The sequence below is a fragment of the Gulosibacter sediminis genome (genome assembly GCF_030011715.1).
GTDB lineage: Bacteria > Actinomycetota > Actinomycetes > Actinomycetales > Microbacteriaceae > Gulosibacter > Gulosibacter sediminis.
Genome location: NZ_JASCYH010000001.1, coordinates 55,231 through 169,572 on the forward strand (window position 1 = coordinate 55,231; position 114,342 = coordinate 169,572).

109 protein-coding genes, 2 tRNA genes and 2 pseudogenes (2 of these 113 cut by a window edge) are annotated in these 114,342 nt (G+C 66.3%); 93 read left to right on the top strand and 20 right to left on the bottom strand.

Going from position 1 to position 114,342, the window contains the following annotated elements:
- Both metX and QM019_RS00310 read right to left on the bottom strand, forming a co-directional pair.
- A protein-coding gene (gene metX, locus QM019_RS00305; protein WP_282851429.1) for a homoserine O-acetyltransferase MetX crosses the window boundary here: on the bottom strand, positions 1–674 show its 5' portion. 568 nt of this gene lie to the left of the window's left edge; 674 of the gene's 1,242 nt are visible here — the first part of the coding sequence; the start codon lies at positions 672–674; its stop codon lies off the left edge, out of view.
- A gap of 26 nt (positions 675–700) precedes the next feature.
- Positions 701–1,993 carry a bifunctional o-acetylhomoserine/o-acetylserine sulfhydrylase gene (locus tag QM019_RS00310; protein ID WP_282851430.1) on the bottom strand — a complete coding sequence of 431 codons (1,293 nt, stop codon included), beginning with the start codon at positions 1,991–1,993 and terminating at the stop codon, positions 701–703.
- A gap of 132 nt (positions 1,994–2,125) precedes the next feature.
- Here QM019_RS00310 and QM019_RS00315 point away from each other — a divergent pair, with 132 nt between their 5' ends.
- From QM019_RS00315 to QM019_RS00325, 3 genes are read left to right on the top strand one after another with little or no spacing between them, the layout of a single operon-like run.
- Entirely contained in the window at positions 2,126–2,806 is a 681-nt protein-coding gene (locus QM019_RS00315; protein ID WP_125106091.1) for a type 1 glutamine amidotransferase family protein, read from the top strand.
- Entirely contained in the window at positions 2,803–3,507 is a 705-nt protein-coding gene (locus QM019_RS00320) for a uracil-DNA glycosylase (protein WP_282851431.1), read from the top strand. The genes QM019_RS00315 and QM019_RS00320 overlap by 4 nt, the downstream gene beginning before the upstream one ends.
- Positions 3,508–3,509: 2 nt before the next feature.
- Complete coding sequence (locus tag QM019_RS00325) at positions 3,510–4,952, top strand: amidase (RefSeq protein ID WP_282851432.1); 1,443 nt, start codon at positions 3,510–3,512, stop codon at positions 4,950–4,952.
- 29 nt (positions 4,953–4,981) lie between these two features.
- Here QM019_RS00325 and QM019_RS00330 read toward each other — a convergent pair whose 3' ends face one another.
- The 3 genes from QM019_RS00330 to QM019_RS00340 all read right to left on the bottom strand — a co-directional run bounded on the left by QM019_RS00330 (position 4,982) and on the right by QM019_RS00340 (position 8,228).
- A complete protein-coding gene (locus QM019_RS00330; protein ID WP_125106088.1) occupies positions 4,982–5,386 on the bottom strand; it encodes a Fe-S oxidoreductase in 405 nt (134 codons plus the stop codon).
- A gap of 3 nt (positions 5,387–5,389) precedes the next feature.
- Positions 5,390–6,127 (bottom strand): PspA/IM30 family protein, encoded by a 738-nt coding sequence (locus QM019_RS00335; RefSeq protein WP_282851433.1) that lies wholly within the window; start codon positions 6,125–6,127, stop codon positions 5,390–5,392.
- A gap of 85 nt (positions 6,128–6,212) precedes the next feature.
- A complete protein-coding gene (locus QM019_RS00340; protein WP_282851434.1) occupies positions 6,213–8,228 on the bottom strand; it encodes a TPM domain-containing protein in 2,016 nt (671 codons plus the stop codon).
- Positions 8,229–8,561: 333 nt separating this feature from the next.
- Here QM019_RS00340 and QM019_RS00345 point away from each other — a divergent pair, with 333 nt between their 5' ends.
- Both QM019_RS00345 and QM019_RS00350 read left to right on the top strand, forming a co-directional pair.
- Positions 8,562–8,879 (top strand): DivIVA domain-containing protein, encoded by a 318-nt coding sequence (locus QM019_RS00345; protein ID WP_282825912.1) that lies wholly within the window; start codon positions 8,562–8,564, stop codon positions 8,877–8,879.
- 68 nt (positions 8,880–8,947) lie between these two features.
- On the top strand, positions 8,948–9,682 hold the full coding sequence (locus QM019_RS00350; protein ID WP_282825914.1) for a gamma-glutamyl-gamma-aminobutyrate hydrolase family protein: 735 nt from the start codon (positions 8,948–8,950) through the stop codon (positions 9,680–9,682).
- Positions 9,683–9,704: 22 nt separating this feature from the next.
- Here QM019_RS00350 and QM019_RS00355 read toward each other — a convergent pair.
- Positions 9,705–9,777, bottom strand: a tRNA-Arg gene (locus QM019_RS00355).
- Positions 9,778–9,834: 57 nt separating this feature from the next.
- Here QM019_RS00355 and argS point away from each other — a divergent pair.
- The 7 genes from argS to prfA all read left to right on the top strand — a co-directional run bounded on the left by argS (position 9,835) and on the right by prfA (position 19,124).
- Complete coding sequence (gene argS, locus QM019_RS00360) at positions 9,835–11,499, top strand: arginine--tRNA ligase (RefSeq protein ID WP_125106084.1); 1,665 nt, start codon at positions 9,835–9,837, stop codon at positions 11,497–11,499.
- 3 nt (positions 11,500–11,502) lie between these two features.
- Entirely contained in the window at positions 11,503–12,258 is a 756-nt protein-coding gene (locus QM019_RS00365; protein ID WP_125106083.1) for an LmeA family phospholipid-binding protein, read from the top strand.
- 29 nt (positions 12,259–12,287) lie between these two features.
- On the top strand, positions 12,288–13,703 hold the full coding sequence (gene lysA / locus QM019_RS00370) for a diaminopimelate decarboxylase (RefSeq protein ID WP_282851435.1): 1,416 nt from the start codon (positions 12,288–12,290) through the stop codon (positions 13,701–13,703).
- Positions 13,700–15,010 (top strand): homoserine dehydrogenase, encoded by a 1,311-nt coding sequence (locus QM019_RS00375; protein ID WP_125106081.1) that lies wholly within the window; start codon positions 13,700–13,702, stop codon positions 15,008–15,010. The genes lysA and QM019_RS00375 overlap by 4 nt, the downstream gene beginning before the upstream one ends.
- The gene (gene thrB, locus QM019_RS00380) at positions 15,007–15,963 is read left to right on the top strand and encodes a homoserine kinase (RefSeq protein ID WP_282851436.1); all 957 of its coding nucleotides are present in this window, start codon (positions 15,007–15,009) and stop codon (positions 15,961–15,963) included. Before QM019_RS00375 ends, thrB begins: the two co-directional genes overlap by 4 nt.
- A gap of 129 nt (positions 15,964–16,092) precedes the next feature.
- Positions 16,093–18,033 carry a transcription termination factor Rho gene (gene rho / locus QM019_RS00385; protein ID WP_282851437.1) on the top strand — a complete coding sequence of 647 codons (1,941 nt, stop codon included), beginning with the start codon at positions 16,093–16,095 and terminating at the stop codon, positions 18,031–18,033.
- On the top strand, positions 18,030–19,124 hold the full coding sequence (prfA, locus tag QM019_RS00390; protein ID WP_125106078.1) for a peptide chain release factor 1: 1,095 nt from the start codon (positions 18,030–18,032) through the stop codon (positions 19,122–19,124). The genes rho and prfA overlap by 4 nt, the downstream gene beginning before the upstream one ends.
- 3 nt (positions 19,125–19,127) lie before the next feature.
- On the opposite strand, the gene cysE is transcribed toward prfA, so the two are convergent.
- Positions 19,128–19,712 carry a serine O-acetyltransferase gene (gene cysE, locus QM019_RS00395; RefSeq protein WP_282851438.1) on the bottom strand — a complete coding sequence of 195 codons (585 nt, stop codon included), beginning with the start codon at positions 19,710–19,712 and terminating at the stop codon, positions 19,128–19,130.
- Positions 19,713–19,801: 89 nt separating this feature from the next.
- Entirely contained in the window at positions 19,802–20,740 is a 939-nt protein-coding gene (gene cysK, locus QM019_RS00400) for a cysteine synthase A (RefSeq protein WP_282851439.1), read from the bottom strand.
- Positions 20,741–20,885: 145 nt separating this feature from the next.
- Here cysK and prmC point away from each other — a divergent pair, with 145 nt between their 5' ends.
- The 16 genes from prmC (at position 20,886) to QM019_RS00480 (ending at position 36,988) form a co-directional block, all read left to right on the top strand.
- Complete coding sequence (gene prmC, locus QM019_RS00405) at positions 20,886–21,725, top strand: peptide chain release factor N(5)-glutamine methyltransferase (RefSeq protein WP_282851440.1); 840 nt, start codon at positions 20,886–20,888, stop codon at positions 21,723–21,725.
- A gap of 13 nt (positions 21,726–21,738) precedes the next feature.
- Positions 21,739–22,416: an L-threonylcarbamoyladenylate synthase gene (locus QM019_RS00410; protein WP_282851441.1), complete on the top strand. Its 678-nt coding sequence runs from the start codon at positions 21,739–21,741 to the stop codon at positions 22,414–22,416.
- A complete protein-coding gene (locus QM019_RS00415) occupies positions 22,417–23,691 on the top strand; it encodes an MraY family glycosyltransferase (RefSeq protein ID WP_282851442.1) in 1,275 nt (424 codons plus the stop codon).
- A gap of 35 nt (positions 23,692–23,726) precedes the next feature.
- Positions 23,727–24,140, top strand: a complete 414-nt coding sequence (locus QM019_RS00420; protein ID WP_282851443.1) for a Cg1360 family ATP-synthase-associated protein — start codon at positions 23,727–23,729, stop codon at positions 24,138–24,140.
- 194 nt (positions 24,141–24,334) lie between these two features.
- Positions 24,335–25,132, top strand: a complete 798-nt coding sequence (gene atpB, locus QM019_RS00425) for a F0F1 ATP synthase subunit A (RefSeq protein ID WP_282851541.1) — start codon at positions 24,335–24,337, stop codon at positions 25,130–25,132.
- A 104-nt stretch (positions 25,133–25,236) separates the two neighbouring features.
- A complete protein-coding gene (gene atpE / locus QM019_RS00430) occupies positions 25,237–25,467 on the top strand; it encodes an ATP synthase F0 subunit C (protein ID WP_249387819.1) in 231 nt (76 codons plus the stop codon).
- Between the two features lie 24 nt (positions 25,468–25,491).
- Entirely contained in the window at positions 25,492–26,058 is a 567-nt protein-coding gene (locus tag QM019_RS00435; protein WP_282825941.1) for a F0F1 ATP synthase subunit B, read from the top strand.
- Positions 26,058–26,849: a F0F1 ATP synthase subunit delta gene (locus tag QM019_RS00440; protein WP_282851444.1), complete on the top strand. Its 792-nt coding sequence runs from the start codon at positions 26,058–26,060 to the stop codon at positions 26,847–26,849. Before QM019_RS00435 ends, QM019_RS00440 begins: the two co-directional genes overlap by 1 nt.
- Before the next feature lie 45 nt (positions 26,850–26,894).
- The gene (gene atpA, locus QM019_RS00445; protein WP_125106069.1) at positions 26,895–28,538 is read left to right on the top strand and encodes a F0F1 ATP synthase subunit alpha; all 1,644 of its coding nucleotides are present in this window, start codon (positions 26,895–26,897) and stop codon (positions 28,536–28,538) included.
- Between the two features lie 26 nt (positions 28,539–28,564).
- Positions 28,565–29,461 carry a F0F1 ATP synthase subunit gamma gene (locus tag QM019_RS00450; RefSeq protein ID WP_125106068.1) on the top strand — a complete coding sequence of 299 codons (897 nt, stop codon included), beginning with the start codon at positions 28,565–28,567 and terminating at the stop codon, positions 29,459–29,461.
- Between the two features lie 33 nt (positions 29,462–29,494).
- Entirely contained in the window at positions 29,495–30,961 is a 1,467-nt protein-coding gene (gene atpD / locus QM019_RS00455; protein ID WP_282825947.1) for a F0F1 ATP synthase subunit beta, read from the top strand.
- Between the two features lie 3 nt (positions 30,962–30,964).
- On the top strand, positions 30,965–31,240 hold the full coding sequence (locus QM019_RS00460) for a F0F1 ATP synthase subunit epsilon (RefSeq protein ID WP_125106066.1): 276 nt from the start codon (positions 30,965–30,967) through the stop codon (positions 31,238–31,240).
- Entirely contained in the window at positions 31,237–31,998 is a 762-nt protein-coding gene (locus QM019_RS00465) for a YaaA family protein (protein ID WP_282851445.1), read from the top strand. The genes QM019_RS00460 and QM019_RS00465 overlap by 4 nt, the downstream gene beginning before the upstream one ends.
- A 111-nt stretch (positions 31,999–32,109) precedes the next feature.
- Entirely contained in the window at positions 32,110–32,952 is an 843-nt protein-coding gene (locus tag QM019_RS00470) for a DUF5684 domain-containing protein (protein WP_282851446.1), read from the top strand.
- 116 nt (positions 32,953–33,068) lie between these two features.
- Positions 33,069–34,151 carry a DUF4192 family protein gene (locus QM019_RS00475; protein WP_282851447.1) on the top strand — a complete coding sequence of 361 codons (1,083 nt, stop codon included), beginning with the start codon at positions 33,069–33,071 and terminating at the stop codon, positions 34,149–34,151.
- Positions 34,148–36,988, top strand: coding sequence for an FtsK/SpoIIIE domain-containing protein (locus QM019_RS00480; RefSeq protein WP_282851448.1), 2,841 nt, complete (start codon positions 34,148–34,150; stop codon positions 36,986–36,988). Before QM019_RS00475 ends, QM019_RS00480 begins: the two co-directional genes overlap by 4 nt.
- Here QM019_RS00480 and QM019_RS00485 read toward each other — a convergent pair.
- Positions 36,913–37,923, bottom strand: coding sequence for an asparaginase (locus QM019_RS00485; protein WP_282851449.1), 1,011 nt, complete (start codon positions 37,921–37,923; stop codon positions 36,913–36,915). The genes QM019_RS00480 and QM019_RS00485 overlap by 76 nt on opposite strands.
- 86 nt (positions 37,924–38,009) lie before the next feature.
- Here QM019_RS00485 and QM019_RS00490 point away from each other — a divergent pair, with 86 nt between their 5' ends.
- The 14 genes from QM019_RS00490 (at position 38,010) to rbfA (ending at position 53,538) form a co-directional block, all read left to right on the top strand.
- Positions 38,010–39,122 (top strand): 1-deoxy-D-xylulose-5-phosphate reductoisomerase, encoded by a 1,113-nt coding sequence (locus QM019_RS00490; RefSeq protein WP_282851450.1) that lies wholly within the window; start codon positions 38,010–38,012, stop codon positions 39,120–39,122.
- A 37-nt stretch (positions 39,123–39,159) separates the two neighbouring features.
- Entirely contained in the window at positions 39,160–40,494 is a 1,335-nt protein-coding gene (locus QM019_RS00495; protein ID WP_206427663.1) for a M50 family metallopeptidase, read from the top strand.
- A 71-nt stretch (positions 40,495–40,565) separates the two neighbouring features.
- On the top strand, positions 40,566–41,711 hold the full coding sequence (gene ispG / locus QM019_RS00500) for a flavodoxin-dependent (E)-4-hydroxy-3-methylbut-2-enyl-diphosphate synthase (RefSeq protein ID WP_125106059.1): 1,146 nt from the start codon (positions 40,566–40,568) through the stop codon (positions 41,709–41,711).
- Positions 41,712–41,766: 55 nt separating this feature from the next.
- Positions 41,767–42,765 carry an AAA family ATPase gene (locus tag QM019_RS00505; RefSeq protein ID WP_282851451.1) on the top strand — a complete coding sequence of 333 codons (999 nt, stop codon included), beginning with the start codon at positions 41,767–41,769 and terminating at the stop codon, positions 42,763–42,765.
- Entirely contained in the window at positions 42,762–43,652 is an 891-nt protein-coding gene (locus QM019_RS00510; RefSeq protein WP_282851452.1) for a DUF58 domain-containing protein, read from the top strand. Before QM019_RS00505 ends, QM019_RS00510 begins: the two co-directional genes overlap by 4 nt.
- Positions 43,639–44,142 carry a hypothetical protein gene (locus tag QM019_RS00515; RefSeq protein ID WP_282851454.1) on the top strand — a complete coding sequence of 168 codons (504 nt, stop codon included), beginning with the start codon at positions 43,639–43,641 and terminating at the stop codon, positions 44,140–44,142. Before QM019_RS00510 ends, QM019_RS00515 begins: the two co-directional genes overlap by 14 nt.
- Positions 44,143–44,153: 11 nt before the next feature.
- A complete protein-coding gene (locus tag QM019_RS00520; protein WP_211198323.1) occupies positions 44,154–45,125 on the top strand; it encodes a vWA domain-containing protein in 972 nt (323 codons plus the stop codon).
- Entirely contained in the window at positions 45,122–46,159 is a 1,038-nt protein-coding gene (locus QM019_RS00525; RefSeq protein ID WP_282851455.1) for a vWA domain-containing protein, read from the top strand. The genes QM019_RS00520 and QM019_RS00525 overlap by 4 nt, the downstream gene beginning before the upstream one ends.
- Complete coding sequence (locus tag QM019_RS00530; protein WP_282851456.1) at positions 46,156–46,968, top strand: tetratricopeptide repeat protein; 813 nt, start codon at positions 46,156–46,158, stop codon at positions 46,966–46,968. Before QM019_RS00525 ends, QM019_RS00530 begins: the two co-directional genes overlap by 4 nt.
- An 11-nt stretch (positions 46,969–46,979) precedes the next feature.
- Positions 46,980–48,743 carry a proline--tRNA ligase gene (locus QM019_RS00535; protein ID WP_428831939.1) on the top strand — a complete coding sequence of 588 codons (1,764 nt, stop codon included), beginning with the start codon at positions 46,980–46,982 and terminating at the stop codon, positions 48,741–48,743.
- A 50-nt stretch (positions 48,744–48,793) separates the two neighbouring features.
- On the top strand, positions 48,794–49,822 hold the full coding sequence (gene nusA / locus QM019_RS00540; RefSeq protein WP_125106052.1) for a transcription termination factor NusA: 1,029 nt from the start codon (positions 48,794–48,796) through the stop codon (positions 49,820–49,822).
- A gap of 27 nt (positions 49,823–49,849) precedes the next feature.
- Entirely contained in the window at positions 49,850–50,131 is a 282-nt protein-coding gene (locus QM019_RS00545) for a YlxR family protein (protein WP_282851458.1), read from the top strand.
- Between the two features lie 70 nt (positions 50,132–50,201).
- Positions 50,202–53,114, top strand: a complete 2,913-nt coding sequence (gene infB / locus QM019_RS00550; RefSeq protein ID WP_282851459.1) for a translation initiation factor IF-2 — start codon at positions 50,202–50,204, stop codon at positions 53,112–53,114.
- Complete coding sequence (gene rbfA, locus QM019_RS00555) at positions 53,107–53,538, top strand: 30S ribosome-binding factor RbfA (RefSeq protein WP_125106049.1); 432 nt, start codon at positions 53,107–53,109, stop codon at positions 53,536–53,538. Before infB ends, rbfA begins: the two co-directional genes overlap by 8 nt.
- A gap of 10 nt (positions 53,539–53,548) precedes the next feature.
- Here the strand turns inward: rbfA and QM019_RS00560 are convergent, their stop codons facing one another.
- A complete protein-coding gene (locus QM019_RS00560; RefSeq protein WP_282851460.1) occupies positions 53,549–54,439 on the bottom strand; it encodes an HhH-GPD family protein in 891 nt (296 codons plus the stop codon).
- A complete protein-coding gene (locus tag QM019_RS00565; RefSeq protein WP_282851461.1) occupies positions 54,436–55,428 on the bottom strand; it encodes a ketopantoate reductase family protein in 993 nt (330 codons plus the stop codon). The genes QM019_RS00560 and QM019_RS00565 overlap by 4 nt, the downstream gene beginning before the upstream one ends.
- A gap of 39 nt (positions 55,429–55,467) precedes the next feature.
- Between QM019_RS00565 and truB the strand changes: the two genes are divergently transcribed.
- From truB to QM019_RS00585, 4 genes are read left to right on the top strand one after another with little or no spacing between them, the layout of a single operon-like run.
- Complete coding sequence (gene truB / locus QM019_RS00570) at positions 55,468–56,418, top strand: tRNA pseudouridine(55) synthase TruB (RefSeq protein ID WP_282851462.1); 951 nt, start codon at positions 55,468–55,470, stop codon at positions 56,416–56,418.
- Positions 56,415–56,774, top strand: coding sequence for a hypothetical protein (locus QM019_RS00575; RefSeq protein ID WP_125106045.1), 360 nt, complete (start codon positions 56,415–56,417; stop codon positions 56,772–56,774). The genes truB and QM019_RS00575 overlap by 4 nt, the downstream gene beginning before the upstream one ends.
- The gene (locus tag QM019_RS00580; RefSeq protein WP_125106044.1) at positions 56,774–57,187 is read left to right on the top strand and encodes a hypothetical protein; all 414 of its coding nucleotides are present in this window, start codon (positions 56,774–56,776) and stop codon (positions 57,185–57,187) included. Before QM019_RS00575 ends, QM019_RS00580 begins: the two co-directional genes overlap by 1 nt.
- A complete protein-coding gene (locus QM019_RS00585; protein ID WP_282851463.1) occupies positions 57,184–58,116 on the top strand; it encodes a bifunctional riboflavin kinase/FAD synthetase in 933 nt (310 codons plus the stop codon). The genes QM019_RS00580 and QM019_RS00585 overlap by 4 nt, the downstream gene beginning before the upstream one ends.
- Here the strand turns inward: QM019_RS00585 and QM019_RS00590 are convergent.
- Entirely contained in the window at positions 58,109–58,774 is a 666-nt protein-coding gene (locus QM019_RS00590; RefSeq protein WP_282851464.1) for a maleylpyruvate isomerase family mycothiol-dependent enzyme, read from the bottom strand. The genes QM019_RS00585 and QM019_RS00590 overlap by 8 nt on opposite strands.
- A gap of 180 nt (positions 58,775–58,954) precedes the next feature.
- Here QM019_RS00590 and QM019_RS00595 point away from each other — a divergent pair, with 180 nt between their 5' ends.
- Positions 58,955–61,114 carry a DEAD/DEAH box helicase gene (locus QM019_RS00595; protein ID WP_428831940.1) on the top strand — a complete coding sequence of 720 codons (2,160 nt, stop codon included), beginning with the start codon at positions 58,955–58,957 and terminating at the stop codon, positions 61,112–61,114.
- A gap of 74 nt (positions 61,115–61,188) precedes the next feature.
- On the top strand, positions 61,189–62,712 hold the full coding sequence (locus QM019_RS00600) for an aspartate ammonia-lyase (protein WP_125106040.1): 1,524 nt from the start codon (positions 61,189–61,191) through the stop codon (positions 62,710–62,712).
- 5 nt (positions 62,713–62,717) lie between these two features.
- On the opposite strand, the gene QM019_RS00605 is transcribed toward QM019_RS00600, so the two are convergent.
- Positions 62,718–63,122, bottom strand: a complete 405-nt coding sequence (locus tag QM019_RS00605) for a hypothetical protein (RefSeq protein ID WP_282851465.1) — start codon at positions 63,120–63,122, stop codon at positions 62,718–62,720.
- A gap of 54 nt (positions 63,123–63,176) precedes the next feature.
- Between QM019_RS00605 and QM019_RS00610 the strand changes: the two genes are divergently transcribed.
- From QM019_RS00610 to QM019_RS00780, 35 genes are all read left to right on the top strand, one after another.
- Entirely contained in the window at positions 63,177–64,367 is a 1,191-nt protein-coding gene (locus tag QM019_RS00610) for a PrsW family intramembrane metalloprotease (protein ID WP_125106038.1), read from the top strand.
- Complete coding sequence (locus tag QM019_RS00615; protein ID WP_125106037.1) at positions 64,364–64,732, top strand: FKBP-type peptidyl-prolyl cis-trans isomerase; 369 nt, start codon at positions 64,364–64,366, stop codon at positions 64,730–64,732. The genes QM019_RS00610 and QM019_RS00615 overlap by 4 nt, the downstream gene beginning before the upstream one ends.
- 111 nt (positions 64,733–64,843) lie before the next feature.
- Complete coding sequence (gene rpsO / locus QM019_RS00620; RefSeq protein ID WP_282824043.1) at positions 64,844–65,113, top strand: 30S ribosomal protein S15; 270 nt, start codon at positions 64,844–64,846, stop codon at positions 65,111–65,113.
- 107 nt (positions 65,114–65,220) lie between these two features.
- Positions 65,221–66,162 carry a polyphosphate kinase 2 gene (gene ppk2, locus QM019_RS00625; RefSeq protein ID WP_282824045.1) on the top strand — a complete coding sequence of 314 codons (942 nt, stop codon included), beginning with the start codon at positions 65,221–65,223 and terminating at the stop codon, positions 66,160–66,162.
- Between the two features lie 82 nt (positions 66,163–66,244).
- Positions 66,245–67,405, top strand: coding sequence for a cystathionine gamma-synthase (metB, locus tag QM019_RS00630; protein ID WP_125106034.1), 1,161 nt, complete (start codon positions 66,245–66,247; stop codon positions 67,403–67,405).
- A gap of 253 nt (positions 67,406–67,658) precedes the next feature.
- The gene (locus tag QM019_RS00635) at positions 67,659–69,920 is read left to right on the top strand and encodes a polyribonucleotide nucleotidyltransferase (protein ID WP_282851466.1); all 2,262 of its coding nucleotides are present in this window, start codon (positions 67,659–67,661) and stop codon (positions 69,918–69,920) included.
- 74 nt (positions 69,921–69,994) lie between these two features.
- Positions 69,995–71,341, top strand: a complete 1,347-nt coding sequence (locus QM019_RS00640) for a M16 family metallopeptidase (protein ID WP_282851467.1) — start codon at positions 69,995–69,997, stop codon at positions 71,339–71,341.
- On the top strand, positions 71,338–71,937 hold the full coding sequence (locus tag QM019_RS00645) for a histidine phosphatase family protein (protein ID WP_125106031.1): 600 nt from the start codon (positions 71,338–71,340) through the stop codon (positions 71,935–71,937). Before QM019_RS00640 ends, QM019_RS00645 begins: the two co-directional genes overlap by 4 nt.
- A 22-nt stretch (positions 71,938–71,959) precedes the next feature.
- On the top strand, positions 71,960–72,682 hold the full coding sequence (gene dapB / locus QM019_RS00650; RefSeq protein ID WP_282851468.1) for a 4-hydroxy-tetrahydrodipicolinate reductase: 723 nt from the start codon (positions 71,960–71,962) through the stop codon (positions 72,680–72,682).
- A gap of 3 nt (positions 72,683–72,685) precedes the next feature.
- Positions 72,686–73,138, top strand: a complete 453-nt coding sequence (locus QM019_RS00655; RefSeq protein ID WP_125106029.1) for a tetratricopeptide repeat protein — start codon at positions 72,686–72,688, stop codon at positions 73,136–73,138.
- 70 nt (positions 73,139–73,208) lie between these two features.
- Positions 73,209–73,940 carry an FAD-dependent thymidylate synthase gene (gene thyX / locus QM019_RS00660; RefSeq protein WP_193128264.1) on the top strand — a complete coding sequence of 244 codons (732 nt, stop codon included), beginning with the start codon at positions 73,209–73,211 and terminating at the stop codon, positions 73,938–73,940.
- Complete coding sequence (gene hemW / locus QM019_RS00665; RefSeq protein WP_193128265.1) at positions 73,930–75,144, top strand: radical SAM family heme chaperone HemW; 1,215 nt, start codon at positions 73,930–73,932, stop codon at positions 75,142–75,144. The genes thyX and hemW overlap by 11 nt, the downstream gene beginning before the upstream one ends.
- A gap of 20 nt (positions 75,145–75,164) precedes the next feature.
- Positions 75,165–76,175 carry a heat-inducible transcriptional repressor HrcA gene (gene hrcA / locus QM019_RS00670; RefSeq protein WP_125106027.1) on the top strand — a complete coding sequence of 337 codons (1,011 nt, stop codon included), beginning with the start codon at positions 75,165–75,167 and terminating at the stop codon, positions 76,173–76,175.
- 46 nt (positions 76,176–76,221) lie between these two features.
- Positions 76,222–77,316: a molecular chaperone DnaJ gene (dnaJ, locus tag QM019_RS00675; protein ID WP_282824057.1), complete on the top strand. Its 1,095-nt coding sequence runs from the start codon at positions 76,222–76,224 to the stop codon at positions 77,314–77,316.
- Positions 77,316–78,047, top strand: coding sequence for a 16S rRNA (uracil(1498)-N(3))-methyltransferase (locus QM019_RS00680; protein WP_282851469.1), 732 nt, complete (start codon positions 77,316–77,318; stop codon positions 78,045–78,047). Before dnaJ ends, QM019_RS00680 begins: the two co-directional genes overlap by 1 nt.
- Positions 78,048–78,065: 18 nt before the next feature.
- Positions 78,066–78,413: a histidine triad nucleotide-binding protein gene (locus tag QM019_RS00685; RefSeq protein WP_282824061.1), complete on the top strand. Its 348-nt coding sequence runs from the start codon at positions 78,066–78,068 to the stop codon at positions 78,411–78,413.
- Positions 78,414–78,441: 28 nt separating this feature from the next.
- Positions 78,442–79,368, top strand: a complete 927-nt coding sequence (locus QM019_RS00690) for a PhoH family protein (protein ID WP_125106023.1) — start codon at positions 78,442–78,444, stop codon at positions 79,366–79,368.
- A complete protein-coding gene (ybeY, locus tag QM019_RS00695; protein WP_125106022.1) occupies positions 79,365–79,841 on the top strand; it encodes an rRNA maturation RNase YbeY in 477 nt (158 codons plus the stop codon). Before QM019_RS00690 ends, ybeY begins: the two co-directional genes overlap by 4 nt.
- Before the next feature lie 15 nt (positions 79,842–79,856).
- The gene (locus tag QM019_RS00700; protein WP_282851470.1) at positions 79,857–81,122 is read left to right on the top strand and encodes a hemolysin family protein; all 1,266 of its coding nucleotides are present in this window, start codon (positions 79,857–79,859) and stop codon (positions 81,120–81,122) included.
- Positions 81,119–82,006 (top strand): GTPase Era, encoded by an 888-nt coding sequence (gene era, locus QM019_RS00705; RefSeq protein ID WP_193128267.1) that lies wholly within the window; start codon positions 81,119–81,121, stop codon positions 82,004–82,006. Before QM019_RS00700 ends, era begins: the two co-directional genes overlap by 4 nt.
- Complete coding sequence (locus tag QM019_RS00710; protein ID WP_125106019.1) at positions 81,972–83,330, top strand: sensor histidine kinase; 1,359 nt, start codon at positions 81,972–81,974, stop codon at positions 83,328–83,330. Before era ends, QM019_RS00710 begins: the two co-directional genes overlap by 35 nt.
- A 9-nt stretch (positions 83,331–83,339) precedes the next feature.
- Positions 83,340–84,011: a response regulator gene (locus QM019_RS00715; RefSeq protein WP_125106018.1), complete on the top strand. Its 672-nt coding sequence runs from the start codon at positions 83,340–83,342 to the stop codon at positions 84,009–84,011.
- 94 nt (positions 84,012–84,105) lie between these two features.
- Positions 84,106–84,846: an ATP-binding cassette domain-containing protein gene (locus QM019_RS00720; protein ID WP_282851471.1), complete on the top strand. Its 741-nt coding sequence runs from the start codon at positions 84,106–84,108 to the stop codon at positions 84,844–84,846.
- A gap of 157 nt (positions 84,847–85,003) precedes the next feature.
- Positions 85,004–86,743: a 2-isopropylmalate synthase gene (gene leuA / locus QM019_RS00725; RefSeq protein ID WP_282851472.1), complete on the top strand. Its 1,740-nt coding sequence runs from the start codon at positions 85,004–85,006 to the stop codon at positions 86,741–86,743.
- A gap of 15 nt (positions 86,744–86,758) precedes the next feature.
- Positions 86,759–87,523: a DNA repair protein RecO gene (gene recO, locus QM019_RS00730; RefSeq protein ID WP_282851473.1), complete on the top strand. Its 765-nt coding sequence runs from the start codon at positions 86,759–86,761 to the stop codon at positions 87,521–87,523.
- A gap of 5 nt (positions 87,524–87,528) precedes the next feature.
- Positions 87,529–88,332, top strand: coding sequence for an isoprenyl transferase (locus QM019_RS00735; protein ID WP_282851474.1), 804 nt, complete (start codon positions 87,529–87,531; stop codon positions 88,330–88,332).
- A 27-nt stretch (positions 88,333–88,359) separates the two neighbouring features.
- Entirely contained in the window at positions 88,360–89,010 is a 651-nt protein-coding gene (gene lipB / locus QM019_RS00740) for a lipoyl(octanoyl) transferase LipB (protein WP_282851475.1), read from the top strand.
- Positions 89,007–90,032, top strand: a complete 1,026-nt coding sequence (gene lipA / locus QM019_RS00745) for a lipoyl synthase (RefSeq protein ID WP_282851476.1) — start codon at positions 89,007–89,009, stop codon at positions 90,030–90,032. The genes lipB and lipA overlap by 4 nt, the downstream gene beginning before the upstream one ends.
- A gap of 51 nt (positions 90,033–90,083) precedes the next feature.
- Positions 90,084–91,469: a glycine--tRNA ligase gene (locus QM019_RS00750; RefSeq protein WP_282824081.1), complete on the top strand. Its 1,386-nt coding sequence runs from the start codon at positions 90,084–90,086 to the stop codon at positions 91,467–91,469.
- A gap of 51 nt (positions 91,470–91,520) precedes the next feature.
- Positions 91,521–92,675 carry a tRNA dihydrouridine synthase DusB gene (gene dusB, locus QM019_RS00755; RefSeq protein ID WP_282851477.1) on the top strand — a complete coding sequence of 385 codons (1,155 nt, stop codon included), beginning with the start codon at positions 91,521–91,523 and terminating at the stop codon, positions 92,673–92,675.
- A 2-nt stretch (positions 92,676–92,677) separates the two neighbouring features.
- Entirely contained in the window at positions 92,678–93,961 is a 1,284-nt protein-coding gene (locus QM019_RS00760) for a deoxyguanosinetriphosphate triphosphohydrolase (protein WP_282851478.1), read from the top strand.
- A 10-nt stretch (positions 93,962–93,971) separates the two neighbouring features.
- The gene (gene dnaG / locus QM019_RS00765) at positions 93,972–95,849 is read left to right on the top strand and encodes a DNA primase (RefSeq protein WP_282824087.1); all 1,878 of its coding nucleotides are present in this window, start codon (positions 93,972–93,974) and stop codon (positions 95,847–95,849) included.
- 24 nt (positions 95,850–95,873) lie between these two features.
- Positions 95,874–96,854, top strand: a complete 981-nt coding sequence (locus QM019_RS00770) for an ATP-binding cassette domain-containing protein (protein WP_125106007.1) — start codon at positions 95,874–95,876, stop codon at positions 96,852–96,854.
- Positions 96,851–97,846 (top strand): D-isomer specific 2-hydroxyacid dehydrogenase family protein, encoded by a 996-nt coding sequence (locus QM019_RS00775; RefSeq protein WP_282851479.1) that lies wholly within the window; start codon positions 96,851–96,853, stop codon positions 97,844–97,846. Before QM019_RS00770 ends, QM019_RS00775 begins: the two co-directional genes overlap by 4 nt.
- Positions 97,847–97,953: 107 nt before the next feature.
- Positions 97,954–98,026 (top strand) — tRNA-Asn (locus QM019_RS00780).
- A gap of 59 nt (positions 98,027–98,085) precedes the next feature.
- Here the strand turns inward: QM019_RS00780 and QM019_RS00785 are convergent.
- Together QM019_RS00785 and def are read right to left on the bottom strand one after the other, a co-directional pair.
- Complete coding sequence (locus QM019_RS00785; RefSeq protein WP_282851480.1) at positions 98,086–99,339, bottom strand: APC family permease; 1,254 nt, start codon at positions 99,337–99,339, stop codon at positions 98,086–98,088.
- A 4-nt stretch (positions 99,340–99,343) separates the two neighbouring features.
- Positions 99,344–99,916 (bottom strand): peptide deformylase, encoded by a 573-nt coding sequence (def, locus tag QM019_RS00790; RefSeq protein ID WP_282851481.1) that lies wholly within the window; start codon positions 99,914–99,916, stop codon positions 99,344–99,346.
- 51 nt (positions 99,917–99,967) lie between these two features.
- Here def and QM019_RS00795 point away from each other — a divergent pair, with 51 nt between their 5' ends.
- Positions 99,968–100,876: a DMT family transporter gene (locus tag QM019_RS00795; protein ID WP_282851482.1), complete on the top strand. Its 909-nt coding sequence runs from the start codon at positions 99,968–99,970 to the stop codon at positions 100,874–100,876.
- 72 nt (positions 100,877–100,948) lie between these two features.
- On the top strand, positions 100,949–102,172 hold the full coding sequence (locus tag QM019_RS00800) for a glycosyltransferase (protein ID WP_282851483.1): 1,224 nt from the start codon (positions 100,949–100,951) through the stop codon (positions 102,170–102,172).
- On the opposite strand, the gene QM019_RS00805 is transcribed toward QM019_RS00800, so the two are convergent.
- Positions 102,173–102,505, bottom strand: a complete 333-nt coding sequence (locus tag QM019_RS00805) for a thiamine-binding protein (RefSeq protein ID WP_193128276.1) — start codon at positions 102,503–102,505, stop codon at positions 102,173–102,175. It abuts the gene before it with no gap.
- A gap of 36 nt (positions 102,506–102,541) precedes the next feature.
- Here QM019_RS00805 and proB point away from each other — a divergent pair, with 36 nt between their 5' ends.
- Both proB and QM019_RS00815 read left to right on the top strand, forming a co-directional pair.
- Entirely contained in the window at positions 102,542–103,729 is a 1,188-nt protein-coding gene (proB, locus tag QM019_RS00810) for a glutamate 5-kinase (protein WP_282851484.1), read from the top strand.
- A 30-nt stretch (positions 103,730–103,759) separates the two neighbouring features.
- Complete coding sequence (locus tag QM019_RS00815; protein WP_282851485.1) at positions 103,760–105,052, top strand: glutamate-5-semialdehyde dehydrogenase; 1,293 nt, start codon at positions 103,760–103,762, stop codon at positions 105,050–105,052.
- Positions 105,053–105,089: 37 nt separating this feature from the next.
- Here QM019_RS00815 and QM019_RS00820 read toward each other — a convergent pair whose 3' ends face one another.
- On the bottom strand, positions 105,090–105,317 hold the full coding sequence (locus QM019_RS00820) for a helix-turn-helix domain-containing protein (protein WP_282851486.1): 228 nt from the start codon (positions 105,315–105,317) through the stop codon (positions 105,090–105,092).
- Positions 105,318–105,355: 38 nt separating this feature from the next.
- Between QM019_RS00820 and QM019_RS00825 the strand changes: the two are divergent.
- The 3 genes and pseudogenes from QM019_RS00825 to QM019_RS00835 all read left to right on the top strand — a co-directional run bounded on the left by QM019_RS00825 (position 105,356) and on the right by QM019_RS00835 (position 107,906).
- A pseudogene (locus tag QM019_RS00825) lies at positions 105,356–106,679 on the top strand (ISL3 family transposase).
- A gap of 270 nt (positions 106,680–106,949) precedes the next feature.
- Positions 106,950–107,627 carry a DUF6766 family protein gene (locus QM019_RS00830; protein WP_282851487.1) on the top strand — a complete coding sequence of 226 codons (678 nt, stop codon included), beginning with the start codon at positions 106,950–106,952 and terminating at the stop codon, positions 107,625–107,627.
- A gap of 54 nt (positions 107,628–107,681) precedes the next feature.
- Positions 107,682–107,906, top strand: a complete 225-nt coding sequence (locus QM019_RS00835) for a hypothetical protein (RefSeq protein WP_282851488.1) — start codon at positions 107,682–107,684, stop codon at positions 107,904–107,906.
- Positions 107,907–108,256: 350 nt separating this feature from the next.
- On the opposite strand, the gene QM019_RS00840 is transcribed toward QM019_RS00835, so the two are convergent.
- Positions 108,257–108,553 carry a WYL domain-containing protein gene (locus QM019_RS00840; RefSeq protein WP_282851489.1) on the bottom strand — a complete coding sequence of 99 codons (297 nt, stop codon included), beginning with the start codon at positions 108,551–108,553 and terminating at the stop codon, positions 108,257–108,259.
- Between the two features lie 147 nt (positions 108,554–108,700).
- On the opposite strand from QM019_RS00840, the pseudogene QM019_RS00845 reads away from it, so the two are divergent.
- Positions 108,701–109,027: pseudogene (locus QM019_RS00845) on the top strand (transposase); the annotation flags it as partial.
- A 57-nt stretch (positions 109,028–109,084) separates the two neighbouring features.
- Here QM019_RS00845 and QM019_RS00850 read toward each other — a convergent pair.
- Positions 109,085–109,964, bottom strand: a protein-coding gene (locus tag QM019_RS00850; protein WP_282851490.1) for an IS5 family transposase whose coding sequence is annotated in 2 segments (ribosomal slippage) — positions 109,085–109,615 and positions 109,617–109,964 — 879 coding nt in all. Because the reading frame shifts where the segments join, the coding sequence is not laid out codon by codon here.
- A gap of 91 nt (positions 109,965–110,055) precedes the next feature.
- Positions 110,056–112,611 (bottom strand): ATP-dependent DNA ligase, encoded by a 2,556-nt coding sequence (locus tag QM019_RS00855; protein WP_345961007.1) that lies wholly within the window; start codon positions 112,609–112,611, stop codon positions 110,056–110,058.
- Here QM019_RS00855 and ku point away from each other — a divergent pair.
- Together ku and QM019_RS00865 are read left to right on the top strand one after the other, a co-directional pair.
- Entirely contained in the window at positions 112,516–113,358 is an 843-nt protein-coding gene (ku, locus tag QM019_RS00860; RefSeq protein WP_282851491.1) for a non-homologous end joining protein Ku, read from the top strand. The genes QM019_RS00855 and ku overlap by 96 nt on opposite strands.
- Positions 113,359–113,642: 284 nt before the next feature.
- On the top strand, positions 113,643–114,342 hold the 5' portion of the coding sequence (locus tag QM019_RS00865) for an iron-containing redox enzyme family protein (protein ID WP_282851493.1). It continues 347 nt past the right edge of the window; 700 of the gene's 1,047 nt are visible here — the first part of the coding sequence; it begins with the start codon at positions 113,643–113,645; the stop codon falls past the right edge of the window.

Sequence of the window (114,342 nt, forward strand, 5' to 3'; positions counted from 1 at the left end):
TCGCCCTGCAGGGTATTCTGCGCGATGTTCATCGCGTCGATCGCCGCGGGCGCGCAGAGCACGACGAGGTTCTCGAGGCGATCCGGGTACATGATCGCCCACTCGAGGGCCTGCATGCCGCCCATGGAACCACCGACGACGCTGTGGAACTTGCGGATGCCGAGGGCGTTTGCCAGGGCCGATTGCGCCCGCACCTGGTCGCGGATGCTCGTGCGCGGGAACCGCGCACCCCACTCGCTGCCGTCGGGCGAGATGGAAGCGGGACCGGTCGTGCCCTGACAACCGCCGAGCATGTTCGGCGCGATGACGAAGAGTTCGTCGGTATCGAACGGCATGCCGGGACCGACCATGCCGGGCCACCAACCCGCGCTCGCGTGGCCGGGGCCCGCGGTGCCAGCGACGTGCGTGTCGCCGGTGAGCGCATGAAAGATGAGTACCGCGTTCGAACGATCCTCGTTCAGCGTGCCCCAGGACTCGTAGGCAATGCGCAACGGCACGGTGCCACCCTGTTCGACGGTGAAGTCGTCGAGCGCGGCAAACTGCCGGTTGCCCGGGTGATCGCCCTCCAGCCACGCGCCGGTGGCAGGAGGACGGATCCGCGCCGGCTGACGGGTCTCGAGGTCGACGCGTTGCGAACGAACGCCGACCCGGAAATCATCGTCAGACCACTGCATCCCTGGAGTCTATTGCCTTCCCGTGCCTAGGCGGCGACCGCGGCCGCGATCGCCTGCTCGAGGTCGGCGATGATGTCGTCGATGTGCTCGAGACCGACGGAGAGCCGCACGAGACCGGGCGTGACGCCCGCCTCGAGCTGCTGCTCGGGGGTCAGTTGCGCGTGCGTCGTCGACGCGGGGTGCGTCGCGATCGAACGCACGTCGCCGATGTTCACGACGTGGCGGAACAGCTTGACCGACTCGACGAGGCGACGGCCGGCGTCGACGCCGCCGCGAAGCTCGAAGGCGAGCAAGCCGCTCGCGCCGTTTGGCGCGTACTTGCGTGCCAGCTCGTGCCACTGGTTGCCGGGCAGACCCGCGTAATTGACGCTGACGACGTCCGGGTGGCCATCGAGCCACTCGGCAACGGCTTGGGCATTTTGGACGTGTCGCTCGAGGCGCAGGCTCAGGGTCTCGATGCCCTGGAGCACCTGCCACGCTGAGGCGGGCGCGAGCGCCGCACCGACGTCCCGCAGTAGCTGCACGCGCGCCTTGATGATGTAGGCGATACCGTCTCCCACGGCCTCGGCGTACTTGAGTCCGTTGTAGCTGGGGTCAGGCTCGTTGAGGCCGGGGAAGCGCTCGGCGTGCTGCGACCAGGGGAACGAGCCGCCGTCGACGATGAGGCCAGCCACCACGGCGCCGTGACCGCCGAGGTACTTCGTTGCCGAGTGCACGACGATGTCGGCGCCGTGCTCAAAGGGGCGAATGAGGTACGGCGTCGCGACGGTGTTGTCGACGATGAGCGGCACGCCTGCCTCGTGGGCGACGTCGGCGACGGTGCGAATGTCCAGCACGTTGATGGCGGGGTTGCCGATTGTTTCGGCGTAGAAGGCCTTCGTGTTCGGGCGAACCGAGTTGCGCCACTGCTCGGGGTCGTTCTCATCGAGGATGAACGTCACCTCGATGCCCGCCTTCGCGAGCGTGTACTTGAAGAGGTTGTAGGTGCCGCCGTAGATCGAGGTCGATGAGACGACGTGGTCGCCTGCGCCCGCGATGTTGAGGATCGCGAGCGTTTCGGCGGCCTGACCGCTCGAGACCGCGAGCGCGGCGGTGCCGCCCTCGAGCGCGGCGACGCGCTCTACGAGCACGGCGGTCGTCGGGTTGGTGATTCGCGTGTAGATGTTGCCGGTCTCGGTGAGCGCGAACAAGTTCGCGGCGTGATCGGCGTCGTCGAAGGCGTACGCGGTCGTCTGGACGATCGGCGTGATGACCGAGTTGGACGAGGGGTCAATCCGCGTGCCCGCGTGAATCTGGCGGGTTTCGAAGCGCTGTGACATGAAATCTCCTAGAGGTGGCAGCGGTGACACGGAGGGGTGCCGGCGCACCCCAATCATCACCGAGGTGGCGAGGCCATGTGAAATCCACTTGTAATACGGAGACACCGGGTGTGGGACGATGGAAAGGTGACTGTGCTGTTGTCTGGAGGTGGCGACCGCAAGGCGGTGCGCCGGGTTGTTGATCGGCTCTGTCGAGAGCTTGCGAGTAAAGCGGGCGCCTCGCAGGCGCGGCTCGGCGTTCTCGCCGGCGGCGACCCCGTGACACGCGAGGTCGTCGACGCCGTAGCGCCGCCGCTCGGTGTCGACGCAGTGCACCTGCCCGAGACTCCGCAGACCGGCGACTTGCTGATGCTCGCGGGTGTCCTTGTCGGCGACGGGGACGCGGCGCAGCAGCTCATGGCGTTTGGCGAGACGATCAGCGATCTGCGCGGGCTGGTGCATCGCGGCGCCAGCTACGCCGGTATCGGCTCTGGCGCAGCCATCGCGGCGGAACAAGCGCTGCTGGGCGGTAGCGAGGTCGGCTCGGTGCCGGTCGCGCCGACGACGAGCGAGACCGAGCGCGAGGTTGAGCTCACCGCCGGGCTCGGCCTCATTGACCTCACGGTACTGCCGCACGCGGCGGCATCGGGTCGCATCGGCCTCGGCGTCGCGACGATCGAGGCCGGTCTCACTGATCGCATCATCGGGCTCGACGACGCGACCACCCTTTCGATCCGGGATGGCGCACTCGAGTTGCTCGGCCCGGGCAGCATGTGGGAGCTCCTGCGGACCGAGGACGGGGTACTCGTACGCACGAGTCGGGTCTCGGCGTGACGGCGAAGTCGCTGGGGGAGCTCGCCGCCGCGGGCGTGATCGCCGACGACTGGGCGGTTGCGCTCGAACCGGCGCAGGCCGAGCTGCGACGTGCGGGGGAGTTCCTCCGCAGCGAGCTCGCAGCCGGCCGCGAGTACCTGCCGGCGGCCGAGAACATCCTGCGCGCGTTCGCGCAGCCGCTTGCCGACGTGCGTGTCGTGCTGGTGGGCCAGGATCCCTACCCGACGCCAGGGCATCCGATCGGCCTGTCGTTTGCCGTGAACCGCGACGTGCGCCCGCTGCCTCGTTCCCTCAGCAATATCTATCGGGAGCTCGACGACGACCTCGGCATTGCGCCGGCCGCCCACGGCGACCTCAGCCGCTGGAGCGATCAGGGGGTGCTGCTGCTCAACCGTGTGCTCACCGTGCGGCCGGGGGCGCCGACGTCGCATCGGCGGCAGGGCTGGGAAGCCGTGACCGAGACCGCCCTGCGTGCGCTCGCCTCCCGCGGCACGCCGCTCGTCGCGCTGCTGTGGGGTGCGGATGCGCGCAAGGCGAAGGAGTTTCTCGGCGCGACACCGACGGTCGAATCCGCGCATCCCTCGCCGCTTTCGGCATCGCGCGGGTTCTTCGGCTCGCGGCCGTTCTCGCGCGTCAACGCGCTACTCGGAGAACAGGGCGCCGAGCCCATCAACTGGCGGGTCGAGGTACCGGAGGAATAGCCATGACTGAGCTCCACGAACTCACGGCCAGCGAGCAGGTGCGCCTGCTCGCGGTGGGCGAACTCACGAGCACCGAGCTCGCCGAGCACTATCTCGGCCGCATCGAGCGAGCGAACCCCACGCTGCGGGCCTTCACAACCGTCGATGCGGAACACGCACGGCAACGCGCGGCCGAGCTCGATGAGGCTGGCCGCCCGGGCGTGCTGCACGGCCTCCCGCTTGGCGACAAAGACCTCACGAACCGCGCCGGCGTGCCGACGAGCTACGGCTCGCGGTCAATGGCCGACTTCGTGCCGGAGGTCTCCGACCCGCTCGTTGAGACGCTCGACGCACACGGCGCCGTGTCGCTCGGCAAGACGAACACGCCGGAGTTCGGCTTCCCTTGCTACTGCGAGAACGAGTTGCCGGGCGGCGTCGCTCGCAACCCCTGGGACCTCGGTCGAGGCCCCGGTGGCTCGAGCGGCGGCGCCGCGGTCGCCGTGAGCGCGGGTCTGCTTCCGCTCGCGCCTGGCAGCGACGGCGGAGGCTCGATCCGTATTCCTGCCGCGGCGACCGGCCTCGTGGGCCTCAAGCCGTCGCGCGGCCGCGTGCCCGACGGCAGCGGTCTGGATGCGCTGGCCGGCCTCGGCGTCGCCGGCCCGCTCGCCCGCACGGTCGAGGATGCTGCGCTGCTGCTCGACGCGATGATCGCGCGGGACGCCGATGGTCGACCGGCGAACCGGTTTACGACCGCGGCCGCGAGCGAACCAGCGCGGAGCTATGTCGAGGCTCTGCGCAACGTCGACCGCAGCCCGCGCCTTCGCGTGGCCTGGAACACGTGGACTCCGTGGGAACCGAGCTACGAGATCGAGCTGGCCGCGGAGGCGATCGAGGCGTTCGAGACCGGGCTCGAAGCGGTCCGCGCGCTGGGCCACGAGGTGGCGGAGTTCACCCCGCCCGCGGCGCCGGAGTACTTCGACGCGTTCCGCGCCGTGTGGCGCGGGGGAGCGGCGGGTCTGCCGCTCGACGATGCCCAGCTCGACGGCGTAGAGGCGTTGACGGCGTGGCTCGTGCGCAGCGGCCGCGAGCTGCCCATCCAGGAGCTCTCGCGAGCGCTGTCGGCGCTGTCGGCGTTCGAGCGGCGCATGGTCGCCGCCTACGAACCGTTTGACGTCGTGCTCACGCCGGCGATGGCGATGCTGCCTCGGCTGCTCGGCTGGTTCGACCCGCACGACGGCGAGCGTAACTTCATGCAGCAGTGTCAGTACACGCCGTTTACGAGCTACGTGAACGTCGTCGGACTGCCCGCGATGTCGCTGCCGGTGTTCCAGGGGGCGCTGCCGATGGGCATACATGCGATTGGCCGCCCGGGCGACGAACTGACGCTGCTGCGCCTCGCGCGCGACCTCGAGCGCGAATTCGCTTGGTACGAGCGCAGGGCGCCGGGGTGGACCATCGCGGACTAGCCCCGGCGCGCACGCCGCAGCGCCGCCGCTCAGCTCGCCTTTCGGCGGCCTCCGCCCGTGCGCACGTAATTGCCGTCGGCAAGCCCGGCCTCAATTTCGAAGCGGTTCTTGAGCGGGTTTGAGCCGGCCAGGAAGTAGAGGACCGGGAACAGCATGCCGTATCGCTCCCACTGGCGCACGTGCCTGAGCTCGTGCCGCAGCACGCGCGAGCTCACGTTCGTGTCGGTGAGATAGACCCGGCCGATGCAGACGCCGCCCCGCTTGAACGCCCATTTGGGCAGCCCATGCAGCACGATCATGCCGTCGTGGCGCTCAATGCGACCAACCGACAGTGGCGCCCCGTAGAGGAGCGCCACCGCCGTGGCGAAGCGGCAGCCGAGTCGCGACAGTGGCGAATCGAGGGCAACTTCGCCGATGAGTTGTCGAAGTCGCAAGGGCTACTGGGTGATGCTCGACTGCGAGTTGCCCGACTTGAGCGCGGCGAGGCGAGCCTCGACCTCGGTCATCTGGCCGACGTTCTCGAGCTCTTCGAACTGCTTGTCGAGGCTCGACGCCTGCAACTCTTGCTGGCCACGGACACGAGCTTCTTCTCGACGTACCTTTTCCTCGAAGCGGCCGAGGTCGGTGGTGGGGTCGAGCACGTTGACCTTCGAGAGGGCATCGTTGACCTTGCCCTGTGCCTCGGCCGTCTTGGCGCGTGCCGAGAGCTCGTCGCGCTTGCGAATCAGCTCGTTGAGCTTGCCGCGCATGCCCTCGAGGCCGTTCTTCAGCTGGTCGACGACCTGGGTCTGCTGCTCGATCTGCGGGCGCGCCGTGTTGACGTTGCCCTCTTCCTCGACCTGGCGCTGAATCGCGACCTTCGCGAGATTGTCGAACTTGTCGGCCGACGCGGTGTCGCCGCTGTTGCGGAACTCGTCGGCCTTGTTCGACGCGGCGAGCGCCTTCTGGCCCCAGTCGCGCGCATCCTGCTCGTCCTGGCGCGCGTCGTCCTCGAGCATGCGCAGGTTGCCGATCGTCTGCGAAATCGCGGCCTCGGCGTCGGCGATGTTCGCGGAGTAATCACGGATCAGCTGATCGATCATGATCTGCGGGTCTTCCGCCTGGTCGATCAGGCTGTTGATGTTGGCACGAACAAGCTGTGAGATGCGGCCGAAAATTGACTGCTTCTGGGCCATGGGAATGCTCCTTGGTGATCGGATCGGTGGATGATCGTGAATTGAATTTATGTTGCGTGTCTGACCAGTTGGCTGATAGCGGCGATTAGCGGGTTCCGCCGCCCCCGCCGAAGCCGCCTCGGCTGCCGCCTCCGCCCGAGAAACCGCCGCCGCCTCCGCCGCCGCCGAAACCACCAAAGCCGCCAAAGCCGCTCCAGTCGTTGTCGTGGCGCCGCGACGAGCCCGAGTCGCTCAAGATGCCGCTGATGATGCCGCCGAGGATTGCCCCGCCCATGCTCGAAAGGAACTGGTCACCGCCACCGCTGTAGGAGTTGCGGTGTCGCCCGTAGCCTGCATGGCTCGTCGAGTCCCACGAGCTGAACGAGTACGTGTTGTCGACCTCTTGCTTGCCGGTGGAGAGCGCGGTGCGGGCGAGGTGATCGGCATCGTTCGCGAGCTGCAGCGCCTGCACCGGATCATCGTTGCGGAGGGCCTCGGCGCGGGCGAGCTGAGACTCGGCCTGGTCGAGGCGGGTGCGGGGCCCGGAGGACACGGCGCCGCGCTTCGAGTTGATGAACTGCGCTGCGGCGCTGATTTCCGCGCTCGCGTTGCGCAGCGCTTCGGGCAGCCGGGCGCGCGCGTGATCAACGCGCTCCTTCGCGTCGAGCAGGCCGCCGAGTGCGTCGTCGAGGCGACCCGCCACCGCGTGGAGCCGCTCGATCGTGCCCGCCGGGTCGGTGAATCGGCCCGCAGCCTGGTCGATGTCGGCGAGCAGCTTGCGTGCCTCGGTGACTGTTTCGGTCGTAGTCGCCGACGGCGTGACCGACGCGGTGCCGGTATGGTCTTCAACCTGCGCGAGCGTGCGCTTGAGCTGGGCGGCCTCGTCGGCGATCTGGCGGGGTGCTCGTTCAAACAGCTCGCGCGTGGCCGTGAGGCCCTTCACGAGCCCGTCGAACTGCGCGAATGCGTTCTCGGCGTCGGTGATATCGACGATCGCGGCGCCGGCATTGCCGGCCTCGGCGGATGCGGTGGCCCCCTCGATCTCATCGTCGGCGAGATCGAGCAACTGACCAGCCTGGCCGATGTCCGCGCCGATGCGGTCGCGCGCCGACTGGTCGTAGTGCGCATCCAAGCCGTCGAACCAGCCCGAAATCTCGGCGAGGCGCGGCCGGGCGGCCTCCGCACGCTGGCGCAGAGCGACGAGCAGCTTCGGTGCGTCGTTCTGCCGCACGCGGAGCTCCTGGAAGTGGCTGGCCTGGTCGCCGAGTCGCTTGGTCGCGGTGTCGGTGATGGTCAGGATGCGCTCGATCCACGCCTCGCGGTCCTCGGGAGCATCGGGGATATGGTCAAGCAGCTTGCCTTGGAGTTCGAAGGCCTCCTTCGACGCCTTCTTCGCCATGCCGAGCTCGTTTTGATACACCTTCACTTCGTCAGAGCCGAACTCGGCGCTCGCAAAGGCGACCTCCTCGTCGGACGACTTGATCAGGTTGTCCATCCGCACAAGCTGGATTGACGCCTGCTGCCGGCGCGCCTCGAGTTCGGCGGCCTGCTTCTGTTCGGCCTCGCGAAGTTGTTTTTGACGCTTGCGGCGGCCGTTGAGGAACACGATCGCGACGACGATGAGCACCACCAGCACGAGCACGCCGAGCACGATCGTGAAGACGTTTGAGTTCTCGCTGCTCGTGCTCGTGGCACCGGAGGTGTCGCTGCCCGAGCTCCCGGACCCGCCGGAGTACGAGCCGTTCAGTGCCTGCTCGAGTTCGCTCGCCGCCTGCACCGCGGCACCGACGAAGTCGCGCTGGTTCACGAGCGGCAGGATGTCGTTCTGAATCGACTCGCGATCGGCGCTTGACAGCGAGAGGCTCTGGTCGACGTTGAGCCCGTACTCGCCTGCGTCAGTGCCGATGTAGAGAACGATGTCGTTGATGCCGAGCTGGCTGTCGAGGGCGACCGCGCTCGCCCAGTCATTGCCGACGTTTGGGTTCTCAAAGGTGCTGACGATGACCACGTAGAGGCTGCTGCCCGTGGCGGACTCGAGGCTCGCCGAAGCGTCTTCGATCTCAGAGATGTCGCTGTTCGAGAGGGTGTTCGTCGTGTCGGTGACGAGCCCAGTCAGTTCCATCGGCTCCTCCGCCGATGCGCCCTGCGCGGGGAGAAGCGCGAGGCAACTCGCCAAGAACAGCGACAGCAACAGCGCAGCGGTACGGCGGAGTGTGAGCATCCAGTCCCTCCAGATGTCGAGCCTCATCGAACCGGGGGATTCGAGAGGAATCGAACGTAGTCCCTACCGAAACTAGGGCACGATGCGGGGATCTATCTGAACCCCTCAGCCGAGCCAGCGCGGCGACGCGACGAGGTGAACAATTGGTGTACCCCTGCGTGTGGCTAGTCACGCCGTAGGCCCCGGGCTAATATCTGGTGGCGAGATGGAAATGACTATCTCGGAGAAATAAATATGCGCAGTGATGAATTACTGAATCAACAGTTCCGTTCAACCAAGTACTCCTACGGGTACGACCAGCGAGAAGTAGACACATTCATCGACCGGGCGGCCGCCACGCTCAAAATCTATGAGTCTGGCACCGTGCACAGCGACATCCGCACCAGCGATGTCGGTCTCGAGCATCCGCCGATCACCTCGCAGTTCGTCAACAACGTTCGGTTCACCCCCACGCACCTCAGCGAGGGGTACGACCAGCACGATGTGGACGACTTCCTCGACCGACTCGCATCGGCGTTCCAAAACCTGGAAGCCCCCGAACCGCGAGACTAATCACGCTCCACAACCCGACATGGCCACCGTGACGCAGAAGGCGCCTGCCGACTGCTATAACGGTGGCCATGTCACTTCTTTCCCCACGCGTCCTCATCGTCGACGCGACCATGCTGCGCGCGGACACGCGCTTCACCGGCCAGCTCGAACCCCTCAGCCAGCAGGTCGCGCGCGTGAGCGAGGCGGCGCAGCTGACGCCCGAGCGGCTCGCGATCGGTGACGCCACCGCCGAGGAGGTCGAGGCTGCGTATGAGCGCGCCGATGCGATCGTCGTCATGGGCGGCGAAGACGTGACGCCGAGCCTCTACGGCATGGACACCGACTACCCCGAATCGGGCACGCACCTGCGCGAGGCGGATGAGCGCAGCTGCGAGCTCATCCGTCGCGCGATCAGCGACGGCATCCCCCTGCTCGGGATCTGCCGCGGTCTGCAGCTGCTCAACGTCGCCTGCGGCGGCACGCTCGTGCAGCACCTCGAGAACTCGGATGCGCACCGCTACCTTCCGCCGCGCGACGGCGACTTCATCCGGCACCCGGTCGACATCGATGCGGGCTCGCGGCTTGCACAGTACCTGGGGGAGCATCTCGAGGCGGTGGAGTCGGCGCACCACCAAGTCGTGGCGGAGCCGGGCCAGGGACTGCGCGTCAGCGCGCACGCCGAGGACGGCACCCCGGAGGGTCTCGAGCACGTGAGCGCGCCGGTCTTCGCGGTGCAGTGGCACCCAGAATCGGAGTCGAGCGAGCCCTCGCAACTGCCCGCCCTCTTGACCGGGCTGCGAGCCGAGGTTCGCGAACGCGCGTGAGGGTTCGCTAGTGACAACTGAGTGCCCCCGACAGGAGTCGAACCTGCGACCTACGGTACCGGAAACCGGCGCTCTATCCACTGAGCTACGGAGGCGAACAAGCGACAAGCGTAGCAGCAACCGGGCACGCAACTTGCGTACGATTGAGCGTGATGACTGACCAGAACCTTTCGCACGTCCTTGCTGCCGCCACGACCGCAGCGCTTTCCCGTCACGATGCCGGTGCCGTTGAGCTCAGCGACGATGACCTGAAGCTCGAGCGTCCGCGTAATCGCGAGCACGGCGACTGGGCCTCGAATATTGCGATGCGCTACGCGAAGCGCGTGGGCACGAATCCCCGCCAGCTCGCGCAGGAGATCGCGGAGGGGCTCGAGGGTGACCCGAGCGTCAAGCGCGTCGAGGTTGCTGGCCCCGGCTTCATCAACATCACGCTCGACGAGGCGGCCGCGGGTGCGCTCGCGCTCAAGATCGTCGAGGCGGCAGGCTCCTACGGCACATCAGCCGCGCTCGCCGGTCACAACATCAACCTTGAGTTTGTGTCGGCGAACCCGACCGGCCCCATCCACCTCGGTGGTGCCCGCTGGGCCGCCGTCGGCGACTCGCTCGCCCGCGTGCTCATTGCGGCCGGTGCACAGGTGACCCGCGAGTACTACTTCAACGACCACGGCGCGCAGATTGACCGCTTCGCCAAGTCACTGCTCGCCGCGCACCTCGGCGAGGCAACGCCCGACGACGGCTATGGCGGGGCGTACATCGCCGAGATCGCCGCCGCGGTCGCCGACGAGTTCGCCGACGAGCTGGCTGCCGCCGAGTCGCGTGAGGCGCAGCAGGAGTTCTTCCGAAGCCGCGGCGTCGAGCGCATGTTCGGCGAGATCAAGCAAAAGCTCGAGGACTTCCGCGTGGTCTTCGACGTCTTCTTCCACGAGGACTCGGTGCACGAGGACGGCTCGGTCGCCCTCGCGGTCGAACGACTCAAGGAGCGCGGCGAGGTGTTCGTCGAGGACGGCGCGACGTGGCTTCGCTCGACCGACTTCGGTGACGATAAGGACCGCGTGATCATCCGGTCGAACGGCGAGCCCACCTATTTCGCGGGCGACATCGGTTACTACCTGAACAAGCGCGAGCGCGGCTTTGACGAGTGCATCATGCTGCTCGGTGCCGACCACCACGGCTACATCGGTCGCCTCATGGCGATGGTGTCGGCATTCGGCGACACCCCCAACGTGAACCTGCAGGTGCTCATCGGCCAGATGGTCAATCTGGTGAAGGACGGCCAGCCGGTGCGCATGTCGAAGCGTGCGGGCACGATCGTCACGCTCGACGACCTGGTGGATGCGGTCGGTGTCGACGCTGCACGCTACGCCCTCGTGCGTGGTTCGACGAATTCGTCGATGGACATCGACCTCGACCTGCTCGTGAGCCGCACGAACGACAACCCCGTCTACTACGTGCAGTACGCCCACGCGCGCACCCGCGCCGTCGCGCGCAACGCCGAGGCGGTGGGTATCGACGGCAGCGGCTTCGACCCAGCGCTGCTCGCGCACGCGAGCGAGAACGAGCTGCTCGGCCAGCTGCGCGAGTTCCCCCGCATCGTTGAGTTTGCGGCGCTCGAACGCGAGCCGCACCGTGTGGCCCGCTACCTCGAAGACCTGGCCGCGCGCTACAACCGCTGGTACGACCAGACCCGCGTGCTGCCGCAGGGCGACGGCGAGGTTGAGGCGCTGCACCACAGCCGCTTCGTGCTCAATCAGGCGGCCTCGCAGGTGCTGCGGACCGGGCTTGAGCTGCTCGGCGTGACCGCGCCGGAGCGCATGTAGCCGATGGCAGCAGCGCGTCGCCGCACCCGACCCGGCATCATCGCGGCGATCATCGTGATCGCCGTGGTGGTGCTGCTCGTCGTGGTCGAGATCGTCGCTCGGGTGCTCGTCGGCCGCATCACGGCGCAGGAGGTTGAGCAACGACTGCCCGACGGGCTCTCGGCTGACGTCAGCGCGGCCGCGACCGGCACGTGCATCACGTGCGAGTTACTTGGCGGTTCGCTCTCGGGCATCCACGTAACGAGCGACGACGTGACGTTTGGCGACGTGACCGGGGCCGCGAGTGTCGACGCGCACGACGTGAAGCTCGGCTCGCCGATCACGGTGGGCAGCCTGAACGGCTCGATTGGCATCGACGAAGACGAACTCAATGCACTGCTGCAGGAGGTGGCGGCGCAGTCGGGCATCGAGATTCACTCAATCGAACTGCGCGACGACGGCATCTCCTACGGCACCGAGGTCGAGGTATTTGGCGAGACAGTCGGGCTCTCGGTCGTCGCCAATCTCGAACCCCGCAGCGGTGGTCGCCTGCGCGTCGTGGCCGAGGAGGTCTCGATCACTTCGGGCCTCGGCTCGGCGCAGGTCGAGCTCGATGCCGATCGCTTCAGCTTCGAAATGTGCCTGGCCGAACACCTCCCTGCCGAGGTGCAACTCACGAGCGTGCAGCCCTCGGCACAGCACGTCGACATCAGCTTCCGCAGCACGAGCGCCATTCCGCTCGACGACACCGCGTTCGCCGAGCTCGGCAGCTGCACCTGACCATTGGCCCCCCAAGTAGGATGACGAGGATGCACGCCTCCGAGAACGCACCGCTCGCGCCCGACTGGCTCGAGCTGCCCAGCGACACCGCAACGCTTGACGACGGGGTTTGGCCCGTCACAGCGCGTCGCACCGATTCTGGCGAGCTCGAACTCGGCGGCGTCTCCGCGGCCCAGCTGCTGGCGGCGCATGGCTCGCCGCTCTATGTCATCGACGAGCAGGATGCGCGAGGTCGCGCCGCCCACACGCTCGGCGCATTCACCGACGCGTTTGGCGCCATTGGCGCCGAGGTCGAACTCCACTATGCGAGCAAGGCGCTGGTGACCATCGATATTGCTCGGTGGATGGCGGAGGCCGGTCTGGGCCTCGACGTCGCAAGCGGCGGCGAGCTCGAGGTCGCGCTGGCGGCGGGCGTCGACCCGGCCAAGATCGGGATGCACGGCAACAACAAGTCGCGCGCCGAGCTCGAGCGCGCGGTCGGCGCTGGCGTCGGCTGCATCATCATCGACTCGATGGGCGAGGTTGCGCTGCTCGCCGAGGTCGCAGCCCGGTTGGGCCGCATCCAGCCCGTCATGGTGCGCATCAACGTCGGCATTCACGCCTCGACGCATGATTACCTCGCGACGAGTCACGAAGACCAGAAGTTTGGCCTGACGCGCGAGGCGGCGATTGACGCCGTGACGCGCATCCGCGCGAGCGAGTCGCTCGAAATCCTCGGCCTGCACTCGCACATCGGTTCGTCGATTTACGAGTCCGAGGGCTTCGGCGCCGCGGCCAGCCGGCTCATGCTCCTGCGCGCGCAGCTACTCGCCGACGGCCCGGTGCCCGAGGTGAACCTCGGCGGCGGGTTCGGCATCAACTACCTGCCGAGCGACCAGGCGCCCGACGTGCGCGAGCTCGCCCGCGGGATTGCGGCCGAAGTTGAGCGCGTCTGCGACGAGACTGGGAGCAGCCTGCCCCGGTTCGTATTCGAACCCGGTAGGTCCATCGTAGGTCCGTCGGGCGTGACGTTGTACACCGTCGGTTCGACGAAGATCGTCACGGTGCCGGGGGAGTCCGGCGGCGAGCGCGAGTACATCGCGGTCGATGGTGGCATGAGCGACAACATCCGCCCCGCCCTCTACGGTGCCGACTACTGCGTGCGACTCGCGAATCGGGTTTCGGACGCGCAACCGCGTCTCGTGCGCGTCGTGGGCAAGCACTGCGAGTCCGGCGATATCGTGGTGAACCATGATTACCTTCCCGGTGATGTCACCGCGGGGGATCTGCTCGCCGTGCCCGCGACCGGCGCCTACGGCTGGTCAATGGCGAGCAACTACAACTATCTGGAGCGCCCGGCAATTGCCGCGGTGCGCGACGGAGTCGCGCGAGTTCTCGTGCGGCGTGTGACCATCGATGACCTGCTGGCCTACGACGCCGCATGGAATGGAAAGGCGAGCTCGTGAACGAACAGCGCACCGTGAAAGTCGCGCTCCTCGGAGCCGGTTCCGTTGGGAGCCAGGTGGCCCGACTTCTGCTGGAGGACGGCGAGGAGTTTTCACGCCGTGCCGGCGCGAAAATCGAGCTCGTCGGGATTGCCGTGCGCAATCTTGATTCGAAGCGCGACGTTGAGCTCCCGCGCGAACTGCTGACCACGGACGCCGAGAACCTCATTCTTCAGGCCGACTTCGTGATCGAGCTCATGGGCGGCATCTCGCCCGCACGCGAGCTCATCACCCAGGCGCTCGAGTCCGGCGCCGACGTCGTGACCGCAAATAAGGCGCTGCTCGCGAGCCACGGCCCCGAGCTCTTCGGCATCGCAGAACGTGTGGGTGCTCAGCTGCACTACGAGGCGGCCGTCGCTGGCGCGATCCCGATCATCCGCCCGCTGCGCGAGAACCTCGCGGGCGACCGCATCGAGCGCATCCTCGGCATCGTCAATGGCACGACCAACTACATTCTCGACCGCATGTATTCGAAGGGTGACACGTTCGAGGAGTCGCTGCGCATCGCGACGGAGCTCGGCTACGCCGAGGCCGACCCGACCGCCGATATTGAGGGCTACGACGCCCAGCAGAAGGCGGCGATTCTCGCGTCGATCGCGTTCCACACCGAGGTGCCACTCGAGCAGGTGCACCGGGAGGGCATCACGCAGGTCACGATCGAACAGATCGAGGATGCGAAGCGCGCCGGGTTCGTCGTCAAGTTGCTCGCGATCTGCGAGCGGGTGCCCGGTGCCGACGGCGCCGAGGCGATTTCTGCCCGCGTGTACCCCGCGCTCGTTCCCGAGGCGCATCCGCTCGCCTCGGTGCACGGTGGCAACAACGCCGTGTTCGTCGAGGCCGCGGCGGCCGGCCCGCTCATGTTTTACGGTGCGGGCGCCGGCGGCATCCAGACCGCATCCGCGGTGCTGGGTGACCTCGTCTCGGCCGCTCGCCGGCACGTGCTCGGGGGCCCCGGCCTCGGCGAGTCGATGGATGCGAACCTCACCGTGCTCGACTCGGGCGAGATCCGCACTCGCTACCACATCGCCCTCGGCGTGACGGATGCGCCCGGCGTGCTCGCCGAAGTCGCACGCACGTTCGCTGAACACCACGTCTCGGTGTCGACGCTCGAGCAGGCGCGCACTGAAGACGATCACGCTGCGACGATCGTCATTGTGACGCACCTCGCCACCGACGGCGCACTGCAGCGCCTCGTGGAGTCGCTGGGTGAGCTCGATGTCGTGACGCGCATTGCCGGTGTACTTCGCGTCGAAGGAGGCGCCGAGTGAGCCGCGTGACGGAGGGCGCGAGGGCCCACGTACGAGTTCCCGCCACGAGTGCCAACCTTGGCCCGGGCTTTGACACCCTCGGCCTGGCACTCGCGGTCTACGACGAGCTTGAGGTCGAGGCGCTCGCGCCCGGGCGCTACGAGTTTGAACTCTCGGGCGTCGGTGCGGAAGCGGTCCCTCGCGACGAACGTCACCTCGTGATTCGCGCGATGCAGCACACGTTCGAGAGGCTCGGCTTCGATATGCCGGGCATCCGACTGCGTGCGGTGAACTCGATTCCCCACGGCCGCGGACTCGGTTCCTCGGGGGCGGCCATTGTCTCGGGCGTGCTCGCCGCATCCGGCCTCATCTCCGATCAGCGCACCGTGACCGCCGAGGAAATGCTCTGGCTCGCGACCGACCTTGAGGGGCACCCCGACAACGTCGCTCCTTGCCTGTTCGGCGGGCTGACGATTGCCTGGATGGACGCCGACGAGCAGGCGCATTCGAAGCAGCTCGCGGTGCATCGCGGTGTCTCAGTGCTGGTGCTGGTGCCCGACGAGACGATGTCGACCAAGGTCGCACGCTCGCTTCAGCCCGAGCACGTGCCGCACGCCGATGCGATTTTTAACCTCTCGCGCTCGGCTCTCATGGTCGCCGCGATGATTCAAAGTCCCGAACTGCTCTTCGACGCCACCGAGGACCGCCTGCACCAGACGTACCGCGCCGCGGCAATGCCGAAGACGAAGGCGCTCATCGACGCGCTGCGCGAACAGGGGCTGGCCGCGGTAGTCTCGGGTGCCGGGCCAAGCGTGCTCGTGCTCTGTGATGACCCGGGTGCACGCCTTCGAGCAGCCGAAATTGCCGCCGCTCGTACTGACACGACATGGCGCGCGCTCATGACCGCCGTTGACGTTCAGGGTGCTACAGTTGGTGCGGCTGCGGGCCAGGCGACATCAGCGCCGCTCGGTTAGCTCGGTCGCACTTCTCGCGATCGGCATCCCGCTTCGCCATTTCTCCCGACCGGTGAGGTTTCTCGCCAGCGTCGATTTCCCAGCGCCCCGCATACGCGCGGGGTGCGTCACCGCAAGGAAAAGAACTTCATGACCGATTCCACGACTCCGAACGAGTCGCGCTCGCTCGAACAGATGCGTGTCGCCGACCTGCAGGCCCTGGCGGCCCAGCACGGAATCAAGGGCGCCGCACGCATGCGCAAGAGCGTGCTGATCGACGCGATCCAGCAGGCGCAGGCGGGCGCGACCGCCGCGCCGGCGCAGCCCGCCGAGGCCGCTGCGGCACCGGCAACCGAGGCGAACGCCGAGCCCGAGGCTGTTCAGGCCGAAGCTCCTGCCGCCGAGGCACCCGAGGCACCCGAGGCCGAGTCCATCGAAGTGGCTGAGGCCGGCCCGTCTGCCGAGGACGCACTCGAGGCCGACGCCAGCACCGAGTCGCCGGCGCCGGCCGCGGCCGAGCAGACCAAGCCCGCTGAGGGCCGCGGTCGGCGCAATCGCCGCGCCAGCAGCTCGGGTGAGGCCCAGCAGGCAGAGCCGAAGCAGAGCGCACGCAAGGCACAGGCCAACGACGGCGCCGCCAAGAGCGACTCGCCGCTCACTCTGGACGACATCGTCCTGCCGCCCGCGCGCGAGGACGAGGCCGATTCGGCCGACGACGAGCAGCAGAACGAGAGCCACGGGCGCAAGCGCAACCGCAACCGCAACCGCAACGGACGGCAGGGCGACGACGCGAAGCAGGAGTCGGGTCGTCAGCCCGGCAACAATGAGTCCGGCCAGAACGCGAAGAGCAACCAGTCTGGCCAGAACAACCAGGGCGGCAGCACCAACGCCGACCGCAAACGCAAGCGCAACCGCGATGATGTCGACCCCGAGATCGCACCTGACGACGTGCTGCTGCCGATCGCGGGCATCCTCGACGTGCTCGACAACTACGCCTTCGTGCGCACGAGCGGCTACCTTGCCGGCAGCAACGACGTCTATGTCTCGCTCGGCCAGGTGAAGAAGTACAACCTCCGCAAGGGCGACGCCATCGTTGGCGCGATCCGTCAGCCGCGCGAGGGGGAGTACCAGTCGGGGCGCCAGAAGTACAACGCGCTCGTCAAAATCGACACGGTGAACGGCGAGCAGCCCGACCCGGCCCGCGAGCGCGCCGAATTCGAGAAGCTGACCGCGCTCTACCCGATGGAACGGATCACGCTCGAGACGCCGGGCGGCCACGCCGCGCAGCGCATGATCGACCTGTTTGCGCCGATCGGCAAGGGTACCCGTGGGCTGATCGTCGCCCCGCCGAAGTCGGGCAAATCGATCATGCTTGAGCGCATCGCGAACGCCATTGCCCAGAACAGCCCCGACACACACCTCATGCTCGTGCTCGTCGACGAGCGACCCGAAGAGGTCACCCGCCTCGAGCGCACGATTCACGGCGAGGTCATCTCGTCGACGTTCGATATGCCGGCCGAGAACCACACCACGATCGCCGAGCTCGCGATCGAACGCGCGAAGCGTCTTGTCGAACTCGGGCTCGATGTCGTGGTGTTGCTCGATTCGATCACGCAGCTCGGTCGCGCCTACAACCTGACCGCGCCAGCAACCGGCCGCATCATTGCCGGCGGCGTTGACGCATCCGCGCTCTACCCGCCGAAGCGCTTCTTCGGCGCTGCCCGCAACGTCGAGAATGGTGGCTCGCTCACGATCCTCGCCACGGCAATGGTCGAGACCGGTTCGCGCACCGACGAGGTGATCCTCGAGGAGTTCGCCGGCACCGGTAACATGGAGCTTCGCCTGTCGCGCGAGATCGCGAACAAGCGCATCTTCCCGGCCCTCGACATCCAGCAGTCCTCAACCCTGCACGAGGACCAGCTGCTCGACGCTGACGAGCTCGAGGCGACCTGGGCGATTCGCCGTGCCCTCGGCGGCGACGCACAGGTGTCGCTCGAGGCCGTGCTCGAACGCATCAGCCAGACGACGACGAACGAGGAATTCCTCGCGTCGGTGCGCGCCAACCCGATCAGCCCGGTGACGGGCCGATGAGCCGCCGGGACGAATTCGCGGAGTCGCTCGCGACCTTACGCGCCGAGCACACCGATTTGCAGAACCAGCTCGCTGAGCCGGAGCTGCACTCGAACCCGGCGCGCGCCAAGAAGGTCAACCGCCGCTACGCGGAGCTCTCGCAGATCATCGCCGCCGACGACAAGCTTGCGGCCCTCGAGGGCGACCTTGAGGCCGCGGTCGAACTCGCGAAGGAAGACGAGCTGTTCGCCGAGGAGGCCGAGACGACTCGCGCCCGCGTTGCCGAGCAATCCGAGAAGCTGCGCCGTCTGCTTATCCCTCGCGACCCCGACGACGGCCGCGACGTGATTATGGAGATCAAGGGCGGCGAGGGCGGCGAGGAATCGGCGCTGTTCGCGGCCGACCTCCTGCGCATGTACAGCCACTACGCCGAGCAACGGGGGTGGAAGGTCGAGATACTCGACTCCACCACGAGTGACCTTGGCGGCTACAAGGACGTTCAGGTGGCGATCAAGTCGTCGTCGAACGACCCCGCCGAGGGCGTGTGGGCGTCGCTCAAGTATGAGGGTGGTGTGCACCGCGTGCAGCGCGTGCCCGCGACTGAATCACAGGGGCGCATCCACACCTCGACGACCGGTGTGCTCGTCTTCCCCGAGGTAGATGAGCCCGAAGAGGTGCAAATTGACCAGAACGACCTCAAGATCGACGTCTATCGTTCGTCCGGCCCCGGTGGCCAGTCGGTGAATACGACCGACTCTGCGGTGCGCATCACGCACGTGCCCACGGGAATCGTCGTGTCGATGCAGAACGAGAAGTCGCAGATCCAGAACCGCGCGGCCGCAATGCGCGTGCTGCAGGCCCGCCTCCTCGCTCGCCAGCAGGAGGAGCAGGCCGCGGCCGAGGCGGATGCTCGTCACTCGCAGATTCGTACGATGGACCGCTCCGAGCGCATCCGCACGTACAACTTCCCCGAGAACCGCATCGCGGACCACCGCACCGGTTACAAGTCGTACAACTTGGACGCGGTGCTCAGTGGGGCGCTTGGCCCGGTCATCGAGTCGGCCATCACGGCCGACGAAGAGGCGCGCCTTGCTGCGCTCGGCGGGGAGTAACCGCTAGATAACCCAGTCGCCTGCTTCTTGCAGGGCGATTCGTGACTGCGGGCGGTTGCGGGCGGGGATTCCGGTGAGAACCGACCCCGGCTGCGCCGACCGCGTCACGACGGAGTTGGCACCAATCTTGGTGTCGCTGCCGATCTCGATCGGGCCGAGCAGCTTCGCACCGGCGCCGATCATCACCCGGTCACCGATGGTCGGATGGCGTTTGATGCGCTTGCTCGACACGCCGCCAAGCGTGACGCCGTGGTAGATCTTCACGTCGTCGCCAACGACCGCGGTCTCGCCGATCACGACGCCCATGCCGTGGTCAATAAATAGGCGGTGGCCGATCGTTGCACCCGGGTGAATCTCGATGCCCGTCGCGAAGCGGGCGAACTGCGAGATGGCCCGCGCGAAATACTTCTTGCCCGGGGTTCCGGTGACCCAGAAGCGATGCGCGATGCGATACGCCCAGACGGCGTGCAGCCCCGAGTAGATCGTCGCAACGGATGCGCGCGAGCGGGCCGCGGGGTCGCCGTGTAGGGCGGCGGTGATGTCCTCGCGCACACCTCGGAAGAACTCGTCACCGGGAAGTCGAACCATGCTTGCTATTTTTCCACATCCGTCGGGCACGCAAGCGGCGGGGCGCGCGCAGTTGCGCACGACCCCGCCGTTCACGATGCGGTGACTGGTTAGTTGCTCTCGCGGAGGTCGTCGAAGAGGACACTCGAGAGATAGCGCTCACCAGTGTCGCAGACGATCACGACGATGTTCTTGCCCGCGTTCTCAGGGCGGCGCGCGACCTGGAGTGCGGCCCAGACATTCGCCCCCGACGAGATGCCTGAGAAGAGGCCCTCTGAGCGCGTGAGTTCACGCGAGGTCGCGATCGAGTCCTCGAGCGTCGTGTCGATGACCTCGTCGATGACGGACTGGTCGAGGATCTCGGGGATGAAGTTGGCGCCGAGACCCTGGATTTTGTGGGGGCCGGCCTTGCCTTCGGTGAGCAGCGGCGAGTCCTTCGGCTCAACGGCGACGATCTTTACCTCCGGCTTGCGCTCTTTGAGCACCTGGCCAACGCCGGTGATAGTGCCACCTGTGCCGATGCCGGCAACGAAGATGTCGATGTCGCCGTCGGTGTCGTTCCAGACCTCTTCCGCGGTGGTCTCACGGTGGATCTCGACGTTCGCCTCGTTCTCGAACTGGCTCGCGAGAATCGAGTTCGGCGTGTTCTGCTGCAACTCCTGCGCCTTGGCAACTGCGCCGCGCATGCCCTCCGGGCCGGGGGTGAGGATGAGCTCGGCACCGAACGCTCGCATGAGCTGCCGGCGCTCAAGCGACATCGTCTCGGGCATCGCGATGACGACCTTGTAGCCGCGCGCGGCGCCGACCGCCGCAAGCGCGATGCCGGTGTTGCCCGAGGTGCCCTCGATGATGGTGCCGCCCGGCTGGAGCGCGCCGCTGCGCTCGGCTGCGCGGACGATGCCCCAGCCGAGGCGGTCCTTTACGCTCGCGGTCGGGTTATTGAACTCGAGCTTCGCGTAGACGTTCGCGTCGGAGTCGTTGATGCGGTTAAGGCGCACCAGGGGAGTGCCCCCAATCACTTCGGTGACGTCGTTGTAGATCTTGGCCATGTGAAGACTGCCTCTCAGAGTGTGGGAGCCGGGATCGAACCCGGCGGGCCGTACGGCAGTTATCCAATCAGCACTCCGTGAGCCACGCCTGGAAGCGCGTCACGATCCGTCACCTTGGTACGCCGCCTACAGTTGACGCGTGCGCATGGACGAACTTCTCGCGATGGTGACCCGCCGGCTGCTGCGATCGCAGCTCACGGCACGGGATGCGGCATTGCTCGTCTCCGTGGGCCTTGGGCGTTCGCTCGGCGACATCGAACTTGCGCGGCTGCTCGGTAAGACGGTCGAGGTCAGGGAAGCGGAACGCGTCCTGTCGCTCGCCGATCTGAGGGCCCGGCGCGAGCCGCTTCAGCATCTCGCGGGTGCGGCGCCCTTTCTCGAGTTGGACCTCGCCGTCGGGCCCGGGGTGTTCGTGCCTCGGCCCGAGACCGAGGTGCTCGTCGAACGCGTGACCGAAGAACTCGGTGCCACGCCCGCGGGCCACATCGCCGACCTCGGCTCGGGGTCGGGCGCGATTGCGATCACGCTGGCACGCCGGGCGGCAGGGCGCGAAGTGTTTGCCTTCGAGTCCTCTCCCTATACCTGGCCCTGGCTGCGCCGAAACATCAACGCACTCGCACCCGAGGTTGTGCCCCGCTTCGGCGACTGGCGCGCCTCGATCGACCGCATCGACGGCGAGTTCGCGGCCCTCGTCTCGAACCCGCCATATGTTCCGGCGCGCGAGATCCCCCGCGACCCCGAGGTGCGACTGTTCGACCCAGAGGCCGCGCTCTACTCGGGCTCGGACGGGCTCGACGAGATTCGCCGCATTGCGGAGGTCGCCTCCGAGCGACTCGTGCCGGGCGGGTTCGTGGCCGTGGAGCACACCGAAGACCAAGGGGGATCGGTACGGCAGCTGTTCGGCGACGCGGGTCTCGTCGGTTCGTTCACGATTCAAGACCTCGCCGAACGGGATCGCCATACGTTCGCACGTCGCCCCGACTAGACTGGGCGACGTTATGCCAGATGTATATGACCTCGCTCAGCCGCCGCAACTCCTCGCCGGGATGCGCGAGGCCCGCGGCGCGGTCGCTCGCGGCGACGTCATCGTGATGCCGACCGACACGGTCTACGGGATCGCCGCGAACGCGTTCGACGCGTCCGCCATTGGAAAGCTGCTTGCGGCGAAGGGACGCGACCGCACCTCGCCCCCGCCGGTGCTTGTGGCGAGCGCGTCGGCGGTTGACGCGTTGGCGCGCGAGGTTCCCGAGGTCATCCGCACGCTCGTCGAGCAGCATTGGCCGGGACCCCTCACCGTAATCTTGCCGGCGCAGCCGAGCCTCCAGTGGGACCTGGGTGAGACGCACGGCACCGTCGCCCTGCGCATCCCGAACAACGAGTTCGCCCTCGAGTTGCTCAAAGAGACCGGGCCGCTCGCCGTCTCATCGGCCAACAAGCACGGCGAGCCCGCGCCCGGCAACGTGCAGGATGCGGTCGCCCAGCTCGGCGACGATGTGCAGATCTTCTTGGACGCGGGCGAGGTCGGTGGAGCCGCCTCGACGATTGTCGACGCTACGGGACTCACCGCGCGCGACCCCCTGCCGGCCCGCATCGTGCGAGCGGGTGCGCTCGAACGCGCGCAAATCGCGGAGGTGCTCGGCGACCAGCTTGAGCCAGATCGAGGGACTCTCGTCTAGGTGCTCTTTTACGCAAGGGTCATCCTGATCGCCGCGGTGCTGGCCTTCCTTGCCTCCTGGCTGGTGTACCGCGTGGCGATGCGCTATCGCTGGTACCCCGCCGTGCGCGAACGTGACGTGCACACGACCCCAAAGCCCCGACTCGGCGGCGTCGCGATGTACTTTGCGTTCCTCGCGACGATCGCGATTGCGACGCAAATCAGCTGGTTTCAACTCGTATTTGCGAACCAGACGAGACTCTGGGGCTTGATCGGCGCCGCGACCCTCATCGTGATCGTGGGCGTGATCGACGACATCGTCGATCTCGACTGGATGATCAAGCTCGCGGCACAGATCGTCGCGGGGCTGATCCTCGCGTTTTCGGGTGTCGCGATCACCTCGCTGCCCATCGGTGGTGTCACGGTGGCGTCGCAGTGGATGTCGGTGCTCGCGACAGTGCTCGCGGTCGTGCTCGTCATGAACGCGGTCAACTTCATCGATGGCCTCGACGGACTCGTCGCCGGCGTTGCGATCATTTCGGGCGGCGTGTTCCTGCTCTACAGCTATTTCCTCACCGAATCGCTCTCGTCGAGCCGTTTCACCCTGGCGGCGCTGTTGTCGGCGCTCGTGGTCGGCGTGTGCGTCGGCTTTCTGCCCTGGAACTGGAACCCGTCGAAGATGTTCATGGGTGACGGCGGCGCGCTGCTGATTGGCCTGCTCATGGCCGCGTCGACGATCGCCGTCACCGGCGAGATCGACCCGAGCCTCATCAGCCGTGATGCGCTCATGCCCGCCTTCCTCCCGCTACTGCTGCCATTTGCGGTCCTCGTGGTGCCGCTTGTCGATTTCATCCTCGCGGTGGTGCGCCGGCTCAGCGCCGGCAAGTCGCCGTTCACGGCAGACCGCAAACACCTGCACCATCGACTCCTCGACATGGGGCACACGCAGCGTCGCGCCGTGCTGATTTTCTACGCCTGGGCCACCGTGGTGGGTGTCGGGGCCCTGCTCGCGTTCCTCGTGCAGCCGATCTGGATTTCTGGCGTGTTCCTCGTGCTCGGCATGATCGTGTGCAGCATCCTCACGATTTCGCCGATGTCGCTGCGCAAACGAATGGAGGTCGAGGCACAGCGCTCGCCCGAACTCGACGACGACGCCCACGATCCGCTCGACGAACTTGGCGGCACGCAGTCCGATCGTGACCGGGCGGCTGATCCGGCTCCCGTCGCGCTGACAGAGCGCCTCCGCGGTCTCATCCCCACCCGCTCCTTGCCGAACGACGACAAAGGAAACTCATGACCTCCTCCACGAACCCCCCCACCAGCGTGCCCGTAATGCGACGTGTGCTGAGGTGGTCGCTGCTGCTGACCCTGGCGATCGCTGTCATCGGGGGAGTGATCGGCTACTTTGTCGCGGACTGGCCCGGCGTCTGGTCGGCGCTCGTGGCCGCCGGCGTGACGCTCCTGTTCACTGGGCTTACGGTGCTGTCGATCATCCTCGCCGCGCGGTTCGACCCGATGTTCTTCATCGCCGTGATTCTCGGCATGTGGATCCTCAAATTCATCGCGTTCCTCGGTGTGCTCGCGATCGTGAAGGCCTTCGACTTCACCCATGACTGGATGCTCTGGTCGACAATGATGGCCGCGATGGTGGGTCAACTCGCGATCGACATCATCGTGGTGCAGCGCAGCCGACAGCCGTATGTCAGCGACGTCGCGCTGCCGGGTGAAAATGACGACAAGTCGTAGATTTATTTCCGTCAACCGCCCCGGCGTGAGTGTGTGGGCTGTGAATTGTTGCTACAGTAATTAAGTCGAAAAACGCCAGTGGCCGTTCACCTGGCACAGCGTCGAAGACATAGCCGTCAACCGCCGCACGATCGCGATTCTTGAGTCGTGCAACGAGACAGGAGACCCCTCTGTACGCTTCGGCCTTGAATCTGATGACGGGATTCTCGTTCACCTCCGGTGACGGAGGATTCCACGCGCCGAACATCGATGAGGAGCTCTTTCCTCCGGCGCTTCTGTTTGACGGGACTCCGTTCGAGATCAGCCGGGTCATCCTCGTTCGTCTGATTGCGGTCGCAATTCTCCTGCTGCTGTTCTGGATCGCCCTCCGCCGGCCGAAGATCGTGCCGACGAAGTTGCAGTCGCTTGTCGAAATGGGCGTCGGCATGATCCGCGACGGTGTCGTGTTCGACATGCTCGGCGAGCGCATCGGCAAAAAGTACCTGCCGTACATCCTCACGGTGTTCTTCGGTGTGCTGTTTATGAACATCACCGGCGTGATCCCGCTGCTCAACATTTCGGGTAACGCGCTGATGGGCATGCCGCTGGTACTCGCGATTTGCACGTACGTGGCCTTCATCTACGCGGGTATCCGCGAAGCTGGCGCGGGCACGTTCTTCAAGAACGCGCTCTTCCCGTCGGGTGTGCCGTGGCCGCTCTACATTCTGCTCACACCGATCGAGCTCGTGAACACCTTCGTGGTGCGTCCGCTTTCGCTCGCGCTGCGACTCATGCTCAACCTCATGGTCGGCCACTTGCTGCTCGTGCTCTGCTTCTCGGCGACCGCGTTCTTCTTCGGCATGCTGAACGTCTGGAGCACCATGGGCATCCTCACACTGTTTGGCGGCTTCTTCATGACGCTCGTCGAGCTCCTCGTTGCCGTGCTGCAGGCGTACGTGTTCGCTCTGCTCACCACGAGCTACATCCAGCTTTCGGTCGCCAAGGAGCACTAGCCACTCGGCTAGCGCACCGCGCGAACGATTCCCCAATGAATCTCAACTGAACACCGACTGATCGCTCCACCCTGGCGCGATTTTCCAACCGGAAGGAAACCCCTGTGGACAACACCACGCTCGCCGAGATCTCGGGCAACATTGCGACCGTCGGCTATGGCCTCGCCGCAATCGGCCCTGGTATCGGTATCGGTATCGTCGCCGGCAAGACCGTTGAGGCCATGGCTCGCCAGCCTGAGATGGCCGGTCGCCTGCAGACCACCATGTTCCTCGGTATCGCATTCACCGAGGTGCTCGCCTTCATCGGCATCGCAACCCCGTTCATCTTCGGCTAGTAAGGCACTTCCAATATGGGCATCATGAACTACGGACCTGCCCTCGCGCAGGTCGGTGGCGGGAACTCCTTTGGCTGGGACCCCAGCCTGCTGTTCCCCGCTACCTACGACATCTTTTGGTCACTTGTCGTGCTCGTGGTGCTCCTGCTGTTCTTCTGGAAGTTCGTCCTTCCGCAGCTGAACCAGATGCTCGAGGAGCGGGCCGCCAAGATCGAAGGTGGCATCGAAAAGGCCGCCGCCGTTCAGGCCGAGGCTGACGCTCGTCGCGACGAGTACGAGAAGCTGCTGGCAGACGCCCGCACCGAGGCCGCTGAGATTCGCGAAAAGGCACGCGCCGAAGGCGAATCGATCAAGGCTGAGAAGAAGCAGGAGACTCAGAACGAGCTCGACCGCATGACGAAGTCGGCAAAGGAGCAGATCGAAGCGGAGCGCCAGTCGGCCATCGTTTCGCTGCGCCAGGAAGTCGGCACCCTCGCGATCGACCTCGCTTCGCGCGTCGTTGGAGAGAACCTCTCGGACGACCAGCGCTCCGCAGCGTACGTCGACCGCTTCCTCACTGACCTCGACGAGAAGGCTGAGACGAACCGCTGATGCGCACTGCAACCAAGCACGCCCTCGAAGCCGTCAAGCGCGAGGTCGACACGCTCACCGCTGCGGACGCTGACTCGGCGCGCAAGCTGTTCGACGTGGCGGAAACGCTCGCGTCGAACAAGCAGCTGGCCGTGGCGCTGGTTGACCGTAGTGCTGACGCGGCGGCCAAGCGCGCGCTGGCACGACGCGTGTTTGGCGAGCGCATCGGCATCGGCGCGAGCAACGTGCTCGACGCTGCGGTCAGCCAGAAGTGGCAGTCGGAGCGGCAGCTCGTGCAGGCCATCCAGGACGCCGGCATCCGCGCCGTCGCCCAGGTGAGCGGTGCACACGAGCGCATCGGCGCCGAGCTCGACCAGTTCCTCGAGACCATCTCGTCGAACGGTGAACTCGAACTCGCATTCGGCTCCCGCCTCGCGGATGGTCAGAGCAAGGTCACCCTACTCGAACGACTGTTCGCCCCCAGCTTGAGCGCCGAGACCCTCGACGTTCTGCGATCGTTGCTGACCCTCCCGAGCTCACAGCGCATCCGTCGCCTTGCCGCGACCGCGCGCGAGAGCGTGGCGGACCAGGCTGGTCGGCAGGTCGCGATTGTTACGGTCGCCCGGGCCCTGCCCGAGGCACAGCTGGATCGTCTTCGCGTCGCGCTCACGAAACGCTTCGGCCACGATGTGGCCGTCAACCAGGTCATCGACCCCTCGGTAGTGGGCGGTATGCGTGTGGAATTCGGTGACGAAGTCATCGACGACACCGCCGCAGCACGCCTGAAGAATCTTCGCCTGCAGCTCGCCTAGCAGCGCATCGAACGCGGGGCGACGCCCCAACGACAAGGGAAGAACATGTCAGAACTTACGATTAACCCGGAGGAGATCCGCAGCGCGCTCAGCGACTTTGCGAACTCCTACCGTCCCCAGGGCGCCGAGGCTACCGAGGTCGGAACCGTCATCTCGGCGGCCGACGGTATTGCCCGCATCGAGGGCCTGCCCTCGACCATGGCCAACGAGCTGCTCCGCTTCGCCGACGGCACCCTCGGCCTCGCGCAGAACCTTGAAGAAGACCAGATCGGTGCCATTGTGCTCGGCCCGTTCGGCGGCATCGTCGAGGGTATGGAAGTCACCCGCACCGGCGAGGTCCTCTCGGTTCCGGTCGGCGAGGGCTACCTCGGCCGCGTTGTCGACCCGCTCGGCGCACCGATGGACGGCCTCGGCGAGATCACCGGTATCGAGGGCCGTCGAGCCCTCGAGCTCCAGGCTCCCGGCGTTATGGCCCGCCAGTCGGTTGAAGAGCCGCTCGAGACCGGCATCAAGTCGATTGACGCGATGATCCCGATCGGCCGTGGCCAGCGCCAGCTGATCATTGGCGACCGCCAGACGGGTAAGACCGCCATTGCGATCGACGCGATCATCAACCAGAAGGCGAACTGGGAGACCGGTGACCCCTCGAAGCAGGTTCGCTGCATCTACGTCGCCATCGGACAGAAGGGCTCGACCATTGCTTCGGTGCGCGGCGCGCTCGAAGAGGCCGGCGCCCTCGAGTACACGACTATCGTCGCGTCGCCCGCATCCGACCCGGCCGGCTTCAAGTACCTCTCGGCATACACCGGCTCGGCCATCGGCCAGCACTGGATGTACGGCGGCAAGCACGTGCTCATCGTGTTTGACGACCTGTCGAAGCAGGCCGAGGCCTATCGCGCCGTGTCGCTGCTGCTGCGTCGCCCGCCGGGCCGCGAGGCGTACCCGGGTGACGTCTTCTACCTGCACTCGCGCCTCCTCGAGCGTTGCGCGAAGCTCTCGGATGCGCTCGGTGCGGGGTCGATGACCGGTCTTCCGATCATCGAGACCAAGGCGAACGACGTCGGTGCGTACATCCCCACCAACGTCATCTCGATCACCGACGGCCAGATCTTCCTGCAGTCCGACCTCTTCCTCGCGAACCAGCGCCCGGCGGTCGACGTCGGTGTGTCGGTTTCTCGAGTTGGTGGTGCGGCCCAGCGCAAGCACATCAAGAAGGTTTCGGGCACGCTGAAGATCGACCTTGCGCAGTACCGCGACCTCGCGGCGTTCTCGATGTTCGCATCCGACCTCGACGACACGACCAAGCGTCAGCTCGACCGCGGTGCGCGCCTAACTGAGCTCCTCCGCCAGGGCCAGTACAGCCCGTACCCGATCGAAGAGCAGGTCGTTTCGATCTGGGCCGGCACCAACGGCAAGCTCGACAAGGTCGAGGTCTCGGACGTGCTGCGCTTCGAGCAGGAACTGCTCGACTACCTCAAGCGCAACACCGACGTGCTCGACCGTCTGCGCGCCTCGGGCAAGCTTGAGGATGAGACCATTGCGGCCATGGACAAGGGCATCGACGACTTCACCGCGAGCTTCCGTAGCTCCGACGGCAGGGGCATCGGCAAGCCCGGTCGCGAAGAATTCGACGCTGCGGAAGCCGAGGACGTGAACCAGGAGCAGATCGTCCGCGGTAAGCGCAAGTAGTCGGCGACGGGAGCGAGAGGAGAACCATGGGAGCACAGCTTCGCGAGTACCGAGCCCGCATTAAGTCGGCTCAGACGATGCAGAAGGTCACGAGTGCCATGGAGTTGATCGCGACTTCGCGTATCGCCAAGGCTCGTCGTCGAATGGAAGAGTCCAACCCGTACGCCCGGGCCGTGACGCAGGCGGTTTCGGCCGCCGCGACCTACGCCGACATCGATCACGTCCTGCTCAACGAGCACGACGAAGTCAAGCGCGCTGCGATCGTCGTATTTACGAGCGACCGCGGCCTCAACGGCGCCTTCTCGTCGGGTGTGTTGAAGGAATCCGAAGAACTGGCGACCATGCTGCGCGAGCAGGGCAAGGAAGTCGTGTTCTACCTTGTCGGACGCAAGGCGGTTGGCTACTTCACCTTCCGCCGGCGCACGTTCGAGCAGGAGTGGACCGGCACGACCGAGAAGCCGGTCTTCGGCACCGCTAAGGAGATCGGTAAGGCGCTGGTCGAGCGCTTCACCGACCACCACACGACCGGCGGCGTGCAGGAAATCCACGTCATCTACAACCGCTTTGTCAGCATGGTTACCCAGGACCCCACCACGGTTCGCCTGCTGCCGCTCGAGGTTGTCGAGGGCGAAGCCGGCGAGTCCGGCATGGAAGACCTCTTCCCGCTCTACGACTTCGAGCCCGACCCGGCCTCCGTGCTTGACGCGCTGCTGCCGGTCTACATCGAGGCACGCCTGTTCAACGCCATGCTGCACTCCGCGGCAAGCGAGCAGGCCGCACGCCAGCGGGCAATGAAGGCAGCATCCGACAACGCCCAAGAATTGGTGCGTGACTACAGCCGGCTTGCCAACAACGCCCGCCAGGCTGAAATTACGCAGCAGATTAGCGAAATCGTGAGCGGCGCGGACGCGCTCGCTTCTTGACCCGCGCTGAACACGAAGAAAAGGACACCTCAAATGACGACGAACGCGACGTTCGAACAGTCCACGGCCCCTGCGGCCGCGGGCGTCGGTCGCATCGCTCGAATTACGGGCCCGGTGGTCGACATCGAGTTCCCGCATGACGCGATGCCCGGCATTTACAACGCCCTGAAGACGCAGGTCACCATGGGCGAGGAGAGCTTCGAGCTGACGCTCGAGGTTGCCCAGCACCTCGGCGATGACCTCGTCCGCGCCATTGCGATGAAGCCGACCGACGGTCTCGTCCGTGGCCAGGAGGTCACGGACACCGGCGGGCCCATCACGGTCCCCGTTGGCGACGTGACTAAGGGCAAGGTCTTTAACGTGACCGGTGACGTGCTCAACGGCTCGATGATCAACGAGCCGTACGAGATCACCGAGCGCTGGCCGATCCACCGCGAGCCGCCGGCATTCGACCAGCTCGAGTCGAAGACCGAGATCTTCGAGACCGGTATCAAGGTCATCGACCTCCTCACCCCTTACGTGCAGGGTGGCAAGATCGGCCTCTTCGGTGGTGCCGGTGTTGGCAAGACGGTGCTCATCCAGGAGATGATCACGCGTGTTGCCCAGGACCACGGTGGCGTGTCGGTGTTCGCCGGCGTCGGTGAGCGTACCCGTGAGGGTAACGACCTCATCTACGAGATGGAAGACATGGGCGTCCTGGACAAGACCGCCCTTGTGTTCGGCCAGATGGACGAGCCGCCGGGGACCCGTCTGCGCATCGCGCTCACCGGCCTCACCATGGCCGAGTACTTCCGCGATGTGCAGAACCAAGACGTCCTCCTGTTCATCGACAACATCTTCCGCTTCACGCAGGCAGGTTCGGAGGTGTCGACCCTGCTGGGTCGCATGCCTTCGGCCGTGGGCTACCAGCCGAACCTGGCAGACGAGATGGGTCTGCTGCAGGAGCGCATCACCTCGACGCGCGGTCACTCGATTACGTCGCTCCAGGCCATCTACGTGCCTGCTGACGACTACACCGACCCGGCCCCCGCGACGACGTTTGCGCACCTCGACGCCACCACGGAGCTCTCGCGGGCAATTGCCTCGCGTGGTCTCTACCCGGCCGTCGACCCGCTAGCCTCGACCAGCCGCATCCTCGACCCGCAGTACGTCGGTGACGACCACTACCGTGTCGCGACCGCGGTGAAGCAGATTCTGCAGAAGAACAAAGAACTCCAGGAGATCATCGCGATCCTCGGTGTTGACGAGCTCTCTGAAGAAGACAAGATCACCGTGTCGCGCGCACGCCGCATCCAGCAGTTCCTCTCGCAGAACACCTACACCGCGATTCGCTTCACCGGTGTCGAGGGTTCGACCGTGAGCATCAAGGACTCGGTGGAGGGCTTCGACGCGATCGTTCGCGGCGACTTCGACCACGTTGCTGAGCAGGCGTTCTTCAACGTCGGCGCGATCTCGGACGTGGAAGAGAAGTGGGCCCAGATGCAGAAGGAAATGAACTAGCGCATGGTCAACTCCGCAAACCAGCTGCACGTGACCGTCGTTTCGGCGACGGCCACCGTGTGGGAAGGCCAGGCGAGCCAGGTCATCGCCCGCACCGTCGAAGGTGAGATCGGCATTCGTGCCGACCACACCCCGGTGCTCGCGATCCTTGCCGATGGCAAGGTGCGCGTGACCACCGCCGAGGGCAAGCAGATCCACGCGCACGCGGCGGATGGCTTCCTTTCGGTGGCGAACAACGTGGTGACCGTCGTCGCCGGTGAGGCCTCCATTACCGAGTGACCTCGTCATTTCTCGTGCTATTGCCGCCGTCCGAAACCAAATCGGACGGCGGCAATCGCCGTCTCAGCAAGAAACTCCACTGGCCCGAGCTCGAGCCGGTGCGTGCGAACGTGCGCGAAAGCCTGTTGCAGCTTGCCCATGGCTCACCCGACGCCGCGCGCTCGGCGCTCAAGATCTCGCCGAAGCTCGCTGAGACTGAGCTCGAGCGCAATCGCGCCCTCGACGATGCGCCGCGCAAACCCGCGATCGAACGGTACACGGGCGTGCTCTACGACGCCATCGCTGCCGAGACACTGTCGACCGAGGGCCGGGCCTGGGTCGAGCGCCACGTCGCCATCCATTCCGCGTTGTATGGACTGATCATGGCAGGCGACCCGATCGCGGCCTACCGGCTGTCCCACGACTCCAGACTGCCCGGGGCACCCCTCAAGCAGCGCTGGCGCACGCACATCGCCACCGCGCTGCGGGCGCATCGGGGGCCCATCCTCGACCTCCGCTCGAAGGGGTACGTCGGTTTGGGGCCGCTCGACCACGGGGCCGACCGTGCTTGGGGTGACGTGAAGGAACGTCTTGACGACGGCTCGACTCGCTCGCTCAATCACTTCAACAAGCAGAACAAGGGCCTGCTCATCCGGGCCATGGCCGAGCGCTTCGCTGGCGAGGCCGAGCCGTCCTCGCTCGCCGAGGTGATGGATGCACTCAGTTCGTTCGCGAGCTGGGAACGGCGCGCCGTCGGAACCCTCGACGTCGTCCGTTGATGGAGCGGACGTCGTACCCGAGTTGTGACTTTGCGCGTGGGTGCGCTTCGCGCGAGGTTACCGCGTTAAGGTCTTGACGTATCTCTCGTCTCGCACATTAGGAGCGAATCAATGTACGACTACCACTATGCCGCGTCGTTTGGCGTGGGGACGATCATCATCGGTCTCGTCATCGGCTTGCTCAGCTACGCTATTACCGCCTTCTTCCTCATGAAGGTCTTTGAGAAGATGAACATCGAGGGTTGGAAGGCTTGGGTGCCCATCTACAGTCAGTGGGTGCTCCTCGAGGCCGGTGGCAATCCTGGCTGGATTTCCCTGGCTTTCCTCGTCAGCTGGATTCCCTTCCTCGGGCAGCTTGCCGCCATCGCCGCCGTTGTGTTCCTCGCGATTTCGATCTACCGCATCGGCATCGGCTTCAGCAAGGAAGGCGCCTGGGTCGTCCTCTGGATCTTCCTGCCTATCGTCTGGCTCGCCATCGTCGCATTTGACAGCTCGAAGTGGCGCGGCCTGCCCGATGGCAAGGTTGCGGGCCCCTCAGCAGCCGGCGCGAACCGGGGCGTTCAGCCCTACTCGACTATGGGCTACCAGCAGCCCGGTGGCTACGCGCAGCAGCCGGGGTCGTACCCGGCACAGCCCCCGCAGCAGGGGTATGGTCAGCAGCCCGGTTACAGCCAGCAGCCGCAGCAGTTCGGCCAGCAGCCGGGTTACGGTCAGCAGCCGAATCAGTACGGCCAGCAGGCCGCCCAGCCGAACCAGTACGGCCAGCAGCCCACGCAGGGTGGCCAGCAGCAGAACCCTTATAGTCAGCAGCCCGGCCAGTCGGGCCAGCCGAACCAGTACGGTCAGCAGCCAGGCACGCCGGGTCAGACAGGCACGAACGGCGTCTCCGACAACCCGTACGGAGGGTCGAACGAGAACCCTTACGGCGGCGACTACAACCGCAATAACTCCTAGGAACCGTCAAGGTTCGCGATCGGGGAGTTCTCCACAGATCGTGGCCCCGCGGAGTAATCCACGGATTCTCTGGACCCGTCAGCGCACAGCTGGCGGGACCTTCTAGCTTGAGCGGCATGACCTCTCCACGCATCCTCACTTCGATCCACGAAGTCCTCCGCACAATCCCCGAAGTGCTCGGCTTTACGCCGACCGAATCCCTCGTCGTCATTCCCTTTAGCGGCGGCCCGAGCAGCGCCATGATCCGCGTCGACCTGCCGCAACCGGCGGGCGACGACGCCGAACACTTCAGCCATGCCGTGCTCGAGCACGTGCTTCGCCTGGGTGACGTCGAGCGTGTGTTCTTCGCCGTCTTCACCTCGAGGGCCCACGCCGGCGAGATCGCGCCATACACGATCGAACTCGAGACACTCGCACGACAGTCGAGGCGACTCGGACTCCACATCGTGGGTGGCGCCTGCGTCGCGGGTGACGCGTGGTCGGAGTACTGGGGCGCACGCGGTGGTCCCCGCGACGAGGTGGTGTCAGCGCTGGCGCCGGTGATCCCCGCCGACGTGTCCGAGGCGACCGAGATCGCTTCAGCGCCCGAAGAGGCCAGGTCGCGCGTCGAAGAGCTGCTCGCAGAACACGCCCGACTCGCCGAGATCACCGACGACGAAGTGCTGTGCGCGTGGAACCTCTACCTCGACGGCGCGCGGTGGCTCGACCCTGAGTACGAGCCGATCCTCGTAGCCCTCGTCAGCCGTGGCCTGCGTCGGCTCCGCACCCTCGAACTCATCGTCGCGAACGGCGCGCTCGGCAGCGAGATCTGCGAGCGCGTCGAGGCGATTTGGCTCGACCTCGCCGAAAACATGCCCGAGGCCGAACTAACGGGGCTCACCGAAGTGTTCGCGGACTTCATTCCGGCCGACCTGGCACGAGTCGATCGGGCGATCAGCGCGCTGCGCAGCATCGCGAGCCACGTCAGCGAGCGTGAGGCTCGTGGCGCGCTGGCCGCCCTGGCCTGGTTGACCTGCCTCGCGGGGCGCGCCTCGATCGCGAGTGAATACGCGCGCAGGGCGCTGCGTGCAGGCCATCATGCCCTCGCCGCCCAAGTGCTTGAGCGTATCGACCAGGGGTACGTGCCCGGCTGGGTCGTCGGTTCCGGATGCGCTGGGCCCGGTCGCTACAGCGAGCTCGACGACTCGGTACCCGAATGACCCTGCTCTCGCACGTTGCGGAAACCCCGGCCGAGCAGCAGGAGGTCGCGCTGGTCCTCCCCGAACTCCCGAAACGCGACCGTCCGAACGGCTTCCCGTATGTGATGGTGTTGGCCCCGATTGTGATCGCCGGGGTGCTCTTCGCCGTGCTGCAGAGCCCCTATGTGCTGATCTTTGCGGTATTTGGCCCGGTGCTCGGCATCGCGAATGTGATCGACCAGCGGGTGGGTGGGCGTCGGCGGTACCGTCGTGCGCTGCGGGAGTACGAGGGGGAGGTTGAGCGGTGCCTCGTTCAGGCCGAGGCCGCGCACGAGCGCATCCGCATGCGGGCTCGTATCGCGGCGCCGGTGCCGGAGGACATCGTCCGGGGCGCACGTGTCAACGGCCCTGGAGTCGCCCTCGGCACGACATCCGTCCGCGGCGAATTACGCACGAGCGGCGCGAACGCCGAACTCGCGACTCGGGTCACGACCACCCCGGGTATGCCGGTCGTCGTCGAAACGCGCTGCGTCGTTCTCGCCGGAGCGGCTCCGGGACTCCTCGCCCTCGCGCGAGCTGCACTGGTCGGGCTGCTCGCGACCGATCTGCAGGCACGGGTCGCCGTCGCCGGGCAAGCCCTCGGGCCGCTTCGTTCCGAGCTGGCGGCTATCGGTGTCGAACTCGCCGGTTGCGCCGATGCCGACCTGATCCTGGCCACGCACGAACCTCGAGACGTCGGCGACCGCGTATGGCTCCAGCTCGAGGCGGATCACTCCGCGACGCTCGTTGATGCCTCGGGCGTCGTAACTCGCATCGTGCCAGCCCAACTCGGCGCGCCGCAGCTTCGGGCGTGGCTGCCGACGGTAGTTGCAGCACAGGACTCTCGCCGGCGGGCAGAACAGCTCCTGCCGAGCAGCATTGGGCTCGGCGACCTCGCAGCAGCGGCGGGCCACACGGGCGCCGCGACGTTCCTCCTCGACTCGCAGGGCCCGCGAAGCGTCGATCTGATCAGCGACGGTCCACATGCGGTCATCGGTGGCACGACCGGCAGCGGCAAGAGCGAGCTGCTCGTCGCGTGGGCCGTGGCCCTCGCCTCCCAGCACAGCAGCGCTGAACTCACCCTGCTCTGCCTCGATTTCAAGGGCGGCGCCACCTTCGATGCGCTGGCATCGCTGCCGCACTGCGCCGGCATCGTAACTGACCTCGACGGAGATGACGCGGTGCGGGTCAGCGAGAGTCTGCGCGCCGAGCTTCGACGTCGCGAGCAGTGGCTGCGTGACCACGAGCTGCGCGAGCTCCCTGCCGAGGGCATCGCGGGCATGAGTCGGCTCGTTGTGCTGATCGACGAATTTCAGGCGCTCATCGGCGCGCATCCGCAGTTGCAGGAGTTGATCGCCGATGTCGCAGCACGGGGCAGGAGCCTTGGCATCCACCTCGTGCTCTGCACCCAGCGACCCACCGGAACGTTTCGTGAAGAACTGCTCGCGAACTGTTCGCTCCGCATCTGTCTGCGCGTCGAGCAGGCCAGCGATTCGCAAACGCTCCTCGGCAACACCGATGCCGCCAATATTCCGGCCGCTCAGCGAGGTCGCGCGTGGCTGCGCGTCGGCGGCACGAACTCGCTCGTGCAGGTCGCGATGGTGAATCAGCCGCTCATCGAGAGGATCGCTCGAGACGAGTGTGCGCGGCTTGCGCGTGCGGGCGCCCCGACTCCCCATGCCGTCTGGCATCCACCGCTTCCGAGCGTGCTGCCGGTGGTCGAGTCGCCGCTGAGACGGACAGACGAACTTGTTTTCGGTGAACTCGATCTGCCAGCGCAGCAGCTTCGTCGCCCGGCATCCTTGCTCGCGGGAGAACAACTGTTCGTGCTCGGTGCGGCGGGCCGCGGTCGCACCTCGGCGCTCGAGACCCTCGCCGCGGCCGCTCGACGGGCCGCATGGGAGGTTGTGCGCGTGCCGCCTGACGCCGAGGGAGCGTGGGACTCGATCGAGCGGCTCGCTGATGGTGGGGAAGGCGTCCCACGACGTCGACTCGTCGTGATCGACGACCTCGACGCCATCGAGCAGCGCCTCGGTGACGAGCATCGTGCGGCGCTGCTCGATCGGGTGCACGCCCTCGTGCGGGGCGGGTCAGAACGGGCCACGAGCATCGTCGTGTCGGCACGGCGGTGCGGAGGTCAGCTGCTGCGCATCCAGCAGCAGTGCAATCAGACGCTGCGGCTCGCGCACGTCACGCGCAATGACTGGATTTTGCAGGGTGGCGAGCCCGCAGACTGGCAGCCGAACTGGCCGCCGGGGCGCGGCAGGCTCGGCCGTGACCTCGTGCAGGTCGCGGTTGTTGAGGCCACGCCAGCGTTCGAGTCGGCGTCGCCTCGCTGGGAACCGTTCGAGATAGCAACGGCGGGAGCCGCCATCGTCGCCCGCCGCTGCGCACCGATTGCGCAGGCATTCGAACAGCACGTAGTGGCGGTGAACGCTCCGCCGACAGCGACCACGCTGCGTGAACAGGGCCTCGGCGACGCGAGCTACCTCGGCGACGTCGAGCAGTGGCTCGGTGCCTATGGCTCGCTCGCACGAGTCGCTGAGCACCGTGACATCGCCATCATCGGCATCACACCCGGTGAATGGCGGAGCCTCTTTCGGGCAGACCCGCTGCCGCCGGCAGTGCGCGACCTCGCCACGCGCGGATTCCTGCGAGCGCCGGACGGCTCGGTGCGGCGGCTCCAGGTGCGCGACGGTGTGCCGATCGCTGTTGAGGTGCCGGCCGCGCCGCAGGTCAGCGACTACAAGGTGCTGGGAACATCCTTGCCCAGCATGATGCGGCCGACCGGTTGTCCGCCGCCGAGTACCTCGAGGTGAAGCGCTGGCAGCACGCGCTGGGCACCCTCAGCGTCGATGCTGCCGGCGGCGAGCAACAGTTGCAGCGCGACGAGCATGCCGGCTCGGTTTGAGCCGTCGAGCATCTTCACCGCGACCGAGGTGCCGTCGGGTGCAACGAGCACCTGGAGCCCCTCGGCACCCGACTTCGCAAACACGCCGAGCTGTTCCATCACGACCGAGTCGGCGCGACCGGCACCCTGAATCGTCCAGGGGTGCTCGAGCTGCGCCCGCCAGATCTTTGCGGCGTTGCGGAAGATGGCAAAAGGCGAGCTTGACTGCGCCGTCGCGAACCGCGACATCGCGCGGGCCAGGCCGGTGAGGGAAATGGCAAATACGGGGGCGCCGCAGCCGTCGACACCGGTGGCGCGAATCTGCTCACCTGAGAACCGAGCCACGGTCTGGGCCACGAGCTGTTGCAGGGGGTGGTCGGGCTGCAGGTACGTCTCGACGGGCCACTCGGCGGCGCGGCAGGCCGCCAAGAAGCCGGCGTGCTTGCCCGAGCACTCCATGTAGACCGAGGCGGAGGCTTCGCCCGAACGGATGAGGGAGTCGCGACTCGCCCGATCGAGCGGCCACGCCGGCGGGCACTGCAGGGCCCGCTCGTCGAGCGCAGCGCGCCCGAGCACATCCCGCACCAGCGCGACGTGACCCGGGGTGCCGATGTGGCTCGCGCAAGCGATCGCGAGGTGCTCGCCGTCGAGCTCCGCGCCGGCCTCAAGCGACGCGAGCGTCTGCAGGGCCTTGAGCGTCGAGCGCGCGAACACGGGGGAGGCGGGGCTGCCAAGCTCGTAGAGCAACTCGCCCTCACGGCCGACGACGACCGCGCTGCCGAGGTGCCGAGACTCGACAAAACCATTGCGCGAGACCACCGCCAATTCGGCTGCGCTGTCTCCCGTGAACGTAGCCGTGGTCATCGCCGCACCTCTCGCGTCTGCTGTATCGCTCCAACCTGGCCATGTTACGCACAAGCCGCCGCCGGTGACGGTCTACCTTGGGGACTATGCCTGATCTCAGACGCGTCCTCGTGCTCGGTTCGACCGGGTCCATCGGCACCCAGACCCTCGACATCGCGCGTGCGAACCCCGATCATTTTCGGATCGTCGGGCTGAGCGCCGGCCGGAATCGCGAGCAGCTCGCCGCGCAGGCCGCGGAGTTTGGCCTCGAAAGCTCGGCGACAGCGCTCGGCGCCGAAGACGCGGAGCGTCTCGTGCGCGACGTTGAGGCCGACGTCATCGTGAACGGCATCACGGGCTCGGTGGGGCTCGGCCCGACGCTTGCGGCCCTCGAAACGGGCACCACTCTGGCGCTCGCCAACAAAGAGTCGCTCATCGTCGGGGCACCCCTCGTACGCCAGGTCGCGCGCCCCGGACAGATCGTGCCCGTTGACTCGGAGCACTCCGCGATCGCCCAGTGCCTCGCGGGCGGCACCCGGGGTGAGGTGTCTCGACTCGTGCTCACGGCGTCCGGCGGCCCATTCCGCGGGCGCACCCGTGCCGAGCTTGAGGAGGTCACCCCGGCCGACGCGCTGGCGCACCCGACCTGGGACATGGGCCGCGTGGTCACGACCAATTCTGCGACGCTGGTGAACAAGGGCCTCGAGATGATCGAGGCGAACCTGCTGTTCGACGTGCCGTTCGAGCGCATCGACGTGGTTATCCACCCGACTTCGATGGTGCACTCGATGGTGGAGTTCGCCGACGGGGCGACGATCGCGCAGGTCTCGAACCCCGACATGAAACTCCCCATCGCCCTCGCGCTCGACTGGCCGCGCCGAATCCCCGGCGCCGTCGCACCGATACGGTGGGGCGACCCGGACTTCGAGCAGACCTGGTCGTTTTCGGCACCCGACCACGAGAACTTTCCTGCCCTACGGCTCGCGCGCCTCGTCGGCGAGGCCGGCGGAGCACATCCGGCTGTGTTCAACGCCGCGAACGAGGTCGCCGTCGACGCGTTCCATGACGGTGCCCTGTCGTTCCTTGGCATCGTCGACACGGTGAGCGAAGTGGTCGACACCTATGCGGCAGAACCCGGCCCCGTGACCCGAGAGTCCCTGGCCCGCGCAGAAAGCTGGGCGCGCGCGTCCGCGAGGCAGCGCATCCTGCACCGCGCCTAAGCTCGCTCTCAAGCCTGCGGCGCTAGGCTTGCCGCTCGTGACTGGAATCGTGCTCTTCGTCGTTGGCATTCTCGCGGCCGTTCTCGGGCTCGGGATTTCCATCGCCCTGCACGAAGTCGGCCACCTGTTCTTCGCGAAGCGATTCAACGTGCGCGTGCCGCAGTACATGATCGGCTTCGGGCCGACGCTCTGGTCATTCAAGCGCGGCGAAACCGAGTATGGCTTTAAGCTGCTCCCGCTCGGCGGCTACATTTCGATGATCGGCATGTACCCGCCCGAACCCGGCAACACGGCGAAGGCCGCCGGCACGGGCATGTTCAGTCGACTCATTCAGGACGGCCGCGAGGCGAGCGCTGAGACCATCATGGTCGGCGAGGAAGACCGGACGTTCTACCGCCTGCCAGTGTGGAAGCGCCTGCTGATCATGTTCGGCGGGCCGATTATGAATTTCGTGCTCGCGGCGATCATCTTCTCGATCGTCGCGGTTGGTTTCGGTGTCTACCAGCCGACTACGAGGGTCGGCGACGTCTACGAGTGCGTCGTGCCCGCCGGCAGCGAGACGTCGGCCGACGAGTGTGACGAACCCGCGCCGGGCGCAGCCGCGGGCCTGCTTCCCGGTGACACGATCACCGCGCTGAACGGTTCGCCGCTGAGCGGCTGGGACGAACTGCAGAGCACGATCCGCGTTTCGGCGGATGTGCCACTCACTCTCACGGTCGAGCGCGGCGACGAGACGCTTGACCTCACCGTGACGCCGCGTCCGAACGAGATCTACGTCACCGACCCCCAGACCGGTCAGGTGGTCGAGGACGACAACGGCAACCCGATCACCGAAACGGTCGGATTCGTCGGCTTCACGGCGGTGAGCGCGCGTCAGCAGCAAGACCTCACCTTCGTGGGGGAGATGTACTGGGACAACCTCACCAGCGTCGCCAACGTGATCGTGACGATGCCGGAGCGGGTCGTGCAGATGTTCCAAGCCGGGTTCCTCGGCGCTGAGCGCGACCCCTACGGTCCCATGAGCGTCGTCGGTGTGGGCCGCATCACGGGCGAGGTGGTCTCGATGGAAGACACGCCGGTGCTTGATCGGGTCGCCACGGTGCTCTCGATCGTCGGCTCGCTCAACGTGATGCTCGGCGTGCTCAACCTCGTGCCGCTGCCGCCGCTCGACGGCGGGCACATCGCGGCCGCGCTCTGGGACGGGCTGCGCCGCTGGTGGGCGCGTCTGCGCGGCAAGCCAGACCCGGGCCCGTTTGACGCGGCGAAGCTGCTGCCCGTCACGATGGTGATGGCGACCGTGCTCATCCTCATCGGCGCACTGTTCATCTTCACCGACATCGTGAACCCGATCAGCCTGTTCTCTTCGCCCTAACGAGCGGCGTGATCGCTGATAGAGCAATCGGGAATACCGCGGTCGAAGGCGCTCCCGCGTAAACTGGCGATGTGCCTGCAGTAAATCTCGGACTTCCCAGCGTCCCCTCCGTCATCACCCCGCGCCGCAAGACTCGCAAGGTCAAGCTCGGCTCGACGTTCGTTGGCGGCGACGCGCCCGTCTCGGTGCAGTCGATGACCACGACGCCGACCACCGACATCAACGCGACGCTGCAGCAGATCGCCGAGCTCACGGCATCGGGCTGCGACATCGTGCGCGTCGCGGTGCCGAGCCGTGACGATGCCGAGGCGCTGCCGATCATCGCGAAGAAGAGCCAGATTCCGGTCATCGCCGACATCCACTTCCAGCCGAACTACGTGTTCCAGGCCATCGACGCCGGCTGCGCGGGCGTGCGCGTGAACCCGGGCAACATCCGCAAGTTCGACGACAAGGTGGGCGACATCGCGAAGGCGGCGAAGGACGCCGGGGTTGCGCTGCGCATCGGCGTGAACGCGGGTTCGCTCGAGCCGTCGCTGTTGCAGAAGTACGGCAAGCCCACCGCAGAGGCGCTCGTCGAGTCGGCGGTGTGGGAGGCGAGCCTCTTCGAAGAACACGACTTCCACGACTTCGGCATTTCGGTGAAGCACAACGACCCCGTCGTCATGGTGCGTGCCTACCGCATGCTCTCCGAGCGCGGCGACTGGCCGCTGCACCTCGGCGTGACCGAGGCCGGCCCGGCGTTCCAGGGCACGATCAAGTCGGCCGTCGCCTTCGGCTCGCTACTGTCCGACGGCATCGGCGACACGATTCGCGTGTCACTTTCGGCACCGCCGGTCGAAGAGGTCAAGGTCGGCCTGCAGATCCTGCAGTCGCTCAATCTGCGCCAGCGTCGCCTCGAAATCGTCTCGTGCCCGTCCTGCGGTCGCGCTCAGGTCGACGTTTACACGCTCGCCGACTCGGTGCAGGAAGGGTTGAAGCACCTCACGGTGCCGATCCGTGTCGCGGTCATGGGTTGCGTCGTCAACGGACCCGGTGAGGCCCGCGAGGCCGACCTCGGTGTCGCCAGCGGAAACGGCAAGGGCCAGATCTTCGTCAAGGGCGAGGTCATCAAGACAGTGCAGGAAGACCAGATCGTCGAAACGCTCATCGCGGAAGCCGAGCGTATCGCGGCGGAGATGCCGTCGGATGTGCAGGGCACGCCCGAAGTCATCGCCTAGTTCTGCTTCGGGGCCGACTTCGGTTTGACGCAGTCGCGAGCGAGGGCTGCGTACGATGGCCTGCATGACTGCCTCCCGCATCACCCACGACGATCTCGCAATAGCGTACGACCTCACCGGCAGGATCGGCACCGCACTTGAAAGTCGGGTGGTGGGGCAGGACCGCCTACGGCAGACGCTGCTCATCGGCTTGCTAACGGGCGGCCACGTGCTGCTCGAATCCGTGCCAGGTCTCGCGAAGACGACGGCGGCAGAAACGCTCGCTGCGGCGCTCGGCGGAGAATTTCGGCGCATCCAGTGCACTCCCGATTTGCTGCCGAGCGACATCATCGGCACGCAGGTCTACGACGCGGTCGAGGCCCGCTTCGAGACCCGGCTCGGCCCAGTGCACGCGAACGTCGTGCTGCTTGACGAGATCAACCGTTCGAGCGCGAAGACCCAGTCGGCGATGCTCGAGGCGATGCAGGAGCGTCAGACCACAATCGGCGGCAAGCGTTACCCGCTGCCCGACCCGTTCCTCGTGATCGCCACGCAGAACCCGATAGAGCAGGAGGGCACCTACGTGCTCGCCGAGGCGCAGCTCGACCGCTTCATGCTCAAGGACGTGCTCGACTACCCGCAGCCGCACGAGGAGGCCGAAGTGCTGCGCCGCATCGACGCGGGCGTGTTCCTCGACCATCCGGCGCCCGTGGCCTCGCTCGAGGAGGTCCTGGAGTTACAGGAGCTCACGCGTCGGGTCTACGTCGACCCGGCGATCACCGAGTACATCGTGTCGATCGCCTATGTCACCAGGCACGTCGACCAGTACCTCGACCCCGACGTCGCGCGCCTGGTCGAGGCGGGCGTCTCGCCGCGTGCGTCGATCAACTTCACCGCGGGTGCCCGTGCGGTCGCGCTGCTGCAGGGCCGCGACCACGTGATCCCCGAGGATGTGCGCTCGCTCGCATACCGCGTCCTGCGCCACCGCGTGCTGCTCGGCTTTGAGGCCGAGGCGACCGGCGTTCGGCCCGAGCAGGTCATCGACGCGATCCTGCAGGCGGTTCGTACCCCGTGACCGAAGAGGCACTGCTGACGCGCGTCAAGACCAAACTCTTTCTGCGGTCTCGGCGACGTGCGACGCACCTGCTTGAGGGCCAGTACGCGGCGATGCATCGCGGTCGCAGCATGGACTTCGATGACCTGCGCGAATATGAGCCGGGCGACGAGGTGGCCGACATCGATTGGAACGCCTCGGCACGCTCCGGTACGACGCTCGTGCGCCGCTGGGCCGACGAGCGGCGCAACCGCGTCTGCTTCGTCATGGATTCGGGCCGAAACATGGCCACCGGCTCGACCGGCGGCGACCCGAAGCGTGACATCGCGATCATGGCGGCCGGTGCGCTCGGCTACATCGCGCAGCGCCATGGCGACGAAGTCGCCTTCATCAGCGGCAACGCCGACGGGATCCAGCAACTTCCGTTTCGCGCGACCGAGGGGTCGCTCGAGCGCGGTCTTCGGGCCGCGGGCGCACCGATCGCGGTTGATGGCGCCCGCAGCGACGTGATCAGCTTGCTCGAGCGCGCCCGCGTCACGCTCAAGCAGCGGATGTTCGTGGTGGTCATCGCCGATGAACTGCGGCTGGATGAGCGGCTACGTGAGCAGCTCGGCGCGCTTTCGGCCGCGCACCAACTCGTGTGGATCGAGGTCGGCGATGGTGACCCCATCGGGCGCGGTGGGCAAGCCACCAGCTTTGACGTCGACGGCGGCTGGGAGATGCCACGCACGCTCGCTCGCTCGCCGAAGCTGCGCCGAGAGCTTGACGCCGCCATGGCCGAGCGCGCCCGCGAACTGCGCACCGAGCTCGAGCGCCGAGGCGTGTCGCATACGCGCATCGAGCGCGTCGATGGCGCAGTGCCGGCGCTGCTCGAACTCCTGCGAGTGAGGCAGCATGCCCGGATTTGATTTCGCGAGCGCCACCACGCCGCCCGAGCTGCCGGGCGAGGTGCTGCCGCTCGTCGGCTACAGCGCGTTTTGGCTTTGGCTTGGCATCGGGTTCATCGCGCTCGTTGTTGTCTACTACCTGCTCGTGTGGGTGTTTACCCGCGACCCTTCGCGCACGAACGAAGCTGAGCACGACGAGACCATGGATGTGGACGCCGCTCGGGCCCAGGCATTCGCGCGGGTCGATACCATCGAACGACAGGCCAGCTCGGGTGAACTCGACGATCGCTCCGCCTACGAGCAGCTCAGCGCGACCATGCGCGAGTTCGTGGCCGAGGCCACCGGCGTTCCCGCCGACCACATGACCCTGGCCGACCTCTCGCGCACACAGCTGCAGGGCACGACGAGAACGGTGGCGCAGCTCTACCCGGGTATCTTCGCGCCCGAGGCGCAGCGTGATGTAGCGGCGGCAACACGGGATGCGAGGGCGGTGATTTCGGGATGGAACTAGCATTCTGGTGGTTGCCCATCGCCGTAATCGTGGTGCTGATCGCGGTGATTGCCGCGGGGTGGTGGCTCGGCCGGCGCCGAACGGCCGGCCGAGCAATCGCGAATTCCTGGCGCGTGACCGAGCTGCCTGGTTATCGAACGGCACTCGCCCGGTCTGGCCTGTTCATTGGCGTCACCGCCGTGGTGCTCGCCCTCGTGCTCGCGACCGGTACCGTTGCGGCGGCGCGCTGGGTCTACACGCGAGTCGAGACTCCCGAGAAATACAACCGCGACATCGTGCTCTGCCTGGATGTGTCGGGGTCGATGACTGAGTACGACGCCGACGTGATTGATCGCTACCTCGAAATGCTGCCCGGCTTCGAGGGCGAACGCATGTCGCTCGTGCTCTGGAACTCGTCCGCGGTGCCTGTCTTCCCGCTCACCGACGACTATGCGTTCGTCGAAGACCAACTCAAGACGGTACGGGACGCCATGAAGTCCGGCACGGGGTCCGCGGTGTATACGAGCGGAACGCTTACCCGGCCCGGCGCCTCGCTCGTCGGCGACGGCCTCGCCTCGTGCGTCATGCAGTTCCCGGGGGCCGAGCCGTCCTCCACCGAACCGCCGGTCGACGACGGCCGCTCGAGGTCGATCATTCTCGCTACCGACAACGTCGTGAACGGGGCCCCGACCGTGTCGCTCGAGCAGGCGGCCGCGTACGCCCGCGACAACTTCATCACGGTGTTCGGTCTTGACGCGAACGAGTACCGAGACGCCTTCGCGGCCGAGTACGAGGGCGTCATGACCGAGTACGAGTTCCCGTACTTCCCACTCACCGCGGAGGACTCGGTCGACGAGATCGTGGACACGATCACGAGCGAGCAGACGAGCAAGATTCAGGGCGCTCCGCAGCTCTACGTCATCGACCGCCCCGAGTTCTGGCTGTGGGGACTGCTCATCGGTATTCCGGTGTTCCTCGTGTGCGCGAGGAGGCTGCGCATATGACCTGGGATCCCATGCTCCCGCCGTGGCTCCTCGTGGTCATCGCGGCGCTGCTGGTCGGCTACGTCGGTTTCGCGGCCGTCCGCGCGCCCGCGCGGGCCCGGCTGATGTGGCTCGGTCGCCTGGTGATGGTGCTCGCGCTCGTGGGAGCCCTCGCGCGCCCGGGCATCGGCACCTACTCGGCGAACGTCGCGAACGATGCGGTCGACGTCGTGTTTGTCGTCGATACTTCAGCGTCGGTCGGGGCGGAAGACTGGGGGAGTACCGCGGTGCGGCTTGAGGGCATGAAAGACGACATCAAGCAGCTCGCCGCGGAGCACCCAGGGGCCCGCTTCGCCATGATCACCTTCAATTCGGTCGCCTCGCAGCGATTGCCGTTCACGAGCGATGCGACGGCGCTGCAGGAGGCGGTCGACCTGCTGACGCCGGAAGATGGCTTCTATGCGATGGGCTCCTCACCCACGATTGCGGCCGACCTCCTGCACGACGTGCTGCAGGATGCGGTCGAGGCCGACCCTGAGGGCGAGCGCGCCCGCGTCGTCTACTACCTCGGTGATGGCGAAGACACGCTCGGCAGCGATGCCAACGACTTCTCGGAATCCGCGGGACTCGTGCAGGGCGGCAGCGTGCTCGGTTACGGGACGAAGGCCGGCGGAAAAGTGCGAGCTTATGACACCTATGGCCGCAACTACACCGACTACCTCTATGACTACGGCACCTATGAGCCGGGAGTCTCGAAGATCGACGAGGAGACGCTCGATGGCATCGCGCAGCAGCTGCGGGTGAGCTACCAGCACCGCGACGCAAACTCGGAACCCGAGGCGGCGCAAGTCGATGTGCGCCGCGGCACCTTGGCACCCGAGGCCGCCAACCGCATGAGCTTCCCGGTCTACTGGGTGTTCGCGCTGGTCATTGTCGGGTGGTTGCTCGTTGAGAGCTTCCTGCTCGTGCGCGCCGGGCGAGAGGTGCGCGATGCGCTGAGCGAGCAGGAGCGGCGCGAGGATGCGCGTGCCGTCGGGGCGGGTGACGACGCGTGAGTGACGAGATGAACGACTTTGTGAGCGATCGCACGGTGCGTCACCAGCGAAAGCAGAAGGTGCAGGACCCCGCGATCTCAGCGGCGCGTCGGCGCAGGCGACTTCGCCGTCGCCTCATGCTGTGGAGCCTGCCGTTCTCGATCGCCTTGCTGTTGGTGTCGGCAAAGCTCATTTCGCAGCACGCGATCGCCCAGACCGCGCTGAGCCAGTATTCGCAGGCCGAGTATGAGGGCTCGCTGAATACCTCCGGCCAGCTGAAGTTTGCCAATGTCGTCGAGCCGTGGAAGCCCTTCTACAACATGGGCACGAACTACCTGCGACTGGATGCACTGGCCGAGGCACGGGAGCAGTTCCACTCGGCCCTCGATCTGGCGAGTCCCAGCGAGCAGTGCCCGATTCGCGCGAACCTCGCGATCGCGATCGAGCGCGAGGGCGATGTCGCGCTTGAGGCGGAGGACGCCGAAACCGCCATTGCGAAGTATCAGGAGGCGTTGACCGTACTCGATGAGGCAGACGCGAGCTGCGAGTTCTCGACCTCGAACCGCTCGATCACCGACAGCGACGCCCGCATCACCGAGAAGCTCGAAGAACTCGAGCAGCAGCGGGAGCAACAGGAGCAGCCGGAGGACGGCGGCGACGGCTCCGATAGCCCTGGCGGTGAAAGTGATGGCGGCACCGAGACGCAACCCGACCCGGACGCGCTCGACGAGCTCGAGAACGGGCTCGGCGACAATCAGCAGGATCGTCAGAACGACGTCGAAGACGAAGAGGGCGGTTACGGGCAGAGCCAGCCCGATCGACCCTGGTAGCGCGGGGTACGATGGCCGACGTGATCCAACGTCTGTCGAACTACTTCCTTCGCACGCTCCGCGACAACCCGGCCGACGCCGAGGTCGCGAGCCACCGCCTCCTCGTTCGCGCCGGGTACATCCGACGTCAGGCACCAGGTATCTTCGCCTGGCTGCCGATCGGGTTGCGTGTTCGCCGACGCGTTGAGGCGATCATCCGCGAAGAGCTCGCGGCTGCCGGCGCGCAGGAAATGCTCTTCCCGGCGCTGCTGCCGCAGGAGTTTTACGAGGCCACGGGCCGTGTCGACGACTATGGCGACGGGATGTTCCACCTCTCCGACCGCAAGGACGCCGAGATGGTGCTGGCGCCGACGCACGAGGAGGCCTTCACACTCGCGGTGAAGGACCTGTTCTCGTCGTATAAGGATCTCCCGATCACGATCTATCAGATCCAGGACAAGTACCGCGACGAGGCCCGGCCCCGAGCCGGCATCCTGCGCGGCCGCGAGTTCACCATGAAGGACGCCTACTCGTTCGACTGGAACGACGAGGGGCTCGACGCGAGCTACCAGGCGCAGCGCGATGCGTACGAGCGCATCTTCCGCCGCCTCGGGCTCGACTACGTCATCGTCGCGGCCGACTCGGGCGCCATGGGCGGATCGAAGTCGGAGGAATTCCTCCACCCGACCGAAATCGGCGAGGACACCTTCGTGCGCACCGCTGACGGCAGCTACGCCGCGAACGTCGAGGCGTACACGGCGACTCCGGCCGAACCTCGTGACGCGTCGAGCGACCCCGCCGTCGAGGTGTTCGACACCCCGAACGCGGGCACGATCACCGCGATCTGCGAACTGGAAAACATCACCGGCGATGCCACGTTGAAAAACCTCGTCGTCGCGCTCACCGACCACGAGGGCAAGCGTGAGCTCGCCATCGTTGGCCTGCAGGGCGACCGCGCGGTCGACATGAAGCGCCTCGAGATCGCCTTCGCGCCGCGGGAGGTTGAGGCGGCGACGGAGGACGACCTTAAGGCGCATCCCGAGCTGGTCCGCGGCTACATCGGCCCGTGGAAGGACGGCGAGCAGTTTCTCGGCGAGGGCTCGACCACCGGCATTCCGTACTTCCTCGACACCCGCATCGGCGACGGCTCAACCTGGGTCACGGGCGCCAACACCACCGAGAAGCACGTTCGACACCTGGTGTACGGTCGCGACTTCGTCGCTGACGGACGAGTCGAGGCGGCCGAGGTGCGCGACGGCGACCCGGCTCCCGGCGGGCTCGGCCCCATCACCGCCGAACGCGGCACCGAGATCGGTCACGTATTCCAGCTCGGACGTAAGTATGCCGAGGCGCTCGGCGCGAAGGTTCTCGACCCGAACGGCAAGCAGGTCGTCGTGACGATGGGTTCCTACGGCATCGGCGTGACGCGCAACCTTGCGCTCGTGGCCGAGCAGAATCACGACGAGCGCGGTCTCATCTGGCCCGAGGAACTCGCCCCGTTTGACGTGCACGTCATCGCCACTGGCAAGGGCGAGGTGCCGCTGCAGGTGGCCACCCAGCTCGCGGAAGCCGCCGAGGCAGCTGGTCTCGAGGTGCTCTTCGACGACCGTCCGAAGGAATCGCCCGGCGTGAAGTTCGGCGACGCCGAGCTCATCGGCATTCCGTGGATCCTGATCGCGGGCAAGACGGCAGCAGACGGCATCGTCGAACTCTGGAACCGACGGAGTAACGAACGGACTCAGGTTTCGATCGACGAGGCAATTCCCGCGCTGCTGGCAGCCCGTGCGGTAAGATAATCGTTTCCGGCGAGTAGCCGGCACCCAAATCTGAATACGGAGGAGAGCCCATGAAGATCGATCCTGCAGTGCTGAGAACACTCGAGCGGGAACGGGAAATCCCCTTCGACGAACTCGTCGAGATCCTCGAGCAGGCCATCTTCGCCGCGTACGTGAAGCACGCGACCGCGGAAGCCGGCAAGGACACTCCGCCCGAGGGCTCGCGCGTCAACCTCGACCGTCGCACTGGCGAGGTCACCATCGTTGAGCCGCAGTACAACGACGAGGGCGAGGTAATCGGCGAGGCCCTTCTGCCCGCCGAAGACTTCGGCCGCATCGCCGCCTCGGCAGCGAAGCAGGTCATCACGCAGCGGATGCGCAACATCGACACCGACAAGGTGCTCGGGGAGTTCCGTGGTCGCGAGGGCGACATCGTCAACGGCGTCATCCAGCAGGGTGACGACCCGAAGATGGTGCGCATCGAGATCGCCCCCGGTGTCGAGGCCATCATGCCGCCCGAGGAGCAGGTGCCGGGTGAGGACTACCGCCACGGTCGCCGCATCCGCGTGTTTGTGACCAAGGTGGAGCGCGTTGAGCGCGTAGGGCGTGGCACCCGCAGCGCACGCATTACGGTTTCGCGAACCCACCCGCAGCTTGTGCGAAAGCTCTTTGCGAACGAGGTTCCCGAGATCGCCAACGGCATGGTCGACATCGTCGCGGTTGCTCGCGAGGCTGGTCATCGCTCCAAGGTCGCCGTGCGCGCCACCGAGCCGGGCTTCAACGCGAAGGGTGCCTGCATCGGGCCGCTCGGAGCTCGCGTGCGTGCCGTCACCAACGAGCTCGACGACGAGAAGATCGACATCGTCGACTACTCGAACAACCTCTCCGACTTCGTGGCGAACGCACTGAGCCCGGCAAAGGTTTCGAGCTCGTTCGTACTCGACCCGAAGACGAAGGCAGTGCGTGTGCTCGTCCCCGACTTCCAGCTGTCGCTCGCGATCGGCAAGGAAGGACAGAACGCCCGCCTCGCGGCGCGCCTCACCGGAGCTCGGATTGACATTCAGCCCGACAGTGTGATGGAAGACCCCGACGAGTCATAGCGGCGCATGCGCCGACATGGGAGTACTATGGATGCAGTGCGAACGTGCATTGGATGTCGCGTGCGCGCCTCACAAGAACAACTCATCAGAGTTGTCGAGGTATCCGGAAGGCTCCAGCTTGACTGGAACCGGACGCTGCCGGGTCGGGGTGCGTGGTTACATCCGCAGGTTGACTGCGTAGCTCACGCGCTCGACCGAAAGCAGTTTCGACGCGCATTGCGCGCCGGGGAGTTGGATGACAGCGCCCTTCGTTCGTACCTAACTGCACTACCAGCAAAGGTTGTTGATCGGACTATGGACCAATCATGAGTGGCTCGCGATGAGGCACAACCGTTAATTGGTCTGCTCCCGTCAGGGGCAGACCCTGATGAGGAGAACTGTGGCAAAACCACGCGTACATGAGATCGCCGCCGAGATGGGCGTCGAATCTAAGGTCGCACTCGCGACCCTGCAGGAAATGGGCGAGTTCGTAAAGACCGCGTCCTCGAGTGTTGAGCCCCCCGTGGCTCGCCGCCTGCGAGACGAACTGAAGCGTCGTGCCGACCAGGGCGGCGCCGAAAGTGCTGCCGAGGCACCGAAGCCGGCCGCAGCGGCAGCACCCGCTGCGCCGAAGCCTGCATCCGCATCGGGTGCGCCGAAGCCCGGCGCCCCGAAGCCCGCCGCTCGTTCGGCCGCGCCGAAGCCGGGCGCAGCGAAGACCGGTGCGGCGAAGCCTGGCGCCGCCAAGTCGGGTGCTGGCAAGGCCGCTCCGGCGGCGCAGAGCCGTGCTCAGTCGGCTCCGAAGCCTGCGTCGAACAAGCCCCCCGAGGCTGCCGCGCCGAAGCCGGCTGCTCGTTCGGCTGTCGCGCCAACGCCCACGCCGAAGACCGGTGAGGCGCAGGCAAAGCCCGCACAAGGTAGCGCCAAGCCCGGTCAGTCGCCTGCGCCGAAGCCCGGTGCAGCTGCGCCGAAGCCCGGCGGCGCCGACGGCAACAACATCCCTCGCCCCCGCGGCCCACGCCCCGGTAACAACCCCTACGCATCGGCGCAGGGTATGGGTGCACGCCCGCGTCCGGGGAACAACCCCTTCAGCCCCAAGCAGGGCCAGGGTGGCGCACCGCGCCCCGGTGGCCCCCGTCCGGGTGCCCCGAAGCCGGGTTCCGTCGGCGGTCGTGGTCCCGCTGGTCCGGCGCGCCCGGGTCAGCCCCGCGTGTTGCCCGGTGAGCGTCCCCAGAACGCTGGTGGCGGTCGCGGTCGTCCCGGCGGCGCTGGCGGCGGTGGTCGTCCAGGCGGTGCCGGCGGCGGTGGCGGCGGATTCGGCGCGCCTCGCCCCGGTGGCGGCGGCGGACGTCCGGGCCCCGGCGGTCGCGGTCGCGGCGGCACCGCTGGTGCCTTCGGTCGCGGCGGCGGTAAGTCGAAGGCGCGCAAGTCGAAGCGGACGAAGCGGGCAGAATTTGAGATGCGGGAGGCGCCGTCGATTGGCGGCGTGAAGGTTCCCCGCGGCAATGGCGAGACGCGCATCAGGCTGCGTCGCGGCGCGTCGATCTCAGACTTCGCCGACAAGATTGATGCGTCGCCCGGTGACCTCGTAACGGTGCTGTTCCACCTCGGTGAGATGGCGACCGCGACAGAGTCGCTCGACGAGGGCACGTTCCAGGTGCTCGGTGAGGAGCTCGGCTACAAGATCGAGATCGTCTCGCCCGAGGACGAAGACCGCGAGCTGCTCGAAACCTTCGACATTGACCTCGAAGGCGAAGAGGACGCGGAGACCGATGAAGAGCTCGAGGTTCGTCCGCCGGTTGTGACCGTGATGGGTCACGTCGATCACGGTAAGACTCGACTGCTCGACGCGATCCGTCGCAGTGACGTTCAAGCTGGCGAGGCCGGCGGCATCACCCAGCACATTGGTGCGTACCAGGTGTGGGGCGAGCAGGAGGGTGTCCAGCGCGCGATTACCTTCATCGACACCCCGGGTCACGAGGCGTTCACCGCCATGCGTGCCCGTGGTGCGAACGTCACCGACGTTGCGATCCTCGTGGTCGCGGCCGACGACGGCATCATGCCGCAGACGATTGAGGCGCTGAACCACGCGAAGGCGGCGGGCGTGCCCATCGTCGTCGCGGTCAACAAGATCGACGCCGAGGGTGCGAACCCCGACAAGGTCCGCGCTCAGCTGACCGAGTACGAGCTCATTGCCGAGGAATATGGTGGCGACACCATGTTCGTCAACGTTTCGGCGAAGACCGGCGAGGGTGTGCGCGAGGTCATTGACGCCGTGCTGCTCACTGCCGACGCCGAGCTCGACCTGCGCGCGAACCCGAACAAGGATGCCCGCGGAACGGCGATCGAGGCGAAGCTCGACAAGGGTCGCGGTGCGGTTGCGACCGTGCTCATCCAGTCGGGTACCCTCCGTGTCGGTGACTCGATCGTGGCCGGCACGGCATACGGCCGCGTGCGTGCGATGCTCGACGAGAACGGCGAGATGGTTGAGGCGGCCTACCCGTCGCGTCCCGTGCAGGTGCAGGGCCTCAGCTCGGTGCCTCGCGCTGGTGACACGTTCCTTGTGACCGAGGACGACCGCACGGCTCGTCAGATTGCCGAGAAGCGCGAAGCGGTCGAACGCAACGCGCAGCTCGCGAAGGCCCGCAAGCGCATGTCGCTCGAGGACTTCACCCGCGCGCTCGAAGAGGGCAAGGTGCAGTCGCTCAACCTCATCATCAAGGGTGACGTCTCCGGTGCCGTCGAGGCGCTCGAGGACTCGCTGCTCAAGATCGAGGTCGACGACTCGGTGCAGCTGCGCATCATCCACCGCGGTGTTGGTGCGATCAGCGAGTCGGACGTCAACCTGGCGACCATCGACAGCGCCGTGATCATCGGCTTCAACGTTCGTCCTGACCAGAAGGCGCGTGCCGCCGCGGCCCGCGAGGGCGTGGATATCCGCTTCTACTCGGTCATTTACGACGCCATCGATTCGGTCGAGCGTTCGCTCAAGGGCATGCTCGAGCCGGAGTACGAGGAAGTCCGGTCGGGCGTTGCGGAGATCCGCGAGATCTTCCGTTCGTCGAAGTTTGGCAACATCGCCGGCTGCCTCGTGCAGTCGGGCACGATCACGCGCAACGCGAAGGCCCGCGTCATCCGCAACGGTGTTGTCGTTGGCGATGGCCTCGCCATCGAGTCGCTGCGCCGCTTTAAGGATGACGTGACCGAGGTTCGTGATGGCTTCGAGTGCGGTATCGGACTCGGCAAGTTCAACGACATCCAGATCGGTGACGAGATCGAAACCACGGAGATGGTGGAGAAGCCTCGTGACTGACAACGCTCGGGCTGCACGCCTGGCTGATCGCATCAAGGTGCTGGTGGCGAAGACCCTCGAGCGAGGGGTGAAAGACCCTCGTCTCGGCTTCGTCACCATCACCGACGTGCGTGTGACCGGCGACCTGCAGCACGCAACCATCTTCTACACGGTGTATGGCACCGACGAGGAACGGATCGAGTCGGCCGCCGCGCTGAAGAGCGCGACGGGCATGATTCGCTCCGAGGTGGGTCGCAACCTCAATGTGAGGCTGACGCCGTCGCTCGAGTTCGTGCTGGATGCCCTGCCTGACAACGCGGGTCGCATCGACGACCTCCTGGCTCGGGCGCGTGATGAGGATGCGCGACTTGCGTCCGAACGCGACGGTAAGGGTTTCGCGGGGGAGTCCAACCCCTATCGAGACGCTGACGACGAGCAGCAATAAGCTCCATCAATCAGTGCGGGAGGCGAAGAAATTCGTCCTCCCGCACTGCTAGTTGGTCCACCACCAACGCGTCGATCAGCCGAGCGATGCGGGCAGAAAATTCGGCGTCTGCTGCACCGAGTTCGTGGGGGAGCGCATCCTCGGCGATACCCTCGTGACGTTCTCGCAACAGACGCATGATTCTGCCGCGCAGTTCGCGGTCCGACCCGGCAAACTTCGCCTGCGAACGGCCCGGTGCGGGTGTTTCGGGGTTGCCGGCGAGGTGCCATTCGCACAGCTCCGCAACGGGGCAGGCGTCACACAATGGCGCGCGGGCGACGCAGATGACCGCGCCGAGCTCCATCGATCCGGCGTTCCACGATGATGCCTCGTCGGGGTCGGTGGGGAGCACCGCGAGCATCTCGGCGTCGTCGCGGCGATGGTTCGGCAGCCACGCGTGCTGCTGGCCGTGACGCGTGCGCGCGAGCACGCGTCGCACGTTCGTGTCGACGACCGGCACGACCTCGCCATAGGCGAACGAAGCGACCGCGGCCGAGGTGTACGGGCCGATGCCAGGTAGCGCGAGCAGCGCATCCCGGCTTCGCGGCACCTCGCCATCATGGTGCTCGACTATCGCCTGTGCGCAACGGCGTAGGGCAACTGCCCGACGTGGGTAACCGAGCCGGTCCCAGGCCCGAATCACGTCGGCGTCGCTCGCCGCCGCGAGCTCGGCGGGCGTCGGCCACTTGGACATGAACTCGAGCCATTTGGGCAACACGCGCGACATCTGCGTCTGCTGGCTCATGACCTCGCTCACGAGGATGCCCCACGGGCTGCAGTCGGGTTTGCTCCAAGGGAAATCGCGGGCCGTGCGGTCGTACCAGTCAATGACGGTGCCGACCAGCGCATTCTTCGACGTCATGCCATGACCCTGCGGGCGAGTTCGCGGGGCGGCAGGAACCGTTGCGTCGCCGACACCTCGTGCACGAGCCGAGTGACTCGCGTGTTCACGGGAACAGCCAGGCCGACAGCAGCGGCGCTGCGCACGACCTCGCCGTTGAGCGCGTCAATCTCGGTTATCTGGCCGCGCCGAATTGATTGGAGCGTTGAGGCGGGGTTTGGGGTCGTGCCGAACATGCGGCCCAGCTTGCCGCGGACCACCTCGAGCGCCCTGCCATCGCGCACCAGGTCGGCAAAGTGTGGGTGCATGCCGGCCACCCGGGCAAAGCAGATGCGCCGTGCATCCGCCACCGAAACGAGTTCTTCGAGCGAGCGGGCGACGATCGGCGCGAGCAGGGGATGCGCGCTCACGCGCTGCACGCTGAGGCCGGTGACGGCGGGCAGGGCGTTGACCTGATTCAAGAACAGCTTCATCCACAACAGGCCGTCCAGATTCGGCGAGGCGGCCGACGGAAGGGCACCGGCGAATGCGCCCGCAAGCTCTTGCGCGGCCCCGTAGCCGCCCGCGGAAATGGCGGCGAGCGTCAACTTACCGGGGCCGGTTACGCGGATCTCGGCGGCACCGAGATTCGTGGCGGGGAACGTCGAGACAAGGCCGTAGATGCCGTCGCTCCGACCGAGGAGCCGGGCGACCTCGGAGGGTCCGCGGACGCCATTCTGGGTGACCACAATGGGCGTTGACGCAATCGCTCCGGCCTGTTGCTGCACCGCCGCCTCGGTTTGGTAGGTGCGCACGGCGAGCAGGACGAGCTCCGTGTCGGAGGCAACCGCGTCGCTGGCGCTGACGGCCACCGTGAAGTTGCCCTGCGCGCCGCGCAAGCGGATGCCGTGCTCGCGCAGCGCGTCGAGCGTCGCGCCGCGCGCGACGGCGTGCACCTCGTGCCCGGCGCGGGCGAGGAGCGCCGCCAGCGTTCCACCGACCGCACCAACGCCCACCACAGAAATTCGCATCGACTCAGCCTAGCGACGCGCGGGCATAGAATCGTACGGATGTCTCAACGTTCCGATGGCCCGCACGGCCTGCTGCTGCTCGACAAGCCGTCGGGCATCACGAGCCACGATCTCGTTGCCAAGACGCGGCGCGCGCTGGGCACGCGCAAGGTCGGTCATGCCGGCACGCTCGACCCCATGGCGACGGGGCTCATGCTGCTCGGCGTCGGCGACGCCACTCGCCTGCTGACGTACCTCGTTGGCGAGGACAAGGTTTACGAGGCCACCGCGCGCTTCGGCATCGCGACGAACACCGAGGATGCCGATGGCGAGGTGACGAGTCTTGCGTCCCCGGAGCTCGTGCGGGCCGTCACTCACGACCGGCTCGAGGCCGCGCTGGTGAAGCTGCGCGGCGAGATCCAGCAGGTACCGAGCGCGGTGAGCGCCATCAAGGTCAACGGTGTGCGCAGCTACAAGCGCGTGCGCGACGGCGAGCAGGTCGAGCTCGCCGCGCGCACCGTCACGATCCACGAATTGCATGTGCTCGGCACCGAGTTCCGCGAGCTGGCGCTCGCCGACGGCACGACTCAGCCGCTGCTCGACGTGCGCCTGCGCGTCGGCTGTTCGTCGGGCACCTACGTGCGCGCGCTTGCTCGCGACCTCGGCAATGACCTCGGGGTGGGGGCACACCTCACCGCGCTCAACCGACTCGCGGTCGGTGACTTTCGCGTGGCGAACGCGACGACGGTGGACGACGCGCAGCTCGCGAGCCGACTCGTACCGCCCGCCAAGGTCGCGACGACCCGCTTCCCTTCCTTTGTCGCCGACGAGGTCCAGGCGAGCGCGTTGCGGAACGGTCGTCGCATCCCAGCCCCCGAGGGCACCGATGGTCTCAGCGAGCCGATCGCCGCCCTCGACGCCGAGGGGAACCTCATCGGTCTCATCGAGATCCGTGACGGCGAGAGCAAGATCCTCATGAACATGCCGCAGCGCAGCGTGGGCGCCGAATGAGCGAGTGGTTCTCGTGGGTGCAGTTCGCGGTCGCCACCGCCGCGGGCCTGTTGTGCCTCATCATGGCGTTCGCGAATCGCAAGCCGGGCGACGTCACCGTCGGCTCGCTGGCGCTCGTCGAGGTGCTCCTCATCGTCCAACTCGTCGCCGTGCTCGTCGCTCCCGCGGTCGGCAATCCGATCCGCGGCGACGGCCTCGAATTGTGGATGTATCTCATCGCCGCGCTGCTGCTTCCGCCACTAGCCGGACTCTGGGCGATCATCGAGCGCGTGCGTTGGTCGAATGCGGTGCTCGCGGTGGCCGCGTTCGCGGTCGGGGTTATGGTCATCCGGATGCAAACGATTTGGGTGGGCTGATGGGCAAGTCGCGCATCCTCGTCGCCATCTACGTCGTGCTCTTTCTCGCGGCAGGCGGCCGAAGCACCTTTCAGATCATCCGGGAGTTCGATGTCGCGCCGCTCGCGTACACGCTGAGCGCCGTCGCCGCGGTCGTCTATCTCCTTGCGGGCATCGCGCTCGCCCTCGCGGACCACAGCGCTGTGTGGCGTCGACTCGCCTGGGTGGCCCTCGGGTTCGAATTCGTGGGGGTCATCACGGTCGGTGTGCTCTCCGGCCTCGACCCCGAATTGTTTCCCGCCGCAACAGTCTGGAGCGGCTTTGGACGCGGCTACCTGTATATTCCTCTCGTGCTTCCTCTCGCTGGTTTCTCTGTGCTCGAGACACGCTCACGTGCCGAGCGCGCCGGCTTCGCTGCGGCGGTGACCGCGTGATTCTGGTCAACAACCCCGCAAGCTTCCCGGCGCTGCTGCGACCGAGCGTGGTGACGATCGGCAAATTTGATGGGCTCCATTGCGGCCATCGCGACCTCATCGCGCGAGTGCGTGAGGAGTCGCTCGCGCGAGGCCTCACCAGCGTCGTCGTCACCTTCGACCGGCACCCCGCCGCGCTATTCGCGCCCGAGCGAGCCCCGAAACCCGTGGTCTCGCTGCTGCAGAAGGAAGAGCTGCTCGCCGACTCTGGCGTCGACGCCACGGTGGTAGTGCCGTTTACGCGCGAGTTCTCGCAGATGAGCCCCGCCGACTTCGTCGGAAAGTTCCTCATCGAACAGCTTGGGATGCGCGCGATCGTGCTTGGCAACGACTTCCGTTTCGGTTTCAAGGGGGCAGGCGACGTGGCCTATCTTCGCGAACTCGGGGGCGAGCTCGGCTTTGACACCATCGTCATCGAGGACACCTCGGACGATGGCACGCACCGGGCCTCGTCGACACGCATCCGCGAGCTGCTCGAGCAGGGGGATGTGCGCGGCGCCGCGGCGGCGCTCGACCGCAACCACCGCGTGCGCGGCGTGGTCGTGCACGGCGCAAAGCGCGGGCGCGAGCTTGGCTTCCCGACAGCGAACCTCGGCCCTGAAACGCTCGAGGGGTACGTGCCCGCTGACGGCGTCTACGCAGGTTGGTTGCACGTCGATGGAGAGCGGCTACCGGCCGCTATCTCGATCGGCAACAATCCGACCTTCGAGGGTGTTCCGCAGAAGCAGATCGAGGCGTACGTGCTCGACGCGACGCTCGACCTTTACGGCAACTCCGTCACGGTCGAGTTCGTCGACTTCATTCGCCCGATGCTGAAGTTCGACTCGCTCGAGGCGCTCATTACGAGCCTCGGCGACGACGTCGCCCGCACCCGCGAACTGCTCAGTTAACGGCGAGGCGACGACGCCCGAACAAGTGCATGATGATCTCGCCGGCGGTCGCATCGAGCGTCGGGCCGGAGCCGATTTGCCAGCGCGCATCCGTCGCCCGCAGCGAGCGCTTACTCGCGAGCTTGACTGCCTTACCGCCGAAGGGCATCTTCGTGCGTGCGAGCGCGACCGAGCCGGTGGAGCGCGGGCTTAACCGCAGCTGCAGGCCGAGTGCCTCGGTCACGTCGTAGGCGTGCACGACTGCTTCGGTGAGCTCAATGATGCCGTTGCGGTGATCGCCCGCGAGCTTGCTGCTCGCGATCTCGCGCAGCTGCTCGACGAGCACGGGCGTCGGCGCCGCGGCCTCATCGCGGGCCAGCTGGGCGACGATGCGATTGAAGTTGAACCCCTTGCGGCCGATGCTCGCGAATGCCGATCCGACCATGTCGGAGCTGTTGAGGCCGAGCCGCCAAATGAGGTGGCCGGCGACATCGCGCACGCGCCAGTCGCCGCACATGCTCGGCGCCTCCCACTGTTCGTCGTCGAGGCGATCGAGCGTGTCGGCGAGGCGGTCGAGCGTGGTCGCGATGTGCGCGCTCCAGTCACCCGAGGTGCGCGAGGCCGGGCGCGAGAACGACGCGTTGGACAAAGGCTGCTCGGATGCTGAATCGGGTGTCACATTGGCAATTATGGCACCTGAGTTGTGTGGCTCCGTGAGCGCGCGGTGATTCGGGTAGAATGGTGGCGACGCCCTGCGTACCCGGATCTCTGTATGTTCCGTCGCACGGCCCACGACGTTCTGAAGTCACCCGCGAGTCGCTGGTTTTCGGCCCGCGGTTTCACCTGTTGAAGGAGGCGCATGTCGCCGAAATCGCACACGCACATGAGCACACAATCCACCCGGCGTCGCCGTTCTAAGGGCGACAACACCGGTGTGATCCCGCAACTGGCCAAGGCGGCCCGCGAGGTCGAAACTGCGGCAATGCGGGGGCGCATCTCGCCCTCGATGCGCACGAAGTTCCAGGTTGTGGGTCGGCTGGTGCGCGAGGAGCGCGCCCGGCTGAAGACCGACGCATCCGTGCCGGCGGGGGAGCGCAACGAGTCGCTCAAGCGCCTCGATGGCCTCGGTGCCATTCTCGCGAAGACGGCGGCGCGCGACACGACGCTGCTCAACCTGCTCAAGGAAGACGCGCCGACGACGCCGCAGGCACGCGAGCTGCGCAAACAGATGCTCTTCGCTGGCGGCGTCGACATGGTCGTCGACGAAGAAGAAGAGACGGCACCCGAGCCGCAGACGATGCTGCTGCCCGAGGGCATTCGCGAGCGTCAGGTGATGCCCCCTAGTGTTAAGGCGCGCGTGCGTTCGAACCCGTTCCTCTCGCCGGATCTCACGCAGATTCGGCCACCGAGCCACCACTACACGCGGCTCGCCAACTGGGAGCTGCTCGGCCCGCTACTCAAGGCCTTCGCGACCGGCGCCGGTGGCGGTGCCGCGTCGATGGAGCTGCCGGACCCGCCGCGCTTCGACCGCGTGTCGCCCCCGTCGCTCGAACTCATGCCGCACCAGGCGCAGCTGATCGAGGCGGTTCGTCAGGGGCAGCGTTCGGTGCTGCTCGCCGACGAGCCGGGCCTCGGCAAGACCGCCCAGGCAGTGCTGTCGGCGTCGGTGGCCGGCGCGTATCCGCTGCTCTGCGTCGTGCCGAACGTGGTGAAGACGAACTGGGCGCAGGAGGTCGCGCGGTGGACGCCAACCCGCCGCGCCACCATCATCAGCGGTGACGGCAATGACATCGACGCCTTCAGCGACGTCTTCATCGTCAACTACGAGATCCTCGACCGCCACATTGGCTGGCTGCAGCGCATCGGCCTCAAGGGCATGGTGGTCGACGAGGCGCACTTCATCAAGAACGCAACCTCGCAGCGAAGCCGGCTCGTGCTGCAGCTCGCCCGCAGCATTCGCAGCCGTGTGCCGGGCGTCGATCCGCTCATGATGGCGCTCACGGGCACCCCGCTCATCAACGACGTCGACGACTTCCGTGCAATCTGGCAGCTGCTCGGCTGGCTCGACGGCGATCGCCCCGCTCCTGTGCTGCTCGACGCGCTGGACAAGACTGGCCTCGTGCCGAGCGACGCGGGCTTCGCAGCGGCCGCCCGTCGCGCCGTCATCGACCTTGGCATCGTGCGTCGCCGCAAGGTCGACGTCGCGAAGTCGCTTCCCGCGAAGCGGGTCGTCGACATGCCGGTCGAGCTCGACACCGACGAGGGCGCGTCGATTCGACGCGCTGAGCGACTGCTCGTCGACCGCCTCCTGGCGCGCTACTCGCGGATGCTCAGCGCGGCCGACCTGCCGCAGACGACGATCGATGAACACCGTCTTCGGATGCTCGCCCGCCAGGAGGTCGAGGAGTCGAAGGCCGCGAGCGGCGGAGACTCGATCTTCGCGATGCTGCACCGCATCGGTATCGCCAAGTCGCGCCTCGCGGCCGAGTACACGGCGCAGCTGGCCCACTCGGTTGGCAAGGTCGTGTTCTTCGCGAAGCACATTGAGGCGATGGACCGGGCCGAGGAAGTCTTCGAGGCCGAGGGTCTTCGCGCGGTGCACATCCGTGGCGACCAGACCACGGCGCAGCGCGACCGAGCCATCGACGCATTCCAGCACGACCCCGAGGTCAAGGTCATCGTGTGCTCGCTTATGGCGGCCGGCGTCGGTATCAACCTGCAGGTTGCGAGCGATGTTGTGCTGGCCGAGCTGAGCTGGACCGCTGCCGAGCAGACCCAGGCCATCGACCGCGTGCACCGCATTGGCCAGGAGATCCCCGTTACCGCTTGGCGCATCATCGCGTCGCAGACGGTGGATGCGCACGTCGCGGAGCTCATCGATGCGAAGCAAGGCCTCGCCGCGCGTGCGCTCGAGGGCACCGATACCGGCGAGGTCTCGAGCGAAGACATTCAGGTTGACGCGATCGTGAATCTGTTGCTTGAGCGGCTGCGGATCTATCAGAATGGAGTTGACGCGTAGCTCGTTTGTAAAAACGAACGTCTTTCACATTATGCTGGTAGCCGAGGCATCGGAGCCAAACGCAACGAAGGTGGATGACATTGTCAACGTCTGATCAGTTCCGCATTGAACGCGACTCGATTGGTGAAATCAAGATTCCGGCGAACGCCTACTGGGGCGTCAATACCGCGAGGGCTGTCGAGAACTTCGACATCGCGCGACGCCAAATCAGTGTGTACCCGGACTTCCTGGTCGCATTCGCTCAGGTGAAGCAGGCCGCGGCCCGCGCGAACCAGGAGATCGGCATACTTGACTCGGAGCGCGGAGGCTACATCGAGCAGGCGTGCCAGGACATCATCGATGGCAAGCTGCACGACCAGTTTGTCGTCGGCGTGATTCAGGGCGGCGCGGGTACGAGCTCGAACATGAACGCGAACGAGGTCATCGCCAACCGCGCCCTCGAACTCGCGGGCCGTGAGTTCGGCGACTACGCGTATATTTCGCCGAACGACCACGTGAACGCGTCGCAGTCGACCAACGACACTTACCCGTCGGCGGTCAAGCTCGGTCTTGTGCACTCGACCCAGAACCTCATCGCCGAGTACAAGCTCCTTCAGGATGCCATCATGAAGAAGGCGTTCGAGTTCAAGGAGGTGCTCAAGGTCGGCCGCACGCAGTTGCAGGACGCCGTGCCGATGACGCTTGGGCAGGAATTCCACGGTTTCGCCACGACGGTCGGCGAGGACATCCAGCGTCTTGAGGACGTTGGGCCGTTGCTGCTTGAGCTTAACCTCGGTGCCACCGCAATCGGCACACGCATCAACGCGCCGGCCGAATACCCGGCGGCAATCATGCGTCACCTGCGCGAGATCACTGGCTACGACGAACTCGTGACCGCGACCGACCTTATCGAAGCCACCAGCGACACGGGTGTCTTCATGTCGCTCTCGAGCGTCATGAAGCGCTGTGCCATGAAGCTGTCGAAGATCTGCAACGACCTGCGTCTGCTCTCCTCGGGCCCGCAGGCCGGTCTCGGTGAGATCAACCTGCCCGCCCGCCAGGCCGGCTCGTCGATCATGCCGGGCAAGGTGAACCCTGTCATTCCCGAGGCCGTGAGCCAGGTTGCCTTCGTCATCGCGGGCTCTGACGTCACCGTCGCGTTCGCGTCTGAGGCTGGTCAGCTGCAGCTCAATGCGTTCGAGCCCGTCATGATGCACACGCTCATGCAGAACTCGGTTTGGCTGCGCCGCGCCATGCGCACGCTGCGCGTGAACTGCATCATCGGCATCACCGCCAACAAGGAGAAGACCGAGGCGCAGGTTGCAGCTTCGGTCGGCCTCATCACCGCGCTCAACCCGGTGATCGGCTATGCCGAGGCATCGAAGATCGCGAAGAAGGCACTTGCCACCAACAGCAAGGTTGTCGACCTGGTCGTCGAGGCCGGCCTGCTCGAGCGCGAGCGCGTGATCGAGCTGCTGCACCCCGAGGCCCTCGCGGGCCGCTTCCCCGAAGCGACGTCAGTCGGCTCGCTCACCGACGACGAGATTCTCGAGCAGGAACGTCGCATCGACTCGCTCGACCCGAAGGAACTCGCCGGGCCGATGCACGAAATCGTGTAGCTCGGTTACTCGCTCAGATTGCGATCGTCGGCGTCATGCTCATCGAGCATGGCGTCGTCGTCGTTGTCGCTGAGGTCATCGAGTGCACCGTCACGGAGATCGGCCGCGGTCACGATCGTCTCGGCCTGGCGCTGACGGTTGCGCTCGTTCGCCTCGTTGAGCTCCTGTCGGAGCGACTCCGTGGTGTGCACGAGCCGCGAAGGGATCTCACGCGAGGTCTCGGTCACGCGGTTGCCCACACGGTGCAGCGCATCCACTGCCGAGTCGAGGCCCTGCTGTGCCGCTTCGGCCGTCTTTTTCGCCGCCTCGGACTCGGCAACACTGGTCGCGGCCGCCTTGATCTGCTCGTAACGGGCACGACCGGCCCGGGCTCCGACAACAAATCCAACTGCGGTTCCGAGAAGAAACATGGCTCGCTTCATGGCACTCAATCTACCTGGCGGTGAAACAACTACGCTGGGCGGATGCCAACGAACGAGGTGCCCGAGCTCGCTGAGGGAACGACCAAAGTTCCTCTTCGGCTTCCCCGTGATCGGCGGGGGCCGTTCATTTGGATGATCGTGTTGTCGATCGTCTTGACTCTCGGTCTCATCGCGGTGGGCTGGTTGCTCGTGAACTGGCAGCTCGACGCGATCGTCATGGCAATCCCGGCGCTGATTCCGCTCACGCTCGTGCTCATCGCGGTGCACTTTCTTGACCGCTGGGAGCCGGAACCCACGATCCTGCTCGTGCTTTGCTTCGTCTACGGCGCGGGGGCTTCGATCCTCGGCACCCTCACTGTCGGAAACTTCCTCCTCGAGGTGACGAACACCTACGCGAGAGACTCCGTCGGTCTCGCGGCCTGGTCGATCCTGCTCCAGGGTCCGTTCGTGGAGGAGCTCGTCAAGGGCGTAGGTGTCGCGGTGCTGCTCATCATCGCCTGGCGCGAGGTTAACGGCCCGCTCGACGGCTTTGTCTACGCGGCGGTGATTGGCGCTGGCTTCGCGTTCACCGAGAACATCGTCTACTTCGCGTCGTCAGGTTCGACCGGGCTGGAATTCGTGTGGCTGCTCGTGGTGCGGGGGATTCTCTCGCCGTTTGCGCACGTGATGTTCACGGGGGTGATCGGGCTGGCCCTGGGCTGGGCGGCACAGCAGCGAAAACCGTTGCAGTTCGCTGTCGCCGGCGTGCTGGGCCTCGTCATGGCCGTTGGTCTGCACGCGTTTTGGAACGGAGCGAGCATCTACCTACTCCCGCTCTTCGGCGTCGACGCGCAGAACCCGTTTGCCTGGATCATCTCGTACGGACTGTTCCAACTGCCGCTCTTCCTCGCCTTCGGCTGGTTGCTGATGCAACTGCAGCATCGCGACCGACAGATCATTCGCAACAGACTCGACGAGTATCGACGCGCCGGTTGGTTCACGACCGCCGAGGTCGAGATGATCACGAACTGGCAGTTGCGGCGCAAGGCGATTCAGTGGGCGCGGGCGCAGTCGACCGAGCAGGGTCGGGCCATGAAGAACTTCGTTGAGGATGCGACGAGGCTCGCCTTCGCGCGCGAGCATGCCTCGATCGACAAACGCGACCCGCATCGCCGGGCCATCGAGAAGTCGCTGCTCGCGGTCACCCGACGTGACAGAAAAGACCTGCAAGATATGGTTCGATCGAAGGCATGACTGAACTTACGAAGCCTGAAGTTGAATTCCCCGATGGTCCGGCCCCGACCGAACTCGTCATCGAAGACCTCGTCGTAGGCGAGGGGGCCGAGGCCCAGGCCGGCGGCACCGTCAACGTGCACTACCTCGGCGTCGACTACGAGTCCGGCGACGAGTTCGACTCGTCGTGGTCGCGTGGCCAGTCTGTGGAGTTCCCGCTTGCCATGCTGGTCAAGGGCTGGCAGCTCGGCATTCCGGGCATGAAGGTGGGCGGCCGTCGCAAGCTCACCGTGCCGCCGGCCCTGGCCTACGGTGATGCCGGTCAGGGCCACCCGTTGTCGGGCCGCACCCTGATCTTCATCATTGACCTGCTCGGCGCCAAGTAGCGTCGTACCGTGCTAGCATTCTGAGGTTGCCGTGAAATCGGCCGCGGACAAAGAGAGTCGCGGGATTCCTTCCCTCGACGCCGCGCAGCGAACGAAAGGGGCTCACCGCCAATGGCGCTGAACGCAGAAAAGAAGCAGTCGATTATCGCCGACTACGCCACCCACGAGGGTGACACCGGAAGCCCCGAGGTGCAGGTTGCGCTCCTGAGCGCCCGCATCAACGAGCTCACCGAGCACCTCAAAGAGCACAAGCACGACTACCACTCGCGTCGTGGCCTCCTCCTCCTGGTTGGTCAGCGTCGTCGTCTGCTGAAGTACCTCACCGACGTCGACATTGCACGCTACCGTGCGCTCATCGAGCGCCTGGGCCTGCGCCGCTAGGTTCAGGAACCCAAGCATCGTGCTAAGGCTATGCCCCACGTCTTCGACGTGGGGCATAGCTGTCTCAGTACCTATCGCAGCAACGGCACCGCACCAGGGGAGTAGCTATGTCCGACACCGATAAGGCAACAAAGGCGGACGACGCGAGTACCTACCGCCTCAATCGTGCCGGCGTGCCCGACACCACACCCGAGGTCGATGAGCTGGCCGAGTTGGCCGGTCGTCAGCCCGGCAACATCGACGCGTGGAAGCAGGGCTACCCGTACAGCCGCATACTCACGCGCGCCGTGTACGAGCGCCAGAAGCGCCTCTTGCAGATCGAACTCCTCAAGCTGCAGACGTGGGTCAAGGAGTCGGGCACGAAGCTGGTCATCATCTTCGAGGGCCGCGATGCTGCGGGGAAAGGCGGCGCCATCAAGCGCTTTATGGAGCACCTGAACCCACGAGGTGCCCGCACCGTCGCGCTCGAGAAACCGACCGAGAAAGAATCCACGCAGTGGTATTTCCAGCGCTATGTCGAGCACCTGCCCTCGGCCGGCGAGATCGTGCTGTTCGACCGCTCCTGGTACAACCGGGCCGGGGTTGAGCGCGTCATGGGGTACTGCACGCCGACGCAGTACTTGGAGTTCACGCGTTCCGCGCCCGAGTTCGAGCGGATGCTCGTGAACTCCGGCATTCACGTCATCAAGTTCTGGTTCTCCGTGGGGCGAGCCGAGCAGCTCGCGCGCTTTGCTGCCCGCCGCGACGACCCGGTACGCCAGTGGAAGCTCTCGCCGACCGACCTCGCATCGCTCGATAAGTGGGACGAATACACGGCCGCAAAGGAGGCGATGTTCTTCTACACCGACACCGCCGAGTCGCCGTGGACCGTCGTGAAGTCGAACGATAAGAAGCGAGCGCGGCTCGAGGCGATGCGCTACGTGTTGAACGAGTTCGACTACCCGAACAAGGACAAAGCCGTTGCAGTCGCGCCTGACCCGAAAATCGTTGGTTCTCCGCGCGTGATCTATGACGATGGCGAGCGCCCCGAGGAGTTTCCCGTCGTGTGACGGAATGCGTCGAAGCGAATCGGCGACAGTTGCTGCCCGTAGCTAGGGTTACGGGCAGCAACGACCGTTTTCCAGGAGCATCATGACTGAGTTTTCGAGCCTCACTCGCGCCACCCGTGCGGGCATTGAGACCGACACCGCGCAGGGCGCGGTTGTCCCACCGCTGTACCTTTCTTCGAACTACACCTTCGCGAAGTTCGGCGAGCCGCGACGGTTCGACTACACCCGCTCCGGAAATCCCACGCGTGCCATCCTCGGCGAGGCAATCGCCGAGCTCGAGGGAGGCGCTGGGGCGACGATCGTGGCGACCGGCATGGGCGCAGTTACGCTCGTGACCGTGGCGCTGCTGCAGCCGGGCGACGTTGTTGCTTACCCCCACGACTGTTATGGCGGCACCTGGCGCCTGTTCGAGCAACTCGGCTCGAAGGGGCTTTACCGCTTCGAGCCCGTTGACTTCACCGACGTCGAAGCGGCCAAGGCTCGCATCGCGCAGCTCTCGCCGAAGCTCGTCTGGCTCGAGACTCCCTCGAACCCGCTGCTGCGCGTGACTGACGTCGAGGCCATCTCGGCGGCCGCTCACGAATCGGGTGCGCTCGTTGCAGTTGACAACACCTTCCTCACGCCGCTCGCGCAGAAGCCCTTTGCACTCGGCGCCGACGTGGTTGTGCACTCCGTCACGAAGTACCTGAACGGCCACTCCGACGTGGTGCAGGGCGCGGTCATCGGTCGCACCCCCGAGCTTGCGGAACGCTTCGATTGGTGGGGCAATGTGCTCGGCGTCACGGCCAGCCCGGCCGACTCGTACCTCGTAATTCGCGGCCTGCGCACGCTCGAGGTGCGGTTCGCACGGCACCAAGAAAACACGATCGCCGTCGTCGACGCGATTAGGGACCACCCCGCGGTGCAGCAGCTCAACTTCCCGGGTCTTGCCGAGCACCCGGGCCACGAGCTTGCGAAGCGTCAGCAGTCGGGTTTCGGTGCGATGTTCTCGATCGACCTCGTCGGCGGCGAGGACGCGGCACGCCGCTTCGTCGAGGCGGTCGAGCTCTTCTCGCTCGCGGAGTCGCTCGGCGGCACCGAGTCGCTCGTCGCACATCCCGCGACCATGACCCACGCGTCGATGACGCCCGAGGCGCAGGATGCCGCCGGCATCACGCCCGGCCTGCTGCGGTTCTCGATCGGCATCGAGCCGGTCGAAGACCTCATCGTCGACCTCAAGGCCGCCCTCGACGCCGCGCTCTAGTCTTCCTCAGCCCCGAACGCCACCCCACCCGTCCGCCAAGCGTGATGGTGGGGTGGCGTTCGGGGTTTCCAGACCGCTCGCTGCTAGGATCAGGGGGTTCGTACTAATTCGCACGCGGCTCAGCATTGCTGATTGTCGGTGGTGGCGAGCCGGACGCGTCTGAAACGCGACGCCGGAGCGCAATTACTGATGGTCAGCCGAGGGAGCCTCGACAGGTGTTGTGTGCGTGCGAGCGATACTAAGGAGGAGACCTTTGGAGGGTCCCGAAATCAAGTTCGCCGAAACCGTTATTGACAACGGTAAGTTCGGCACCCGCACCGTTCGCTTCGAAACGGGTCGTCTCGCGCAGCAGTCGCAGGGTTCGGCAGTCGCCTACCTCGACGACGAAACCATGCTGCTCAGCGCGACGAGCATCTCGAAGCACCCGAAGGAGCACTTTGACTTCTTCCCCCTGACGGTTGACGTTGAGGAGCGCTCGTACGCCAAGGGCGCCATCCCTGGCTCGTTCTTCCGCCGCGAGGGCCGCCCCTCGACCGACGCGATCCTCGCGTGCCGCCTCATCGACCGCCCGATGCGCCCGTCGTTCGTCGACGGCCTCCGCAACGAGGTGCAGATCGTCGTGACCGTGCTCTCGATCGCCCCCGACGAGACCTACGACGTGCTTGCCGTCAACGCGGCATCCATGTCATCGCAGATCTCTGGCGTGCCGTTCTCGGGCCCCATCGGTGCCGTGCGCATCGTGCTCATCGACGGCCAGTGGGTCGCGTTCCCGAAGTACTCGCAGCAGGAGCAGGCTGTCTTCGAGCTGACCGTTGCCGGTCGCCTCGTGACGAACGCCGACGGCAGCGAAGACATCGCGGTGATGATGGTTGAGGCGCAGGCACCCGACAACGCGTGGGAGCTTATCCAGAACGGCGCCCAGAAGCCAGACGAGGCCGTCGTTGCTGGCGGTCTCGAGGCCTCGAAGCCCTTCATCACCCAGCTCATCAAGGCGCAGCAGTCGGTTGCCGACCAGGTGAACAAGGAAATCAAGGAATACCCGGTATTCCCGGCCTACACCGAGCCCGTTCGCGCGCTCGTCGAGGCCGAGGCGAAGGACGAGCTCGGCAAGGTCTACCAGATCGCCGACAAGATCGAGCGCCAGAATGCCGACGACGCCCTCAAGGCGCGCGTGACCGAGGCCGTTGCGGCCAAGGTCGAGGCTGGCGAGCTCGAGGACTCGGCTCTGGGCCAGGTCTCGGCTGCGTACAAGTCGGTCACGAAGGACGTCGTTCGCGGCCGCATCCTCAGCGACGGTCAGCGTATCGATGGCCGCGGAGTTGCCGACATCCGCCAGCTCGACGCTGAGGTCGAGGTTGTGCCCCGCGTGCACGGCTCGGCCATCTTCCAGCGCGGCGAGACGCAGATTCTCGGCGTCACAACGCTGAACATGCTCAAGATGGAGCAGCAGATCGACTCGCTCAGCCCCGTTCAGTCGAAGCGCTACATGCACCACTACAACTTCCCGCCCTACTCGACCGGTGAGACCGGCCGTGTTGGCTCGCCGAAGCGTCGCGAGATCGGTCACGGCAATCTGGCCGAGAAGGCGCTGCTTGCAGTGCTGCCCACCCGCGAGGAGTTCCCCTACGCGATCCGTCAGGTCTCGGAGGCCCTCGGCTCGAACGGCTCGACCTCGATGGGTTCGGTCTGCGCCTCCACGCTCTCGCTGCTCAACGCCGGTGTGCCCCTGCGCGCGCCCGTCGCGGGTATCGCCATGGGCCTCGTGTCGGCTGAGGTCGACGGCGAGATGAAGTACCAGGCACTCACCGACATCCTCGGTGCCGAGGACGCGCTCGGCGACATGGACTTCAAGGTCGCCGGTACCTCGGAGTTCGTTACCGCTCTGCAGCTCGACACCAAGCTCGACGGCATCCCCTCGGAGGTGCTCGACGCCGCGCTCCAGCAGGCGCACGACGCTCGCATCAAGATCCTCAACGAGGCGATCACTGCTGTGATCTCGGAGCCCGACGAGATGGCGGCCACCGCACCGCGCATCATCTCGGTAAAGATCCCCGTTGACAAGATCGGTGAGGTCATCGGCCCCAAGGGCAAGGTCATCAACCAGATCCAGGAAGACACCGGCGCCGACATCTCGATCGAGGACGACGGCACCGTGTTCATCGGCGCGACCGACGGCCCCTCGGCCGAGGCTGCCCGTGCACAGGTCAACGCGATCGCGAACCCGCAGGTTCCCGAGGTCGGCGAACAGTACCTCGGTACCGTCGTCAAGCTTGCGAGCTTCGGTGCGTTCGTGTCGCTCCTGCCTGGCAAGGACGGCCTGCTGCACATCTCGGAGGTGCGCAAGCTCGTTGGTGGCAAGCGCGTCGAGAACGTCGAAGACGTGGTCTCGGTTGGTCAGAAGCTGCTCGTGAAGATCACGAAGGTGGACGACCGTGGCAAGCTCTCACTCGAGCCCGTGCTCGAGGAGGGCGAAGGCGCCGACGAGACCGAGGTCGAGTCGACCGACGCCGAGTAGCCACACCTGGCTGAGTAAAGCGGCCCGTGCAGCGCACGGGCCGCTTTACTCTATTCGGCTACACTCAAGCCGATATGTCTGCACCGATTTTGCTGCCACTGAACACGACTCACCTCGATGAAGAGGTCGCCGGAGCAGCCAGGCTTCAGCGCACGGTGCTGCCGAGCGGGGTGCGCCTGATCACCGAGGATGTGCCCGGCGCGGCATCCGTCTCGATCGGCTGCTACGTGCCCCTCGGCTCGCGCGACGAGCGCGATCGCGAGTACGGCTCGAGCCACTTCCTCGAACACCTGCTGTTCAAGGGCACGCCGAGCCGAGACGCCCGCACCATCGCGCTCGAGTTCGAGCGCGTCGGTGGCGACTTCAACGCGGCGACATCGCGCGAGCAAACCGTCTACCACGCACGGGTGCGCGCGGAAGATCTCGGCATGGCCATCGACGTGCTGAGCGACATGCTCACCGGTTCGCTGCTCGACAACGACGAGTTTGAGCTCGAGCGTGGTGTGATTCTCGAAGAGATCGCGATGAGTGCCGACGACCCGGATGACGTGCTCTGGGAGCGCTTCTACGCGAACTTCTTCGGCAACCATGAACTGGCCCGACCAATTGCGGGCACGCCCGAGAGCATCGGGGCGGCAACGCGCAACGAAGTCTGGGACTTCTACCGCCGCAACTATCGGCCCGACACGCTCGTCGTGGCCATCGCTGGCCGCGTCGACCACGACGCCGCGTTGCAGCGCCTCGAGGCAGGCCTTCGCAACGGGGGCTGGGACCTCGACCTGACCGCCGCGCCCGTCGCTCGCCGCACCGCTGAATCGCCCGTCGAGGTGACGCGTCATCACGCCCTCGAAAGCATCGAGCGACCGCTCGAGCAGACCAATCTGATCCTCGCGACACCGGGGCTCGTCTCGGGTGACGACCGTCGGCACGCTTTCGGGCTGCTCCACCACATCCTCGGTGGCGGGATGTCGTCGCGGCTCTTCCACGAGGTGCGGGAAAGGCGCGGGCTCGTGTACTCCGTCTTCTCCTTTGCCGCCAGTCACGCAGATGTTGGCGTGACCGGGGTGAACGCTGCCTGCCTGCCCGAGAAGGCCGCCGAGGCGGTGCGCGTGATTCGGGATGAGTTCGACCGCGTGGCGCAAGACGGTGTGACCGAGAGCGAGTTGGCCGACGCGAAGACCTCAGCCGCGGGTGGGGGTGCCCTGGCACTTGAGTCCATGCACTCGCGCATGAACCGCCTCGCCCGCGCCGAACTCGCGCTGGGGGAGTTCCTCGATCTCGACGCCTCCGTTGCGCGACTCGCCGAGGTCACGCGCGAGCAGGTGCGGGAGGTTGCGGGCATGCTGCAGGGAGATATGACGGTCGAAACGATCGGGCCCGTAACCGACGAGGCTCGGGCCGAGTTGGAGGCACTCGCATGAGTCATTTCCTCTACCTGGTGCGGCACGGGGAGGTGCGTGATGCCGAATTCGGCATCACCGACGGCCCGCTCTCGGAGCGCGGCCGGCAACAGGCGCACGCGCTCGGTAAGCGCCTCGCCGATGTGCCGTTCGACCAGGCGTTCACCTCGCCGCTCGACCGCGCACTCGAAACCTCGAGCATCCTCAGCAACTACGTGCAGGGGCCGCCGGTTGAGCAGACCAACCTGCTGTTCGACTGCATCCCGTCTTCTTCGAAAGATGCCCCCGACGGCTACGACGCGTTCTTCTCCGGGGTCGACGAGGAAGACATCGAGGCCGGCCAGGCGCAGATGCAAGACGCCGTCTCGGCCTTCATGACCCGGCCGCGCGAAGACGTCCACACACTGCTCGTTACCCACAACTTCGTTATCGGCTACCTCGTCGCGCACGCGCTTGGCATGCCCGAGTGGCGCTGGCTGACGCTCGGTAGTGGCAACACTGCCCTCACCGTGCTGCGACTGCGCTCTACGCGCCCCAGCGAGCTCACCCTTTTCGGGTCGACGGCACACCTGCCGCGCGACATGCGCACCGGTATGACGTGGACACCAGCTATCTAACTACCCCAGGAGCACCTTGCACATGACTGTTTCCGTCGCCATCAGCGGAGCCACCGGCCGCATGGGCACGCTGATTCGAGGCATCGTCGATGACCTCGACGGCTTCGAGGTGCACGCCGCCCTCGACTCGTCCTCGTCGCTCGACGAAATGCTCGGTGCCGACGTGCTCATTGATGTGACGCACTACGACGCCTCCGAGCGCGCCACACGGTTTGCGCTTGAGCACGGGCTCAACGTCATCATCGGCACGAGCGGCTGGGGCAAGGATCGAGTCACCGAACTTGAGTCGAGCATTCCGGCTGAACGGGGTGTGCTCGTTGTGCCGAACTTCTCGGTGGGTTCGCTGCTCTCGACGCACCTCGCATCGATCGCGGGCAAGTTCTACGACTCGATCGAGATCCTCGAGGCGCACCACGACCGCAAGGTCGACTCGCCTTCGGGCACCGCGGTGCGCACCGCCGAAGCGATCGCGCTGGCACGCGGTGCCGAGGTCTCGTCGCCGAACACCGATCAGCGCGCGCGGGGCGAGGTCGTCGCGGGCATTCCCATCCACGCCCTGCGACTGCGCGGCGTCGTCGCTGATCAGCAGGTGATCTTCGGTGGTGAGGGCGAACTCGTAAACATCCGTCACGAGACGGTGAGCAATCGCGCCTACGTGCACGGCATCACCCTGGCTCTGCAGCAAGCCCCGACGCTTCGCGGCCTCACAGTGGGGCTCGACGCCCTCCTCGGGCTGGGGAGCTAACCCGTGCGGAAGCTCAGCGGGGCGCAGATTGGCGTCTATGTGCTGCTCGCGCTCATGGCGATCTACTTGGTTGCCATCGCAGGAATCGTGTGGGGGCTCGTCACGAGTGGCGAGGTCATCGGTATCGTCATGGGTTTTGCGCTCATCGTGTTTCCGGTCGTCGGCGTGCTGTTCGTCATCCGCGACCTCCGCTTCGTCCTGCAGTCGAACCGGCTCATCGAGCGCATGGCCGAGTCCGGCGAACTACCGGAGGACAACCTGCCGCGTCAAAACAGCGGACGCCCCGATCGTGCCGCAGCCGACGCCGAGTTCGAGTCGTGGAAGGACCGCGTCGAGGCGAACCCGGGCGACTGGCGAAACTGGGTGCTGCTCGGCCTTGCGTACCGGGCATCTGGCGACACGCCGCGAGCTCGCCAGGCGCTTCGTCGCGCGATCGCGCTCGAGCGCGGGGTCTAACTGCGCACTCGCCGGCTCAAGCCGTTTGAGTCGAGTCTGGGCCGCCTGCGACGCGGTTAGGATTGAACGTGTGAGTGGTGACATCGAATTCCGCAGCGACGTAACCGTCGAACTCGTCCGGGCCCAGGCCACCGACCGCGATGTGCTCTTCGCGGCCCGCGTTTCGACCGTGGGCGAGCAGAGCCTCGACTCCGCGACCGGCGACACCGCCGAGCTCGCAAAGCGCGACCGCGGTCTGATCAACTACCTGATGCGCGACCGTCACGGCACCCCGTTCGAGCACAACTCGCTCACGTTTTACGTGCAGGCGCCGCTCTTCGTTTTCCGTGAATTCCAGCGCCACCGCATGGCGAGCTACAACGAAGAGTCGGGCCGCTACCGCGAGCTGCGACCGGTGTTCTACGTACCGGACGCCGAGCGCAACCTCCGCCAGGAGGGTCGTCCCGGCAAGTACGAGTTCTTCCCCGGCAGCGCCGAACAGGTCGAGCTCGTGCAATCCGAGGTGCGCGGCCAGTCCGAGGCCGCTTACGCGAGCTACCAGCGGATGCTCGACGCCGGCGTCGCTCGCGAGGTCGCGCGCACCGTGCTCCCGCTGAATATCTACTCGTCGATGTACGTGACGATGAACGCCCGCTCGCTCATGAACTTCCTCTCGCTGCGGCGCAAGGCCGAGGGCTCGACGTTCCCGTCATTCCCGCAGCGCGAGATTGAGATGTGCGCCGAGAAAATGGAAGACCTCTGGTCGCAGCACATGCCCGTGACCGCCGAGGTGTTCCAGGCGAACGGTCGCGTTGCCCCCTAGCGCGCTGCCCGACGGCGCCCCGGTGCCGCAGGACGGCTCGCTGCCCGGGTCCGTCACGGAGGGCCTCGCGGGTCGGCAATTCGGGGCGTACGTGCACATCCCGTTTTGTCGCGTTCGCTGCGGCTATTGCGACTTCAACACCTACACAGCGACCGAGCTGCGGGGTGTGAGCCAGGCAAGCTACGCGGATGCGGTGGCGCAAGAGATCGCGCTCGCTCGGGGCGTGCTCGACCAGGTCGGGCATCGTGAGCCGCTCAGCACCGTGTTCTTTGGCGGCGGCACGCCGACGCTGCTCCCTGCCGCCGACCTGGTGCGCACGCTCGGTTCGCTCCGCGACACCTTCGGCATCGTCGAGGGCGCCGAGGTTACGACCGAGGCGAATCCCGACTCGGTCGACGCCCACTATCTCTCGGCACTGCGTGAGGGCGGCTTTACCCGCGTGAGTTTCGGGATGCAGTCGGCGGTGCCGCACGTGCTGCGCACGCTCGACCGTACGCACGACCCGCTCCGCGTGCCAGAGGTCGTCGCCGCGGCGAAGGCGGTCGACCTCGAAGCCTCCGTCGACCTGATCTACGGCACGCCGGGGGAGTCGCTCGACGACTGGCGTCGCTCGGTCGATGCCGCGCTCGAACTTCAACCGACGCATATCTCGGCGTACGCGCTCATCGTTGAACCTGGCACGGCCCTCGCTCGGCAGATCCGTCGAGGCGAGGTCGCCGAGGTTGACGACGACCTGCAGGCCGAGATGTACGAGTATGCCGATGCCGCGTTCGCCGCGGCCGGCTTCCAGTGGTACGAGATTTCAAACTGGTCGCTCGATGGCGCGCATCCGTCGCGGCACAACCTCGCCTACTGGCACGACACCGACTGGTGGGGCTTCGGGCCGGGCGCCCACAGCCACGTCAACGGCACACGATTCTGGAACGTGAAGCACCCCGCGGCATACGCGCAGCGACTCGCGGAGGGCACTTCACCCGCCGCGGCTCGTGAGGTGCTCGACGACGAGCAGCGCTACGCCGAGCGCGTACTGCTGCGCTCGCGCCTGGTTGAGGGTTTGCCGCTCGAGGAGCTGCGGGATCGCCGCGCCGTCGCGGAACTCATCGCCGATGGCCTCATCGAGGGTGCCGACGCAATTCGCGGCACGCTGCGACTTACCGTTCGCGGTCGGCTGCTTGCCGACGTGGTTGCCCGAGCGCTCGCCTAAGCCGAAGTAAACTGGTCGCCATGGTGAGCGAACGCAGTCTAGAGGTGTTGCGCGCCATCATCGGCGACTATGTCGCCACGCACGAGCCTGTGGGGTCGAAGCGGTTGGTGGAGCGCTATCAATTTGGCGTGTCTGCGGCGACAATCCGCAACGATATGGCCGTCCTCGAGGAGGCCGAGCTCATCGCAGCGCCGCACACTTCGTCGGGGCGTGTGCCCACCGACAAGGGCTACCGCGTCTTCGTCGATCAGCTCGCCGACGTACGCCCGCTCACCACGGCGCAGCGGCGGGCCATCGAGCAGTTCATGGAGGGTTCGCTCGAGCCCGAGGAACTGCTCACCCGCTCGGTGCGCACGCTCGCGCAGCTCACCGGCACCGTGGCCATCGGCCACCTTCCCTCGCTCCTCGACGCGCACATCCATCGCATCGAGCTCGTCTCGCTGTCGGTGCGCCGCGTGCTGGTGGTGCTCATCACCGACACAGGCCGTGTCGAACAGCGCATCGTCGATCTCGAACGCGACACCGGCGACGAGGAATTTCTCGCGCTGCGCGACCTCGTCAATGAACGGCTCGTTGGCAAGCGGCTCGAAGACGCCGCGGCCGAGCTGCGCGAGCTGCATGACGGCGATGACTTCGGCGGGGTCGCCGACCGGGTGCTGCAATCGCTCGTGCAGCAGGTGTTCGCGAACCGCGACGACAAGCTGATCATCGCCGGCGCCGCCAACCTCGCACTGACGGAGCACGACTTCTCGTCGATCTTCCCCGTGCTCGAGGCGATCGAAGAGCAGGTAGTCTTGCTGCGACTCGTCGGGGAACTCGATCTCGACGAACGCGGCGTTGCAGTGTCGATCGGTCACGAGAACCTCAACTCGGCGCTTGAGGAGACGAGCATCCTCGCCACCGGCTATACCCCCGACGGTGAAGCCCGAGTGGGTATCCTCGGTCCGACGCGTATGGACTATCAGCGCAACATCGCCGCCGTTCGGGCGGTCGCGCGATACCTCTCGCGCAGCTTCGACACTCCGAGCTGACTACGGCTCCAACCACTTCATTTCATCCACTCAGGAGGCAGAGGTCTTGGCAGACCACTACGAGACACTCGGTGTGAGCCGCGAGGCAAGCCCAGAAGAGATCAAGAAGGCGTATCGCAAGCTGGCCCGTCAGCTGCACCCCGACGTCAACCCGTCGCCCGAGGCGGCCGAGAAGTTCAAGGACGTCACCGCTGCCTACGACACCCTCTCTGACCCGCAGCGGCGGCAGCAGTACGACCTCGGCGATGCCGGCGGAGCTGGCGGCGGATTCGGCTTCGGCGACATCTTCGACGCGTTCTTCGGTGGCCAGGGCTCGCGCCGCGGCCCGCGTTCGCGTGCCCAGCGGGGGCAGGATGCGCTCGTGCGCGTCGACCTCGACCTCGCCGAGGTGATCTTTGGCACGCATCGCGACATCGAGATCGCGACCGCGGTGCGCTGCGAGACCTGCGAGGGCAGCTGCTGCGCGCCAGGCACGAGCCCGACCACGTGCTCGACCTGTGGTGGCGCGGGTGAGGTCACCCGCCAGGTGCGCTCAGTGCTCGGCCCGGTCGTCACCTCGAGCCCCTGCGGCGTCTGCCAGGGCTACGGCACCGTCATCGAGCACCCCTGCGACACGTGCCACGGCCAGGGCCGCGTGCGCGCGCAGGTCACCCTGCCCGTTGACATTCCCGCGGGCGTCGACACGGGCCTGCGCCTGCACCTTCCAGGTCAGGGCGAGGCGGGTGCCGCGGGCGGCGCCTATGGCGACATCTACCTCGAGATCCGCGTGCGCGAAGACGACACCTTCACGCGTGACGGTGACAACCTGCTCGCGGCTGTCGAGGTCTCGATGGTCGACGCCGTGTTCGGCACCTCGGCCACGTTGCCCGGCGTGGATGGCGACATCGAGCTCGAGATCCCGGCCGGCGCACAGTCTGGTGACGTGCTCACCGTGCGCGGTCGCGGTGTGACCCGCCTGCGCAGCCCCATGCGCGGCGACCTCGACGTGACCCTGCAGGTGCGCACGCCGACGAAGCTCGATCACAAGCAGAAGGATCTGCTCAAGCAGTTTGCGGACCGCGACAAGCACCCCCAGGCTCCCGGCCTGATCAAGGACCAGCCCGGACTGTTCTCGAAGCTGCGCGGGAAGTTCGGCCGCTAGTGGCACACGCCTACTTCGCCGTCAGTCTTGCCGCGGTTCGCTCCGGTGAACTGATCACGGTGAGCGGCGGCGAGGCGCGCCACGCCGTGGGCGTCGCGCGCCTGCGCGTCGGGGAACAACTCACCCTGCTCGACGGCGAGGGTGGCAGCGTCATCGCCGAGGCGAGCGAAGTCGGCGCAACGGAGTTCACCGCGCGAGCGCTCGCCGACGCGACGGTCGAGCCTGCGCCGAGCCCCCGGATCCTGCTCGTTCAGGCCCTCGCGAAGGGCGGCCGTGACGAGATGGCGCTGCAGGCCTCGGTCGAGCTCGGCATTGACGGGGTGATTCCCTGGCAGGCGCAGCGCTCGGTGTCGACGTGGCGGGGCGACAAGGTCGTGAAGCAGCGCGAGCGGTGGCAGACGATCGCTCGGGAGGCGAGCAAGCAGGCGGTGCGGGCGCGGGTGCCGCGGGTGGATGCGCCGGTCACCACGAAACAGCTCGCGCAACTCTCGGGCACACTTCGGCTCGTGGTGCTCGACCCGATCGCCACTGCGCCATTGAGCGAGCTTGAGCCGGATGCGCGGGATCTCGCGCTGGTGGTGGGCCCCGAGGGCGGCATCGACGAACGTGAGTTCGGGCTGCTCACCGAGGCGGGCGCTGAGCGCCGACGGCTCGGTGCAAATGTGTTGCGCACCTCGACCGCGGGCCCAGTGGCACTTGCGGCGATGTTCACCAAGCTCGGGCGCTGGTAGGCGACTAGACTCACCCGCATGGCCGAGAGCATTTTCACCCGGATCATCAATCGCGAGATTCCCGCCGAGATCGTTGCTGAAGACGATCGCGTCATCGCGTTCACCGACATTCACCCCAAGGCACCGGTGCATCTGCTCGTCGTGCCGAAGGACCCGCAGTACCGTGACGTGACCGAGCTCGCTGCGGGCGACCCCGAGTTGCTCGCGCACGTCGTCGCGACGGCCAAGCGCCTCGCGGGCGATCACAGCGACGGCGATTTCCGTCTCGTGTTCAACACCGGTGCGACCGCCGGTCAGACGGTATTCCACGTACACGCGCACGTCCTTGCGGGCGGGCTGGAGGAAGGCTCACTTGGAGCAGACTGAACGAACAGTCGTAATTGAGGGTGCTTCGATGCTGCACCTGCTCGGGCCGGGCGATCGCCTCCTGAGCACGATCGAAGCCGAGCATCCGAGCGTCACGGTGCTCGTGCGAGGCAATGAGGTGCATCTGCGGGGCGATGTCGACGACGTCGAGCTCGCTGAGCGGCTCGTGCGCGAGATGGCGTCGCTCGCAAGGTCGGGCGCCATGCTCGCGCCCGATGAGATTGCGCGCTCGAAGCAGCTGCTTTCGAATGGCGAGGGTCCATCGCCGACCCAGGTGTTTGGCGAGGCTATCGTCAACGCCCGCGGTCGCGCCGTGCGGGCGAAAACGCTCGGACAGAAGCGGTACGTCGACGCCATCGACGTCAACACGGTCACCTTCGGCATCGGCCCCGCCGGTACCGGCAAGACCTACCTCGCCATGGCGAAGGCCGTGCAGGCGCTCCAGCGCAACGAGATCAACAAGATCGTGCTCACGCGCCCCGCCGTCGAAGCGGGGGAGCGCCTCGGCTTCCTGCCGGGCACCCTCAACGACAAGATCGACCCCTACCTGCGGCCACTCTTCGACGCCCTGGGCGACATGCTCGACCCAGACCTCGTCGTCAAGCTCATGAGCCAGAACGTGGTCGAGGTGGCACCCCTCGCGTACATGCGCGGCCGCACCCTGAACGACGCGTACGTGATCCTCGACGAGGCGCAGAACACGACGCAGGAGCAGATGAAGATGTTCCTCACGCGCCTCGGCTTCGGCTCGAAGCTCGTCGTGACGGGCGACGTCACCCAGGTCGATCTTCCCGGCGGCAACTCCGGTCTCCGGCACGCGTCGCGGGTGCTCCGTGACATCCCCGACATTCACTTTGCCGAGCTCACGAGCGACGACGTCGTTCGCCACAGCCTCGTCGCAAAGATCGTCGACGCCTATGACGAGTACACGAGCCGCCAGGAGCACAGCCGATGAGTATTGAAATCAACAACGAGTCGGGCGCCGAGGTCGACGAGTCGTCGGTGCTCGGCCTGGCGACGTTCGCGCTCGACTACCTGCACGTGCATCCGGACGCCGAACTCAGCATCGTATTTGCCGATGTCGGGGTCATGGAAGAGCTCCACGTGCAGTGGATGGACGAGCCGGGTCCGACCGACGTGCTCAGCTTTCCCATGGACGAGCTACGCCCCGGCTCGATCGAGCGGCAGACGCCTCCCGGTTTGCTCGGTGACATCGTCGTCTGCCCCGAGGTCGCGGCCGCTCAAGCCGTCACCAACCGGCACTCGACGATGGACGAGATTCGCTTTCTCGTGGCCCACGGCATCCTGCACCTGCTCGGTTTCGACCACGCCGAGCCCGAGGAACACAAGCGGATGTTCGGGCTGCAAGACGAAATCCTCGCGGGGTTCGCGGCGCAAGAGCGCAAGAAGCAGCGGGGTCGTAAGTAAGTGAGCGGACCGCTCGTGGTCCTCATCACCATTCTCCTCATCGTTGGCGCGGCACTGCTCGCCGCCGTCGAGTCGGCCATTGCGGTGCTTTCCCGCGCCGACGTGGTGGATGAGGCCGAGGCGGCGAACTCTCCCGACACGCTGCGTCGCATCGGCGACAACATGTCCGGGCACCGTGAGGCCGTCGGCTTCGCGCGCATCGGCGCCGAGACCCTCGCGACGGTGCTCATTTCGGTCTGGTTTGCCACCCTCGTGGTCGGACCGTGGCTCGCGTTTCTGTTTGCCTCGCTGCTCATGCTCGCGGTGCACGTGCTGTTTACGGGGTCGACGCCCCGCACGATCGGCCGAACACACCCCCGCGACACGCTGCGGATGCTCGGCTGGCTCGCGCGCGGCTGCCGCGTCGTGTTCGGGCCCATCAGCGATCTGCTCGGCACGCTTGGCGACATCGTGACCCCCTCGCAAAAGCATCGACACGCGACCGTCTCGAGCGAGGAGCAACTCCTCTCGATGGTCGACGCCGCCACCGAGCAGGAGGTGCTTGACGAGGATGACCGCGAGCTCATCCATTCGGTGTTCGATTTTTCGGACCGTCTCGTCCGCGAAGTGATGGTTGCGCGCACCGACATGCTTACGGTCGACGCTGACGACACGGTGCACGACGGCCTGCGGTCACTGCTCGAGGTCGGCATCTCGCGCGCGCCGATCGTCGGCCGTGACAGCGACGACATCCGCGGCATCGCGTATCAGAAAGACCTCGCCCGGCACCTGCTCGAACACCCCGAGTCGACGCTGCGGGTCGCCTCGTTGGCACGGCCCCCGGTGTTCGTGCCCGAGTCCCTCGCCGCCGACACGCTGCTGCGCCGGATGCAACGCGACTCGACGCACTTCGCGATGGTCGTGGACGAGTACGGCGGCATCGCTGGGCTCGTGACCCTCGAGGACCTCATCGAGGAACTCGTCGGCGAGATCAGCGACGAGTTTGACCGCGGCGGTGACGAGTACGAGCGACTCGAGGACGGTACGCTCGTAGTCTCGTCGCGCATGAACATTACCGATCTCGGGGAGCTCCTCGACATCGACCTTGAACACGAAGACGTGGACTCGGTGGGCGGCCTGCTCACCACGGCGCTCGGCAGGATTCCACAGCTCGGCGACCACGCCGAGATCGGGGGACTCGCGCTCCTCGCCGACCGCGTCGGGCGTCGCCACCGCGTCACGCGCATCCAGGTGCGAGTGCTCGAACCGCACTCTACGAACGAAAAAGAGGAAGCAGCATGAGCGAGTACCGCGCCGGATTCGTCACCTTCATCGGGCGCCCGAACGTGGGCAAATCGACCCTGACCAACGCGCTCGTGGGCGAGAAGATCGTCATCACCTCGTCGAAGCCGCAGACCACGCGCCGCGCGGTGCGGGGAGTCGTGCACCGCGACCACGGCCAACTCGTCATCGTCGACACGCCGGGTGTCCACCGGCCCCGCACGCTGCTCGGCCAGCGGCTCAATGACGTCGTCGAAGAGACGCTCGCTGAGGTCGACGTGGTCGGGTTCTGCGTGCCTGCCGACGAAGAGCTCGGCCCCGGCGACCGCTTCATCAACGAGTGGGTCGACAAGGCGAAGCGCGCGAAGAAGGTGGCGCTCGTCACCAAGTCCGAACTCGTGTCGAAGGCCAAGGTCGCCGAGCAGTTGCTTGCGCTCGCCGAGCTGCGCGAGTGGGATGCGATCATCCCGGTCTCGTCGGTCGACGACATCAACCTTGAGCCGCTCGTCGACGAACTTATCGGGCTCATGCCCGAGTCGGAAGCGCTGTACCCGGCCGACATGGTCACAGAAGAACGCTACGCACAGCGCGTCGAGGAGCTGATTCGTGAGGCCGCGCTCGAGGGTGTGCACGACGAGCTGCCCCACTCGATCGCCGTGCAGATCGAAGACATTCTCGACTCCGACGATGGCAGCCGCGAGATCTTCGCCAACGTCATTGTCGAGCGCGACAGCCAGAAGGGCATCGTCATCGGCAAGGGCGGCTCGCGCCTCAAGATGGTGCGCCAGCACGCGGCGAAGCAGATCAGCGCCATCTCGCCGACCAAGGTGAAATTGACGCTTCACGTCAAGGTGGCGAAAGATTGGCAGCGTGACCCAAAGCAGCTCGGCCGCCTCGGCTTCTGACGTTCCGCCGCAACCGCGGCGTCGCGTCAACTCGCCGTTACCGGCGTGGCTGCGCCACACGGTTGGCCACAACGGGCAGCACCGGTGGCTCGTCGACAGCGTCTTCGGCATCGGCATGATGCTGACCATCGGCTTCCCGTTTACGACCCGAGCCGACTGGAGCTACTTCTTCAACTGGGCGTCGGTGCCCGTGTGGCTGCTCTTCACCGCCGCCTGCGTCATTCGACGCATATCACCGTGGGCCTCGTTCGTGCTTGTCACGATCGGTTTCTGCATCAAGCTGCTGCTGGGGCTGCGGCCGCACGGCATGGAAGTTGCGATCCTCATCGTGCTTTACACGGGCGCCGTCTGGGGCTCGCGCACGCTGTTCTACCTCACGGCCGTCGCGAGCGTCGTGTACCCGGTCGTGCAGTCGGCCTACATCGCGACCTTTCCGCAGGACATGCCATTCATCACGATTTTTGCGGGCGACGGCATCGTCAGCCTCGACCGCATTATCGTGAACTTCTCGATCGTTGCCGTGCCGTTGACGCTGTTTGCCATGATCAGTTGGGTTGCGGGCGCGCTGCAGCGCATGCAGATCTCAACGAGCCGATCGGCGCACTCGGCGCAGATCGCCGAGCTCGAGTACCAGCGGGCGCAGGAACAGCTCGTGGTCGAACAGGAGCGCAGCCAGATCGCCCGCGACATGCACGACGTCGTCGCGCACTCCCTGGCCGTTGTGGTGGCACAGGCCGACGGCGGCCGTTATCTCATGAAAAGTTCGCCGCAGGCCGTGGAGCCGGTGCTCGCGACGATTTCCGAGACGGCTCGCGACGCGCTGCTCGATGTGCGCGGCCTCCTCTCGCAGTTGCGGCACACCCAAGCCGAAACCGAGCGCAAGACGCTCGACGACCTCCCGCCGCTCATCGGCCGCATCCGTGCCGCCGGCCTCAACCTACAGACGAATATGCAGGGGGAGCCGCATCCGGTGGGTGCGAACGCCGAGGTGGCGATCTACCGGCTCGTGCAGGAGTCCCTCACCAACGCGCTCAAGTACGGTGACGGTCGATTCCCGACGCGCTTGCAAACCCAATGGGGCGAACAGCTGGAGATCACGGTGCGCAATCGAGTCTCACGCAAGCCGAAGTCCCAGAGCGGATCTCGCCACGGTCTCGTCGGGATGCGCGAGCGACTCGCCGTGGTCGGCGGCACGGTCGCGGCCGGTCCGCAGGGCGAGGACTGGGTGGTGACCGCGACGGTGCCGTACTCGGACCGCTCGCGTGCGGCAGCAACTCCGGGCTTGCCGAACCTGCAGAACGAGGATGTTGGCGGCACGACGTAATCTGTTGCCATGAACGAATCTCCCCAGCACGGCGGTCCGATCCGCGTCGCGCTCGTCGACGACCAGCAGCTCTTCCGCGGCGGCATCCGCATGCTGGTCGACTCGCAGGATGACATGGCGTATGTCGCCGAGGCTTCCGACGGCGCCGAAGCCGTCCGCCTCGCGATGTCGGTGAAGCCCGACGTGATTCTCATGGACGTGCGCATGCCGAACATGGATGGGCTCGAGGCGACCCAGCAGATCGTCGCCCGCGGACTCGAAAGCCGCATCCTCATCCTCACCACGTTCGACCTCGACAAGGCGGTCGCGCGCGCGGTCGCGGCCGGCGCCTCGGGCTTCGTGCTCAAGGACGCTGACCCCGAGTTCCTGCTCGCCGCCATCCGCACCGTGCACGGCGGCTCGGAGGTGTTCGCCGCACAGGCGACCGCCGACCTCATCCGCCGTTTCTCGCAGTCGCCGAACCGGCTCGAGGGCGAACCGGAGGAGTTCGAGGCCCTCACAGAGCGTGAGCGCGAGATGTTCTTCCTCGCAGCGAAGGGCATGTCGAACGGCGAGATCGCGACCCAGGAGTTCCTCTCGGAAGCCACCGTCAAGACGCACATTTCGCGCATCCTGGCGAAGCTTGGCCTGCGCGACCGCGTGCAGCTCGTCGTCTACGCGTACGAGCACGGGCTGCTCTAGCTTGCGCACCGGCGACAGAGTCATACCTGCGTATGACGCCCGTTCGGATGTGTCGCTGACGAATCATGCTGCGCCTGGTCGTAACGTGGATCGCATGAACGCCCAACCCAAATTCGCTGCCGGGCAACACGCCCCCGGTGCGTACGGGATGGAAGTGTTCGGCCTCCACCGCACCGGCAATGCGCCGCTGCATCGCGTCAGCTTTGTTGCGCGCAGGGGCGAGACCACGGCGCTGTTGTCGCCCGACGGCTCGGGCGGCGCCGTGTTGCGTGCCGCCCTCGGCTTCGAGCCCGTTGAGTCGGGTTTTAGCGTCATCGAGGGTCGGCGCTTCGTGCCGGCCGCCGGTCCCGAGCCGATTGCCGACCCCGAGCGGGTAGGCGTACTGTTGCGCGACCCGGTGATCACGCAGGGTCGCACCCTTGACGAGCACCTGCGCCAGGGGCTTCTGCCTGATCACCGTGGGGCGCTCGGGCAGCAGGAAGTGCAGACGCTTCGCGACTCGCTTGGCTTCATGAACGCCGGCAGCGCTATCGTGTCGGAGTTGCCGCTCTCGCTGCAGTACCGCGTCGCCATTGGGCGAGCGGTCGCCGCGAGGCCCGCCATCATCGCCGCCGACGACCCCTACGGTGGCCTCCCGGAGCGCGAGCGCCACCTGCTCGTGTCGTTGCTGCGCGCGGTTGCCAGCGAGCACGGCATCGGCGTCGTGCACGCGACGGGCGATGTTGACCTCGCCACGCGGGCAAATCACGTCGTCGTGATCGAGGGCGGGCGCATCACGAACGACCTGCGCGGCACCCTGCGCGTGCAGCGGCTGCTCGGCCGCAACGTGCGCTAGCTCGACGGGCGCCAATTTTGGCGGTGCTACGCTAATCGCATGCATTCGTACGGCACCCTCCTCCTTCTATGCCGCGGCGGGGCTTAGCAACTAAGCCTTCCCTGCCGCGGAGTTGAAGCATGGCTTAGGCCAAGAATCTTCAGGAGAGAGTTCGCACATGCGCAATCTGCAGCAGCCGTCCAAAATGCCCACCCACCGGTACGTCTCGTACGCGGACCAGTTTGGTGTCACCCTTCCCGACCGCACCTGGCCCGATCAGGTCATCACGAAGGCACCACGCTGGTGCGCCGTCGACTTGCGCGACGGTAACCAGGCCCTCATCGACCCGATGTCGCCCGAGCGCAAGCTGGTCATGTTCGACCTGCTCGTGCGCCTCGGCTACAAAGAGATCGAGGTCGGCTTCCCGTCGGCCAGCCAGACGGACTTCGACTTCGTTCGTCGTCTCATCGACGAGAACCACATTCCCGACGACGTGACCATTCAGGTGCTGACCCAGGCGCGCGAGCACCTCGTCAAGCGCACCTATGAGTCACTGCGCGGGGCCAAGCGCGCGATCGTGCACCTCTACAACTCGACGAGCGTGCTGCAGCGCGAGGTCGTATTCCGCGAAAACCGCGAGGGCGTGAAGCAGATCGCGCTCGAGGGCGCACGCATGTGCAAGCGCTTCGAGTCCATCGCCGAGGGAACCGAGATTTTCTACGAGTACTCGCCCGAGAGCTATTCCGGCACCGAGCTCGACTACGCGCTTGAGGTGAGCAACGCGATTATCGAAGAGCTCGACGCGACGCCCGAGCGCCCGATCATCATCAACCTGCCCGCGACCGTCGAGATGTCGACGCCGAACGTCTACGCCGACTCGATCGAGTTCATGCACCGCAACCTCGCCCGCCGCGAATCGGTGATCATTTCGCTGCACCCGCACAACGACCGCGGCACCGCGGTGGCGGCGGCTGAGCTCGGCTACATGGCTGGCGCGGACCGCATCGAGGGCTGCCTGTTCGGCAACGGCGAGCGCACCGGTAACGTCGACCTCGTCACCCTCGGCATCAACCTGTTCACGCAGGGTGTCGACCCCGAGATTGACTTCTCGAACATCGACGAGATCCGCCGCACGGTCGAGTACTGCAACCAGCTGCGCGTGGGGGAGCGCCACCCATGGGGCGGCGACCTTGTCTACACCGCGTTCTCGGGCTCGCACCAGGATGCGATTAAGAAGGGCTTCGAGGCGATGGCGGCGAAGTCGGACGAGACCGGCGTACCTGTCGACGAACTCGAGTGGGCTGTGCCGTACCTGCCGGTCGACCCGCGTGACCTCGGCCGCACCTACGAGGCCGTGATTCGCGTCAACTCGCAGTCGGGCAAGGGCGGCGTTGCCTACCTCCTCAAGGAGCACCACAACATCGAGCTCCCGCGTCGCTTGCAGATCGAATTCTCGGCAACGGTGCAGCAGCGCACCGATGCCGAGGGTGGCGAGGTCGCTCCCGACGACATTTGGCAGATCTTCGTTGACGAGTACCTGCCGGCAACTGAGGACGCTGAGAAGTGGGGCCGCCTCGAGATCTTCGGCGTCCGCACGGCGACCGAAATGGACGGCACCACCGCGATTACGGTGAAGCTGCGCCGCGAAGACGAAGAGCTCACGATTGAGAGCACCGGCAACGGACCGATCAACGCGTTCCTTAACGTGCTCGAAGACCGCGGCTACGAGGTGAAGCTCTACGACTATGTCGAGCACACGCTGTCGGCATCGGGCGACGCCCTCGCTGCGGCCTACGTCGAGCTCGAAGTCAACGGCCAGCGACTGTGGGGCGTCGGCATCGACCCCGACATCTCGAACGCCTCGCTCAAGGCGATCGTGTCAAGCGTGAACCGCGCGGTGCGCAACGCGCAGCACTAAGTACGAGGGCTGAGGATGCCGAACTATACCGACGAGGTCGTGATTCTTCGCGGCCGTCCGCTCGGTGAGGCCGACCGCATCCTCACCTGCTTCGGGCGACAGCACGGCAAGATCAGTGCTGTCGCCCGCGGCGTGCGCCGTACCGCGTCGAAATTCGGCGCACGCGTCGAGGCGGGCAACGTCATCGACGCGCAGTTCTACACTCGTGGCCACGGACCCGCCGGCCTCGACACCCTCACCCAGGCCGTCACGGTGCACAGCTTCGCGGCCAAAATGGTTGACGACTTCGACGTCTACACGATGTCGGCCGCGATCCTTGAGGCGGCAGACCGCATCCTCGAGGCCGAGGCGGCGCCGTTGCAGTTTGCCCAGCTCGTCGGCTCGCTGCGGTATCTCGCGCGGCGTGAGCATCCGGCCGGGCTCGTACTCGACGCCTACCTGCTGCGTTCCCTCTCGCTGGCCGGTTGGCGGCCGACATTCACCGACTGCGCCCGCTGCGGCAAGCCCGGCCCGCACTCGCGCATCTCGCTCACCGCTGGCGGCGCGGTGTGTGACGACGACGCCCGCTCGAGCGGTGCCGTCATGTATGCGGATGTCGACACCATGCGCCTGCTCTGGGCCCTGCTCGCTGGCAACTGGGGCGTTGCTGAGGCGAGCGACGGCGGCACGCGCGCGGCCGCGCATCGCATCGTGAGCGCGTACGCGCAGTTTCACCTCGAACGCGGGCTTCGGTCGATGGCGGTGCACGACCAGGATCGCCCCGGCCCCGGCGTACCCTAATCGGTATGACTACGCCCGAGGCCCGCACGTTCAAGCCCCTGGACTGGACGGGACTCACGCCGCCGGCGTTTCCGAGCGGCTCAGTTCCCGAACACGTCGCCGTCGTCATGGACGGCAACGGCCGCTGGGCAAACCAGCGAGGCCTGCCGCGCACCGAGGGGCACCGCGCTGGTGAGGCCGCGCTGCTCGACGTTGTAGCGGGCGCCGTGCAGGCAGGCGTGAAGCACCTTTCGGTCTACGCGTTCTCGACCGAGAACTGGGCCCGCTCGGCCGCCGAGGTGCGATTTCTCATGGGCTTCAATCGCGAGGTGCTGCACCGGCAGCGAGATCAGCTGCATGCCTGGGGCGTGAAGGTCGTGTGGTCGGGCAACCGCACCCGCCTGTGGAAGTCGGTGATCATGGACTTGCTCGCCGCCGAAGAACTTACCCGCAACAACACCGGCATGACGCTGAATATGTGTGTCAACTACGGCGGGCGCGTTGAGCTGCGGGATGCGGTGCAGGCAATCGCGCGTGACGTCGCGGCGGGCAAGCTCAAGCCCGAACGCATCCGTGAGTCGCACATTGCGGCACACCTGTACCAGCCACAGCTGCCCGACGTCGACCTGTTCGTGCGCTCGTCGGGGGAGCAGCGCACCTCGAACTTCCTGCTCTGGGAGTCGGCCTATGCCGAGATGGTGTTTCTCGACACGCTGTGGCCAGACTTCACGCGAGAAGATCTCTGGCGCGCCATCGGACTCTACGTGTCTCGCGACCGCCGCTTCGGCGGTGCGGTCGACGCGCCGCAGCAGGCCACGGAAACACCATGACGGCAACAATCTGCTTTACTGGACGGCGTGCAACAACTACGCCTCTTTGAATCAGGCCGTTCGAAGTACCTCGACGTCGACGCGATTCAACGTCGCATTCACGCCGATGTGGCCGGTGGTACCCACCCGAACACGGTGATCTACTCGGAGTTCGACCCCGTCTACACGGCCGGCTCTCGCACCGCCGATGCCGACATTCCGAACGAGGATGTGCCGATCGTGCGCATCGACCGCGGCGGTTCGGTGACCTACCACGGCCCGGGGCAACTCGTCGCGTACCCGATCGTGCTCATTCACGGCCGGCAGGACGTCGTCGCCTACGTGCGGGCCCTCGAAGCGGCCGTCATGGGCGCCGTCGCCGAGCTGGGCGTGCAGAGCCAGCGCGTCGACGGCCGCACCGGCGTGTGGCTGGTGCGCGATGGCGTGCCCGACCGCAAGCTTGGTGCCATTGGCGTGCGCTTCTCGAAGCACGCGACGATGCACGGGCTCGCACTCAACGTGCATCCGAAGCTGCACGACTTCGATCGCATTGTGCCGTGCGGCATCCGCGACGCCGGTGTCACCTCGCTTGCCGAGCTCGGTGTCGACGCCAGCCTCGCCGAAATCGCCGACGTGCTGCACCCGCACCTCGACCGTCAACTTGTCCGTTTCCAGGCACCCGTGGAGGTGACCGCATGAACACGCTCGCACCCGAAGGGCGAAAGCTGCTGCGCGTTGAGGCGCGTAACGCCGAGACCCCGATTGAGACCAAGCCCGAGTGGATTCGCACCCGCGCCACCGCGAACGAGCAGTACCAGGACGTCAAGCGCCTCGCGCGCCAGAGCAACCTGCACACCGTCTGCGAAGAGGCGGGTTGCCCGAACATCTACGAGTGCTGGGAGGACCGCGAAGCGACGTTCCTCATCGGCGGCGACCAGTGCACCCGCCGCTGCGACTTCTGCATGATCGCGACGGGTAAGCCCCTCGACTACGACCGCGAGGAGCCGCGCCGAGTGGCCGAGTCGGTGCGCGAGCTCGGCCTCCGCTATGCGACCGTCACGGGGGTCGCGCGCGACGACCTGCCGGACGGCGCTTCCTGGCTCTTCGCCGAGACCGCGAGGCAAGTTCATGCGCTGAATCCGGGCACCGGCGTCGAGCTGCTCGTCGATGACTTCCGCGGCGGCGACGACGCGATCGTCGCGGTCTGCGAGGTTGAACCCGAGGTGTTCGCCCACAACATCGAGACGGTGCCGCGTATCTTCAAGGAGATCCGCCCTGGGTTCCGCTACGACCGATCGTTGCGGATGCTCGCCCGGGCGAGCGAGCTTGGCATGGTTACGAAGTCGAACCTCATTCTCGGCATGGGGGAGACCCGCAACGAGATCGAGGCGACAATGCGCGAGCTGCGCGAACACGATGTCGACATCCTCACGCTGACCCAGTACCTGCGCCCGAGCAAGCTGCACCACCCGATCGATCGCTGGGTGAAGCCCGAAGAGTTCATCGAGCTCTCCGACATTGCTCGCGAGCTCGGCTTCGTCGGCGTCATGGCCGGTCCGCTCGTGCGTTCCTCGTACCGGGCCGGCCGCCTGTGGGCCCAAGCGACCAAGGCTAAGGGTCGCCCGATTCCGGAGCAGCTCGCGCACCTCGACAGCGACACCCCGGCGCGTCAGGAAGCCACCGAGGTGCTCGCTCGCCACATGGCTAAGATGGGAAGCTGATTCTCGCTGGCTCTGCGCCGGCGCCCGCCCACCATCAGGAGTGTTCAACAGATGGCAGCCTCCAAGCTCGACCAGGTCATCGCGCTCGCTAAGCGACGCGGCTTTGTGTACCAGGCGGGTGAAATCTATGGAGGTTCGCGCTCGGCGTGGGACTACGGCCCCCTCGGCGTCGAACTCAAGGAGAACATCAAGCAGCAGTGGTGGCAGTACTTCGTGCGTGGCCGCGCCGACATGGTCGGCCTCGACTCGGCGGTGATTCTGCCGAAGCGCGTATGGGAGGCCTCGGGCCACGTCGCGACGTTCACCGACCCGCTCATCGAGTGCACGAACTGCCACAAGCGCCAGCGGCAGGACCACCTGCTCGAGGCATTCGAGGCAAAGAAGGGCCGCGAGGCGACGGGCATGGACGAGATCGTCTGCCCCGAGTGCGGTACCAAGGGCCAGTGGACCGAGCCCCAGAACTTCTCGGGCCTCATGAAGACCTACCTCGGCGCGGTCGACAACGAAGAGGGCCTGCACTACCTGCGCCCCGAGACGGCGCAGGGTATCTTCGTCAATTTCAACAACGTGGTGACGACTGCGCGGAAGAAGCCGCCGTTCGGCATCGGCCAGGTCGGCAAGTCGTTCCGCAACGAGATCACGCCCGGAAACTTCATCTTCCGCACCCGCGAATTCGAGCAGATGGAAATCGAATACTTCGTGCCGCCAGCGGATGCGTCGCAGCACTTCGACGAGTGGGTTCAGGCCTGCTGGAACTGGTTCGTCGACCTCGGCATCAACCCCGAGCACATGCGCCAGTTCGACGTCCCCGCGGACGAGCGCGCGCACTACTCTGACCGCACGATCGACTTCGAGTACGAGTTCGGCTTCAGCGGCAGCGCCTGGGGCGAGCTCATGGGTGTGGCCAACCGCACCGACTTCGACCTCAAGTCGCACACGGACGCGTCGGGCACCTCGCTGCAGTTCTTCGACCAGGCGGCCGGCGAGCACTTCACGCCGTATGTAATCGAGCCGTCCTTCGGCCTCACCCGCTCGCTCATGGCGTTCCTCGTAGATGCCTACGAGGAGGACGAGGCGCCGAACGCGAAGGGCGGCACCGACACCCGCACCGTGCTGCGCCTCGACCCGCGCCTCGCGCCGGTGAAGGCCGCCGTGCTGCCCCTGTCGAAGAAGGAAGAGCTCGCCCCGCTGTCGCAGCGCGTCGCCGAGGAGCTTCGCGCTGGTGGCCGCTGGAATATCGACTACGACGACGCCGGCCAGATCGGCCGCCGGTACCGTCGCCAGGACGAGATCGGCACACCGCTGTGCATCACGGTCGACTTCGACTCGCTCGACGACAACGCCGTGACCGTGCGCGACCGCGACACCATGACGCAGGAGCGCGTGAGCGTCGACCGCCTGTATGGCTACGTCGCCGAGCGCCTGCGCGGAGCCTAATCGCAGCTCGGGGTCGCCAATACGGGCGCGGGGTGCGAGAATAGTTCGGTTATGCCGACTGCAACTCTCTCGCACGCACCCGCGCTGAAGATTGGCGACCTCGAGGTCGCCTCGCCGGTCGTGCTCGCGCCGATGGCCGGGGTGACGAATGAGGCGTTCCGTCGGCTCTGCCGCGAGTACGGCGCCGGCCTGTATGTCACCGAGATGGTGACGACCCGGGCACTCGTCGAGCGCAACGAGTCGACGATGCGACTCATCCGCCACCATCCGTCGGAAGACATCCGGTCGATCCAGCTCTATGGCGTCGACCCGATCACCGTCGGTGACGCCGTTGGCCTCCTTGTCGACGAGGATCGCGCCGACCACATCGACCTCAACTTTGGCTGCCCCGTACCCAAAGTCACCCGTCGCGGTGGCGGTTCGGCGCTGCCGTGGAAGACGGATCTATTCGAGGCGATCTGCGCAGCCGCGGTGCGTCGCGCCGGCGACGTGCCCCTGACGATCAAGATACGCAAGGGCATCAACGATGATCACCTGACCTACCTCGAGGCGGCGAAGATCGCCGAGCAGGCGGGCGTCGCCGCGATCACGCTGCACGCGCGCACGCTCGAGCAGCAGTACTCGGGCACGGCTGATTGGGACGCGATCCGCACGCTGAAAGAGACCATCACGTCGATTCCGATCCTCGGCAACGGCGACGTGTTCGAGGGTGAGGACGGCCCGCGCATGATGGCTGAGACCGGCTGCGACGGCGTCGTCGTCGGTCGCGGTGTGCTCGGCCGCCCGTGGCTCTTCGGCGATCTCGAGGCGGCGTTCTCGGGTAGCGAGCGGCGTATCCAGCCCGGCCTGCGCGAGGTCGGTCACGCGATGGTGCGCCACGCCGAGCTGCTCGTCGACTTCTTCGGCAACGAAGGCCACGGTTGCCGCGACTTCCGCAAGCACGTCGCCTGGTACTTCAAGGGGTACCCTGTCGGTGGCGAGCTGCGCAAGCGCTTCGCGCTCATCGACACGCTCGACGAGCTGCGCGAGCTCGCTGATGGGCTTGAGGACTCCTCGTGGCCGGGCGTCGGCGCCGAGGGCCCGCGCGGCCGTTCGGGCAGCCCGAAGCGCGCCGTGCTGCCGCAGGGCTGGCTCGACTCGCGCCGCCTGCTCGATTCCGAGAGCGCCGACATCGCGGCTGCCGAACTTGACGTCTCGGGAGGCTAGGGATGCGCGCGCCCGGCCTGAATGGCCCCGCGAGCGAGTACTCGCTCGACGACGAAGCCCGGTTCCTGCCGGAGTTCCACGAGAACCGTCGCCGCTCATCCTTCGCCCGTGACCGGGCGCGCCTGCTGCACTCCTCGGGTCTGCGGCGCCTCGCGCTGAAGACGCAGGTGCTCTCACCGACGACGGGCGCGGACTTTGCCCGCAACCGACTCACGCACTCGCTCGAGGTGGCCCAGGTCGGCCGCGAGATCGCCGGCTCGCTCGCGCTCGACCCCGACATCGTCGACACCGCGTGCCTCGCCCACGACATCGGGCATCCGCCGTTTGGCCACAATGGCGAGCGCGCCCTCAACGACTGGTCGACCGACATCGGCGGCTTCGAGGGCAACGCGCAGACACTTCGGCTCGTGTCGCGGCTGGAGCCAAAGGTATTCGACGAATCGGGGCTCGCCTACGGCCTCAACCTGACCCGCGCATCCCTCGATGCGGCGTGCAAGTACCCGTGGGATCGCGACACCGGCCTCGCACTCGGCACGCGCAAGTTCGGCGTGTACGACGACGACAAGCCGGTGTTCGACTGGCTGCGAGCCGGCGCCCCGAGCGGGCGCAAGTGCATCGAGGCGCAGGTCATGGACTTGAGCGACGACATCGCGTACTCGGTGCACGACCTCGAGGACGCCGTGGTCGAGGGCTTCCTGCCCCTGACCGAACTGGAGGACGCCGAAAACCGCGAGGCAATCTTGTTCAACGCCGTCGAGTGGTCGGGGCGCAAATTCGACGAGGGCGAGCTCGGCGCGGCGTTCGATCGGCTGCTCACGCTGCCGTGGTGGGTGCACGACTATTCGGCGGCGGCGCGCGACCGCGCGGCATTGAAGAACCTCACCTCGCAGCTCATCGGCCGCTTTGCGAAAGCCTCAATTGCGGCGACTCTCGAAGCGTACGGCAGCGAGAACCTGCTCATTCGCTTTGGTGCCGAGGTGATCGTGCCCCGCGAGATCGAAGCCGAGATCGCACTGCTCAAGGGCGCCGTGGCCGGCTTCGTCATGAGCCTGCCCACGCGCCAGCCGGTGTATGCCCGCCAGCGTGAGCTGCTCACCGAACTGCTCGAGGCACTCTGGGCCACCGGCACGCTGCACCTCGAGCGCGAGTTCTCCGACTTGTTCGACGAAGCCGACGACGACGCTGCTCGCCGCCGGGTGATTGTCGATCAGGTCGCGTCACTCACCGATCAGTCGGCGCTTGCGCTGCATGCGAACGTCGCCACCGTCCGCATAGCCACGGCCTAGAATCGGTGCCATGGCGCGCATCCGACGAACTGACATTGACGAGGTACGAGCGCGCACAAATATCGACGACGTTGTCGGCGAGTACGTCGCGCTGAAGTCGGCTGGCGTCGGCTCGCGCAAGGGCCTCTGCCCGTTCCACGACGAGCGCACGCCATCGTTCCATGTTCGCCCGCAGCTCGGCTTCTATCACTGCTTCGGCTGCGGTGAGTCGGGCGATGTCTTCTCGTTCCTGCAGAAGATGGACCACATCACCTTCGTTGAGGCAGTCGAGCGGCTCGCGGGCCGCCTTGGCTACCAACTCACGTACGAGGACGGCGGCGAGGCGCCCGACCACAGCAACCGCGTGCGGCTGCTGCAGGTGAATGCCGAGGCCGAGAAGTTCTTCCAGGGCCAGCTCGCCACCGCGGACGCGCAGATCGGCCGCGACTTCCTTGGTGGCCGCGGGTTTGACCCGCAGGCGGCCGCGCACTTCGGCGTCGGCTACGCCCCGAAGTCGTGGGATGCGCTCTCGAAGCACCTACGCACGAAGGGCTACTCAACTCAGGAGCTGCAGGATGCCGGGCTCGTGTCGACGAACGACCGTGGCTCGAGCTACGACCGTTTCCGCGGCCGGCTCGTGTGGCCGATTCGCGACACCTCCGGTCAGACGGTGGGCTTCGGCGCGCGCAAGCTCTTCGACGATGACAAGGGCCCGAAGTACCTCAACACACCAGAGACCGAGATCTACCACAAGTCCCGAGTGCTCTACGGGCTCGATCTTGCCAAGCGCGACATCTCACGAGGCCACAAGGTCGTCGTGGTCGAGGGGTACACCGACGTCATGGCCGCGCACCTGGCTGGCGTGACCACTGCGGTCGCCACCTGTGGCACGGCCTTCGGCGTCGACCACATCAAGATCCTGCGCCGCATCATGGACGACGAATCGAACCGCGGGCGCGTGATCTTCAACTTCGACCCCGATGAGGCGGGCCGAAAAGCTGCCATGCGGGCGTTCGCCGAAGAGAACCGCTTCGTCGCGCAGACCTTTGTCGCCGTCGACACCACGCACGAGGGCCTCGACCCGTGCGACCTGCGCCTGAAGCACGGCGACGCGGCGATCGTCTCGCTCATCGACCACGCCGTGCCGATGTATGAGTTCGTCGTGCGGGAACAGATCAAGCGCCACAACCTGCGCAACGCCGAAGGCCGGGTGGCCGCTCTGCGTGAGGCCGCACCGATCATCGCCAGCATTCGCGACCGCGCGCTGCGCCCCGAGTACGTGCGTCAACTCTCGGGCTGGCTCGGCATGGACCTCGAGCAGGTGCAACGCGAGGTGCGTCGACACGAGCAGGCGGCGAATTCGCCGAGCGACCCCCACGGCGACCCGAGTGGCATCGCCGACAACACGTACGCCATGCCGGTCGTGCGCATGCGCGACCTGCCAAACGACCCGATCACCCGACTCGAGCGTGACGCGCTCGGTGCAGTGCTGCAGTACCCGAAGATGCTTTCAGAGGTGCAGCTCGACGGCGTGCTCGCGGCGAACTTCTCAGATGCGTCGCTCGACACGGTGCGAAATGCCATTGTGGCAACCCGCGGAACTCTCGGCACGCCGCAGTGGCTGCCGGAGGTGCACGAGGAGGTGCCGTCGTCGTTCGTGCCGCTCGTGACCGACCTGTCGATGGCGCCGCTGCCCGCCGGTCCCGGCCCCGAACAGGTGGCCGCGTACGTACGATCGGTCACGGCAGCGCTCGTTGAGCGCGACCTGCTTCGCCGGAAGGCGGAGTTGCTCGGTGAGTTGAAGCGCACCGACATTGAGACCGATCCGCTTGGACACCGCGAGTTGAGCGAGCGGCTCGTCGAGGTTGAGCGCCGCAAGCGCGAGCTGCGCGAGTCCGTCGAGGCCTAAGCGCGCGACCGCTAGGCTCGTGGCATGAGCAGCGTCATCAGTGCCCGGGATCTGTCGATTTCCTACGGTCCGCACATCGGCGACGCTGAGGCCCGAGTCCTTTCGGGCGTGAACATTGAGCTGCGCGAGGGCGAGATTCTTGGCGTCGTCGGCTCGGCCGGCAGCGGCAAGACGTCGCTCGGTCGCGTGATTTCGGGCCGCGGCCTGCTGCGCGGAGCACCGCATCCGTGGCCCTGGATTTCGGGCGGCGAACTGCACGTTGACGGCGTCAACCTGCGCAAACCCACCCGGGCCGACCTGCGCCGCCTGCCCCTGACCGTCGGGTACCTCGCGCCGAACTCCGGTCAGACGATGCGCAACGACCTCACGGTCGCCGAAAACATCGCCGAGCCGGTACTGAGCCGCGACCGGCACTTCGACAAGCGCTCGCTCGGCAAGGCAGCCGCGCTGCTCATCGACGCGGTCGACCTCGAGCTCGGCGTGCTCAACCGCTTTCCGTTCGAGCTCTCGCGAGGTCAGCGCCAACGCGTCGCGTTCGCACGCGCGCTCATCGTCGAGCCGCGGCTGCTCATCGTCGACGAGCCGGCGCAGGGCGTCGACGTCATTGCGCGCCCGGCACTTTTCGAGCTGCTCGAACGCCTCAATCGTGGCCGCACGCTCTCGATGCTCGTCATCAGCAACGACCTCGCAACCGTTGAGCGACTCACGAGCAACGTCGTCATCACCGACCGCGGCACGGTGCTCGCGCGGGGCAAGATCGACGAGGTGCTGCGCGACCCGTTCGACCCGTATCTGCAGCGGATGCGCGACGCCCGCGAATTCGCCCGCGCGCCCCTTCCTGGCCTGGTCGACCGCGACCTTGTCGCCGCGGCCGAGCGGGTGGCCGGCGGGTTGTTTCGCGACGACGACCCCGATGAGGTCGCCGCCGCCGAGCGCGATCGACTCGTCGAGGATCGCCCAGAGTTTGCACGATTCCACACCGATGAAGAGGAGACCACCAATTGACCGAGTTTCACCACCGCGAAGTTCTGAGTGCGCCGGCCACGAAGCTCGAGGGTGACGCGCGTCCCGAGCCCGGCAAGATCACGGTGCTGCCCGCAGGGTCGGGACGGGCGCAGACGCAGACGGTAATCGATGCTGGAGGAGAGGTTGTCGAGCTGTCTGACGACACGCACGGCCTCATCTACACGTCGTACCGCGACATCGAGCCGCTGTTCGAAGCGCTTGACAGCTACCCGGGCATCGGCTGGGTGCAGCTGCCCTACGCGGGGATCGACGCTTACGCAAAGCGCCTCGCACCGTACGCCGAGCGCGGCCTCGTGGTCACCTCGGCGAAGGGGGCGTACGCGCAGCCGGTCGCGGAGCAGGCGCTCGCGCTCACCCTCGCTGCGCAGCGCAGCCTCGTCTTGCGCTCGCGCGCCACGAAGTGGGGCCCGTCGCTGGGCCGCTCGCTCTACGGCAATCACGTCGTTATTCTGGGCGCCGGCGGAATTGCGAGCGAGCTACTCAGCCTGCTGCGGCCCTTTGACGTGACTACGACCGTGGTGCGCCGCAGCGCGGCGCCGCTCGAGGGAGCCGACCGCACCGTGACGAGCGACGAGTTCGACGCTGTGTTGCCGGAGGCCGACGTCGTGGTGCTCGCTGCCGCGTCGACCGACGAGACCTATCACCTCATCAACGCCGAACGGCTACGCGCCATGAAGCCGACATCGGTGCTCGTCAACATCGGTCGCGGCCCGCTCGTCGACACCGAGGCGCTCGACGCGGCCCTCGATGCCGAGGAGATCTACGGCGCCGCCCTCGATGTGACCGACCCCGAACCGCTGCCGGAGGGCCACCCGCTCTGGTCGAACGATCGCTGCCTGATTACGCCGCACTCGGCCGACACCCCCGAAATGACCCTGCCGCTGCTGCTACGCCGAATCGACGACAACGTGCGTGGCTTCCTCTCGACTGGTGAATTCGTGGGGCTGGCCGACCCCGTGAAGGGGTACTAGGCGACCTCGCTCTGGGGCGCATCCACTGGTGATCGGATGCGAGCGGGGCGACTCGGCGGCCGATTTCACATTGCGCGTCAGGTGATGTTAGACTATTCGAGTTGTCATCCCCGATAGCTCAATTGGCAGAGCAGCCGGCTGTTAACCGGCAGGTTGTTGGTTCGAGTCCAACTCGGGGAGCTTCTGCCCTCCGCCCTCGCGCGGAGGGCATCCTTCTTTTCCCAAGGCTACGGCCGTAATTACGATTTAGCGCTGGCCCTGCCCCGTCGGAAGATCAACCGACCGACGACGCCGAGGGCGAGCACCCCGAGCCCTCCGACGACCGACCACACGGGCAACGTGACGACGAGGACGGCGCAGAGCGCCGCGCCGAGCAGCTGCATCCACTTTGGATACCGGCGATCGTCGCCGCGCTGGTGGAGCGCCGAGAGGTTCGCGACGAGGTAGTACACGAGCACGCCGACACTCGAGAAGCCGATGACGTCGCGAATGTCGCCGATAAGGATCAACACGGCTACGGCGACGCCGACCACGATGGTGAGCAGCGCCGGCACGTTGTGGCTCGGCGACAGGCGCGACAGCACAACCGGCAGATCGTGGTTGCGCGCCATCGCGAGGCCGGTGCGAGTAATGCCCGCGACGCCCGCAAGCAGGGCCCCCAGGCATGCGAGCGTGGCCGTGATGACCACAACCATGCCAACGCCCGGCGCACCGGAGACGAGGTCGACGAGCGGAGCATCCGACGCGGCGAGGCGCAGCGGCCCCAGTCGAGCCAGCAGCGTGACCGCTACGAGCACGTAGAGAGCGGCGACGAGCACCAGCGTCGTGATGATGGCGCGCGGGATCACCCGGGTTGGGTCGCGCACCTCCTCGCCGAGGGTCGCGATGCGCGCGTACCCCGCGAAGGCAAAGAACATCAGGCCGGCCGACTGGAGCACGCCATAGATCGAGGCGTCGGGGACGAGCACGAAGGTCGCGTCGGAGGTCGGCGTGGTCGTCCACGCGACGATCAGCATCACCGCGAGGCCGGTCAGCACGAGCGTCACGATGCCCGCTGCTGCTCGCGCGGTGCGCGTGATGCCGACGAGGTTGAGCACCACGACGAGCGCTACGGCGACGAGCCCGATCGCCCGCTGCCAGAACAGGTCAGGTACGAGATACGCGCCCAGCGTGAGCGCCATCGCCGCGGCTGAGGCGGTCTTGCCGATGACGAAGCCCCAGCCCGCGATAAACCCGGGCCAGGCGCCGAGTTCCTGGCTGCCGAAATGGTAGGCGCCGCCCGAAGTCGGGTACTTCGCCGAAAGCTGCGCGGTGGAGGTGGCGTTGCAGGCCGCGACGAGCAGCGCGAGCGCCAGGCCGAGCAGCAGCCACTCGCCAGCAACCCGAGCGGCTGGCCCGAAGACACTGAAAACGCCGGCCCCGATCATCGCCGCGAGGCCGATGCTCATTGCACCGAACAGGCCGAGTTTGCGCTCGAGCGCCGGCTGGGTCACCTCGTTAGCCCTCGAGCTTCTCTTCGCCGGGCAGCCACGACTTGCCCGGCACATTCCAGCCGCGCTTGCGCATGATCTTGAACGCCTGCTTGTGACTGGGCACCGCGAGGCGGTCGACGTAGATCACGCCGTCGAGGTGGTCGTACTCGTGCTGCAGGATGCGCGCGAGCCAGCCCCCGGCGCGCAACTGAAAGGCCTTGCCCTCGAGGTCGGTCGCCTGGAGCAGCACGGCGGGGGAGCGGCGGAGCTCGAAGCGCTCACCCGGCACTGAGAGGCAGCCCTCTTCTTCGAATTCCTCAAGTTCCTCGAAACTTTCGGGCACCAGCGGTGCCTGCCACAGCTGCGGGTTGATCGCGACGCCACGGTGCTCGCTGCCGTCCTCGTCCTCCCAGCTGTACACGAACACCCGCTTGCCCACGCCAACCTGCGGCGCGGCGAGGCCGACGCCCGGCGCGGCGGCCATGGTCTCGTACATGTCGGTGACGAGTTCGCGGATCTCGTCGGTGATCTCATCAACCGGCCGGGCAGGGGTATGCAGCACCGCATCTCCGTAGATGCGAATGGGAAGGACGCTCATGTTTGGAGTGTATCTGGGCCACGTTTCCCTGCTCGCCGTACAATCTGGCGGGTGCAGTACCTCGGCATCCCACTCGCGATCCTCGGCGCCGTCCTCATGTCGGTCAGCGCGATGCTGCAGCACCGCGGCGTGGCCAGGGCGGATGCGGCGGGCAACGGCGATGGCGGCGAAGGCCTCGGGCTCCGCAGCTTTCTGCGCCTGCTTAAGTCAAAGACTTGGCTCTCGGGCACGCTGCTGCTCGGAGTCGCGGTGGTTTGCCAGCTCGGCGCACTCCTGTTTTCGCCGCTCGTGCTGGTGCAGCCCATCGGCGTCATCTCGCTCGTGTTGACGGCCGTCATCACCGCCAAGCAGAGCGGCATGCCGGTCGGTCGGCGCAAGGCGCTGTCAATCACACTCTGTGTCGCCGGTGTGGGCGGCTTCGTTGCCGTGGCCTCGTCGGTCGCGGTCGACAAAGAGATCACCGAGCCGCAGCTCATCGTCGTCCTCGTGATCCTCGCCGCGCTCGTCGTGCTGCTTGGCATCGCGTTCGTGTTCGTACGCCGCACCAAGTGGCGCAGCCTGTTCTACGTCGTCGCCGGCGGCGTCATGTATGGCTTCCTCGTGACCCTCGCCAAAGTCGTGCTCGCGCGCTGGCAGCAGGGCGACTACGGCTGGTACTTTCTCGCTTGCGCGGCCGGAGTCGTCATCTCGCTGTTGGTCGGCGGCTATTTCGTGCAGACCGCGTACGCCTCGAGCTCGGCCGACCTCGTCATCGCCGGCCTCACGGTAATCGATCCCCTCGTGGCAGTGACGATCGGCATCGTGGTGCTCCGCGAAACCGAGGGCGCGAACCTGCTCGTCAACATCCTCTTCGTCGCGCTCGGTGCCCTTGCCATCATCGGCGTGCTGCTATTGCAGCTCACGCAGTCGGATGACGAGGTGTCGGCGGTGCGCAACCACGCGCTCGGCCGTGGCAATTAGACTCGACGTTCAGCCCGTGCCAGCCGCCCCACGAGGGCCCGTGCGCGCATCTGGTAGATGACAAAGGACTTCATGACTTCGCCGCTTCGACTGTTGATCGCCGCCGACACGTTTCCGCCTAACGTCAATGGCGCGGCGACGTTTACGCAGAATCTCGCGAGTGGCATGGCGGCGCGCGGCCTCGACGTGCACGTCGTGACCCCGGCGGCCTCGAAGCGGCACGGCACCTGGTACGAGGAATACGACGGGCAGCGCATCACGGTGCACCGCCTGCCGAGTGACCGCTGGTGGCCGCACGACTGGCTGCGCTACGTGAAGCCGTGGCGCGCCCGGGCGCACATGCGCGAGGTGCTCGACCGTGTGCAGCCCGACGTCATCCACTACCAGTCCGCGGTCGTGCTCGGTCGCGCGGCGGTGCGCGAGGGCGCATCCCGGGGCATCCGCATCATCGGCACGAACCACCTCATGCTCGAGAACATGCTCGAGCACACGTATATCCCGGAGTTTCTGCAGGGATGGGCATCGGGCATCTGGTGGCGCGATGCCCACAAGACGTTCGCCGAGACAGCCGCGCTGACGACGCCCACGCGCCGTGCCGCCGACTTCCTCGAGCAGAACGGCAACCTGCACGACGTACTCGCCATTTCGTGCGGGCTACGCACGAGCAACTACACGCCGAAGTTCGAAGAGAAGTCGCCGAAGCGCATCCTCTTCGTCGGCCGCGTGACTGGCGAGAAGCAGATCGACGTGTTGCTCAAGGCGTTCGCGAAGCTCGAGGGCGACGACCTCTTTTTCGACATCGTCGGTACGGGCGACCAACTGCAACACCTGCAGAAGCTCGCGAAAGACCTCGGCGTTGCTGACCGCTCAAAGTTCCACGGCTACGTGACCGACCAGGAGTTGCGCACGATCTACGCCGACGCGACGGTGTTCGCGATCGCCTCGATCGCCGAGCTGCAGTCGATCGCGACGATGGAGGCGATGGCTTCAGGCCTGCCCGTCGTCGCCGCAAACTCGATGGCGCTGCCGCACCTCGTGCACGACGGCGAGACCGGGCTGCTCTTCGAGCCCGGCAGCGTCGAGGATGCGCGTGAGAAGCTTCAGCGCGTGCTCGACCTCCCGCGCGACGAGCGCGAGGCACTCGGTCGCGCGGGGTTGAAAGACGTGCAGGCGCACGACATCGACACGACGATGGAGCTCTTCGAGCGCCTCTACCGTGGCGAGTCGGTGGAGTCGGTCGGTCGTGATTCGGTCAACGAGCAGGACCACTCACTCGACGGGCTGCCGAAGCGCTAGCTAGTCACCGAGCTGCTGCAGGGCCGCTTCGACGCGCTGCACCTTGCCGGTGAGTTCGTCGTCGTGCCCCGGGCGAATGTCGGCCTTCAGTACGAGCGAGACCCGCGAACCATAGCGACCGGCCTCGTCGACCGCCGCCTTGACGACGGCCATGACCTCGTCCCATTCGCCCTCGATCGAGGTGAACATCGCGGTCGTCTCGTTGCGCAGCCCGCTCGCGCGAATCACGCGCACGACCGCGGCGACGGCGTTGCTATACGAGCCCGCCTCGTCGGCGGTGACCGACGGGTCGCTCGCGGGGCCGGAGGGGGCAATGGAGATCGCTGCAATCATGAATTCATTGTGCCGTGCGCACGGCACAATAGAGACATGACATCGCCCATCGTCGACCGCAGCCAACTTCCAAACGCAGGGAGGGTCGTCGTCAAGATCGGCTCGTCGTCGCTTACGCGAGCGGATGGCCGCCTCAACGTACCGGCGCTGCGGAAACTTGTCGACGTGCTCGCGGAACAGTCACTTGCGGGCAAGCAGGTCGTGCTCGTGAGCTCGGGTGCGATCGCGGCCGGCTTCATGCCGCTCGGCTACGACGTGCGGCCAAGCGACGTCGCCGGCGCCCAGGCCGCCGCAGCTGTGGGTCAGAGCGTGCTCATGGCGCAGTACACCGACGCGTTCAGCGCGTACGAAATTACAGTCGGGCAGATCCTCATGACCGCGGCCGACACCCTGCGCCGTGACCGGTATCGGCACGTCGCTCAGGCGTTTGAGCGCATGCTCGAACTCGGCGCCGTGCCCATCGTCAACGAAAATGATGCGCTCGCCACGAGCGAGCTGCGCTTCGGCGACAATGACCGCCTCGCGGCGCTGGTGGCCCAACTCGTGCAAGCCGATGCGCTTATCCTGCTCACCGACGTCAACGGGCTTTACGACGCCCCGCCGAAGCAGTCGGGGGCCCGACGCATCGCGACCGTCGAGCGCATGGAGGATGTCGCGGGGGTCGAGGTAACGGGCCGGGGTTCGGCGTTCGGTACGGGCGGCATGGTGACGAAGTTGCAGTCGGCTGAGATGGCGACGACGACCGGCATCCCAGTCATGCTCACCAGCGCGCCGAATGTTCGCGCCGCGTTCGAGGGCATGGATGTGGGCACCTGGTTCGTGCCGACGTCGGGCCGTTCGCGCCGCCGCAAGGTGTGGCTCGAGCACGCCGCCCAGATGTACGGTCGTCTCGTCGTCGACCCGGGAGCCGAGCGCGCACTGCGGGATCGGGGCGCATCCCTACTCGCGGCTGGCATCCGTTCGGTGCATGGGGAATTCGCCGCGGGCGACCCGGTCGAGGTTGTCAACGAGGCCGGCGACGCCATCGCTCACGGCATCTCGAACTTCGACTCGAGCGAGCTGCCGCAGATGCTCGGCCGCAGCACCGACGAAATGCGCGCAAGCCTCGGTGACGACTTCGTGCGTTCGGTCGTGCACCGCGACGAGCTCACGCTCGTGAGCCCCACGGTGACCGACATCGTCACGGGACGGGTGACGCAGTCAGGCATTCCGGTGCTCGACTAGGGATGCCCCGCGCGATCTAGACTGGTGGGTATGACCGAAACGGCTGCCTCCACGATCAACGCTGACACGGTGCGCGCGGTGCGTGAAACCGCGCAGCGAGCTAAGACCGCATCGATTCAGCTGTCGCGCGCGTCCAGCGGTTCGAAGAACGACATGCTGCTCTCGATCGCGTCGGCCCTCGAATCGGCCGCAGCTGAGATCGTTGCCGCGAACGAAGATGACATGGCTCGCGGCCGGGAACGCGGCATGAGCGATGGCCTGCTCGACCGCCTCCAGCTCACCAAGGAGCGCGTCGCGACCATCGCCGAGGCCCTGCGCGACGTCGCCGACCTGCCCGACCCCGTGGGTGAGGTCGTGCGTGGTTCCACTCTCGAGAACGGCCTGCGCCTGCGCCAGCTTCGCGTGCCAATGGGCGTCGTCGGCATGATCTACGAGGCTCGCCCGAACGTGACGGTGGATGCGGCCGGCCTCGCACTGAAGTCGGGTAACGCCGTGATTCTTCGCGGTGGCTCGGCGGCGATGTCGACGAACCGGGCCATCGTGCAGGTGATGCAGGATGCACTCGTCGCCGAAGGCTACTCGGCCTCCCTCGTGCAGACCATCGACGAGTACGGCCGCGAGGGTGGCGTGGCGCTGATGCAGGCGCGCGGCCTCGTCGACCTGCTTGTGCCGCGCGGCGGCGCGGCGCTCATCCAGACGGTCGTGCTCGAGTCGAAGGTGCCGGTCATCGAGACGGGCACCGGCAACGTGCACATCTACGTCGACGAGTCGGCCGACATCGAAAAAGCGCTGCCGATCATCCTCAACGCGAAGACGCAGCGCGTCGGCGTCTGTAATGCCGTCGAGACGCTGCTCGTGCACGAGGGCATCGCCGACAAGTTCGTGCCCCTCGTCACCGCTGCGCTCACCGAGCAGGGCGTGACCGTGCACGCCGACGATGTCACGCAGCAGCTCTCGGCAGATTCGGCCACCACTGCGGCCACCGATGCCGACTGGGAGACCGAGTACCTCTCGCTCGACATCGCGGCGAAGGTCGTGCCGTCGATCGATACCGCGATTGAGCACATCCGCCGCTACACGACTGGCCACACCGAGGTCATCGTGACCGAATCGCTCGCCGCCGCGAACCAGTTCACCGACGAGGTCGACGCCGCCGTGGTCATGGTCAACGCGTCGTCGCGCTTCACCGACGGCGCCGAGTTTGGCCTCGGTGCCGAGCTTGGCATTTCGACGCAGAAGCTTCACGCGCGTGGCCCGATGGGCCTCGCTGAACTCACCACCACGAAGTGGATCGTCGAGGGTAACGGGCAGGTGCGGCCGTAGCCTGGACTCCTGCCTACGGGAATACACGTATTCCTATTCAGTCACGGATCGTTGGGGTATGAACGCCACCTTCACCCGCGGTACCTCCGCCTTCAAATAGCTTGCGCAACTCGGCGCTGCGCCCGATGATCTGCGGATATAAGGCAAGTATCAAGTTCGATATCGTGAAAGCGGATGCGAGAGATTCGCCCAGTGCATCTTCGATTCGGGCAAGTCGATAGCGGATCGTGTTTGGGTGGACGAACATCGCTTCAGCAGTGCGCACGATATTTTGCTCGGCTGCGTCCGCCGGAAGACCTAGACTTGCACCACCCTACGTTCGTGACCCCTGACCTGACCACGTTCTGCCGTCTCGACGAGCTCGGCCTTCAAGCCGTCGGGCAGCTGCTCGAGGCTGATCGGGCGGTGCTGGAGTGCCGCGTCGTCGAGGACGACCCGTGGTGTCGGAAGTGCGGCCCGGAGGGCGTGCCGCGTGACACGGTGACGCGGCCGCTGGCGCATGAGCCGTTCGGGCATCGGCCGACGACGCTGCTGGTCCGGGTGCGCCGCTACCGGTGCACGCACTGCCGCCGGACCTGGCGGCAGGACACGTCGAAGGCGGCGGCGCCGAGGGAGAAGATCTCCCGCGGCGGGATCGGGTGGGCACTCACGGCGATCGTGGTCGACCACCTCACCGTCTCCCGCGCCGCAGCAGGGCTCGGGGTGTCGTGGCATACCGCGAACACCGCGATCATCGCCGAAGGCAGGCGTCGCCTGATCGACGACCCGGCGAGGTTCGACGGGGTCACCACGATCGGTGTCGATGAGCACGTCTGGCGTCACACACGGTTTGGCGAGAAGTACGTGACCGTGATCATCGACCTCACCCCCGCGAGGAACAAGACGGGCCCGGCCAGGCTGCTGGACATGGTCGAGGGCCGCTCGAAGCAGGTGTTCAAGGAGTGGCTCGCCGCCCGGCCTGCGGAGTGGTCGAGCCGGATCGAGGTGGTCGCGATGGACGGGTTCTCCGGGTTCAAGACCGCCGCGGCCGAAGAGCTCCCCGACGCGGTCCCGGTGATGGACCCGTTCCACGTCGTCCGCCTGGCCGGCGACGCGCTCGACCGGACCCGGCAGCGCATCCAGCAAGACACACTCGGGCACCGCGGTCACGCCGGCGACCCGCTCTACGGGATCCGCCGCACCCTCCACACCGGCGCGAGCTTCCTCACCAAGAAACAGACCGCGCGGCTCGAAGCAGGTGTTCAAGGAGTGGCTCGCCGCCGAGGAGCACGTCGAGGTCGAAGCGACCTGGGGCATCTACCAGCGCATCGTCGCCGCCTACCGCGAATCCGACAAGAACAAGGCGAAGGAGATGATGCGGGCGGTGATCGACTCTGTCAGCAACGGCGTCCCCGCGCTGCTCAAAGAGATCCGTCGCCTCGGCCGCACGCTGAAGCAGCGCGCCGCGGACATCCTCGCGTTCTTCGACCGCCCCGGAACGAGCAACGGCCCAACGGAGGCCATCAACGGCCGGCTCGAGCACCTTCGCGGTTCCGCCCTCGGCTTCCGGAACCTCACGCACTACGTCGCCAGATCGCTCCTCGAAGCCGGCGGATTCAGACCGCTCCTACACTCTCATTCGCGATGAGCCTGTTTGATGTCACCTGTTCCTGCACCAGACCCAATAGCGGCGAGTGTTCTCGCCGCGTGCGACGCTCCATAGAATGGTCCCGTCAGATTTCTCTGGCGGGACCATTCTCTGCGTTTATGCGGCACCATCACGGCTTTTCCTGCCAGGTTCCTGAGTCGACAAGGCATGAAGGGGTTAGCATGGGGCCATGAAGGGTGTGTTTTGGATGTGGCTTGGCATGATTCTTGTCGGCCTCCTGTATATGTTTGCGATCCCGCTGATGGGGCGATGAACGTGAAGATCCGCGACCACGCTCTGTCTATCGGCTTCGCTGCTGCCTTCCTTATTACGCTGTTCGCCCAGTCCGTCGTCGGCCTTGCCGCCTACAACGAAGACCAGGCTAGCCACGATCTTCCCGTGGTCGACTGGGCCGCGTTCGTCACTTCTTCCGACTTCGTCGTGGACGTGGCTGAGAACTGGCAATCCGAGTTCTTGCAGTTCTTCCTGTTCATCCTCGCGACCGTCTGGCTCGTCCAGCGAGGCTCACCGGAATCGAAGAAAGTCGGTGACGAAGGCCTGGGAAGCGACCAGGAGCAGCTCGTGGGGGAGTACAGCCGATCCGACTCCCCGCGGTGGGCGAAAGTCTCGGGATGGCGCCGCACTCTCTACAGCAACTCCCTGCTGATCGTGATGGGAAGCATCTTCCTACTCTCTTGGCTCGCGCAAGGTGTGGCTGGAACCGTTGCCTTCAATGAGGAGCAAGCGATGCACGGGGAGGCCGCAGTCTCTTTCGGTCAGTACATTCTGTCGCCAGATTTCTGGAACCGGACGCTGCAAAACTGGCAATCAGAATTGCTCGCGGTGGGCAGCATGGTCGCGTTCTCGATCTTCCTCCGGCAGCGCGGTTCCCCAGAATCGAAACCCGTTGGCGCGCCCCATCACCAAAGCTCGGTGGAGGCCGAGTAGCTAGCATCTACCCTTCCTCTAGGCGCGTGATCCCGAGTCCGGTTGACTACCCGCTTGAGCCAGGCAAACCGCCAATCGTGGACTCGCGATACGTCACAGAAATTGGTAGCGCAAGCAGCGAGCACCCTTCCCGAGTCCGAGCGCGCTGCCGCCGTCCATTCTGAGCCTGCACCGCCTCGCGCCGAGCTGATCGACGCTCCAACGAGCGCCGAGGCGATCGCCAAGATCCAGCTCGAGGCCGGCGAACAGATCGCCTGGATCCGCCGCAGCTACGAATGACACGCTAGCTCGGGAACGTGCTGCACTGCCCAGGCGACAGCTGAGTTCAGTGATTGGAACGATCTGACCCAGGGCCGCAGCCCCGTCGTGTCTCGATAGACGTGGTAAGCCGGCCCAACGCCGGCCGCCGGCGTTAGATACCGGACCCACGCAATCGTGCGAGTGGCATGCCCATGTACCCGCCACACCTGACCGGGATGCACCGTCTCTGCGAGCGGGTGTTCCTCTCGCGCCTGCCGCTCGAGCCGGGCGATGATCTCATCCGCTCCATCAGCACGCTGCTTGCTCATGGTGAGAGGGTAATCCCCTCCCACGACGCCACGGCGCGCTAGCTGTACTAACCGAGGACGTTAGTTGACGTGTTGTGCGGCGCGTCCGAAGTCGGTGATGAGCCAGCGGTGGATGGACTCGTCAGGGAAGGGGTGGGCCTCGTATCCCGGTGCTGGCGTTCGGGGCTCAGGTTCGTGGACGCGGTCGATGCGGAACAGGCGCCAGTCCTCACGCTGCGTGTCGTAGGCGACTAGGTACCAGATGCCGTGGCGCAGGACCTGGCGGTACGGCTGAACGATCCGGTTGCTCGCGTGGCCGTGTTGGTCGGTGTATGCGAAGCCCAGATGCTGTACAACCGCGATGGTGTCCGCGATCATCCCCAGGGCGGGCCAATCGACCGCGTGCGTGGCGGTGACGACCTGGGTGGCCGCGGCAGCGGCGACGGCTCGTTGACGCAGGCTGGAAGGCAGGAGTCGCTCAAGCTTGGCTCTCACGGTAGTTGCGCTGTCGTCTGCGAGGCGTGCTACGGGGTCCGCCGCACCCTCCACACCGGCGCGAGCTTCCTCACCAAGAAACAGACCGCGCGGCTCGACGCGGTGTTCGCCGCCGAGGAGCACGTCGAGGTCGAAGCGACCTGGGGCATCTACCAGCGCATCGTCGCCGCCTACCGCGAACCCGACAAGAACAAGGCGAAGGAGATGATGCGGGCGGTGATCGACTCTGTCAGCAACGGCGTCCCCGCGCTGCTCAAAGAGATCCGTCGCCTCGGCCGCACGCTGAAGCAGCGCGCCGCGGACATCCTCGCGTTCTTCGACCGCCCCGGAACGAGCAACGGCCCAACGGAGGCCATCTGTGAGTGAGGCCCCGGCCCGCAACCCCTCCACGCCAGACGGGCCACTACATACCGTCTAGGGCGTGTCTCGTAAATGGTTGAGCCAGGCGATGACACCGTTCAGGACGACCGCGGCCCGGTACACGATCGCGAGTTTGTCATACCGGGTCGCTAGGCCCCGCCACTGCTTTAACCGGCAATAGCCCCGCTCGATCACGTTCCGGCCCCGATACCGGGCTGCGTCAAAATTCTCCGGCCGACCCCCACGCGACCCGCGTCGTTTCCGGTTCGCTTGCTGGTCCGCGGGCTGCGCGATCACTGTCGTTACCCGCCGGGCCCGCAGGTAGCCACGATTCGCGCGGGACGAGTACGCCTTGTCACCCAACGCCGCGTCCGGCCGGGTGCGCCGCCCGATGCGTAACTGTTCCAGCAGCGGAATGAACATGGGCGAGTCGCCGTCTTGTCCCGCGGTGCAGATCGTCACCAGTGGCAGGCCGTGCCCGTCGACGAGCTGGTGCGTTTTCGTGGACAACCCGCCACGAGAACGACCGACGGTGTGATCGATGGGTTCAGTCAGCAGATTCTTGTAATTCGACGAGGCCCTTTTTTCGGCGGGTCACGTTCGTCGCGTGCTGGTGCGCGCGGGCGATGGTCGAGTCCACGGACACGTCCCAGTGCACGAGCCCGCGCTGCTGCGCGTGCTCGTGCAGGCGGGCCTGGACGCGGTCCCACACGCCGTCCCCGGCCATGCGGCGGTGCCACCGCCACACGGTCTGCCAGGGCCCGTACACGTCGGGCAGGTCACGCCACGCGATCCCGCACCGGTAGCGGTAGATGATGCCCTCGACCATGGTCCGGGCGTCCGCGAACGGTCGACCTGGCCGGCCCGCGGACGACGGGAGCAAGTCCGCGATCAGGGCCCACTGCTCGTCAGAAAGGAGCTGGAATCGTGACATACCGCCACGATTCCAGCTCCAAGCACAATTAATTACGAGACACGCCCTAGGCGCTATGAGCGCAGGCCCCACGCTCAACCACTCATGGCGTCTAGGTCTGGTCGGGGCGCTTGTCGGGCCGCCAGCCACGCCAGACCGGCTGACGAAAGCGCCCTGCCCTCGTGCGGCCCTTTGAAGTGACCTCGCCGACGAGCTTCGGCTTCACCCAGTGCGCGTCGCGCCTCACATCGGACGGCACCTCAGTGACCGGCGCCTTCCGCTCCAATGGCTCGAGCCGCGCGCGAATCGCACGGCGCTCCTTCGTCGAGAAGCCAGTGCCGACCCGGCCTGCATACTTCCAACCGGACTCGTCATCGCTATCGCGCGTGGCGAGCAGCAAGGAGGCCAGCCCGTGCGAATCAGCCGTGCTCTCTCTCCAGCCGATCACTGCGGCCTCGGTCGTTGCGATGAACGGAAACTTCAGCCATTCGGGGGAGCGCTCGCCCGAACGGTAGGGGCTTTGCTGTTGTTTCGCGACGACTCCTTCAAGGCCGAGGGAGCGGCTCGCCTCCATCGCGTCTTCCGGGGGCCCGTCGAATGCGTCGGGCACGACTACTGGCACCGTTTCAATTCGTTCGACGAGTGATTTCAGGAGCTCACTGCGTTGCCGATAGGGGAGTGAACGAGAGTCTTGACCGTTCACGCTCAGCACATCAAAGATCAGATAGGTGGCGGGGGCGCTCCTTCTCGCCTTCTCGATATCGCGTCGTTTCGTGAGCCCGAAACGTTGCTGCAAGAGGTCGAAGCTCGGGGCGCCATCCGGGTCGAAGGCGACGATCTCACCGTCGAACACGACCTGTTCGGCGTTCGCTGCGGCGGCGAGGTTCGCGAGTTCCGGGTATGCGGAGGTGACGTCAGACCCTGAGCGGGTGCGCAACGTTGTGCGCTCGCCGTCGACGAGGGCGATTGCACGGATGCCGTCCCACTTCATTTCGAACGCCCATTCCCCGGGGTCGAGTCGGGCGAGGGTCTCGGATGCACCGACCTCCGCGAGCATCGGTGTGAGCTCTGCGGCATCTTCACGGTCTCTTGAGCGGAGAGGCTCCATGAGGTGGATCATCCATCGCGGTTTGCCACCGGACTCGCCCGCGCGAAACAGCGCGAAGCGTCGTTTCCCGCCCAGCCCACCGCCGGGTCGACCGACCAGCGTCGCGATCACTTCATCGTCTCGCCATTTCTCGAGCTCGTATTCTCCCGCGTCCCAGATGCGCACCTGGCCCGCGCCGTATTCGCCCGTCGGTATCTCGCCCTCGAATTTGCGGTACGAGAACGGGTGATCCTCCGTCGGCACTGCGAGGTGGTTCTTAGCCGGGTCCGTGGGCACGCCCTTCGGAAGCGCCCAGCTTACTAGCACACCCTCGTGCTCGAGTCGGAAGTCATAGTGCAGGCGTCGGGCGTCGTGCCGTTGGATCACGAACTGCGGCAGGGCGCGCCGGACGTCCTCCGAGGCGGCATCTTCCGACTGCGTATCAATCGAAGGTCCGGGCACCGGTTCGGGCGTTCGCGAGGCGTCGCGCATCGAGCGATATTTCTGCAGGCGGTCGTTGTGGACGGGTGTTCCTTTCACCAGGTCTGCGAGAGGATCGCCCCGCTTCTCCACCCGGTCGAGAACTTCGGTGAACTCGAGATGGCGAAGGTGGGGCGATGCGAGTTCGCGCCAACTGCGCGGTGCTGCGACGGTGGGCGCGATCCTGCCTCTCAGTGAATATGGTGCGACGGTGGTCTTCGAAGCATTGTTTTGACTCCAGTCGATGAACACGCGGCCGGGTCGCAGTGAGCGCTTCATCGAACTGGTGATGTCGTCGGGATAGTCCGCTTCGAGCGAGCGCGCGAGCTCTTTCGCGACCGAGGAGATCTGATCCGAGGTCTGCGTGCCGTCGAGAGCCGCGTACACGTGGATGCCAGAGCTGCCGCTCGTCACCGGGATCGATTCGAGGCCCATGTCGCGAAGAATGTCGCGAATCATGAACGCGACCTTCGCACAGCTCTTGAATGGCACTCCCTGGCCGGGGTCGAGGTCGAAGATCATGCGATCCGGGTTCTGGGGTGACCCCGAGGCATCGAAGCGCCACTGGGGCACATGAACCTCCAGTGAGGCGAGTTGTGCGAGCCAGACGAGTGTCGCCTCGTCGTTCACGAGCGGGTATGTATTGACGTGATCCTGGTGCTCGACCTCGCGTGTGTGCAGCCAGTTGGGAGCCGAGTCGCCGAGGTCCTTCTGGAAGAACGAGCCACCCGTGCCGTCGGGCCCGACACCATCGGGCCACCGCTTCCTCGTCGCCGGCCGATCCCGGCAATGCGGCAGCATGGTCTCTGCAATCGCGCTGTAATACGCGATGACATCGCCCTTTGTCGTTCCCGTGGAGGGGTAGAGCACCTTGTCGAGGTTTGAAACCTTGATCCGGTGCCCGCCCACTTTGACTGCCTGGTCTCGTTTCGCCATGCATACATGCTGAAACGCCTTTCGCGCTACCGCTAGTCCTTTGACAGGCGAGTGAGTTCTACTGTAGGCATGAAAGCTATTTGGAGCGGAGCGATTTCTTTCGGGCTCGTGAATGTGCCCGTCAAGTTGTATAGCGCGACCGAGGATCACGACGTCGAGTTGCATCAGGTGCACGATAAAGACGGCGGCCGGATCCACTACGAGCGCCGATGCGAAATCTGCGGCGAGATCGTGCCCTACAAGCACATCGAGCGCGCGTATGCAGACGAGGAAGAGACGATCGTGCTCGCCCGGGAGGAACTCGACTCCATCCCTCAGGAGCGTGATCGCGAGATATCGGTCGTCGAATTCGTTCCCTCAGAGCAGATCGACCCGATGCTGTTCGAGCGCAGCTATTACCTCGCCCCATCGGGAAAATCCCCCAAGGCATACGTGCTCTTGCGCCGCACGCTCGAGAAGACCGAGAAAACCGCCGTGGTGAAGTTCGCGCTGCGTCAGAGGACGCGGCTCGCCGCGCTGCGCGTGCGCGATAATGTGCTGCTGCTGCAGACGCTGCTCTGGCCCGACGAGATCCGCGAAGCCGAGTTCCCGTCGCTCGACCAGAGCGTGCGCATTTCCGCAAAGGAAATGCAGCTCTCCGCTGCGCTCGTGAAGAGCTTCACCGACGATTTCAAGCCGGAGCAATTCAAAGACGAATATCAGGAGCAGCTGCGAAAGCTGATCGAGGCCAAACGGCGAGCAGGCGATGCGATCGACACCGATGAGACGTTCGGCGACGAAGAGGACAAAGGCGTCGAGGTGATCGACCTCATGGATGCACTTAAGCAGAGCGTCGAGAGGTCGCGCAAGACGAAGAGGCGTGGAACTCGCAAGACGAGCGCCTCGAAGAAGCGCGCGACACGCGCCTCATAGTCTCGGGTATAACTTTCATGCATCCGGGCAGGTCTGGAGCGACCAGAAATCTTGAAGGCTCGACCGAAGAGCGGCGAGCCGAGCCAGCCGCCCCCTTGTCTCGGCACGCGACGGCTCAAGCTGATGGCCGTAGCGATGCTCACGATGGCCGGGATCGCGCTCGTGACGTTTGGGCCTGCGCCGGGATCGAGGGCGCACCGACGAACTGAGACGACCTGACTGAGACAGCGCGGTGCGCCTGTGCGATCCTGAATCTAGACCACCACATATAACAGGAGGCTCCCGTGACCACTACCCCTCTTCCGTCGTCGCAGGCCGTTCTTTCGCCTCGTGGCCCGCTGAGCACGGCGATATTGCAACGCTTGACGGCTTCGGCGCAGAAGGATTCCCCTGCGTACCTGCAACTCGCGCGCAGCACCGCCCGTGAATCGCACGATATCGCGAACGATGACGACCTCCAGTTCGCGCTCTTTCTGCTGTATGCCGTCTTCTACGGCTCGCTCGAGCAACTCTCGGCCGAGCACGAATGGGATGCGGATCTGATCGCGACGCGTCGAATCTTGGAAGATGCCTTCGAGAAGGAGCTTCGAGGCCGCGTGCCGGTGCCAGCGCTACCGGAAGCGAATGCGGACGAAGTCGCCCGGGCGCTCTTCGAACTGGCCGGCGCGGAGTCGGGCCCGAGCCTCTCACGTTACTTCGCGAAGAAGGCGACGCTGGAGCAGGCGCACGAGTTTCTCATGCAGCGCTCCATCTACACGCTGCGAGAAGCGGATCCGCACTCCTGGGCGATCCCGCGTCTGCGAGGCCGATCGAAGGCCGCGCTCGTCGAGATCCAATCCGATGAGTACGGCGGTGGTCGGCCCGACCGGGTACATGCACAGATTTACGCCGCCACGCTGCGCGGCGCCGGGCTCGACGACAACTACGGCGCTTATCTCGACGATGTGCCCGCGATCACGCTCGCCTCGATGAACACGATGTCGA

What these genes read in the sequence shown, in the direction of transcription:
- QM019_RS00690 (WP_125106023.1), top strand. Translation starts at nt 78,442, where the DNA reads ATGCTGCACCTGCTCGGGCCGGGCGATCGCCTCCTGAGCACGATCGAA.
- QM019_RS00645 (WP_125106031.1), top strand. Translation starts at nt 71,338, where the DNA reads ATGAGTCATTTCCTCTACCTGGTGCGGCACGGGGAGGTGCGTGATGCC.
- QM019_RS00575 (WP_125106045.1), top strand. Translation starts at nt 56,415, where the DNA reads ATGAGCGAGTGGTTCTCGTGGGTGCAGTTCGCGGTCGCCACCGCCGCG.
- cysE (WP_282851438.1), bottom strand. Translation starts at nt 19,712, where the DNA reads ATGGTTCGACTTCCCGGTGACGAGTTCTTCCGAGGTGTGCGCGAGGAC.
- QM019_RS00420 (WP_282851443.1), top strand. Translation starts at nt 23,727, where the DNA reads ATGCGACGTGTGCTGAGGTGGTCGCTGCTGCTGACCCTGGCGATCGCT.
- QM019_RS00760 (WP_282851478.1), top strand. Translation starts at nt 92,678, where the DNA reads ATGCGCGCGCCCGGCCTGAATGGCCCCGCGAGCGAGTACTCGCTCGAC.
- QM019_RS00855 (WP_345961007.1), bottom strand. Translation starts at nt 112,611, where the DNA reads ATGCAACTCGACGTCGTGATCCTCGGTCGCGCTATACAACTTGACGGG.
- QM019_RS00490 (WP_282851450.1), top strand. Translation starts at nt 38,010, where the DNA reads ATGCCTGATCTCAGACGCGTCCTCGTGCTCGGTTCGACCGGGTCCATC.
- dapB (WP_282851468.1), top strand. Translation starts at nt 71,960, where the DNA reads ATGACTGTTTCCGTCGCCATCAGCGGAGCCACCGGCCGCATGGGCACG.
- rpsO (WP_282824043.1), top strand. Translation starts at nt 64,844, where the DNA reads ATGGCGCTGAACGCAGAAAAGAAGCAGTCGATTATCGCCGACTACGCC.
- atpD (WP_282825947.1), top strand. Translation starts at nt 29,495, where the DNA reads ATGACGACGAACGCGACGTTCGAACAGTCCACGGCCCCTGCGGCCGCG.
- QM019_RS00515 (WP_282851454.1), top strand. Translation starts at nt 43,639, where the DNA reads ATGCCCGGATTTGATTTCGCGAGCGCCACCACGCCGCCCGAGCTGCCG.
- QM019_RS00565 (WP_282851461.1), bottom strand. Translation starts at nt 55,428, where the DNA reads ATGCGAATTTCTGTGGTGGGCGTTGGTGCGGTCGGTGGAACGCTGGCG.
- QM019_RS00535 (WP_428831939.1), top strand. Translation starts at nt 46,980, where the DNA reads ATGGCCGACGTGATCCAACGTCTGTCGAACTACTTCCTTCGCACGCTC.
- QM019_RS00815 (WP_282851485.1), top strand. Translation starts at nt 103,760, where the DNA reads ATGACCGAAACGGCTGCCTCCACGATCAACGCTGACACGGTGCGCGCG.
- QM019_RS00485 (WP_282851449.1), bottom strand. Translation starts at nt 37,923, where the DNA reads ATGACCACGGCTACGTTCACGGGAGACAGCGCAGCCGAATTGGCGGTG.
- QM019_RS00310 (WP_282851430.1), bottom strand. Translation starts at nt 1,993, where the DNA reads ATGTCACAGCGCTTCGAAACCCGCCAGATTCACGCGGGCACGCGGATT.
- QM019_RS00595 (WP_428831940.1), top strand. Translation starts at nt 58,955, where the DNA reads ATGTCGCCGAAATCGCACACGCACATGAGCACACAATCCACCCGGCGT.
- ku (WP_282851491.1), top strand. Translation starts at nt 112,516, where the DNA reads ATGAAAGCTATTTGGAGCGGAGCGATTTCTTTCGGGCTCGTGAATGTG.
- QM019_RS00345 (WP_282825912.1), top strand. Translation starts at nt 8,562, where the DNA reads ATGCGCAGTGATGAATTACTGAATCAACAGTTCCGTTCAACCAAGTAC.
- QM019_RS00470 (WP_282851446.1), top strand. Translation starts at nt 32,110, where the DNA reads ATGTACGACTACCACTATGCCGCGTCGTTTGGCGTGGGGACGATCATC.
- argS (WP_125106084.1), top strand. Translation starts at nt 9,835, where the DNA reads ATGACTGACCAGAACCTTTCGCACGTCCTTGCTGCCGCCACGACCGCA.
- QM019_RS00800 (WP_282851483.1), top strand. Translation starts at nt 100,949, where the DNA reads ATGACTTCGCCGCTTCGACTGTTGATCGCCGCCGACACGTTTCCGCCT.
- QM019_RS00560 (WP_282851460.1), bottom strand. Translation starts at nt 54,439, where the DNA reads ATGACGTCGAAGAATGCGCTGGTCGGCACCGTCATTGACTGGTACGAC.
- QM019_RS00435 (WP_282825941.1), top strand. Translation starts at nt 25,492, where the DNA reads ATGAACTACGGACCTGCCCTCGCGCAGGTCGGTGGCGGGAACTCCTTT.
- QM019_RS00615 (WP_125106037.1), top strand. Translation starts at nt 64,364, where the DNA reads ATGACTGAACTTACGAAGCCTGAAGTTGAATTCCCCGATGGTCCGGCC.
- QM019_RS00840 (WP_282851489.1), bottom strand. Translation starts at nt 108,553, where the DNA reads ATGATCGCGGACACCATCGCGGTTGTACAGCATCTGGGCTTCGCATAC.
- dnaG (WP_282824087.1), top strand. Translation starts at nt 93,972, where the DNA reads ATGGCGCGCATCCGACGAACTGACATTGACGAGGTACGAGCGCGCACA.
- QM019_RS00325 (WP_282851432.1), top strand. Translation starts at nt 3,510, where the DNA reads ATGACTGAGCTCCACGAACTCACGGCCAGCGAGCAGGTGCGCCTGCTC.
- QM019_RS00450 (WP_125106068.1), top strand. Translation starts at nt 28,565, where the DNA reads ATGGGAGCACAGCTTCGCGAGTACCGAGCCCGCATTAAGTCGGCTCAG.
- lipA (WP_282851476.1), top strand. Translation starts at nt 89,007, where the DNA reads ATGAACACGCTCGCACCCGAAGGGCGAAAGCTGCTGCGCGTTGAGGCG.
- QM019_RS00440 (WP_282851444.1), top strand. Translation starts at nt 26,058, where the DNA reads ATGCGCACTGCAACCAAGCACGCCCTCGAAGCCGTCAAGCGCGAGGTC.
- QM019_RS00640 (WP_282851467.1), top strand. Translation starts at nt 69,995, where the DNA reads ATGTCTGCACCGATTTTGCTGCCACTGAACACGACTCACCTCGATGAA.
- cysK (WP_282851439.1), bottom strand. Translation starts at nt 20,740, where the DNA reads ATGGCCAAGATCTACAACGACGTCACCGAAGTGATTGGGGGCACTCCC.
- QM019_RS00750 (WP_282824081.1), top strand. Translation starts at nt 90,084, where the DNA reads ATGGCAGCCTCCAAGCTCGACCAGGTCATCGCGCTCGCTAAGCGACGC.
- QM019_RS00715 (WP_125106018.1), top strand. Translation starts at nt 83,340, where the DNA reads ATGAACGAATCTCCCCAGCACGGCGGTCCGATCCGCGTCGCGCTCGTC.
- lysA (WP_282851435.1), top strand. Translation starts at nt 12,288, where the DNA reads ATGCACGCCTCCGAGAACGCACCGCTCGCGCCCGACTGGCTCGAGCTG.
- def (WP_282851481.1), bottom strand. Translation starts at nt 99,916, where the DNA reads ATGAGCGTCCTTCCCATTCGCATCTACGGAGATGCGGTGCTGCATACC.
- metB (WP_125106034.1), top strand. Translation starts at nt 66,245, where the DNA reads ATGACTGAGTTTTCGAGCCTCACTCGCGCCACCCGTGCGGGCATTGAG.
- QM019_RS00410 (WP_282851441.1), top strand. Translation starts at nt 21,739, where the DNA reads ATGCCAGATGTATATGACCTCGCTCAGCCGCCGCAACTCCTCGCCGGG.
- QM019_RS00525 (WP_282851455.1), top strand. Translation starts at nt 45,122, where the DNA reads ATGACCTGGGATCCCATGCTCCCGCCGTGGCTCCTCGTGGTCATCGCG.
- QM019_RS00605 (WP_282851465.1), bottom strand. Translation starts at nt 63,122, where the DNA reads ATGTTTCTTCTCGGAACCGCAGTTGGATTTGTTGTCGGAGCCCGGGCC.
- ybeY (WP_125106022.1), top strand. Translation starts at nt 79,365, where the DNA reads ATGAGTATTGAAATCAACAACGAGTCGGGCGCCGAGGTCGACGAGTCG.
- dusB (WP_282851477.1), top strand. Translation starts at nt 91,521, where the DNA reads ATGCCGACTGCAACTCTCTCGCACGCACCCGCGCTGAAGATTGGCGAC.
- QM019_RS00610 (WP_125106038.1), top strand. Translation starts at nt 63,177, where the DNA reads ATGCCAACGAACGAGGTGCCCGAGCTCGCTGAGGGAACGACCAAAGTT.
- QM019_RS00350 (WP_282825914.1), top strand. Translation starts at nt 8,948, where the DNA reads ATGTCACTTCTTTCCCCACGCGTCCTCATCGTCGACGCGACCATGCTG.
- QM019_RS00480 (WP_282851448.1), top strand. Translation starts at nt 34,148, where the DNA reads ATGACCCTGCTCTCGCACGTTGCGGAAACCCCGGCCGAGCAGCAGGAG.
- QM019_RS00335 (WP_282851433.1), bottom strand. Translation starts at nt 6,127, where the DNA reads ATGGCCCAGAAGCAGTCAATTTTCGGCCGCATCTCACAGCTTGTTCGT.
- atpB (WP_282851541.1), top strand. Translation starts at nt 24,335, where the DNA reads ATGACGGGATTCTCGTTCACCTCCGGTGACGGAGGATTCCACGCGCCG.
- QM019_RS00475 (WP_282851447.1), top strand. Translation starts at nt 33,069, where the DNA reads ATGACCTCTCCACGCATCCTCACTTCGATCCACGAAGTCCTCCGCACA.
- QM019_RS00460 (WP_125106066.1), top strand. Translation starts at nt 30,965, where the DNA reads ATGGTCAACTCCGCAAACCAGCTGCACGTGACCGTCGTTTCGGCGACG.
- QM019_RS00735 (WP_282851474.1), top strand. Translation starts at nt 87,529, where the DNA reads ATGACTACGCCCGAGGCCCGCACGTTCAAGCCCCTGGACTGGACGGGA.
- nusA (WP_125106052.1), top strand. Translation starts at nt 48,794, where the DNA reads ATGAAGATCGATCCTGCAGTGCTGAGAACACTCGAGCGGGAACGGGAA.
- QM019_RS00600 (WP_125106040.1), top strand. Translation starts at nt 61,189, where the DNA reads ATGACATTGTCAACGTCTGATCAGTTCCGCATTGAACGCGACTCGATT.
- QM019_RS00505 (WP_282851451.1), top strand. Translation starts at nt 41,767, where the DNA reads ATGGCCTGCATGACTGCCTCCCGCATCACCCACGACGATCTCGCAATA.
- QM019_RS00770 (WP_125106007.1), top strand. Translation starts at nt 95,874, where the DNA reads ATGAGCAGCGTCATCAGTGCCCGGGATCTGTCGATTTCCTACGGTCCG.
- QM019_RS00545 (WP_282851458.1), top strand. Translation starts at nt 49,850, where the DNA reads ATGGATGCAGTGCGAACGTGCATTGGATGTCGCGTGCGCGCCTCACAA.
- ppk2 (WP_282824045.1), top strand. Translation starts at nt 65,221, where the DNA reads ATGTCCGACACCGATAAGGCAACAAAGGCGGACGACGCGAGTACCTAC.
- QM019_RS00805 (WP_193128276.1), bottom strand. Translation starts at nt 102,505, where the DNA reads ATGATTGCAGCGATCTCCATTGCCCCCTCCGGCCCCGCGAGCGACCCG.
- QM019_RS00365 (WP_125106083.1), top strand. Translation starts at nt 11,503, where the DNA reads ATGGCAGCAGCGCGTCGCCGCACCCGACCCGGCATCATCGCGGCGATC.
- era (WP_193128267.1), top strand. Translation starts at nt 81,119, where the DNA reads ATGAGCGAGTACCGCGCCGGATTCGTCACCTTCATCGGGCGCCCGAAC.
- QM019_RS00830 (WP_282851487.1), top strand. Translation starts at nt 106,950, where the DNA reads ATGAACGTGAAGATCCGCGACCACGCTCTGTCTATCGGCTTCGCTGCT.
- QM019_RS00720 (WP_282851471.1), top strand. Translation starts at nt 84,106, where the DNA reads ATGAACGCCCAACCCAAATTCGCTGCCGGGCAACACGCCCCCGGTGCG.
- hrcA (WP_125106027.1), top strand. Translation starts at nt 75,165, where the DNA reads ATGGTGAGCGAACGCAGTCTAGAGGTGTTGCGCGCCATCATCGGCGAC.
- leuA (WP_282851472.1), top strand. Translation starts at nt 85,004, where the DNA reads ATGCGCAATCTGCAGCAGCCGTCCAAAATGCCCACCCACCGGTACGTC.
- proB (WP_282851484.1), top strand. Translation starts at nt 102,542, where the DNA reads ATGACATCGCCCATCGTCGACCGCAGCCAACTTCCAAACGCAGGGAGG.
- recO (WP_282851473.1), top strand. Translation starts at nt 86,759, where the DNA reads ATGCCGAACTATACCGACGAGGTCGTGATTCTTCGCGGCCGTCCGCTC.
- QM019_RS00685 (WP_282824061.1), top strand. Translation starts at nt 78,066, where the DNA reads ATGGCCGAGAGCATTTTCACCCGGATCATCAATCGCGAGATTCCCGCC.
- QM019_RS00340 (WP_282851434.1), bottom strand. Translation starts at nt 8,228, where the DNA reads ATGGAACTGACTGGGCTCGTCACCGACACGACGAACACCCTCTCGAAC.
- prmC (WP_282851440.1), top strand. Translation starts at nt 20,886, where the DNA reads ATGGACGAACTTCTCGCGATGGTGACCCGCCGGCTGCTGCGATCGCAG.
- rho (WP_282851437.1), top strand. Translation starts at nt 16,093, where the DNA reads ATGACCGATTCCACGACTCCGAACGAGTCGCGCTCGCTCGAACAGATG.
- QM019_RS00580 (WP_125106044.1), top strand. Translation starts at nt 56,774, where the DNA reads ATGGGCAAGTCGCGCATCCTCGTCGCCATCTACGTCGTGCTCTTTCTC.
- prfA (WP_125106078.1), top strand. Translation starts at nt 18,030, where the DNA reads ATGAGCCGCCGGGACGAATTCGCGGAGTCGCTCGCGACCTTACGCGCC.
- atpA (WP_125106069.1), top strand. Translation starts at nt 26,895, where the DNA reads ATGTCAGAACTTACGATTAACCCGGAGGAGATCCGCAGCGCGCTCAGC.
- truB (WP_282851462.1), top strand. Translation starts at nt 55,468, where the DNA reads ATGTCTCAACGTTCCGATGGCCCGCACGGCCTGCTGCTGCTCGACAAG.